97 protein-coding genes, 4 tRNA genes, 6 rRNA genes and 1 pseudogene (1 of these 108 only partly in view) are annotated in these 115343 nt (G+C 69.0%); 62 read left to right on the forward strand and 46 right to left on the reverse strand.

The window, feature by feature from the left end:
* Nucleotides 1-88: 88 nt before the first annotated feature.
* The 3 genes from AC0VYD_RS00250 to AC0VYD_RS00260 all read right to left on the reverse strand — a co-directional run bounded on the left by AC0VYD_RS00250 (nt 89) and on the right by AC0VYD_RS00260 (nt 2074).
* Entirely contained in the window at nt 89-760 is a 672-nt protein-coding gene (locus AC0VYD_RS00250; protein ID WP_475478023.1) for a hypothetical protein, read from the reverse strand.
* Nucleotides 761-947: 187 nt separating this feature from the next.
* Entirely contained in the window at nt 948-1433 is a 486-nt protein-coding gene (locus AC0VYD_RS00255; protein WP_475478024.1) for a DUF6114 domain-containing protein, read from the reverse strand.
* Complete coding sequence (locus tag AC0VYD_RS00260; RefSeq protein WP_475478025.1) at nt 1424-2074, reverse strand: DUF6230 family protein; 651 nt, start codon at nt 2072-2074, stop codon at nt 1424-1426. Before AC0VYD_RS00260 ends, AC0VYD_RS00255 begins: the two co-directional genes overlap by 10 nt.
* Nucleotides 2075-3201: 1127 nt before the next feature.
* On the opposite strand from AC0VYD_RS00260, the gene AC0VYD_RS00265 reads away from it, so the two are divergent.
* The 3 genes from AC0VYD_RS00265 to rrf (AC0VYD_RS00275) all read left to right on the forward strand — a co-directional run bounded on the left by AC0VYD_RS00265 (nt 3202) and on the right by rrf (AC0VYD_RS00275) (nt 8366).
* Nucleotides 3202-4734, forward strand: a 16S ribosomal RNA gene (locus AC0VYD_RS00265).
* A 327-nt stretch (nt 4735-5061) separates the two neighbouring features.
* Nucleotides 5062-8157, forward strand: a 23S ribosomal RNA gene (locus AC0VYD_RS00270).
* A 93-nt stretch (nt 8158-8250) separates the two neighbouring features.
* Nucleotides 8251-8366 (forward strand): 5S ribosomal RNA (rrf, locus tag AC0VYD_RS00275).
* Together the 16S, 23S and 5S rRNA genes form the textbook arrangement of a ribosomal RNA operon.
* A 1413-nt stretch (nt 8367-9779) precedes the next feature.
* Here rrf (AC0VYD_RS00275) and AC0VYD_RS00280 read toward each other — a convergent pair.
* A complete protein-coding gene (locus AC0VYD_RS00280) occupies nt 9780-10088 on the reverse strand; it encodes a hypothetical protein (protein ID WP_473037332.1) in 309 nt (102 codons plus the stop codon).
* 667 nt (nt 10089-10755) lie between these two features.
* Between AC0VYD_RS00280 and AC0VYD_RS00285 the strand changes: the two genes are divergently transcribed.
* The 5 genes from AC0VYD_RS00285 (at nt 10756) to AC0VYD_RS00305 (ending at nt 14671) form a co-directional block, all read left to right on the forward strand.
* Nucleotides 10756-11589, forward strand: coding sequence for a helix-turn-helix domain-containing protein (locus AC0VYD_RS00285; RefSeq protein WP_475478026.1), 834 nt, complete (start codon nt 10756-10758; stop codon nt 11587-11589).
* Nucleotides 11590-11779: 190 nt separating this feature from the next.
* Nucleotides 11780-11902 carry a DLW-39 family protein gene (locus tag AC0VYD_RS00290; RefSeq protein WP_014912962.1) on the forward strand — a complete coding sequence of 41 codons (123 nt, stop codon included), beginning with the start codon at nt 11780-11782 and terminating at the stop codon, nt 11900-11902.
* A 267-nt stretch (nt 11903-12169) separates the two neighbouring features.
* Nucleotides 12170-12242 (forward strand) — tRNA-Ala (locus tag AC0VYD_RS00295).
* Between the two features lie 1171 nt (nt 12243-13413).
* Nucleotides 13414-13743: a WhiB family transcriptional regulator gene (locus AC0VYD_RS00300; RefSeq protein ID WP_475478027.1), complete on the forward strand. Its 330-nt coding sequence runs from the start codon at nt 13414-13416 to the stop codon at nt 13741-13743.
* A 268-nt stretch (nt 13744-14011) separates the two neighbouring features.
* Nucleotides 14012-14671, forward strand: coding sequence for a DUF1707 domain-containing protein (locus AC0VYD_RS00305; protein ID WP_475478028.1), 660 nt, complete (start codon nt 14012-14014; stop codon nt 14669-14671).
* Between the two features lie 200 nt (nt 14672-14871).
* Here AC0VYD_RS00305 and AC0VYD_RS00310 read toward each other — a convergent pair whose 3' ends face one another.
* A complete protein-coding gene (locus AC0VYD_RS00310; RefSeq protein ID WP_475478029.1) occupies nt 14872-15462 on the reverse strand; it encodes a hypothetical protein in 591 nt (196 codons plus the stop codon).
* A 294-nt stretch (nt 15463-15756) separates the two neighbouring features.
* Here AC0VYD_RS00310 and AC0VYD_RS00315 point away from each other — a divergent pair, with 294 nt between their 5' ends.
* The gene (locus AC0VYD_RS00315) at nt 15757-16281 is read left to right on the forward strand and encodes a peptidylprolyl isomerase (protein ID WP_191276112.1); all 525 of its coding nucleotides are present in this window, start codon (nt 15757-15759) and stop codon (nt 16279-16281) included.
* A gap of 296 nt (nt 16282-16577) precedes the next feature.
* Nucleotides 16578-17240, forward strand: a complete 663-nt coding sequence (locus AC0VYD_RS00320) for a rhomboid family intramembrane serine protease (protein ID WP_475478030.1) — start codon at nt 16578-16580, stop codon at nt 17238-17240.
* A 272-nt stretch (nt 17241-17512) separates the two neighbouring features.
* Here AC0VYD_RS00320 and AC0VYD_RS00325 read toward each other — a convergent pair whose 3' ends face one another.
* From AC0VYD_RS00325 to AC0VYD_RS00360, 8 genes are all read right to left on the reverse strand, one after another.
* A complete protein-coding gene (locus tag AC0VYD_RS00325; RefSeq protein WP_452547900.1) occupies nt 17513-17767 on the reverse strand; it encodes a cell division protein CrgA in 255 nt (84 codons plus the stop codon).
* A gap of 187 nt (nt 17768-17954) precedes the next feature.
* Nucleotides 17955-19760 carry a Stk1 family PASTA domain-containing Ser/Thr kinase gene (gene pknB, locus AC0VYD_RS00330; RefSeq protein WP_475478031.1) on the reverse strand — a complete coding sequence of 602 codons (1806 nt, stop codon included), beginning with the start codon at nt 19758-19760 and terminating at the stop codon, nt 17955-17957.
* An 80-nt stretch (nt 19761-19840) separates the two neighbouring features.
* Nucleotides 19841-21337 carry a serine/threonine-protein kinase gene (locus AC0VYD_RS00335; protein ID WP_475478032.1) on the reverse strand — a complete coding sequence of 499 codons (1497 nt, stop codon included), beginning with the start codon at nt 21335-21337 and terminating at the stop codon, nt 19841-19843.
* Entirely contained in the window at nt 21337-22791 is a 1455-nt protein-coding gene (locus tag AC0VYD_RS00340) for a peptidoglycan D,D-transpeptidase FtsI family protein (protein WP_475478033.1), read from the reverse strand. Before AC0VYD_RS00340 ends, AC0VYD_RS00335 begins: the two co-directional genes overlap by 1 nt.
* A complete protein-coding gene (locus tag AC0VYD_RS00345; protein ID WP_475478034.1) occupies nt 22788-24194 on the reverse strand; it encodes an FtsW/RodA/SpoVE family cell cycle protein in 1407 nt (468 codons plus the stop codon). The genes AC0VYD_RS00340 and AC0VYD_RS00345 overlap by 4 nt, the downstream gene beginning before the upstream one ends.
* A 4-nt stretch (nt 24195-24198) precedes the next feature.
* Entirely contained in the window at nt 24199-25560 is a 1362-nt protein-coding gene (locus AC0VYD_RS00350; protein WP_475478035.1) for a Stp1/IreP family PP2C-type Ser/Thr phosphatase, read from the reverse strand.
* A complete protein-coding gene (locus tag AC0VYD_RS00355; RefSeq protein ID WP_191276095.1) occupies nt 25557-26057 on the reverse strand; it encodes an FHA domain-containing protein FhaB/FipA in 501 nt (166 codons plus the stop codon). Before AC0VYD_RS00355 ends, AC0VYD_RS00350 begins: the two co-directional genes overlap by 4 nt.
* A 295-nt stretch (nt 26058-26352) precedes the next feature.
* A complete protein-coding gene (locus tag AC0VYD_RS00360) occupies nt 26353-27117 on the reverse strand; it encodes an FhaA domain-containing protein (RefSeq protein WP_473037317.1) in 765 nt (254 codons plus the stop codon).
* Between the two features lie 229 nt (nt 27118-27346).
* Here AC0VYD_RS00360 and AC0VYD_RS00365 point away from each other — a divergent pair.
* Nucleotides 27347-27429, forward strand: a tRNA-Leu gene (locus tag AC0VYD_RS00365).
* A gap of 264 nt (nt 27430-27693) precedes the next feature.
* Nucleotides 27694-28305: a TenA family protein gene (locus AC0VYD_RS00370; RefSeq protein ID WP_475478036.1), complete on the forward strand. Its 612-nt coding sequence runs from the start codon at nt 27694-27696 to the stop codon at nt 28303-28305.
* Nucleotides 28306-28364: 59 nt separating this feature from the next.
* Here AC0VYD_RS00370 and AC0VYD_RS00375 read toward each other — a convergent pair whose 3' ends face one another.
* A complete protein-coding gene (locus AC0VYD_RS00375; RefSeq protein WP_475478037.1) occupies nt 28365-28886 on the reverse strand; it encodes an SSI family serine proteinase inhibitor in 522 nt (173 codons plus the stop codon).
* An 82-nt stretch (nt 28887-28968) separates the two neighbouring features.
* Here AC0VYD_RS00375 and AC0VYD_RS00380 point away from each other — a divergent pair, with 82 nt between their 5' ends.
* From AC0VYD_RS00380 to pheA, 7 genes are all read left to right on the forward strand, one after another.
* Nucleotides 28969-29301, forward strand: a complete 333-nt coding sequence (locus AC0VYD_RS00380; protein ID WP_475478038.1) for a rhodanese-like domain-containing protein — start codon at nt 28969-28971, stop codon at nt 29299-29301.
* Nucleotides 29302-29368: 67 nt separating this feature from the next.
* On the forward strand, nt 29369-31294 hold the full coding sequence (locus AC0VYD_RS00385; protein WP_475478039.1) for a sensor histidine kinase: 1926 nt from the start codon (nt 29369-29371) through the stop codon (nt 31292-31294).
* A 226-nt stretch (nt 31295-31520) separates the two neighbouring features.
* The gene (locus AC0VYD_RS00390; protein ID WP_475478040.1) at nt 31521-32126 is read left to right on the forward strand and encodes an ATP-binding protein; all 606 of its coding nucleotides are present in this window, start codon (nt 31521-31523) and stop codon (nt 32124-32126) included.
* A gap of 120 nt (nt 32127-32246) precedes the next feature.
* Complete coding sequence (locus tag AC0VYD_RS00395; protein WP_475478041.1) at nt 32247-32603, forward strand: STAS domain-containing protein; 357 nt, start codon at nt 32247-32249, stop codon at nt 32601-32603.
* A 55-nt stretch (nt 32604-32658) separates the two neighbouring features.
* Complete coding sequence (locus AC0VYD_RS00400) at nt 32659-33462, forward strand: glycosyltransferase family 2 protein (protein WP_475480139.1); 804 nt, start codon at nt 32659-32661, stop codon at nt 33460-33462.
* A 51-nt stretch (nt 33463-33513) separates the two neighbouring features.
* The gene (locus AC0VYD_RS00405; protein ID WP_475478042.1) at nt 33514-34155 is read left to right on the forward strand and encodes a DUF4446 family protein; all 642 of its coding nucleotides are present in this window, start codon (nt 33514-33516) and stop codon (nt 34153-34155) included.
* 10 nt (nt 34156-34165) lie between these two features.
* Nucleotides 34166-35113 carry a prephenate dehydratase gene (gene pheA / locus AC0VYD_RS00410; protein ID WP_475478043.1) on the forward strand — a complete coding sequence of 316 codons (948 nt, stop codon included), beginning with the start codon at nt 34166-34168 and terminating at the stop codon, nt 35111-35113.
* A gap of 11 nt (nt 35114-35124) precedes the next feature.
* Here the strand turns inward: pheA and AC0VYD_RS00415 are convergent, their stop codons facing one another.
* The gene (locus AC0VYD_RS00415) at nt 35125-35298 is read right to left on the reverse strand and encodes a hypothetical protein (protein ID WP_475478044.1); all 174 of its coding nucleotides are present in this window, start codon (nt 35296-35298) and stop codon (nt 35125-35127) included.
* A gap of 146 nt (nt 35299-35444) precedes the next feature.
* Between AC0VYD_RS00415 and serS the strand changes: the two genes are divergently transcribed.
* Nucleotides 35445-36737: a serine--tRNA ligase gene (gene serS, locus AC0VYD_RS00420; protein WP_475478045.1), complete on the forward strand. Its 1293-nt coding sequence runs from the start codon at nt 35445-35447 to the stop codon at nt 36735-36737.
* 142 nt (nt 36738-36879) lie between these two features.
* On the opposite strand, the gene AC0VYD_RS00425 is transcribed toward serS, so the two are convergent.
* Together AC0VYD_RS00425 and AC0VYD_RS00430 are read right to left on the reverse strand one after the other, a co-directional pair.
* On the reverse strand, nt 36880-37428 hold the full coding sequence (locus AC0VYD_RS00425; RefSeq protein WP_475478046.1) for a bacterial proteasome activator family protein: 549 nt from the start codon (nt 37426-37428) through the stop codon (nt 36880-36882).
* 33 nt (nt 37429-37461) lie between these two features.
* Nucleotides 37462-38436, reverse strand: a complete 975-nt coding sequence (locus AC0VYD_RS00430) for an NAD(P)H-quinone oxidoreductase (RefSeq protein WP_475478047.1) — start codon at nt 38434-38436, stop codon at nt 37462-37464.
* Between the two features lie 197 nt (nt 38437-38633).
* On the opposite strand from AC0VYD_RS00430, the gene AC0VYD_RS00435 reads away from it, so the two are divergent.
* From AC0VYD_RS00435 to AC0VYD_RS00445, 3 genes are all read left to right on the forward strand, one after another.
* Nucleotides 38634-40481 carry a MinD/ParA family ATP-binding protein gene (locus tag AC0VYD_RS00435; protein WP_475478048.1) on the forward strand — a complete coding sequence of 616 codons (1848 nt, stop codon included), beginning with the start codon at nt 38634-38636 and terminating at the stop codon, nt 40479-40481.
* An 88-nt stretch (nt 40482-40569) separates the two neighbouring features.
* Nucleotides 40570-41496, forward strand: a complete 927-nt coding sequence (locus AC0VYD_RS00440; RefSeq protein WP_475478049.1) for a universal stress protein — start codon at nt 40570-40572, stop codon at nt 41494-41496.
* Nucleotides 41497-41594: 98 nt separating this feature from the next.
* Nucleotides 41595-42512 (forward strand): universal stress protein, encoded by a 918-nt coding sequence (locus tag AC0VYD_RS00445; protein WP_475478050.1) that lies wholly within the window; start codon nt 41595-41597, stop codon nt 42510-42512.
* Here the strand turns inward: AC0VYD_RS00445 and AC0VYD_RS00450 are convergent.
* Together AC0VYD_RS00450 and AC0VYD_RS00455 are read right to left on the reverse strand one after the other, a co-directional pair.
* A complete protein-coding gene (locus tag AC0VYD_RS00450) occupies nt 42509-42799 on the reverse strand; it encodes a hypothetical protein (protein WP_475478051.1) in 291 nt (96 codons plus the stop codon). The genes AC0VYD_RS00445 and AC0VYD_RS00450 overlap by 4 nt on opposite strands.
* Before the next feature lie 120 nt (nt 42800-42919).
* Nucleotides 42920-43008 (reverse strand) — tRNA-Ser (locus tag AC0VYD_RS00455).
* Between the two features lie 138 nt (nt 43009-43146).
* On the opposite strand from AC0VYD_RS00455, the gene AC0VYD_RS00460 reads away from it, so the two are divergent.
* Both AC0VYD_RS00460 and dnaN read left to right on the forward strand, forming a co-directional pair.
* Nucleotides 43147-43605 (forward strand): DUF4442 domain-containing protein, encoded by a 459-nt coding sequence (locus tag AC0VYD_RS00460; RefSeq protein ID WP_475480140.1) that lies wholly within the window; start codon nt 43147-43149, stop codon nt 43603-43605.
* A 168-nt stretch (nt 43606-43773) separates the two neighbouring features.
* Entirely contained in the window at nt 43774-44916 is a 1143-nt protein-coding gene (gene dnaN, locus AC0VYD_RS00465; RefSeq protein WP_475478052.1) for a DNA polymerase III subunit beta, read from the forward strand.
* A gap of 212 nt (nt 44917-45128) precedes the next feature.
* Here the strand turns inward: dnaN and AC0VYD_RS00470 are convergent, their stop codons facing one another.
* The 3 genes from AC0VYD_RS00470 to AC0VYD_RS00480 all read right to left on the reverse strand — a co-directional run bounded on the left by AC0VYD_RS00470 (nt 45129) and on the right by AC0VYD_RS00480 (nt 47254).
* Entirely contained in the window at nt 45129-45941 is an 813-nt protein-coding gene (locus tag AC0VYD_RS00470; RefSeq protein WP_475480141.1) for a DUF2786 domain-containing protein, read from the reverse strand.
* A gap of 147 nt (nt 45942-46088) precedes the next feature.
* Nucleotides 46089-46526 carry a hypothetical protein gene (locus tag AC0VYD_RS00475; RefSeq protein ID WP_191276127.1) on the reverse strand — a complete coding sequence of 146 codons (438 nt, stop codon included), beginning with the start codon at nt 46524-46526 and terminating at the stop codon, nt 46089-46091.
* 200 nt (nt 46527-46726) lie between these two features.
* Nucleotides 46727-47254 (reverse strand): NUDIX hydrolase, encoded by a 528-nt coding sequence (locus AC0VYD_RS00480; RefSeq protein WP_475478053.1) that lies wholly within the window; start codon nt 47252-47254, stop codon nt 46727-46729.
* Between the two features lie 855 nt (nt 47255-48109).
* On the opposite strand from AC0VYD_RS00480, the gene AC0VYD_RS00485 reads away from it, so the two are divergent.
* Complete coding sequence (locus tag AC0VYD_RS00485) at nt 48110-48262, forward strand: hypothetical protein (protein WP_475480387.1); 153 nt, start codon at nt 48110-48112, stop codon at nt 48260-48262.
* A 248-nt stretch (nt 48263-48510) separates the two neighbouring features.
* The gene (locus AC0VYD_RS00490; RefSeq protein ID WP_475478054.1) at nt 48511-51369 is read left to right on the forward strand and encodes an AfsR/SARP family transcriptional regulator; all 2859 of its coding nucleotides are present in this window, start codon (nt 48511-48513) and stop codon (nt 51367-51369) included.
* Between the two features lie 61 nt (nt 51370-51430).
* On the opposite strand, the gene AC0VYD_RS00495 is transcribed toward AC0VYD_RS00490, so the two are convergent.
* Entirely contained in the window at nt 51431-52288 is an 858-nt protein-coding gene (locus tag AC0VYD_RS00495; RefSeq protein WP_475478055.1) for an oxygenase MpaB family protein, read from the reverse strand.
* Nucleotides 52289-52870: 582 nt separating this feature from the next.
* On the opposite strand from AC0VYD_RS00495, the gene AC0VYD_RS00500 reads away from it, so the two are divergent.
* The 3 genes from AC0VYD_RS00500 to AC0VYD_RS00510 all read left to right on the forward strand — a co-directional run bounded on the left by AC0VYD_RS00500 (nt 52871) and on the right by AC0VYD_RS00510 (nt 55230).
* Nucleotides 52871-53395: a lytic polysaccharide monooxygenase auxiliary activity family 9 protein gene (locus AC0VYD_RS00500; RefSeq protein ID WP_475478056.1), complete on the forward strand. Its 525-nt coding sequence runs from the start codon at nt 52871-52873 to the stop codon at nt 53393-53395.
* A gap of 464 nt (nt 53396-53859) precedes the next feature.
* The gene (locus tag AC0VYD_RS00505; protein WP_475478057.1) at nt 53860-54471 is read left to right on the forward strand and encodes a hypothetical protein; all 612 of its coding nucleotides are present in this window, start codon (nt 53860-53862) and stop codon (nt 54469-54471) included.
* 48 nt (nt 54472-54519) lie between these two features.
* The gene (locus AC0VYD_RS00510) at nt 54520-55230 is read left to right on the forward strand and encodes a hypothetical protein (RefSeq protein WP_475478058.1); all 711 of its coding nucleotides are present in this window, start codon (nt 54520-54522) and stop codon (nt 55228-55230) included.
* A 44-nt stretch (nt 55231-55274) separates the two neighbouring features.
* Here the strand turns inward: AC0VYD_RS00510 and AC0VYD_RS00515 are convergent, their stop codons facing one another.
* On the reverse strand, nt 55275-55988 hold the full coding sequence (locus AC0VYD_RS00515; RefSeq protein WP_475478059.1) for a CPBP family glutamic-type intramembrane protease: 714 nt from the start codon (nt 55986-55988) through the stop codon (nt 55275-55277).
* A 111-nt stretch (nt 55989-56099) separates the two neighbouring features.
* Here AC0VYD_RS00515 and AC0VYD_RS00520 point away from each other — a divergent pair, with 111 nt between their 5' ends.
* Nucleotides 56100-56687, forward strand: coding sequence for a hypothetical protein (locus AC0VYD_RS00520; RefSeq protein WP_475478060.1), 588 nt, complete (start codon nt 56100-56102; stop codon nt 56685-56687).
* A gap of 111 nt (nt 56688-56798) precedes the next feature.
* Nucleotides 56799-58157 (forward strand): IS4 family transposase, encoded by a 1359-nt coding sequence (locus tag AC0VYD_RS00525; RefSeq protein WP_475478061.1) that lies wholly within the window; start codon nt 56799-56801, stop codon nt 58155-58157.
* Between the two features lie 258 nt (nt 58158-58415).
* Here the strand turns inward: AC0VYD_RS00525 and AC0VYD_RS00530 are convergent.
* Together AC0VYD_RS00530 and AC0VYD_RS00535 are read right to left on the reverse strand one after the other, a co-directional pair.
* A tRNA-Pro gene (locus AC0VYD_RS00530) sits at nt 58416-58492 on the reverse strand.
* Nucleotides 58493-58567: 75 nt separating this feature from the next.
* Complete coding sequence (locus AC0VYD_RS00535) at nt 58568-59488, reverse strand: metallophosphoesterase (protein WP_475478062.1); 921 nt, start codon at nt 59486-59488, stop codon at nt 58568-58570.
* Between the two features lie 98 nt (nt 59489-59586).
* Here AC0VYD_RS00535 and AC0VYD_RS00540 point away from each other — a divergent pair, with 98 nt between their 5' ends.
* Nucleotides 59587-60039, forward strand: a complete 453-nt coding sequence (locus tag AC0VYD_RS00540; protein ID WP_473037251.1) for a GatB/YqeY domain-containing protein — start codon at nt 59587-59589, stop codon at nt 60037-60039.
* A 171-nt stretch (nt 60040-60210) separates the two neighbouring features.
* Here AC0VYD_RS00540 and AC0VYD_RS00545 read toward each other — a convergent pair whose 3' ends face one another.
* From AC0VYD_RS00545 to bagA, 3 genes are all read right to left on the reverse strand, one after another.
* On the reverse strand, nt 60211-62604 hold the full coding sequence (locus AC0VYD_RS00545) for a penicillin-binding protein (protein WP_475478063.1): 2394 nt from the start codon (nt 62602-62604) through the stop codon (nt 60211-60213).
* Nucleotides 62605-63214: 610 nt separating this feature from the next.
* The gene (gene bagB / locus AC0VYD_RS00550) at nt 63215-64426 is read right to left on the reverse strand and encodes an ATPase BagB (RefSeq protein ID WP_475478064.1); all 1212 of its coding nucleotides are present in this window, start codon (nt 64424-64426) and stop codon (nt 63215-63217) included.
* Nucleotides 64423-65490: an ATPase BagA gene (gene bagA, locus AC0VYD_RS00555; protein WP_475478065.1), complete on the reverse strand. Its 1068-nt coding sequence runs from the start codon at nt 65488-65490 to the stop codon at nt 64423-64425. The genes bagB and bagA overlap by 4 nt, the downstream gene beginning before the upstream one ends.
* Before the next feature lie 149 nt (nt 65491-65639).
* Here bagA and AC0VYD_RS00560 point away from each other — a divergent pair, with 149 nt between their 5' ends.
* The 4 genes from AC0VYD_RS00560 (at nt 65640) to AC0VYD_RS00575 (ending at nt 68087) form a co-directional block, all read left to right on the forward strand.
* Nucleotides 65640-65813: a DUF4177 domain-containing protein gene (locus AC0VYD_RS00560; RefSeq protein WP_017590156.1), complete on the forward strand. Its 174-nt coding sequence runs from the start codon at nt 65640-65642 to the stop codon at nt 65811-65813.
* Nucleotides 65814-66275: a RidA family protein gene (locus AC0VYD_RS00565; RefSeq protein WP_475478066.1), complete on the forward strand. Its 462-nt coding sequence runs from the start codon at nt 65814-65816 to the stop codon at nt 66273-66275. It begins immediately after the preceding gene.
* A 57-nt stretch (nt 66276-66332) separates the two neighbouring features.
* Nucleotides 66333-67172: an NUDIX hydrolase gene (locus tag AC0VYD_RS00570; RefSeq protein WP_475478067.1), complete on the forward strand. Its 840-nt coding sequence runs from the start codon at nt 66333-66335 to the stop codon at nt 67170-67172.
* 108 nt (nt 67173-67280) lie between these two features.
* A complete protein-coding gene (locus AC0VYD_RS00575) occupies nt 67281-68087 on the forward strand; it encodes an MBL fold metallo-hydrolase (RefSeq protein ID WP_475478068.1) in 807 nt (268 codons plus the stop codon).
* A gap of 130 nt (nt 68088-68217) precedes the next feature.
* Here AC0VYD_RS00575 and AC0VYD_RS00580 read toward each other — a convergent pair whose 3' ends face one another.
* Nucleotides 68218-68901, reverse strand: a complete 684-nt coding sequence (locus AC0VYD_RS00580) for a Crp/Fnr family transcriptional regulator (RefSeq protein ID WP_014908639.1) — start codon at nt 68899-68901, stop codon at nt 68218-68220.
* 278 nt (nt 68902-69179) lie between these two features.
* Here AC0VYD_RS00580 and nth point away from each other — a divergent pair, with 278 nt between their 5' ends.
* The 3 genes from nth to AC0VYD_RS00595 all read left to right on the forward strand — a co-directional run bounded on the left by nth (nt 69180) and on the right by AC0VYD_RS00595 (nt 72028).
* Entirely contained in the window at nt 69180-69923 is a 744-nt protein-coding gene (gene nth, locus AC0VYD_RS00585) for an endonuclease III (RefSeq protein WP_475480142.1), read from the forward strand.
* 249 nt (nt 69924-70172) lie between these two features.
* Nucleotides 70173-70826 (forward strand): NUDIX hydrolase, encoded by a 654-nt coding sequence (locus tag AC0VYD_RS00590; protein WP_475478069.1) that lies wholly within the window; start codon nt 70173-70175, stop codon nt 70824-70826.
* 23 nt (nt 70827-70849) lie between these two features.
* Nucleotides 70850-72028 carry a MarP family serine protease gene (locus AC0VYD_RS00595; RefSeq protein ID WP_475478070.1) on the forward strand — a complete coding sequence of 393 codons (1179 nt, stop codon included), beginning with the start codon at nt 70850-70852 and terminating at the stop codon, nt 72026-72028.
* Between the two features lie 111 nt (nt 72029-72139).
* On the opposite strand, the gene AC0VYD_RS00600 is transcribed toward AC0VYD_RS00595, so the two are convergent.
* Together AC0VYD_RS00600 and AC0VYD_RS00605 are read right to left on the reverse strand one after the other, a co-directional pair.
* Nucleotides 72140-72694 carry an ATP-binding protein gene (locus AC0VYD_RS00600; RefSeq protein WP_452547794.1) on the reverse strand — a complete coding sequence of 185 codons (555 nt, stop codon included), beginning with the start codon at nt 72692-72694 and terminating at the stop codon, nt 72140-72142.
* Nucleotides 72695-72707: 13 nt separating this feature from the next.
* Entirely contained in the window at nt 72708-73055 is a 348-nt protein-coding gene (locus AC0VYD_RS00605) for an STAS domain-containing protein (protein ID WP_026119772.1), read from the reverse strand.
* Nucleotides 73056-73287: 232 nt separating this feature from the next.
* Between AC0VYD_RS00605 and AC0VYD_RS00610 the strand changes: the two genes are divergently transcribed.
* From AC0VYD_RS00610 to AC0VYD_RS00625, 4 genes are all read left to right on the forward strand, one after another.
* Complete coding sequence (locus AC0VYD_RS00610) at nt 73288-75639, forward strand: DEAD/DEAH box helicase (protein WP_475478071.1); 2352 nt, start codon at nt 73288-73290, stop codon at nt 75637-75639.
* Nucleotides 75640-75810: 171 nt separating this feature from the next.
* Nucleotides 75811-75999: a DUF4244 domain-containing protein gene (locus AC0VYD_RS00615; protein ID WP_475478072.1), complete on the forward strand. Its 189-nt coding sequence runs from the start codon at nt 75811-75813 to the stop codon at nt 75997-75999.
* Complete coding sequence (locus AC0VYD_RS00620) at nt 75977-76333, forward strand: TadE family type IV pilus minor pilin (protein WP_475478073.1); 357 nt, start codon at nt 75977-75979, stop codon at nt 76331-76333. Before AC0VYD_RS00615 ends, AC0VYD_RS00620 begins: the two co-directional genes overlap by 23 nt.
* Nucleotides 76330-76701, forward strand: a complete 372-nt coding sequence (locus tag AC0VYD_RS00625) for an Rv3654c family TadE-like protein (RefSeq protein ID WP_475478074.1) — start codon at nt 76330-76332, stop codon at nt 76699-76701. Before AC0VYD_RS00620 ends, AC0VYD_RS00625 begins: the two co-directional genes overlap by 4 nt.
* Before the next feature lie 496 nt (nt 76702-77197).
* Here the strand turns inward: AC0VYD_RS00625 and AC0VYD_RS00630 are convergent, their stop codons facing one another.
* The 5 genes from AC0VYD_RS00630 to AC0VYD_RS00650 form a co-directional block, all read right to left on the reverse strand.
* On the reverse strand, nt 77198-77929 hold the full coding sequence (locus AC0VYD_RS00630; protein WP_475478075.1) for a type II secretion system F family protein: 732 nt from the start codon (nt 77927-77929) through the stop codon (nt 77198-77200).
* A 14-nt stretch (nt 77930-77943) separates the two neighbouring features.
* A complete protein-coding gene (locus tag AC0VYD_RS00635) occupies nt 77944-78615 on the reverse strand; it encodes a type II secretion system F family protein (protein WP_475478076.1) in 672 nt (223 codons plus the stop codon).
* Nucleotides 78603-79745, reverse strand: coding sequence for a TadA family conjugal transfer-associated ATPase (locus AC0VYD_RS00640; RefSeq protein ID WP_475478077.1), 1143 nt, complete (start codon nt 79743-79745; stop codon nt 78603-78605). Before AC0VYD_RS00640 ends, AC0VYD_RS00635 begins: the two co-directional genes overlap by 13 nt.
* Before the next feature lie 206 nt (nt 79746-79951).
* Complete coding sequence (gene ssd, locus AC0VYD_RS00645) at nt 79952-81040, reverse strand: septum site-determining protein Ssd (RefSeq protein WP_475478078.1); 1089 nt, start codon at nt 81038-81040, stop codon at nt 79952-79954.
* A 903-nt stretch (nt 81041-81943) separates the two neighbouring features.
* Nucleotides 81944-82756 (reverse strand): Fic family protein, encoded by an 813-nt coding sequence (locus tag AC0VYD_RS00650; protein WP_475478079.1) that lies wholly within the window; start codon nt 82754-82756, stop codon nt 81944-81946.
* 205 nt (nt 82757-82961) lie between these two features.
* On the opposite strand from AC0VYD_RS00650, the gene acs reads away from it, so the two are divergent.
* The 9 genes and pseudogenes from acs to rrf (AC0VYD_RS00695) all read left to right on the forward strand — a co-directional run bounded on the left by acs (nt 82962) and on the right by rrf (AC0VYD_RS00695) (nt 96840).
* Nucleotides 82962-84932: an acetate--CoA ligase gene (gene acs / locus AC0VYD_RS00655; RefSeq protein WP_475478080.1), complete on the forward strand. Its 1971-nt coding sequence runs from the start codon at nt 82962-82964 to the stop codon at nt 84930-84932.
* Between the two features lie 197 nt (nt 84933-85129).
* Nucleotides 85130-85612 carry a phage holin family protein gene (locus tag AC0VYD_RS00660; protein WP_475478081.1) on the forward strand — a complete coding sequence of 161 codons (483 nt, stop codon included), beginning with the start codon at nt 85130-85132 and terminating at the stop codon, nt 85610-85612.
* A 6-nt stretch (nt 85613-85618) separates the two neighbouring features.
* Nucleotides 85619-86516: pseudogene (locus AC0VYD_RS00665) on the forward strand (alpha/beta fold hydrolase); the annotation flags it as partial.
* Between the two features lie 21 nt (nt 86517-86537).
* The gene (locus tag AC0VYD_RS00670) at nt 86538-87050 is read left to right on the forward strand and encodes a DUF309 domain-containing protein (protein ID WP_475480143.1); all 513 of its coding nucleotides are present in this window, start codon (nt 86538-86540) and stop codon (nt 87048-87050) included.
* A 561-nt stretch (nt 87051-87611) separates the two neighbouring features.
* Nucleotides 87612-90074, forward strand: coding sequence for a sodium-translocating pyrophosphatase (locus tag AC0VYD_RS00675; protein ID WP_475478082.1), 2463 nt, complete (start codon nt 87612-87614; stop codon nt 90072-90074).
* Between the two features lie 392 nt (nt 90075-90466).
* A complete protein-coding gene (locus AC0VYD_RS00680; protein WP_475478083.1) occupies nt 90467-90940 on the forward strand; it encodes a SixA phosphatase family protein in 474 nt (157 codons plus the stop codon).
* 735 nt (nt 90941-91675) lie between these two features.
* Nucleotides 91676-93208 (forward strand): 16S ribosomal RNA (locus AC0VYD_RS00685).
* 328 nt (nt 93209-93536) lie between these two features.
* Nucleotides 93537-96632 (forward strand): 23S ribosomal RNA (locus AC0VYD_RS00690).
* A gap of 92 nt (nt 96633-96724) precedes the next feature.
* Nucleotides 96725-96840: ribosomal RNA gene (rrf, locus tag AC0VYD_RS00695) — 5S ribosomal RNA — on the forward strand.
* 511 nt (nt 96841-97351) lie between these two features.
* Here the strand turns inward: rrf (AC0VYD_RS00695) and serB are convergent.
* The 3 genes from serB to AC0VYD_RS00710 all read right to left on the reverse strand — a co-directional run bounded on the left by serB (nt 97352) and on the right by AC0VYD_RS00710 (nt 100170).
* Nucleotides 97352-98563 carry a phosphoserine phosphatase SerB gene (gene serB / locus AC0VYD_RS00700; RefSeq protein WP_475478084.1) on the reverse strand — a complete coding sequence of 404 codons (1212 nt, stop codon included), beginning with the start codon at nt 98561-98563 and terminating at the stop codon, nt 97352-97354.
* A 91-nt stretch (nt 98564-98654) separates the two neighbouring features.
* Nucleotides 98655-99275: a DUF1707 SHOCT-like domain-containing protein gene (locus AC0VYD_RS00705; protein ID WP_452540189.1), complete on the reverse strand. Its 621-nt coding sequence runs from the start codon at nt 99273-99275 to the stop codon at nt 98655-98657.
* A 139-nt stretch (nt 99276-99414) separates the two neighbouring features.
* A complete protein-coding gene (locus tag AC0VYD_RS00710; RefSeq protein WP_475478085.1) occupies nt 99415-100170 on the reverse strand; it encodes a hypothetical protein in 756 nt (251 codons plus the stop codon).
* Nucleotides 100171-100226: 56 nt separating this feature from the next.
* Here AC0VYD_RS00710 and AC0VYD_RS00715 point away from each other — a divergent pair, with 56 nt between their 5' ends.
* The 3 genes from AC0VYD_RS00715 (at nt 100227) to AC0VYD_RS00725 (ending at nt 103111) form a co-directional block, all read left to right on the forward strand.
* Complete coding sequence (locus tag AC0VYD_RS00715; protein ID WP_473037222.1) at nt 100227-101012, forward strand: ATP-binding cassette domain-containing protein; 786 nt, start codon at nt 100227-100229, stop codon at nt 101010-101012.
* Between the two features lie 267 nt (nt 101013-101279).
* Complete coding sequence (locus AC0VYD_RS00720) at nt 101280-102206, forward strand: SPFH domain-containing protein (protein ID WP_191273813.1); 927 nt, start codon at nt 101280-101282, stop codon at nt 102204-102206.
* A gap of 146 nt (nt 102207-102352) precedes the next feature.
* On the forward strand, nt 102353-103111 hold the full coding sequence (locus AC0VYD_RS00725) for a sulfite exporter TauE/SafE family protein (RefSeq protein WP_475478086.1): 759 nt from the start codon (nt 102353-102355) through the stop codon (nt 103109-103111).
* Between the two features lie 12 nt (nt 103112-103123).
* Here the strand turns inward: AC0VYD_RS00725 and AC0VYD_RS00730 are convergent, their stop codons facing one another.
* The 3 genes from AC0VYD_RS00730 to AC0VYD_RS00740 all read right to left on the reverse strand — a co-directional run bounded on the left by AC0VYD_RS00730 (nt 103124) and on the right by AC0VYD_RS00740 (nt 105417).
* Nucleotides 103124-103750, reverse strand: coding sequence for an HD domain-containing protein (locus tag AC0VYD_RS00730; RefSeq protein ID WP_473037220.1), 627 nt, complete (start codon nt 103748-103750; stop codon nt 103124-103126).
* A gap of 204 nt (nt 103751-103954) precedes the next feature.
* A complete protein-coding gene (locus AC0VYD_RS00735) occupies nt 103955-104833 on the reverse strand; it encodes an alpha/beta hydrolase family protein (protein ID WP_475478087.1) in 879 nt (292 codons plus the stop codon).
* A complete protein-coding gene (locus tag AC0VYD_RS00740; protein ID WP_475478088.1) occupies nt 104827-105417 on the reverse strand; it encodes a TetR/AcrR family transcriptional regulator in 591 nt (196 codons plus the stop codon). Before AC0VYD_RS00740 ends, AC0VYD_RS00735 begins: the two co-directional genes overlap by 7 nt.
* A gap of 450 nt (nt 105418-105867) precedes the next feature.
* On the opposite strand from AC0VYD_RS00740, the gene AC0VYD_RS00745 reads away from it, so the two are divergent.
* Entirely contained in the window at nt 105868-107331 is a 1464-nt protein-coding gene (locus AC0VYD_RS00745) for an aldehyde dehydrogenase (NADP(+)) (RefSeq protein WP_475478089.1), read from the forward strand.
* 45 nt (nt 107332-107376) lie between these two features.
* Here the strand turns inward: AC0VYD_RS00745 and AC0VYD_RS00750 are convergent, their stop codons facing one another.
* A complete protein-coding gene (locus AC0VYD_RS00750; RefSeq protein ID WP_475478090.1) occupies nt 107377-108027 on the reverse strand; it encodes a hypothetical protein in 651 nt (216 codons plus the stop codon).
* A 55-nt stretch (nt 108028-108082) separates the two neighbouring features.
* On the opposite strand from AC0VYD_RS00750, the gene add reads away from it, so the two are divergent.
* Nucleotides 108083-109117 carry an adenosine deaminase gene (add, locus tag AC0VYD_RS00755; protein WP_475478091.1) on the forward strand — a complete coding sequence of 345 codons (1035 nt, stop codon included), beginning with the start codon at nt 108083-108085 and terminating at the stop codon, nt 109115-109117.
* Nucleotides 109118-109220: 103 nt separating this feature from the next.
* On the opposite strand, the gene AC0VYD_RS00760 is transcribed toward add, so the two are convergent.
* Entirely contained in the window at nt 109221-110342 is a 1122-nt protein-coding gene (locus AC0VYD_RS00760) for a CapA family protein (protein ID WP_475478092.1), read from the reverse strand.
* Between the two features lie 888 nt (nt 110343-111230).
* On the opposite strand from AC0VYD_RS00760, the gene AC0VYD_RS00765 reads away from it, so the two are divergent.
* From AC0VYD_RS00765 to AC0VYD_RS00775, 3 genes are all read left to right on the forward strand, one after another.
* Nucleotides 111231-112274, forward strand: a complete 1044-nt coding sequence (locus AC0VYD_RS00765; RefSeq protein ID WP_475478093.1) for a chaplin family protein — start codon at nt 111231-111233, stop codon at nt 112272-112274.
* A 175-nt stretch (nt 112275-112449) separates the two neighbouring features.
* The gene (locus AC0VYD_RS00770) at nt 112450-113295 is read left to right on the forward strand and encodes an SURF1 family cytochrome oxidase biogenesis protein (protein ID WP_475478094.1); all 846 of its coding nucleotides are present in this window, start codon (nt 112450-112452) and stop codon (nt 113293-113295) included.
* Between the two features lie 24 nt (nt 113296-113319).
* On the forward strand, nt 113320-114144 hold the full coding sequence (locus AC0VYD_RS00775) for a class I SAM-dependent methyltransferase (protein ID WP_475478095.1): 825 nt from the start codon (nt 113320-113322) through the stop codon (nt 114142-114144).
* A gap of 10 nt (nt 114145-114154) precedes the next feature.
* Here AC0VYD_RS00775 and AC0VYD_RS00780 read toward each other — a convergent pair whose 3' ends face one another.
* The gene (locus AC0VYD_RS00780; RefSeq protein WP_475480144.1) at nt 114155-114697 is read right to left on the reverse strand and encodes an RNA 2'-phosphotransferase; all 543 of its coding nucleotides are present in this window, start codon (nt 114695-114697) and stop codon (nt 114155-114157) included.
* A 213-nt stretch (nt 114698-114910) separates the two neighbouring features.
* On the opposite strand from AC0VYD_RS00780, the gene AC0VYD_RS00785 reads away from it, so the two are divergent.
* Nucleotides 114911-115343, forward strand: partial view of an N-acetyltransferase family protein gene (locus AC0VYD_RS00785; protein ID WP_475478096.1) — the 5' portion only. It continues 35 nt past the right edge of the window; only the first 433 of its 468 coding nucleotides appear in the window; it begins with the start codon at nt 114911-114913; its stop codon lies beyond the right edge, outside the window.

A 115343-nucleotide genomic window follows, 5' to 3' on the forward strand; every position in this document is an offset into this window, starting at 1 on the left:
TCCTCGGCGCGGGGCCGGGGAGCCGGGGGTCCGGGTGACCGGTTCCGGGGTCACGGACTCACGTCAGCGGCCCTCGGAACCCGGTTCCTCAGGAAACGGTGATCGGTGCGGACGGGTCGTCGGCGTTGGTCACCTCGTAGGTGGCGGTGAAGTCCGACTCCGTAGCGTTGGTCGGGCACCCGAAACCGCCCTCGACCACGACCGGGGCCGAGGTGTCGAAGGCCAGCGTGGAGGCCGGGTCGCCGTTGGTCCAGGTACCGCTGATGGCGGCTTCGGCCTCGGGGCTGACCGTGGCGGTGCACGAAGCCAGGCCGCTGGTGGTGACCACGATGCCTCCGGCCGGAACCAGCATCGTTCCGGTGGAGGGCGATCCGGCCTGCATCGACATCTCCCACACCGCGTCGTTCACGGTCACGTCCGCGCCCACGAAGGCCATGTTCGTGTCGCAGTCGTCGAAGTTCGGGGCCTGGATGGTCCCCGAGACCGGGCCGTCGGGGTTGTGGTTGTCCGGGGCGTCCGGGACGAGGTTGTGCCCGCCGCCGGGCTCGGTGGCGGAGACCTCGCAGGTGACGATGGTGGAACCGGCGGAGAAGGTCGCCGTTCCGGTCATGGACGCGGAGAAGGCGGCACCGGCGGGCTCGACGGTGGTCGGGTTCGCCTGGGCGGCGAGGGCGGGACCGCCCCAGGCCAGGACGAGCGCCCCGGCACCGGCGACGGCGAGGCAGGAGCGGTTGCGGGATCTCGGTTGCGGAACCGACATGAGTACTCCTTGTGTGTGACGGCCGGACGGCACACTGCGGGCGTCCGGCGGCAACTGGGGGTGTTGTTCGCGCCGACGTAGGTAGATGTCACTTGCCGGAGGACAACCGGAGACGCACGAGGCGGGGTACTGCCCCGCGCGCCTCCGGAGGATCAATAGCCCCGAAGCACCCGTAAACAGGGAGTGGTCAGTCTTCGGCCGCGGTGGAGGCCGGGAGGGGCGCCGTTTCGGCTGGGCCCTCCGACGGCGCTCCCCCGCGCCCCCTTCTCCGGGTTCCCTTCCGCCCGAACCGCCGTTTCCGGGGCGGGCGTGCGACGGGCCGCCAGGAAAAGGCCAGGCCGCCGCCGACCAACGCCAGGAGGGTGCCGATCACCAGGCCGCCGAGGTTGGACAGGATGAGCGCGCCCAATCCGAGGAATCCGGCCAGCGAACCGGTGATGACGTGCTGGTTCGGGGTGAACCAGGTGACCGATCCGAGGACGATCAGCATGCCGCTGAACACCAGGGAGGACACCCCGGCGACACCGGTGTGGATCATCAGTTCCACCGGCATCACCACGAGCGCGCCCATCTCGATCCCGGCGAGGATCATCAGGAGCCCTCCCGCGAAGGGTCGCCGCCTGGACCAGTTGCGCCAGGCGGTCCACAGGCTCCGGAAGGACCTCAGAAGCACTCGTTGCTCCCGCTGCTGATGCCCAGGCTCAGGTCGGCCAGCCGGAAGGTCCCGGCGGTGGCGGAGATGGCGGTCTGTTCGAGGTCCTCGACGTAGATCGTGTCGGACTGCATGCCGAAGAGGTCGTTGAAGCCCTTCGCGGCCTCCGGGCCCTTGTCCAGGGTGGAGGCGTCCCGGCCGATCTCCATGTTGGCGAACTCGGCGTTGCCGTCCATCTGCTCCATGTCGATGATCAGGTTGCTGGCCTCGACGGGGGTGTCCCCGGTTCCGGCGGTCAGCTGGAGCGAGACCTGCCCGATGATCGGCATCTCGGTGAGCACCGACTGGCACAGGTTGTTGAGCTCGGCCTCGCGGATACCGGCGACGGCGGTCGGTACGGCCTCGCCGCGGATGGTCTCGTTGACCCAGCCGTACTGCACGAACCCCTCACCCTGGAGCTCGTCGGCGGAGATCTTGAACTCCTGGCCGGAGACGGTGAAGGAGGCGGCGAGCGCTCCCGAGGCCATGGCGAACAGGATTCCGCCGACCGCTGCCGTCGCCGGGACGGAGAACAGGGCGAAGCGCTTCCAGCTGGTGTGGCTCTCGGGTGTCTCCGCGGCGTCGACGGAACCCTCGGCCGTGTCGGGGGATGTGGTGTCCATGCGAGTCCTTCCCTGGGTGCATGGCCGCGCTGCGCCCGCCGTCCCCCCGAACATCCGGCACGCGGCCTGGTCTGATTTCCCCGTGTAGCGGGGCGGCACCGGACCAGAATCGGTTCCAGTAACGCTGCACATCATGTATCGGAGCCAGTCGAATTTCAAGGGTGCCAAGGGAACTTTTGTGTCTTTCCCGTTCATTCCGAGAATGATCTTGCATGCGACTTGCAGGGCTCTGACGTGCGGTGATGCCAACAAGGTGGTGCAGTGCCAGCGGATACGAACCATTCGTTGACGACGATGCCGTTCCGGGTCGGTTGAGTATTGAGGAGAACGTGATCCCCGAAGGTGTTCTCCTTTGTCATCGGGGTGAGCGGTTTCCTTCCCCGAGTTCCTCATTCCGGTGAGTGGTCGTGACCGGTGGGACTCGGGGGCTCGGTTCGGGAGGAGGGGAACGCGCACGCGCGTGCGTGGAGGGCTGTGTCCTGACGGAGGCCGGCACACGGGTGCGGCCCGGCGCCCGGGTCCGGGGCCGCTGGTCCCGCGGTGACTGGGGACACAGGCGTTTCGGTTTGCTTGGAGTGGGAGCCACGGGTAATGTTCTCCAGGTCGCCGCGGGACGGCGGGCGGAGCCACTTCGGGGTTCCAGCCCGGAACCGGGCCGCGATCACAGACACCTCTTCCGAAACACGGTGGTTCGAGCGGTGCTCGGGGCATGTAAACTTCGGAGAGTCGCTTCAAAAGCCCGGCGGAAACGCAAAGGCAAACGGAGCACACGGGCTTTACCCCGATCAGGAATGACACAAACCGCCGATTTGGCGGGGCGCGGAACACCTGATAAAGTAAAGACACAACACAGCGAGAAAGCCGCAACAGCGGCCGGACCGCGACAAAGCCTTCCACGGAAGAGCAGCCGCAACGCAAGTTACGGCGCTTGTACGGGAAAAGCGATTGTTTCTTGAGAACTCAACAGCGCGTGTTTGATTTTCTTTAAGCCATGTTTGTTTTGGCCCCGACGCACCACGGTGCGTAGGGTTCCTTTGATTAACCAACGCGAGTTGGTTGGTCAGGATTTCTTCTAGGTTTACCCGTCCCAGGCAGACCCCCGGGTCGCCGGGTAGGGTTGTTTGACCTTTATGGAGAGTTTGATCCTGGCTCAGGACGAACGCTGGCGGCGTGCTTAACACATGCAAGTCGAGCGGTAAGGCCCTTCGGGGTACACGAGCGGCGAACGGGTGAGTAACACGTGAGCAACCTGCCCCTGACTCCGGGATAAGCGGTGGAAACGCCGTCTAATACCGGATATGACACACCATCTCCTGGTGGTGTGTGGAAAGTTTTGTCGGTCAGGGATGGGCTCGCGGCCTATCAGCTAGTTGGTGGGGTAAAGGCCTACCAAGGCGATTACGGGTAGCCGGCCTGAGAGGGCGACCGGCCACACTGGGACTGAGACACGGCCCAGACTCCTGCGGGAGGCAGCAGTGGGGAATATTGCACAATGGGCGAAAGCCTGATGCAGCGACGCCGCGTGGGGGATGACGGCCTTCGGGTTGTAAACCTCTTTTACCACCAACGCAGGCCCCGGGTTCTCTCGGGGTTGACGGTAGGTGGGGAATAAGGACCGGCTAACTACGTGCCAGCAGCCGCGGTAATACGTAGGGTCCGAGCGTTGTCCGGAATTATTGGGCGTAAAGAGCTCGTAGGCGGCGTGTCGCGTCTGCTGTGAAAGACCGGGGCTTAACCCCGGTTCTGCAGTGGATACGGGCATGCTAGAGGTAGGTAGGGGAGACTGGAATTCCTGGTGTAGCGGTGAAATGCGCAGATATCAGGAGGAACACCGGTGGCGAAGGCGGGTCTCTGGGCCTTACCTGACGCTGAGGAGCGAAAGCATGGGGAGCGAACAGGATTAGATACCCTGGTAGTCCATGCCGTAAACGTTGGGCGCTAGGTGTGGGGACTTTCCACGGTTTCCGCGCCGTAGCTAACGCATTAAGCGCCCCGCCTGGGGAGTACGGCCGCAAGGCTAAAACTCAAAGGAATTGACGGGGGCCCGCACAAGCGGCGGAGCATGTTGCTTAATTCGACGCAACGCGAAGAACCTTACCAAGGTTTGACATCACCCGTGGACCTGTAGAGATACAGGGTCATTTAGTTGGTGGGTGACAGGTGGTGCATGGCTGTCGTCAGCTCGTGTCGTGAGATGTTGGGTTAAGTCCCGCAACGAGCGCAACCCTTGTTCCATGTTGCCAGCACGTAATGGTGGGGACTCATGGGAGACTGCCGGGGTCAACTCGGAGGAAGGTGGGGACGACGTCAAGTCATCATGCCCCTTATGTCTTGGGCTGCAAACATGCTACAATGGCCGGTACAATGGGCGTGCGATACCGTAAGGTGGAGCGAATCCCTTAAAGCCGGTCTCAGTTCGGATTGGGGTCTGCAACTCGACCCCATGAAGGTGGAGTCGCTAGTAATCGCGGATCAGCAACGCCGCGGTGAATACGTTCCCGGGCCTTGTACACACCGCCCGTCACGTCATGAAAGTCGGCAACACCCGAAACTTGTGGCCTAACCCTTCGGGGAGGGAATGAGTGAAGGTGGGGCTGGCGATTGGGACGAAGTCGTAACAAGGTAGCCGTACCGGAAGGTGCGGCTGGATCACCTCCTTTCTAAGGAGTCTTTTGAAGGCCAACTTTTTCCTATCGTTGGTCGGACTCGAAAGTGGACCCGAGCGTGCTGGTCTTGATGGCTGGCAGGTGTTCGGGAGTGGCTGAAGGAAATGAAACTTAACCCCTGGTGACTAGAAGCATCGGGGGGCGCGCTGTTGGGTATCTGAGGAAGCAATCCCTTGTGGGTTGGTTTCCCAGTGCCACCTCCAGTAACTCCCACGCCACGGGCCCGTTGTTTCGGGTTGGTGGTTGTGGTGTGAGGTAGGGGAGTTTGTGGTGGGTGTTTTGACTTGTGAATAGTGTGCGCGAGCATCTTATTATCTGTAGTGGCCAAGTGATAGTGGCACACGGTGGATGCCTTGGCATCAGGCGCCGATGAAGGACGTGGGAGGCCACGATAGGCCGCGGGGAGCTGTCAACCGAGCTTTGATCCGCGGGTGTCCGAATGGGGAAACCTAGCCCGAGTTGTGTCGGGTTGCCGCTACCTGAATGTATAGGGTAGTTGGTGGTGACGCGGGGAAGTGAAACATCTCAGTACCCGTAGGAAGAGTAAACAACAGTGATTCTCCTAGTAGTGGTGAGCGAACGGGGAAGAGGCTAAACCGTATGCGTGTGATAGACGGCAGTCGTTGCGTGTGCGGGGTTGTGGGGTGCATCTTTCCAGGTCTGTCGGCCTGGAGCGCTGATGGTTCTTCTAGCTGAATCCGTTGGGAAGCGGTACCGGAGTGGGTGAGAGTCCCGTAGGTGAAGGAAGAGTCTAGGTGTTGGTGTGTTCCCGAGTAGCGCGGAGCCCGAGAAATTCCGTGTGAATCTGGCAGGACCACCTGCTAAGCCAAAATACGTCCTGATGACCGATAGTGCACTAGTACCGTGAGGGAAAGGTGAAAAGTGCCCCGGTGAGGGGTCGTGAAATAGTACCTGAAACCGTGTGCTGTCAAGCCGTCAGAGCTGGGACTTGTTCCTGGTGATGGCGTGCCTTTTGAAGAATGAGCCTGCGAGTCATGGTGTGTGGCAAGGTTAACCCGGGTGGGGTAGCCGTAGGGAAACCGAGTCTGAATAGGGCGGTTGAGTCGCATGCTGTGGACCCGAAGCGGAGTGATCTACCCATGTCCAGGGTGAAGCGGGGGTAAGACCTCGTGGAGGCCCGAACCCACCAGAGTTGAAAATCTGGGGGATGAGGTGTGGGTAGGGGTGAAAGGCCAATCAAACTCCGTGATAGCTGGTTCTCCCCGAAATGCATTTAGGTGCAGCGTCACGTGTTTCTTGCTGGAGGTAGAGCTACTGTTTGGCTGATGGGCCCGACAAGGTTACTGACGTCAGACAAACTCCGAATGCCGGTGAAGTGAAGCGTGGCAGTGAGACTGCGGGGGATAAGCTTCGTAGTCGAGAGGGAAACAGCCCAGATCATCAGCTAAGGCCCCTAAGCGTGTGCTAAGTGGGAAAGGTTGTGGAGTTGCCCAGACAACCAGGAGGTTGGCTTAGAAGCAGCCATCCTTTAAAGAGTGCGTAATAGCTCACTGGTCAAGTGGTTCTGCGCCGATAATGTAGCGGGGCTTAAGTACACCGCCGAAGCTGTGAAGTTCAGCCCCTTGAGGGCTGGGTTGGTAGGGGAGCGTCGTGCATCCAGTGAAGCTGCCGAGTGATCGTGTGGTGGAGGGTGTGCGAGTGAGAATGCAGGCATGAGTAGCGAAAGCAACGTGAGAAACGTTGCCGCCGATTGACTAAGGGTTCCTGGGGCAGGTTAATCCGCCCAGGGTGAGTCTGGACCTAAGGCGAGGCCGACAGGCGTAGTCGATGGATAACGGGTTGATATTCCCGTACCCGTGCACGAGCGTCCAATACTGAATCAGGTGATGCTAACCACGCTGGATCTTGCAAAATCCTTCGGGAGATTGTTTGTATCTGGTCTGGGACCCGAGCTTGTAGTAGGTAAGTGATGGGGTGACGCAGGAGGGTAGCTCTACCCGGCGGTGGTTGTCCGGGGGTAAGCGTGTAGGCCGGGGGGTAGGTAAATCCGCCTCTCATCAGGGCTGAGACGTGATGCCGAGCCGTTTTTGGTGAAGTGAGTGATCCCATGCTGTCGAGAAAAGCCTCTAGCGAGTTCGTGTGTGGCCAGTACCCTAAACCGACGCAGGTGGTCAGGTAGAGAATACCGAGGCGTTCGGGTGAACCATGGTTAAGGAACTCGGCAAATTGTCCCCGTAACTTTGGGAGAAGGGGAGCCCTGTCTGGTGACGGTCTTTACGGCCTGAGCTGGGTGGGGTCGCAGATAGCGGGGGGAAGCGACTGTTTATTAAAAACACAGGTCCGTGCGAAGTCGTAAGACGCTGTATACGGACTGACGCCTGCCCGGTGCTGGAACGTTAAGAGGACTGGTTAGTTGGGGTTCGCCCCGGCGAAGCTAGGAATCTAAGCGCCAGTAAACGGCGGTGGTAACTATAACCATCCTAAGGTAGCGAAATTCCTTGTCGGGTAAGTTCCGACCTGCACGAATGGCGTAACGACTTCCCCACTGTCTCAACCATGGGCCCGGTGAAATTGCACTACGAGTAAAGATGCTCGTTTCGCGCAGCAGGACGGAAAGACCCCGGGACCTTCACTATAGCTTGACATTGGTGTTTGGGATGGTTTGTGTAGGATAGGTGGGAGCCGGTGAAGTCGTCACGCTAGTGGCGGTGGAGGCGTTGGTGAAATACCACTCTGACTGTTTCGGGCATCTAACTTTGGACCGTGATCCGGTTCGGGGACAGTGTCTGGTGGGTAGTTTAACTGGGGCGGTTGCCTCCCAAAGAGTAACGGAGGCGCCCAAAGGTTCCCTCAGCCTGGTTGGTAATCAGGTGTTGAGTGTAAGTGCACAAGGGAGCTTGACTGTGAGACGGACGTGTCGAGCAGGAGCGAAAGCTGGGACTAGTGATCCGGCACCGGCGTGTGGAAGCGGTGTCGCTCAACGGCTAAAAGGTACCCCGGGGATAACAGGCTGATCTTCCCCAAGAGTCCATATCGACGGGATGGTTTGGCACCTCGATGTCGGCTCGTCGCATCCTGGGGCTGGAGTTGGTCCCAAGGGTTGGGCTGTTCGCCCATTAAAGCGGCACGCGAGCTGGGTTTAGAACGTCGTGAGACAGTTCGGTCCCTATCCGCTGTGCGCGTTGGAGACTTGAGAAGGGCTGTCCCTAGTACGAGAGGACCGGGACGGACGAACCTCTGGTGTGCCAGTTGTCCTGCCAAGGGCATGGCTGGTTGGCTACGTTCGGGAGAGATAACCGCTGAAAGCATCTAAGCGGGAAGCTTGCTTCGAGATGAGGTCTCCTGCCTCCTTGAGAGGGTAAGGCTCCCTGTAGACGACAGGGTTGATAGGCCGGGTGTGGAAGCCTTGTGAGGGGTGGAGCTGACCGGTACTAATAGGCCGAGGGCTTGTCCGCTGCAGATAATTGGATGTTCGCGCACACTGTATTCACACGAAGCTTGGCTGTCGTGACTCCCCTTTGGGGTTGAGTTGTGGTGGTTGTTGGTTTCCGTGGTGGTTGTAGCAGGAGGGTCACACTCGGTCTCATTCCGAACCCGGTCGTTAAGTCTCCTTGCGCTGATGGTACTGCCCTGTGGTGGGGTGGGAGAGTAGGTCGCTGCCACGGTTTTTCTTGAAGAAGGGGGAGGGGTTCGCTGGTGCGGGCTCCTCTCTCTTCTTGTTTTTTGTGGTGGTTTGTGAACATGTGAAAAGCGGGGGTGGGGGAGGCCTGTTGTGGTGCGGGGCGGGTTCGGCCCTCTGGGTTTCGGTGATGTAGCAAGCGGTAGAACACAGACCCCCCTCACCCCCAGGGGGTCACAGAACGTGCGCCTTGTGTGTCCTCCCCTGGTGGTGGGGGTTGGCCGAAGAGCGGTGGGCGGCGCCCGGGCACAGGGGGTTTTCTCCAGTGGTGGGGACACGTGTCTCCAGAACACGTCAGTAGTCCAGGGGGTTGGCGAGCTACGGGCCTCGCCCTTTTCCAGATCCAGTCGTAGAGCGAGACCACACGTCCCGCGAGGTGCGTAGCGGCCTCCGAGTACGCCGACATCAGCCCCCGCAGGGCTCAGCCGGACGAACACCGGGCTCAGACCACCCCAGGGGGGTGTCCTGAACCCCAATCACAGACGCTTGAAGGCACCACCTGGGCAGAACCCTCCACCACAGGGGGTTTCCCGCGTCCTCTGTCGAACAGTTCCCCAGGAGAGCGTCCCGAGCCTCGACCACAGAAGGTCTGAAGGAGCACCCGAGCATTTCCCCGCCTGCTCACGCTGGGGCGGCAGAGCGTGCAGCGCACGCCGGGTCGTCCGCCAGGAGCAGCTCGACCCACCACCACAGCAGAGCCCACAAGCCCCTCACAGGCTGGCGGGCGTTCGCCGACCACGGCAGCGTGGCGCACACCTGGTGATGTGAGCACACCTGGCGGAGGCCGAGCGCCGGCCACCGATGGTGTACCTCCAGCACTCCCTCATGCGGCCTTGGAACGGCGCCCTAAAGTGGTGCTGGTGCTGTTAGTGCCCCCGGAACAGCCCCTCGGGGCTATCCTCCCTCATGCCTGTCCCCTGGGTCTCGCCTCCCTGCAGTCCCCAAGCTCATTCGCCAGGATCGTCTCCAGGTCCAGGAGCAGGGGCAAAGACAGCGGGGGTAGAGGGATCGGGGCATTTCCGTAGTGCGGTTCCGCTCCGGAGGGCGGAAGCCGCCGGAGCGGGTTCTCGCTAGTCCTCGTCAGCTTCCGGGATTTCGATGAGCTGCCTCAACAGCGCAACGAAGTCGTCCTCGCTCATCGCCGACCAGTCCACGTGCTCGTTCATGTTCAGCGGTTTCCCCAAACTCCCGGCCCGATAAGCCTCCGAGGGCCTTATTCATTCGAGAAGTCTGGGTTAACAGCGTGTAGACGCAGGTGGAGAGGGTGGCCGGAACAGGGCAGGGGTCAGAACAGAGGTCAGAACAAGGGACTCAGAACACCAGCACCGGGAGGTCCGGCCAGGGGTGCTCTGGGGCTCCCCTGGGGCGATTCGGGCTCCCCAGGGGTGTCCTGGACTCCTCAGACGCGCTGTTGGAGGGCACTCCTGCACTCCGGGCACCGGCAGCGCTTGTTGTACCCGGTGACGCTGCCGTGGGGCAGGGACGGGTCTCGCTGCTCGGTGAGGGTCGCGTCGAGCTGCTCACCGAAGGGCTTGAGGACGCGTGCGGTCGAGAAGACCTGCTTGGGGCTGATGTCCAGCTCTCCCGCTGCGTCGTCGATGTGCTTACCCATACGGAGTTTCGCGATGAGGCGTGACCGGGTGCTCGGGGGCATCTGGGCCTCCGCGTTCGCGATCAGCTGCTCGGCGTCGTCAAGCGGGTAGCTCATGGAGTTCCTCTATGTGTGCGGGCACGCCCGCCGGAACGGGCACCTCAAGCATCGTACGCGCTTTCTCCCCCCGGACACCGGGCTGAGACATAGGCGACACGGAGTACCGGAATCCCGAAGCCCCGAAGTCCTCGGGGCGATGTCGGCGGGCGACCCGCCAGCCAGCCATTCCGGCGACCCACCAGTGCGTCAGTCCGCAGTCCGGCGCCCCATCAGCCCGGCGACTCACGAGACCACTCGTCCATGAGTCCGCCCCTCCACGAATCCCCCTCCACTCCCCTTCCACGAATCCGCTCCTCCATCAATCCGCTCCTCCACGAATCCAGCAAGGCCCGACATGACATGAGGAGCCTCCAGAGCCCTCAGCCCCCAGCCCTGAACCCTCACCCGAGGAGCGCCCAGTTCTGATGTGACCGGTGGGGCCCGAGAGAAAGGTGTCGCCCTCTCCCTTTTCTGGGGCTTTCCTGATGCCCAACTCCTGTCCTGGCACGCAACTTCAGTTACCTAACGTAACAAAAGTGATGTTTTCACTGCGGGGGGTGTGCCTGCGGTCCGGTCTCTAATGCATCGAAACGGCCGCTCTTTTCTAGAAACTCATTGCTAGATGCTAGATGTCGTGTTTCGCTGGTGGCACACCCTCGACACTCTGCGTCATTGGATCAGTGTTATGACCAGCCCCACGGTCCGTCGGCGGCGACTGTCCGCCGAACTCCGCCGCCGCCGTGTGCAGGCGGGTATGACCCTCAACGACGTGGCGGAGGAACTGGAGTGGTCTCCGGCCAAACTCGGCCACATCGAGACCGGTATCCGCAAGTGGCCCTCGGTGATGGAGATCTCCGCACTGCTGCGGCTGTACGGGGTCACGGGAGGACAGCGCGAGGCCATTCTGACGCTTGTCCGCGAATCAAGGCTGAGGCCCTGGTGGACCGAGTACGAGGACGTCCTCTCCTCCGCCTACGTGGGAAACGAGGCCGGAGCGGTGTCCCTGCGGACCTACGCGGGCATTCTCGTGCCCGACCTCCTCCAGACACCCGACTACACCGCAACCCTGGCGCGTTCTCTCGGCCACGGGGAGGACGCCGTCGAGCGTATGGTCGCCGCCTACCTGAAACGCCAGGAGCTCCTCGATCCCGGCTCCTCGGTCCGCTACCACGCCGTCGTGGAGGAGGACGCCCTCCAACGCGTCTCAGCCGATCTGGGGCTGCTGCGCGGGCAGGCCACCAGGCTCGTGGAGCTGGCCACCGGCACCGAGCGTGTGACGGTCCAGCTTCTGCCGACCTCCGCCGGTCCGCACGCGGGCCTGGCGGGCCCCTTCTCGATCCTGGAGTTCGAGGAGGACGAGGCCGACCTCGCCTACGTCGAGGCTACTTCCGGGGGCAGAATCGCCGAGGCCGAGGAATCCGTCCGCTCCTGTCGCCGGGTGTGGGAGAACCTCACCCGGATCGCAGCGTCTGAGCAGGCCACAGTGGGGATCCTGCGCCGGATGGCGCTGTTGACCTGACCGTGTGGGGCCGTCTCAGGGCGGAACGGAGGAAGAAGCCGGTGCGAATCGGTCCTCTGTGGCAGGGACCGCCCGCAGTGGCTTGCTAGTCTGCTAGGTGACAACCTCATAAAGTTGCCCGCGGAGCCCTCGCCCCAGGGCGGGTGCCCGTGTGTACGACCGGTTTTCCAACAGAGAAAGGGTCCGGACAGTGAAGAAGATCATCGTTCTGGCGCTGGTGGCCCTCGGGGCTTTCGCCGTCTACCGCAAGATCCAGGCGGACCGTGCCGAGCTCGACCTGTGGACGGAAGCCACCGCGGCCAGCGAGAGCTGATCAGCGGGTCCATTCGGCCGCCGTCAGGGGGCCGGGAGGTTTCCATGAACGGGTGGGCGGTGTACACCTGCGTGTGTCACCGAGTGTCCGTTTCAGAGTGACACGAAGACGTGGGTGGGCCGACAATCCCGTGGTGCGACCCACGGCTTTGTGCTGTGTCCGGTCCCTGGTCAACCCCCGGACCCCGGGTTCTTCTGGCTCCGTGACCGGGACCGCTTCCGATGCGGGTATGCTCTGCAAGTGAACCGGGCTCAGACCCGGGTTCGCGGGGCCATAGCTCAGCTGGCAGAGCGCCGGTTTTGCATACCGGAGGTCAGGGGTTCGACTCCCCTTGGCTCCACACAGGAAAACAGCAGATCAGACGTAGCGTGCGGGGACTCCTTCGGGGGTCCCCGTTCCGCGTCTCCAGCTTCCGGTACGCATTCGGGGCGCTCGGTCCTGGGCCACCTCCCCCCGTACCCCCCGTACCCCCGTCTCCCAAGCCTCTACCGCCTCCCCAACCCTCCCCCAACCTCCACGACCTTTCAGCAGAGCGGCGGAGCAGCGTCCGGGCCTCTGCCCGGCCGTGAGGTGCCCGGACGGCGCCAGCGAACCGCGCGAAGGGCATGCAGGGCAGCCCGGTCCCGACGGGGGCGCCACCGGCCTTCCTGGTGCGACCAGCCCTCTGTGTGGTTGGCCCTCACGGCGTCGCCGGACCTCCTGGTGCGGTCCGTGCTCCGGCGGAGGCGCCACCCTTCGTCCGGGCCCCTCGCGGCGCGGCCCACCCCCCGCGCCCTGCCCCAGCCCGAGCAGCCCCGGGCCACCCCAGCGTCTCCCCGCCCACCCCGGTGGGCTCATCGGGGCACGTTCGTCTGGAATCACGACCTGTGAAGTATTCGTGCGGAAATCCATAAGTTGGGCTATTTGACCAGGTTGATAAGGATCATCCTGGTCGAATCAGGAAAATTTTCTTGGGTTACTAAACGGTAGTTCTGTTCCTGGCCGTGTTGGTGGGAAATGGGCGATCTGTGGTGTTGCCCAGTGTGTCCGTCCGGGGGGTCCGCATAGCCCGATCGGGTGGGTTCGGTCGCAGGGACCCCAGTCCGATCGAGCCTGTCGCCGTGGGGTCAGTCGCTCATGGGATGACGTGAAGTCGCAGGTCATCACGGTTTCCAGGGAATGGTCTGAGACCGACCTTTCATTGTGATTGCCAGAGGGCGCCTGTATCACATGCGGTGACTCTCCGTGTGTGTATGATGACACTTCCCCAGGAAGCAATGGTCCTACTGGGCCATATGAGAAATAGGCCTCTTGGGGCCTGTTGGTGAACTCGGACGATCCGTAGTTTCGACACCAACGACAACGAGGAACACAGCGCGCCGAAACGATCGACCCCCGAAGGCGAGCCGCGCGGCCCCCCGCCCGGCTTCGTGCATCGTCCTCGCATCGGCCAGCTGTCCCTCGTCCACCGACGGCCGCGCCGACCGGTGGGTTCCGATCACCACACATGCTGATCTTGGGAGTGGGGCAACATGTGGAACGAGAAGATGGCGGCTCGTGCCAAGTGCCGCGAAATCGACCCCGACGCCCTGTTCGTACAGGGCGCCGCGCAGAACCGGGCCAAGCTGATCTGCAGGGGCTGCCCGGTCCGTACCCAGTGCCTCGCGGAGGCGCTGGACAGCCGGATCGAGTTCGGTGTCTGGGGAGGCATGACCGAACGGGAGCGCCGCGCCCTGCTGCGCCGGCGCAAGGACGTCACCAGCTGGTACGAACTGCTCACCAGCGCCGAACGACACTATGAGGAGGAACACGCCCAGGAGGAGTCGGCACGGCCCGGGGTGCCCGTCGTCGCCCGTCAGTGACGGGGCGGCCGCCAGGGAGGGGAGCCCGGGCGGCTGGGGGGCCGGATACGAGGATGTTCACGTCAGGCCGTTGAGGCCGTGACGGCGCGGGGGTGCACAGCGCGTCCCGACCAAAGTCGATGCCGCCCTCCTCCTTCGGGAGGAGGGCCGGATCAGGGGAGGATCAGGGACGCCCCCCATATCCGCACACGCCGTTGTGCCTCATCATGGGAGGAGGGCGTGGTCATCCTCGTACGGCCGCGTCCGGCAAAGCGCGTTGGGAGTGGGGATGGCCGTGCAGAACCCTCAGAATCCGCAGAAGCGGTACCCGTGGGATCAGAGCCCCGTCCCCCGAACACAGCTCCGGCTCACCCACGCGGACAGGGACGCGGTGGCCGACGTGCTCCGTGAGGCCTACTCGCAGGGGCAGTTGGACGAGGACGAGTTCGAGGAACGGCTCGACCAGGCCATGAGGGCCAAGGTCAGTTCCGAGCTCGTCCCCCTCACCGAGGACCTCGGGGTCCAGGTCTCCCCCGGGGGGACCGGGCACACCCCGAGCGTGTCCCACCAGAACGGGGGCCGGACCAGGGGTGACGGAAAGGGCTCCTCGGGGCCGACCACGGACAACCCCGTGGAGAAGGTGGCGGCCGCGGCGGGGCATCTCTCCGTGTACTACATGCCCTTCCTCACCCCGCTGCTCCTACTGATCGTCAGCGGGGAACTGTCGCCCTACCTGCGGCGGCAGGCCATGGAGGCGCTCAACTTCCAGCTCTTCTGCTTCGTCGGCGCGGTCGTGAGCGGTCTGCTCTTCTGGTTGCTCGTTCCGATCCTCGCCCTGCTCGGCATCGCCGTCGGATGGTTCGTCATGCCGATCATCGCGACCGTCGCCAGCATGATGGGCCGGAGCTGGAAGTACCCGCTGGTCTACCGCATCATCAAGGACAACTAGCCGGGCCGACCAGCAGGAACGATCAGCCGGGCCGACCAGCGGATGCGGTCGGCCGGGGCGGTCGGCAGGGACAGCTGCCAGCTGGTCAGGACAGCCGGTCAAGATGGCCGGGCCAGGACGGGTGGCGGGGCCGGGCGGCCGTCCCACCCGGCCCGGCGGGGCCCTCCCGGAGAGGGTGTGCCCGCACCGGGAGGGTGACCTCAGCGTCCGGAGCGCCCGTCTTCCTGCGCGCTGCCCTTACCCGTGGCGGCACGCGCCGTCTCCTTCGCCTTGGACTTGGTGGCCTTGGCGGTCTCGGCCGCGCTGTCAGCGACGTCCGAGGCCTTCTCCTCCAGGTTCTCGCGGGTCTCGCGAACCTGCTCGCGGGCCTGGTCCAGGTGTTCCTGCCACTCGGCGTCCTGGGAGGCCTGGCGCATGCGGATGAGTGAGTACACGACCACACCGCCGATCACGGCGGCGCCGCCGATCAGGGCCCCACGGGGGATGCGGCGGTTCCCGCCGCGGAACAGGCGCAGGCCCCGGCGGCCCGGGCTCGGGTCGATCCTCTGCGCGGCGGTGGTCAGCATCTCCGCCACCCGGGGCGCCACGGTGTCCTCGACCCGCAGTGCCGCGGTCTCCAGACGGGGGGCGGTCCAACCACGAGCCTGGAGGAGCTTGATGGCTGCCTGGTCCCGTGCCTGGTCGGCGTAGGGGCCGATCCGGTCGGCCTGTTCCTTGGCAAGGTCCTGCAGGCGGGCGAGGGTCGCCTCCGCCTCCTTCTGTGCCTTGCGACGCTTGGCAGTGATAGGCACGTCGTCAGCTCCTTCGATCGTTCACCGGTTCGTACGGTCCCACCACCCGGTGGCCAGGACGTAACGGCCACGATGGGCGGCTTCTCGTCGTCCTTCCCCGTGATCCGGGTGTTATCTCAACTTACGTCCTCTGCGTCTGTGATCTACGTTTCGACACCGGCAGTCCTCGGATGACTTCGGCCCCCGGAGCAGACCCGGCGGCGATACCCTCCGCCGGAGGTCGGGTTCAGGCGAAACGCGGTGGACGGAAGGGTAACGTGAGCACGTAATCTCACTCGACCGAAAGGCACTGAGGTGTCGGACTCCAAGGGGCAGCCCACCGCGCGGCTGAACACCTCCAAGGGAACCATCGTTGTCAAGCTCTTCGAGGAGCAGGCGCCCGAGACGGTCGCCAACTTCATCGGGCTGGCCGACGGCTCCAAGCAGTGGATGGACCCCACCACGGGCAAGCCTTCCAACAGCAGTCTTTACGAGGGCACGATCTTCCACCGTGTCATCGACGGCTTCATGGTCCAGGGCGGGGACCCGCTGGGCACCGGTCGCGGCGGCCCCGGCTACACCTTCGACGACGAGATCCACCCGAGCCTGCGCTTCGACCGCCCGTTCCTGCTGGCCATGGCGAACGCCGGTCCGGGCACGAACGGCTCGCAGTTCTTCATCACCGTCGGTGAGCCGTACTGGCTCGACGGCCGCCACACCATCTTCGGTGAGGTCGTCGAGGGCAGTGACGTCGTCACCGCGATCACCAAGGTCGCGACCGACGCACAGGACCGTCCCCGCGAGGACGTGGTGATCAACAGCATCGAGATCGACCGCTAGGGCGGACGTGCCAGCGGTGAGACCCAAGGAGTGACGACCCGCCGATGACCGCATCTCCCCCTCCGCCCGGATCACCGTCCGGCCCCGGATCCGGGTCGGGAGCGCCGCGTACCTGTTACCGGCACACCGGACGCGAGACCGGGGTCAGCTGCACCCGGTGCTCACGCCCGATCTGCCCCGACTGCATGGTCGAGGCGTCGGTCGGGTTCCAGTGTCCCGAGTGCGTGGCGGAGGGGAACCGCAAGGTGCGGTCCGCACGGACCACCTTCGGGGGCAGGGTCGTCCGGAAGCCGTACGTGACCTGGACCATCCTGGGCATGATGGCGGTGGGTTTCCTACTCCAACTGGGCACATCGGACCCCGTCGGCCAGGCTGGCCGCTCGTCCCTGGTGGCCGTGTTCGGCATGCACGGGTTCGCCGCACTCGTGCAGAACGAGTGGTACCGGCTGATCACCGCGGCCTTCCTGCACGGCGGGGTCCTCCACCTGCTGTTCAACGGGTACGCGATGTACCTCCTGGGGCAGCAGTTGGAACGCTGGCTCGGACACGGCCGTTTCCTGGCCCTGTGGGTCGTGGGGGCCCTGTCCGGCTCGGTCATGAGCCTGCTCTTCGCCCCGGCCCAGCTCTCGGTGGGGGCCTCCGGTGCGATCTTCGCCCTCTTCGGGGCGGTGTTCGTGATCGGTCAGCGCCTCCGGCTGGACATGCGGATGATCCTGGTCCTGTTGGCGCTCAACCTGGGCATCACCTTCCTGGTCCCCGGGATCTCCTGGACCGCCCACATCGGCGGTCTGGTCGCGGGGCTGGCCGTCGGCGCGGTGTTCGCCTACCTGCCGACCGGCTCGGAGCCGGCGGCCAGGCGCACCCTCGTGCACACGCTCATGGTGGCCCTGTTCGTCGGACTGCTGGTGGGCCTGGTGTTCCTGGCTCCGACGCTGTGGTCCCTGGCCGCGCCCGCCTGAGGGAGCCGACCCGCCGACCCGCCGGCCCTCGGCCCCGAACGGCTCGCAGAAGCATGCGGAAGTCCCCCGGAGGTCTCCGGGGGACTTTCCCGTGTTCGGACCGCAGACCCGGAAACCGTGTCCGGGTACGCGAACAGAGCTACCCACAGCCTGTGGATAACTCTGTGGAAAACCTGATCAAGGCTGGTCGAACGCCCATGCGGGGACGTTGACGCCGTTGTCGGACCCCGCGTGCGACAGGGGATGTCGCGCCCGGGGGCGGGATGAACCGGTCAGTGCCAGCGCGTGGACAGGACGACGGCCACGATGATCCCACTGAAGCCGATCAGCAGGTTCCAGTTCTGCCAGTCCTGCATGTAGGGCACGTAGGAACCCGCGATGTAGTAGACCGCGATCCAGAGAATGCCCACGATGAAGAAGCCCAGCATCGTCGGCACCAGCCAACGCGGACTGACCTTCGGCTTCTCTTTGGAAGGAGGCGGAGTGTAAACAGCCTTCTTCTTGCGATCGCTGCGGGACTTGGGCACGGTCGCTGCTCCATGAGGTGGGGCGGTTCGGAATGAAACCACAGTCTACGCCCAGGGTGGGGTCTTCGTCACCGGAGGGAGGTTCCAAAAGCCCAACGGCTTCGGGGACGCCCGCCCTCCACCGGAAAGCCCGGAGGCGGGGGTGCTCCGTCGAGCACCCCCGCCTCCGGGCTTTCCGCTGGTCGGATCAGGGCCTGGAGAAGATGAAGTCGTCGCCCCCCGGCGGCAGCGGGATCTCCGGCTGCTCCGGGTCGGTCGGCTCCTCCGGGCCGGTCGGCTCCTCCGGCTCCTCGGGCTCCTCGGGCTCCTCGACCGGGGCCACCGCGATCGTCACGGTCACCGTGGTGTCGGGGTTGACGTTCTGCCCGGCGGCCGGGGACTGGCCGATCACGGTGTCCTCGGGCGCGTCAGCGGTCTCCTGCTCCTGGAACTGGGCGGTCAGCCCCGCCTGGTCCAGCGCGGACTGGGCCTGTTCACGCGTCATCCCCTGCAGGTCCGGGACCCCCACCTGGTCGGGGCCGGAGGAGATTATCAGCGTGATCTCCTCGGAGGGGTCGACCTCGTTGCCCGCTGAGGGGTCCGTGCCGACGGCGCTGTTCTCCGCGATGCTGTCGTTCGCCCTGCGTTCGGTGGTGACGTTCTCGAACCCGGCGTCGGTCAGCGTGGACATCGCCTCGGACTCGTTCTGCCCCTCCACCGTGGGGATCTCCACCGCCCCGGGGCCGGAGGAGACGTAGATGACGATCGCGTCGGTGGCCTCGACCTCGGCGCCGGCCCCGGGGTCGGTCTCGATGACCGTCCCCTCCTCCACGTCCTCGCTGGCCCGTTCCTCGTCGCGGTAGTTCTCGAAGCCGTCCTCGATGAGCACGGCCTCCGCCTCCGCGAGCGAACTGCCCGCGAGGTCGGGGATCGCCATCGTCTCCGGTTCGCTCTCGCCGAACCCGCCGTTGATGAGGAAGAAGACCAGGGCGATGGAGCCGATCACGCCGAGCGCCAGGAGCACCCACAGTGCGGTCTTGCCCCCGCCGCCCCTGCGGTCGTCCCGGTAGTCGTCGTCGTAGTCGTCGTAGTCCTCGTACCGGCCCTCGTTCGCGGGCGGCAGCGCGGTGGTCGCGCCCGCCGCGGCCATCGCCATGGTGCCCGCCTGGGTGGGCATCCCCGCCAGGCCGCGCTGGATGTCGGCGCGCATCTCCGCGGCGTTCTGGTACCGCTCCTCCCGGTCCTTGGTCATCGCCCGGAGGGTGACGTCCTCCAGCCAGTCCGGGACCTGCGGGTCCACCTCGGACGGCGGGACCGGGTCCTCCCGGACGTGCTGGTAGGCGATCGAAACAGGGGAGTCGCCGGTGAACGGCGGGCGCCCGGTGAGCAGCTCGTAGAGCACACAGCCGGTGGAGTAGATGTCGCTGCGCGGATCCACGCGCTCACCGCGCGCCTGTTCCGGGGAGAGGTACTGCGCGGTACCGATGACCTGGGAGGTCTGGGTCATCGTCGCCTGGTTGTCGTCCATCGACCGGGCGATGCCGAAGTCCATCACCTTGACGTCGGCGCTCCGGGTCAGCATGACGTTCGCGGGCTTGATGTCCCGGTGCACGATCCCGTTGTCATGGCTGTACTCGAGAGCCTTCAGGATGCCGTCCACCAGCTCCGCCGAACGCTCCGGCAGCAGCTTGCGGTCGTCGTCGAGGAGCTCCTTGAGCGTGCGGCCGTCCACGTACTCCATGACGATGTACGGCAGGGACACCCCGTCGACCATGTCCTCGCCGGTGTCGTAGACCGCGATGATCGCCGGGTGGTTGAGGGAGGCCGCCGACTGCGCCTCCCGGCGGAAGCGCGCCTGGAAGATATGGTCGCGTGCCAGGTCGTGTCGGAGCGTCTTGATCGCGACGAGGCGGTCGAGCCGCAGGTCGCGTGCGCGGTGTACCTCGGCCATGCCGCCGCGCCCGACCACTGTGTCGAGTTCGTAGCGTCCGCCGAGGAGCCGGGGCTGGGACATGTCGTGCACTAATCCTCGTGTCTTCCGGAAGCCGCCCTCGGGCCGCTGCCTACCCTGATCGTCTCTCGCTCATTGCCTGTTCAGGAGCCGCCCTGCTGAGAGCCGTCCCCTGTGCCTTCGTCTCCGCCCCCGTCGTCGCCGTCTCCGCCTTCATCCCCCGGAGGTACGTCGGTGCCGGGGTCCTCCGTGCCGGAGTCACCGTCATCGGGGACCTCGGTGCCCTCGTCCTCCGGGGAGGCGGGTTCCTCCTCCTCGCCCTCGCTGGGTGCGGGGCTCTCGGTCTCCTCCCACTCCTCGGGCTGGGGGACCCACTCGGGGGTCTCCTCGACCTGAACCGGAGCTTCGGGAGCCTCTTCCTCCTCCGGTTCCGCACTGGGTGTGGGGGGGGAGGTGAGGTCCGAGGCCGGGGGCTTGGTGGAGTTGTTGACGTTCTCGGCGCCGTTGTCACCGCCGGAGAGGAAACCGGCCACGGCCGCGGCCGCGATCAGGGCGGTCGCCGCCAAGGCCACCAGCACCATGGGCATCCGCGACCGGCGACCGGACCCCGGGTCCTCAGCCAGCGTAGCCGAGTCCCCCTCCTGGGCCGGAGGGACGGGGTTCTGGCCGGAGGTACGCCGGAACGCCCCGGACGGCCCGCTCCGCGGACCGTCGTCCGGGACGGCGCCGACCACCATCGTCTGAGCCATGCCGTTGAACCCGGTGGACGGGGTCGGCGGCCCGGTGCCCGCGTTGGAGCGGATGACCGCCGCCAGGTGGGCCACCTCGCCCGCCGAGGACGGGCGGTCCCCCGGGTTCTTCTGCAGCAGGGAGAAGACCAGGTTGTCGATCTCCGCGGGGACGTGCGGGGGGAGCTCCGGCGGGTCGTCGCGGGTGTGCGCCAGGGCCAGGGCCACGGGGCTGTCCCCGGTGAAGGGGGGCCGTCCCGACAGGCACTCGTAGGCCACCACACCGAGCGCGTACAGGTCGGAGGCCGCGCTCGCGGGCCGCCCCGACGCCTGCTCCGGCGAGATGTACTGGGCGGTTCCCATGACCATGCCAGTCTGCGTGAGGGTCACCGAGGTGTCCCCGCGCGCGATACCGAAGTCGGTCAGTTTGAGCTGGCCGTCCTCCGCCACCAGCAGGTTGCCGGGCTTGATGTCGCGGTGGACCACACCGCGGGCGTGCGCCGCGGCGAGGGCCTTGGCGGCCTGGCACACGAAGTCGAGGGTCTGGTCGGCGCTGAGGCGGCCCTGCTCGCGCAACACCTGGGAGAGGGGTTCACTGACCACCAGTTCCATGATCAGGAACGCGCGGCCCTCCTCCTCCCCGTAGTCGTAGACCTGGGCGATACCGGGGTGGGACAGCCCCGCGGTGATCCTGCCCTCCGTCCGGAAGCGCTCGCGGGCCGTCGGTTCGGCCATCTGGGCCGGGTGGAGCAGCTTCACGGCCACGGATCTGTTGAGCAGTGTGTCGGTCGCCCGCCACACGGTGCCCATCCCTCCGGAGCCGATCTGCTCCTCCAAGCGGTAACGGTCACTCAGAACGGCCCCGGCCAGTTCACCGGGGCCGTTCCGTGAAGACGGCTCGTAGGCGCTCACTACAGAACCACTGCCTCCATCATCTGGCGAGCGATCGGTGCGGCCAGCGAACCTCCGCTGCCGCCACCGTGCTCGATGACCACCGCGACCGCGATCTGCGGGTTGTCGGCGGGTGCGAAACCGATGAACCAGTTGTGGGTTCCGAGGTCGTTGCCGGTCTCGGCGGTACCCGTCTTGCCCGCCACGTCCATGCCAGGGATGGCGGCGTTGGGGCCGGACCCGTCCGGGCCCGTCACCCGGACCATCATGTCCTTGAGCGTGGACGCGGTGCTGGGGCTCACAGCCTGGCTGTACACGTCGGGGGTGGTCTGGGTGACGACGGAGCGGTCGGCGTCGCGGACCGAGTCGACCAGGTACGGGTGCATGACGTCGCCGGAGTTGGCGACACCGGCGGCGACCATGGCCATCTGCAGCGGTGTGGCCTCCACGTTGGACTGGCCGATGCCCGCACGGCCCAGGATGTTGCGGTCCTCCTCGGCCGGGGCCCGACTCGGGATCACGTTCATCGGGACGTTGAGTTCGTCCTCATCCCGGTTGAACCCGAAGGCCGTGGCCTGCTCGGACAGGTTCTCGCCGCCCACCTCGATCGCCCAGTTGGCGAAGGAGGTGTTGCAGGAGATCTGGATCGAGTGGGCCAGGGTGTCCGGCTGCCCGTTGTTGCAGGTGCCGCCCGGGGTGGCGTTGGGCAGGGTGCGGCCCAGCTCCAGCACGTCCGGGGCCTCCATCGTGCTGTCCGGACCCGCGTCCAGGTACTCGATGGCGGCGGCCGCGGTCACGACCTTGAACGTCGAACCCGGGGGGTAGCGCTCTCGGAGGGCCCGGTTGAGCAGGGGCTGGTCCTCGTCGTTCTCCAGGGCCACGTAGTTCTCGGTGGCCTCGGTGGTGTCGGTGACACTCGAGACCTCGTTGGCGTCGTAGGAGGGGTAGGAGACCGAACCGAGGATGGCCCCGGTGTCGGGCTCGATGGCGACGGCGGCGCCGTTCATGCCCAGCTCCCGGAAGCCGTTGAACCCGGCCTCCTGCACCGCGGGGTCGATGGTCAGCTCGACCCGCGCCCCCTCGGGCTCCCGGCCGGTGATGATGTCGCGGAAGTTGCGCACCGCGAGCCGGTCGTCGCTGCCGTCCAACAGGGCGTTCTCGGTCGACTCGATGCCCGAGGCGCCGAACTGGCGGAAGGAGCCCACCACCGGGGTGTACAGGGCCCCTCCGGTGTACTCCCGCTGGTAGCGCGCCGGGTCGTCCTCCTCGGAGATGTCCGTGGAGAAGGCGACGTTCTCGTCGCCGACGACGATCGGGCCGCGCTGCTCGGTGAGCCGCTCGGTGTACTGGCGACCGTTCAGCGGGTCCTCGCGGATCGCCTCCGCCTGGAAGCCCTGGATCCAGGTGAGCTGGAGCATCAGGGCGCCGAACAGGATCATGGCGAAGACGCTGAGGCGTCGGATGGGTGTGTTCATCGTCGGATCACCTGGGTGGCCCCCTCGTCCTGGATCGCCTGCGGGGCCGGACGCCGCGCGTTGTCGCTCATCCGGAGGAGCAGGCCGATCATGAGCCAGCTGGCCATCAGGGCCGATCCGCCCGCGGCCAGGAAGGGTGTGGTCATACCGGTCAGCGGGATGGTCCGGGTCAGTCCGCCGAGCACCACGAACACCTGGAAGCACATGACGAAGGCCAGCCCGCTCGCCAGCATCTTGACGAACAGTTCACGGGAGGCCAGCGCGATACGCATGCCCCGCTCCACCAGGAGGAAGATGACGACCAGGATGGCCATGAGACCGGTCAGGCCCAGGTCCTCACCCAGCGAGGCGAGGATGAAGTCGCTGTCCGCGGCGAAGATGTGGTGCGCCTGGCCGCCGCCCATCCCGGTGCCGGTGGTGCCGCCGTAGGCCATCCCGATCTGGCCCTTGACCAGCTGTTCGCTGCCGCCCAGCCGGTAGTAGACCTCCTGGTCGTAGGCGTTGAACCAGATGTCGACGCGCTGACGGAAGTGCCAGAAGAGCCGGAAGGCGAGTGTCGCCGCCGCCAGGAACAGGGTCACCCCGATGATCACCCAGGAGGAGCGCTGCGTGGCGACGTACAGCATCGCGAGGAAGGTGCCGAAGAGCAGCAGCGAGGTCCCGAGGTCCTTGGTGATGACCAGCAGGCCGATCGCGGCGACCCAGCCCACGACCATCGGCATGAAGTCGCGGGCGCGCGGCAGGTCCATGATCTTGAACCGGCCGATCTTCACCTGCTTGGCCGCCAGTGACAGCACCTGCCGCTTGGTGACCAGGTACGAGGAGAGGAAGACCACCAGGGCGATCTTCGCGAACTCCGAGGGCTGCACCGTGAAGCCGCCGACCCCGATCCACCGCCGGGCGCCGAATTCGGAGATGCCCAGGCCCGGGATCATCGGAGACGCGATGAGGAGCAGCGCCACCAGGGCGCTGACGTAGGTGTAGCGCTGCAGGACCCGCGGTTCCTTGAGGAAGAACAGCAGGGCGATGCACAGGACCATGCCGACCGCGGTCCAGATCAGCTGCATGCCGACACCGGCGTGCTCGATGTCGCCGGAGTCGGCGGCGTCCAGGCGCCAGATCATCGCGACGCCGATGCCGTTCAGGAACAGCGCGCAGGGCAGGATCAGGGGGTCGGCGTAGGGGGCGATGAAGCGCAGCGCGATGTGCGTGGCGAGCGCCATCGCACCGAAGATCAGGCCGTACCCCCACATGGCGCCGGGGACGGCACCGTTGAGGTTGAGCCCGGAGACCGCCATCGCGCCCATGGTGATGACGATGGTGAGCCCGATCAGGACGAGCTCGGCGTTGCGGCGTTGGACCGGGGGCAGCGCCGTGGGCGCCTCGGGGGTTGCGGTGCTCACGGGGTCACCCCGATTCCTCGGTCTCGGTCCCGTTGTCGGCGCTCTCGTCCGCGCTGGTACCGCTCGCGGCTTCCTCGAGGTCGTCGACGACCCCGACCGCGCCCTCCCGGTCGTCCGCCGTGATGGTGTTCGCGACCAGTTCCTGGTCGGCCTGCGGGAGGGACTCGATCCTCAGGTCGGTGCTCTCGATCTCCTCGGAGAGGCTGAAGCCCGCGATGTCGGTGTCGATGCCCTGGTAGACGCTGACCGTCTCGCCGTCCGGGGAGGCGCCCACGTAGTACTGGCTCTCGATGTACTGGCGGCCGAAGTAGTAGCCGCCGCCCGCGACCAGGGCGACCACGACGAGGAAGACGAGGATGATCGGCCACCAGCTGCGCGTGCGGTACTCCGCCTCGGGTTCCCGGCCGCGCGGGGCCGGGGCGTCGTGGGTGTCGTACGGCTGCTCCTCGTAGGGGCTCTCGTCCGGTTCCCGGCCCGGAACGTCCGCCCGGACGGGGTCCATCTCGGCGGTGTCACCGCCGCCGCGCAGTTCCTGGGCCCGCCTGGCCGGGCTGGTCTCGTTGGGGCCGGTGGACTCGTCGCGCTGGTCCGCGGCGCCGACCGTCTGGGCGGCGAGCGTGGGGCCCTCGCGGTCGGTGTCCGTCTCGATGACGTCGGCGACGACCGCGGTGATGTTGTCCGGCCCGCCGCCGCGGATGGCCAGCTCGATCAGCTTCTTGGCGGCCGCGCGCGGGTCGTTCTGGGTGGCGAGCGTCTCGTGGATGGTCTTCTTGCTGACCACGCCGGACAGCCCGTCGGAGCAGAGCATGTAGCGGTCGCCCGGCTTCGCCCTGCTGATGGAGATGTCCGGGTCGACCGGGGTCTTGCCGTCCAGCGCACGCAGGATCAGGGACCGCTGCGGGTGGGTGGCGACCTCCTCCTCGGTGATCTTGCCCTCGTCGACGAGGGTCTGCACCAGGGTGTGGTCGTGGGTGATCTGCTCGAAACGCGGTCCGCGCAGCAGGTAGGCGCGTGAGTCGCCGATGTGGATCAGCGCGACCTGGGAACCCGACCACAGCATGGCGGTCAGGGTCGTGCCCATGTTCTCCAGCTGGGGTTCCTGCCGGATACGGATGGCAAGCGACTCGTTGGCCCGCTCGACGGCGCGCTGGAGGACCTCGGCCATCTCCTCGGCCCGGGGGTCGTCCGGGGTGTCGAGCTGGCGGAGGGATCCGATGGCGATGGAGCTGGCCACCTCACCGCCCGCGTAACCGCCCATGCCGTCGGCTACCGCGAGGAGGTGTTGGCCGGCGTAGCCGGAGTCTTCGTTGCCTTCGCGGAGGCATCCTACGTCGGAGTACGCCGCGTATCGGAGAGCGATTGTCATTTGCGCAGTTCCAGGACGGTTTTGCCGATACGGATGGGCTGACCCACCGTGATGGGCTGGGGGCGGTTCAGCTTCTGCTGGCCGAGGTAGGTGCCGTTCGTGGAGTTGAGGTCCTCGACGAACCAGCGGCCGTTTTCGGAGTAGACGCGGGCGTGGCGGCCCGACGCGTAGTCATCGGTGATGACCAGGGTCGAGTCGGGGGCGCGTCCGATGAGGACGGGCTGTGCGGTCAGGTTGACCGTGGTGCCCGAGAGGGGGCCCTGGGTGACGGCCAGGACCGTGGGCTCGTTGCGGCGCGGGCGCTGCGGCCGGGCCTGAGCCGACGACGGCGCGCGGCGCTGGGCCGGGCGGGCCGAGGAGGACCGGGGCTTCTTCTTGGCCTTCTTCTTCGACTGTCCGAAGAGGTCCGTGCGGATGACGCCGACCGCCATGAGGACGAACAGCCAAAGCACCGCGAGGTACGCGATCTTGATCAATATGAGGGTCAAGTTGGACATCGAACTGCTCTTCAGCCCCTGTCGTGCTTCGGCCGGGGTGGCGGTCATCGGCGCCGCCACCGTGTCTGCCCCACCTTCGGGTCGGTGAGTCTGGGTCGCTGGTCCTCGGCCCGTCCGGCCGCGGACATTCTGCCCGATCGGTCAGGTCTTCGCGGAGACTACCCTCCCGGCCGGATATCCGACAGCAGGTCCGTATCCGGCCTGACCCGGACTTCCACCTTTCAGACGCCGCCCCGGGGCGGTTGGTTGCGGTCCGGCCCGGCCGGATCCTCCGGCTGCGCGGGGTGTGGGCCGGTCAGTCCCTGCGGAAGGTCATGGTGGTGCGGCCCAGGCTGACCCTGGTCCCGTCCACCAGCCGTGCCTGCCTGACCTGTTGTCCGTTGACGAAGGTCCCGTTCGTGGACCCCTTGTCCTCCAGGATGACCTCGTCGCCGTCGACCCGGATCTCGACGTGGTGCCGCGAGACCCCGTTGTCGACCAGACGCAGGTCGCAGTCGGTGCCGCGGCCCAACAGGGTGACCGGGGTGGTCAGCTCGAAGGACTGCTGCATGCCCTGGCTGGCGATGTTGCCCTCGGCGGTCGCGCCACCGGGCGAGATGAGCAGCCGGGGACGGCCGGACTGGCGCGGACCCGCGCCCTGGCCCGGGTCGCCGACCGGCTGGCGGACCTCGCCGTCCTTCACCATGGTTCCGCGGACGACACCGGAACGGATGCGGAAGCGACCGGTCTTGAGACCGTCGTCCGACCTGAACTGGACCCGCACCGGACCGACGAAGGAATAACCCTGTTCGGTCGCGTAGTCGCGAGCCAGCTTGGAGAGTTCCTGGCCGAGGCTGTCGGCGTAGACCTCCAGGCGCTCCTTGTCACTGGCCGAAAGCTCGACGATGAAGTCGTTCGGGACCAGTGTGCGTCCCTGGGCGACGATCGCTGCCCGCTCGTCCATTTCCCGCTGGACCGCGCTCGCGACCTCGACCGGCTGGAGCTCAGACTTGAAGGCCATCGCGAAGGTGCCTTCGATCATGCCCTCAAGCCTGCGCTCGAAGCGTTGGAGCACTCCCACGAGGTACCTCCCTTTGTACTCCACTCCGTATGTGTAGACGATCGTAACCGGGCCGGGGTGCCCCTGCTTTCAGGCGCACCCCCGGGAAGCCCCTCCCAGCGGCCGGATCCGGGCCCTCCGTAAACGGTGTGCAACCCACCTCCAGGCCGTGCTAGCCTTATTCATGTCGCCAGGGGGAACGGGCAGAAAGCCCGGAACACCTGGCAACACAACTTAATGCATGTCACTCGGGCGGGTGGCGGAACGGTAGACGCGCACGGTTCAGGTCCGTGTGTCCGAAAGGATGTGAGGGTTCAAATCCCTCCTCGCCCACTCGAATCTGGACGGCCCCGGAAGCAAGCGAGACTTGCGACCGGGGCCGTCTTCGTCGTGTCCCCGGGACCCTCGGACCGAGAGGCTTTCGGGTACCTTCCGCATGGTGTTCCGGCCCTCCGCAACGGCTTTCGGCCGTCGGCAACGATCTTCGATCGTTAGACGGGGCGGGGGTGTCCCCGCCCCTCCGGGGCCGGAAACGGTCACCGGCGGGACGGTACTCCCGGTCTGGGGCCGACAACGTCCGGATGGGACACTCCGGGCGTGGGAATCACCGAACACCTTCACCAGCTCGGGCGGCCACTGGTCGCCGAACAACTCGCACACCCGACCGTCGCCGGGATCGCCAGGGGCGACCTCGACGAACGCGCCTTCCGCTACTGGCTGGAACAGGACCACCTCTACCTGCTCGACTACGCCCGGGCCTTCTCCCGGCTGGCCTGGCAGGCACCGGACGGGCACCTGGCGGACCTGGTCGGGATCGCGCACAGCACCCTCAACGAGGAACTGGAACTGCACCGCTCCCTGTCCGGGGAGTTCGGCGCCGACCTGACCACCAGGGACAAGGGGCCCGCCTGCGCGGCCTACACGTCCTGGATCCTGGACGCGGCGGCCGACTACCGGGACGGGCTCGCCGCGGTCTACCCCTGCATGTGGGGCTACAACACCCTGGGCCTCGAACTGGCCGGGGCCCGCCCCGACGACCCCCGCTACCAGCGGTGGATCGACACCTACGCCGACCCGGGCTTCACCGAACTGACGGAGCGGTACGGCCGCATGCTCCAGGAGGCCGAGCCCGACCCGGAGCGGGCGGAGCGCTTCTTCCTGGAGGGGATGCGCCACGAGGTCGCCTTCTGGGACACCCCCTACACGTAGGGGCGCCGCGCACGACGGGGAGGGGCGGACCGGGCGGTCCGCCCCCACGGGTGTCGGGATCAGGGATTGATCACCGAGCCGACCTGGTCGAAGCGCTCGATCTCACATCCGTTGCGCTTGTTGAACTCGGTGTCGACCTCGGTACCGTTCACCTGGCCGGTGACGTGGACGACCTCGGGGCCGCCGATCTGCATCGTGCACATCATGTCGGAGGTGTCCATGGTGAACGGCTCGGTCCCGACCTCCTCGATCTCGGCGCAGGCCGTTTCGGGGTCGGGGTGGCTACCGCCGGCGGGGGAGCAGGTGAGGGTCCACTCGCCCTCCTCGAAGCCCTCCTCGGCGGGCAGGCCGTCCTCATCGGACAGGGAGCGTTCGATCACGAGTTCCACCTCGGCGGACTCGTTCTCCTCGGAGGCGTCGGTTTCGGTGGCGTCGGTCTGGGGGGTCTCGGTGGCGTCGGCCTCGGGTGCCGGTGCGTTCACCTCGACGGGCTCGTTGCCGCAGGCCGTGATAAGCAGGCCAAGAGCTGCGAGTGCGGCGAGGCGGGTCGGCAGGGCCGTGGCGAAGGTGTGCTCACGCATACCCCTTGGACGCGGGTCCCGAGCACGCCGTTCCGCCGGTTCCTGATTTTCTGGCACACACCTGACACAGGGGGTCACCATCATGTTCGGTGGACAGGTCGCTGAGGTCCTCGTGAACGAGGTTCCCGAGGACGTATACCTGCTCGACGTCCGGGAGGACGACGAGTGGAGGGCCGGCCACGCGCCCGGCGCCGTGCACATCCCGCTGGGGAAGCTCGGCGAACGCGCCGAGGAGGTCCCCAGGGACCGGAGGGTCTACGTCATCTGCCGTTCGGGCGGCCGCTCCGGGCAGGCCACCATGGCGCTCAACCAGGCCGGCTGGGACGCCGTGAACGTCGCGGGCGGCATGCAGGCATGGGAGCACGCGGCGCGCGACATGACGGCGGACGGCGAGGGGGAGCCCCGGGTCCTGTGACCGTCGAATTTGGTCGGATTGCGCGAAGCTCTGCCATCGGGGGGCTTCCAGGTGGCACTATGACGACGTGAGTTCCGAGCGCGCGCCCCTCAGCGCCGAAGCCGTGCTGGCCTCTTCAGCGGACGCGGTGATCGGTATCGACGGCGAGCTCCGAGTCACCGTGTGGAACCCCGCGGCCGAACGGATGTTCGGCTGGGGTGCGGACGAGGTGCTCGGCGGCGAGCTGCCGATCATCCCCCAGGAACTGAGGCCCGAGTACGGTGCGGTGCTCGAACAGGTGCGCGCCGGAACCCCGTTGACGATCTTCACCCGGCGCCTGCGCAAGGACGGGACCGCCGTCGACGTCCGGGTCAGTACCGGTTGCGTGCACGACGACCAGGGGCGGCACGCCGGGTGGGTGCTCGTGCTCTACCCGAGTGAGAAGGAGGTCCAGGCCCAGACCTCCGCGATGGAGCGTGCCCGCCTGGTCCGCCGGCTCACCGACGTGGTTGCCGACATCAACGCCGACCTCAGCCTGAAGTCGGTCCTGGACCGCATCATCAGCAGTCTGACCGAGCTCACCGGCGCCGACGCGGGCGGCTTCGTCCTGCTCGACGAGAACCGTGTGGAGCTCGTCAGCCTCACCCACCTGTCCGAGGAGCTGTACGGGGTCAGCGCTCCCCTGGAGTCGAGCCTGTTCGGTGAACTCCTGCGCAGCGGGAAGTCCGTGCTGTTGGCCAACAGCGCCACCCGCAGCCTGGAGGACCTGGTCTGGGCCGACCTGCCCGGCCTGCACACCATCGCCCTGTGCGTGTCCAACGTGCAGGGCCGCCCCTACGGTGCCCTGTACGCGCTGTACAGCCAGCGCAAGGTCGGCCACGTGGAGCTGGAGCTCCTGGAGCTGCTCGCCGAGCACGCCGGGGTGGCGATCGGCAACGCCATGGCCTACGAGGAGCTCAAGCTCCAGCGCGCCAGGGAACAGGCGGTCTCCGACTCCAGCGCGGACGGGATCGCGGTACTCGACTACGACGGCAGGGTCCGCAAGTGGAACCGCTCCGCCGCGGAGCTGACCGGCTACACCTCCGAGCAGATGGTGGGACAGCCGCCGCCCTTCCCGATCCCCACCGCGCACGGCGAACCGGTCAAGCACAAGAACGAGGGCGGGCGCTGGCTGGAGATCCTCATGGCGCGGATACCGAACACCGACGAGTGGGTGGTGGACTTCCGGGACATCACCGCGCAGAAGGCGCTGGAGGAGGAGCGGGAGTTCTTCCTGGCCAGCACCGGGCACGAGCTGCGGACCCCGGTCACGGTGATCCAGGGGTACGCCGCCCTGCTGTCCCGCAAGGGCGAGCGCCTGGGGCCGGAGGGCCGCCAGGAGGCGAGCGAGATCATCCTGGACCGCGCGCGTTCGCTCGCGAAACTGGTGGAACGGCTCCGGCTCGGGTCGGATGTGGCGAGCGGCGAGATGACCGTCGACAAGGTGCCCTTCGACCTGGTGGAGCTGCTCGGCCAGGCGGTCGCGGCCTTCCGGCCGCTGGCCGAGCGGCAGGAGCTGACGCTGGACTCCGGCGGGACGCTCTGGACCGTCGGGGACCCCCTGGTCACCGGCATGGTCATCGACCAGTTACTGGAGAACGCCCTGAAGTTCTCCCCGAGCGGCGGGGCGGTGCGGGTCGGGGCGCGGAAGGGCGAGGACACCGTCACCATCCACGTCGACGACGAGGGCGTCGGTATCGACCCCGGTGACGAGGAACGGATCTTCGAGCGGTTCTTCCAGAGCGGTGAACGGGGCGACCGGAGGGGCTACAGCGGGCTCGGGATCGGCCTCTACATCGTCCGCCAACTGGTGCGGGAACAGGGCGGTGAGGTGACCGCCCACCGGCTGGCGAACGGCACCCGGATGCGGGTGACCCTGCCCCGGCACCGGGGCGAGGACGCCGAACTCGGCTCGGTCGTGTCCGAAACGCCGAAGAGCCGGGGCGGAACGGGGATTCCTTCGGCAAAGGCGTAGGCAGGGCACCGTCTCCCGCAGGAAAAGGCAAAAACCTCAGGAGCCCCGAAGCCTTGGGGCGTAGGCGATGTGCGCGTGTGCGACCGGTGCCGCCGCCGGGGATCCGCCCCCGATCGGGTTTCCCCCGCGCGGGATCGGGGCATTTCCACCCCTGGTGGAATTCGCTGGCACACTTCGGGCGGGTTCCGGGCTGGCCGAGAAACACGAACTCGCAGGGACGAAAGCCGTGTCAGGAGACAACACCGCGTACGACGACGGGGAACCCCAAGGCCCTCGGAAGATCGAGCGGAGCGTCGTCCTCCCCTACGTACCCGAGAGCGTCACCAGGGCCCGGCAGGGGATGTGCGCGGATCTGCGCGCCATGGCGGTCTGCGCCGACCGGATCGACGACGCCGCCCTCATCCTCAGCGAACTGGTCAGCAACGCCCTCAGGCACGCGAGCCCACTCCCCGAAGACACCGTGGGCGTGTCCTGGCGGGGCGAGGTGGATCCGGGCGATCCGACCGGGGGCTGGTTGGAGGTCTCGGTGCGCGACGGCGGGTCCACCAGCATGCCGCGGGTGGCGCGGCCCTCCGTGTCCGGTCTGGGCGGCCGGGGCCTGGGCATCGTGCAGACCCTGGCGGGCCGCTGGGGGACCGAGATGGACGCGACCACCACCACGGTGTGGGCGGTGCTGGAGATCTTTGCGCAGGACCCGGCCGACCGCCGGTACGGCACCGTCACCGCGTTGCCCGTCGCCGGCCGCGACCGCGCGGACCGGGACTCCACCGACGTGTTCGATCTCGACCTGCGGGTCCAGACGCACGAACCTGCCTGGGGCGCCCTTCTCTGAGGCCGGCCGACCCTCTCCCGAGGGGCAGGTCCGGGGTCCGGGCCGGAGGAACGCGACCGATACAGCGAAACACCGCCAACGAGGTGGCCCGCCCCTGTCCTGAACGCTACAGTCACGACTGTGGAGTTGAAGATATCAAGCCGATCTCAGGACGACGTCGCAGTGGTAACCGTTGGTGGTGAGATCGATCTGTACACGGCACCCCAGTTGCGCACCGAGCTCATCGAGGCACTGGGGGCGGGAACGCGACGTCTGGTCGTCGACATGTCGCGGGCGGAGTTCTGCGACTCGACCGGGATCAGCGTCCTGCTCTCCGCGATGAAGCGGTCCCGTGGCGCCGGGGGCGACCTGGAGCTCGTCGCGCCCACACCGGCGGTCATGAAGGTCCTGCAGGTCACCGGCCTGGACGAGGTCTTCCTCATCCACTCCGACCTCGACGCGTTGCCGGTGGCCGCGGGGACCGGCAACGCCCGTTAACCGGGTACCGGTGGCGCGCACAGGCCCCGCGGGGCCCACCGGCGCGGGGGTCGCCGTGGTGATCGCCGCCAAGAACGAGGCCGAACGCATCGGCACCACCGTCACCGCGGCGCGCACGCTCCCCGGTGTCGACCTGATCGTGGTGGTCGACGACGGTTCCACCGACCGCACCGCCGAGTTGGCGCTGGAGGCCGGGGCCAGGGTGCTCAGGCACAGCCGCAACCGGGGCAAGGGCGCGGCCATGGAGTCGGGCGCCGAGGGGGTCCGGGCCCTGGAGGAGGACGAGGGGGCCGAGGGTGCCGTACGGGCCCCGCGCCACCTGCTCTTCCTCGACGCCGACCTCGGCGCGACCGCCAAGGGGGCGGCGGCACTGGTGGAGCCGGTCCTCGATGGTGCGGCGGACATGACCATCGCCCTGTTCCCCGCGACCCGGATGCGCCTGGGCGGCCACGGTTTCGTGGTCCGCCTGGCCAGGGACGGTGTGCGCCGGGTGACCGGCTGGGAACCCGAGCAGCCGTTGAACGGACAGCGCTGCCTGACCCGTGAGGCCTTCGCCGCGGCCCGCCCGCTCGCCCCCGGTTTCGGCGTGGAGACGGGGCTGACCATCGACGTCCTGCGCGGCGGGTTCCGGGTGGTGGAGGTCGAGGTCCCCCTGGAGCACCGGGCGACCGGCGCGGACCTGCGGGCCCAGCTGCACCGGGCGCGTCAGTTCGCTGACGTGGCGCGGGCCCTGGCCGCGCGGGAGCTGCGACCGGCGCTGCGCCGGACATGGCAGGGCGTGTTCGGGCGCCCCCGAAGCACTGTTCGCGGGCGCTCCCGGGGAACAGGGCGGATTGCTCGCAAAAATCGCCAAGAGTGACCCCATGGGCGCGATGGGTAGCGTTACGCTCGCGCTGTGCTCACTATGCTCATGGCTTCCATCGCTCTGTTCGCCGGGTCGGGCGGGCTCGCCCTCGGCGTGTACGCGCTGTCCAGGACCCGCGAGATCCGGACCGAGTACCGCGCACTGGCCCAGCGCGCCCTGGCCGTCAACAGCTCGGGGGCCGACCCCCGCGCCGTCCGCGACGTCGCCGTGCTGCACTACGACGCCCTGGAGGAGATGTCGGGCGCCCGGTCCTTCTCCCTGGCCATGCTCAACAGCCACGGTGACGGGGTGGTCGTCACCTCCATCAACGGGCGCACGGAAACACGCACCTACGCCAAGGCCGTCACCCGGGGCGAGGCCGACCACCTGCTCAGCCCCGAGGAGTACCGGGTGATCCGCTCAGCGCGCCTGGGCAACGGGATCGGCTCCCCGGTCACCGAACCCGCCGCCCCCGGACCGGGCCGGGCCCACGCGGACCGTCCGGCCCACGAGGTGCCGGACGCGATGGTCACGGTGGTCCGGGGAGCCGGGAGCTCCGAACCGGGCGGGCCGGACACCGGATCCGCCGAGGGGACCGCCACCGCCGCAGGGGACCCCGGGCCCGCTGGCCCCGGGGGGAGCGACGGCCCGCGGGCGGCCGGGCCCCGGACCGGGAAGCGGCCCTCCCCGGGCACCGGGGCCGTATAGCCTGAACAGCATGCCCAACCGTTACGCCTACCTCGGCCCCGAGGGCACCTTCACCGAAGCCGCCCTGCGCGATCTGCGCCCCGACGCCGACGACGAGTCCCGCGTCCCGTGTGACGGGGTGGCGGCGGTCTTCGACGCGGTCCGCTCCGGAACCGCGGACGGCGGGGTCGTTCCACTGGAGAACTCGGTGGAGGGCGGGGTCACCACCACGATCGCCGAACTGATCAAGGGCGAACCCCTGCTCGTCACCGGGGAGACCGCGGTCCCGGTCGAGTTCGCCCTGTTCGCCCGCCCCGGAACCGTGCTGGAGGACGTCAAACGGGTGGCCACCCACCCCCACGCCCTCGCCCAGTGCCGCGGCTGGCTCTCCCGCCACATCCCGGACGCCGACACCCACACCGTCTCCTCCACGGCCGCCGCGGCGCGCGCCGTGTCCGAGCCCGGCGCGCCCTACGACGCCGCGATCTGCGCCGTCATCGCGGGCGAGCGCTACGGGCTGCACGCCCTCGCCACCGGGGTGGGCGACCGCTCCGACGCGGCCACCCGCTTCATCTACCTGTCCAGGTCCGGGGCGCTCCCCGAACCCACCGGCGCCGACCGGACCTCCCTGGTCGCCTTCATCGCCGACGACCACCCCGGTGCGCTCATCGAGGTGCTCAACCAGTTCGCGGTTCGCGGGGTCAACCTCACCCGCCTGGAGTCGCGCCCCACCGGCGACGGCCTGGGCAGCTACTGCTTCTGCATCGACGCCGAAGGACACGTGGCCGAGGCCCGCGTGGGGGAGGCCCTCATGGGCATCCGCCGCGTCTGCCGGGACGTGCGCTTCCTGGGCAGCTACCCGCGCGGCGGCCGCGACACCGGGACCGCCCCCGCGATGCGTCCGCGCTCCGCCACCGACGCGGACTTCGCCGAGGCCGAGCTCTGGCTCGCCCGCATCCGCGCCGGCGACACCGACTGAGGGCGCGCGCCTCAGACCTGCACGGGCATCGGCGGCCCGTCCTCGAACAACCACTCCTCCGCGGCCGCGCGGCGCAGCTCCAGGTACAGCGCCAGCCGCAGCGCCGTGTCCTCCGGACGCGCGTCGTCGAGCGCCTCCAGGGCTCCGGCGAGTTCCTCGGTGGTCATCTCACCCAGCGGTTTCACGACTACTCCCCACGATCCTTGTGCCGCCGGGGACCCTCGCTCCCGGCTGACCCTGTCGATGGGGATACGGGGACGGTGGGTTTCCATGACGTGACTGTCGGCAAAAGATGTGGGCCGGGGTTGGGGCGGGCGGTAACCTGCAAGACGTGATCGACCTTCGCGCTCTTCGAGAAGACCCCGAACGACTCCGTGCATCGCAGCGGGCCCGCGGCGAGGACCCCTCCGTCGCCGACCGGCTGCTCGAACTGGACTCCGACCGGCGTGCCGCGCTGGGCCGGTTCGAGACTCTGCGCGCCGAGCAGAAGAGCGTGGGCAAATCCGTCTCCAAGGCCTCGCCGGAGGAACGGGAGGAGCTCCTCACCCGGGCCAAGGCGCTCTCCGCCGAGGTCAAGGAGGCCGAGGCCGAGGCCGGCCGTCTCGGTGACGAGCTCGACGCCGTCCTGGTGCGCGTGCCCAACCTCGTCGAGGAGGGGGCGCCCGAGGGCGGTGTGGACGACTTCGTGGTCCTGGAGACCGTCGGCGAGCCCCGCGAGTTCGACTTCACCCCGCGCGACCACCTGGAACTGGGCGAGATGCTCGGCGCCATCGACATGGAGCGCGGCGCCAAGGTCTCCGGTGCCCGGTTCTACTTCCTCACCGGAGTGGGCGCCCAGCTGGAGCTGGCCCTGCTCAACATGGCGATGAACCAGGCGGTCGAGGCCGGTTTCACCCCGATGATCCCGCCGGTCCTGGTCAAGCCCGAGACCATGGAGGGCACCGGTTTCCTCGGCGAGCACTCCGACGAGGTCTACCGCCTGCCCGACGACGACCTCTACCTCGTGGGCACCTCCGAGGTGGCTCTGGCCGGGTACCACGGCGGCGAGATCCTGCCCGCCGACGCGCTGCCCAACCGCTACATCGGCTGGTCGTCCTGCTTCCGCCGCGAGGCCGGTTCCTACGGCAAGGACACCCGGGGCATCATCCGGGTCCACCAGTTCAACAAGGTGGAGATGTTCGTCTACACCCACCCCGACCAGGCGCACGAGGAGCACAAGCGGCTCCTGGCCTGGGAGCGGCAGATGCTCGACAAGCTCGGCCTGCCCTACCGCGTGGTGGACATCGCCGGCGGGGACCTCGGCACCAGCGCGGCCCGCAAGTACGACTGCGAGGCGTGGGTCCCCACCCAGGAGACCTACCGCGAGCTCACCTCCACCTCGAACTGCACCGAGTTCCAGGCCCGGCGGCTCAACGTGCGCTACCGGGACTCCGACGGCAAGCCCCGCTTCGCCGCCACCCTCAACGGCACGCTCGCCACCACCCGGTGGATCGTCGCGATCCTGGAGAACCACCAGCGCGAGGACGGTTCCGTGGTCGTCCCCGAAGCCCTGCGCCCCTACCTGGGCAGGGACGTCATCGAACCGGTCCAGGCGCCCAAGGGCGGCACGGCCAGGAAGAAGTAGCCCCCGGCGGCCCGCGACGGGCCGACCGGCGGCACGACGGAGCCCGCCCCGCACCGGGGACGGGCTCCGTTCACGTACGCGGTGTTCTCGTGTACGCGGCGGCCGCCGCACGGTGTCCGTGCTGGCGGCGCCCCGGCCTCCGTTACAGGTAGGGGCCCGACCCCGTGTGCGGCTGCTCGCCCTGGCCCTCGGCGCCCGGCCCCTGGGCCTGGAGCCCGGAGAGCCCCGGGGGGAGTGCCTTGCGCATGTTCTCCAACTGGGCGCGGGCCGCCATCTGCTGGGCGAACAGAGTGGTCTGGATGCCGTGGAAGAGCCCCTCCAACCAGCCCACCAACTGGGCCTGGGCGATCCGCAGCTCGGCGTCGCTGGGTGCCGAACCGTCGGCGAAGGGCAGGGTCAGCCGGTTCAGCTCCTCGATGAGCTCGGGCGCGAGGCCGTCCTCGAGCTCCTTGATCGAGGAGGTGTGGATCTCCTTCAGTCGGGCGCGGCTGGCCTCGTCCAGCGGGGCCGCCTTCACCTCGTCCAGCAGTTGGCGGATCATGCTGCCGATCCGCATCACCTTGGCGGGCTGTTCCACCATGTCGGTGAGCGAGCGCGGTTCCCCCGAACCGTCCTCGCTCCCGGATCCGTGGTCCTCGTCGGTTCCGACGACCAGGACCTCCGGGTCCTTCTGGTTGTCTGCGTTGCTCATCGATTCCCTAGCTCGGCTCTGTTCGGCACGCTGTCAACGGGTGAGAAGGATCTTGCCGGTGTGCGCGCTCGACTCCATGACACGATGCGCCTCCGCCGCGTCTGTCAGGGGCAGGGTGCGGTCCACGACGGGACGGATGGCTCCTTCTTCTACCAACGGCCAGACCTCCTCCAGTACTCCCGAGACGATGGCCGCCTTCTCCGCGGCCGGACGGGAACGCAGCGTGGTCGCCTGGACGGAGAGCCGTTTGGCCAGCATGCGGCCCAGGTCGATCTCCGTCCTGCGCCCGCCCATCAGGCCGATGATCACCAGGCGCCCGTTCGCGGTCAGCGAACGCAGGTTCGCGTCCAGGTAGGAGCCGCCCATGATGTCGAGGATCAGGTCGGCGCCGCCCTCGGCCCGCAGGCGTTCGGTGAAGTCCTCGGTCCGGTAGTTCACGGTGATCTCGGCGCCCAGCTCACGGCAGCGTTCCAGCTTCTCCGCGCTGCCCGCGGTGACGGCCACCCGGGCTCCCAGGGCCCGGGCGAACTGGACGGCGAACGTGCCGATGCCGCTGCCGCCGCCGTGGACCAGGACGGTCTGCCCGGAGCGCAGGCCGCCGACCATCACCAGGTTGGACCACACGGTGCAGGCCACCTCGGGCAGGGCCGCCGCCTCCGCCAGGCCGACCCCGCGCGGGACCGGCAGGAGCTGGCCGACCGGCACGGCCACCCGCTCCGCGTAACCGCCCCCGGTCAGCAGGGCGCAGACCTCGTCCCCCACGGACCATCCGGAATCCTGCGTTCCCGGTCCCAGTTCCAGGACGGTGCCCGAGCACTCCAGACCCGGGTACTCGGAGGCGCCGGGCGGAGGGGGGTAGTTGCCCTGCCGCTGGGCCACGTCGGCCCGGTTGACGGCGGTGGCTGCCACCTCCACCAGGACCTCGCCCTGCTGCAGGGCCGGTTCGGGGACCTCGGACCAGGACAGGACCTCGGGTCCGCCCGGTTCGGTGATTCGGATCGCGTGCATGTGGCCGACAGTACCCAGCCGCGCGGCCGGGCGGCACCCGACCTGGGGGCGGGGCGCCGGATCTCTGGTCGGCGGGCCCGGAAGGATGCTTTGCTGTGTCTGCGCGGGTAAGAGAACACCCGAGGGCCGTTACCCGACACTCCCCTACGGGAGGGCCCTTCCTCCACAGCAGACCCCCTTGACGCAGGAGAGCCCCGGTGGCACAGCACGAGCAGAACGGGTCAGGCGCCGAGCCGGAGCCGCACGAGCGCACGGAGCCGATCTGGCGGCGGACGGACGACGCGGACGCCCCGGAGGGGACCGGTGAGCCGTCGGCCGGGGCCGACCCGGACCCGGCCGTGTCCTCGCCCAGCCCCAGGGAACAGTGGTTCGGCGGGTTCGAGGGCGCGGCTCCGCCCCCGCCCCCCTACGCCCGGCTGCCGGAGGACGCCCCGCCCCCGTCGCCGGGGGCCGCCTACCCGGCGCCCGACCCCGAGGAGACCCCCGAAGCCCCCGAGGAGCCGGAGGAGCCCGAGGCCCCCGGAGCCGCGGAGGCCCCCGAGGGCGGTGCGGAGACCTCCGGGGGCGAGCAGGCCGATGAGGAGGTCCCGGACGACCCCGAGGAGACGCGGAGCAGCACGGTCCGGCTGGTGCCGGGCGTCCGGAGCCGTCCTAACCGGCCCGCCGTCCCGTGGCGGGACGGCAGGCCGCAACGGCCCGCCCGCCCCGGAGGAGCGGACCGCGGTGAACAGGATCCCCTGGGGCCCCGGAAGCTGCGCAGCGACCCGGACGTCCCCGAACCCGAACAACTGCCCCCGCTGGAGTCCGAACACCCGGGACCCGGGAGGCCGGCCCCCGCAGAACCGGGCCCCGAACGCCCGGGACCGGCGGCCGCCCCCTGGCGCGGGCCAGCTCCGGAGGGCACGGGCGCCGGGTTCCCCGACGTATCCGGCCTCCGGAACACCCCCGTGAACGCTCCGGCCCCGGAACCGGCCACGACCGAACGGACCGAACCGCCGTCATCCCGGCCGAGCCCGCCGCCGTCCCTGACCGGGCCGCGCGACCCCGGGCCGGACCCCGCACCGTGGGTCGGACCGGGGCAGGCCCCCGCCCGCCGCCAGGACCCGAACCACGGGGAGACCTCGGACTCGCTCAACGCCGCCACCCTGGTCCGCAACCGCCGCCAGGGCCCCGGCGGGGGGTGGCGCAGGGCCGTGCACACCGCCAGCCTCGGCCTGATCAACCCGGGCGAGTCGCCGCGGGTGCTGCGCCAGCGGGAGCTCGTCGCCCGGGCCTGCACCCCGGTCGCGACGGGGCACCACCGGGTGGCCGTGCTCAGCCTCAAGGGCGGGGTCGGCAAGACCACCACCACGGTCGCCCTCGGGTCCACCCTGGCCTCCCTGCGCGGTGACCGGGTCCTCGCGGTCGACGCCAACCCCGACCGGGGCACGCTCTCGGACAAGGTGCGCCTGGAGACCGCGGCCACCATTCGGGACCTGCTCAACGAACGCCACCTGGTCTCCCGCTACGCCGACATCCGCGGGTTCACCTCCCAGGCGCCCAGCCGCCTGGAGATCCTCGCCTCCGACCGCGACCCGGCGGTCTCGGAGGCCTTCAGCGACGCCGACTACCGCGAGGTGGCCCGGATCGTCGAGCACTTCTACTCCATCTGCATCACCGACTGCGGGACGGGACTCCTGCACGCGGCCATGCGCGGGGTGCTCGGCCTCGCCGACCAGGTGGTGCTGGTGAGCTCGGCCTCCGTGGACGGCGCCCGCAGCGCCAGCGCGACCCTCGACTGGCTGGAGGCCCACGGGCACGGGGGGCTGGTCCGGGGTGCGGCCGTGGTGCTGTCCATGGTGCGCTCCAACAGCAAGAGCAGCGTCGACCTGAACCGGCTCGAGGAGCACTTCGCCGGGCGGTGCCGGTCCGTGGTGCGGGTCCCCTGGGACGGGCACCTGGAGGAGGGGGCCGAGGTGGACCTGGAGCAGCTCGCCCCCGCCACCAGGGACGCCTACCTCCAGTTGGCCGCGAGCGTGGGGGAGGCCTTCGCCCGCCAGCCGTGACCGGTGGGGCCCCGACAACGCGCGGATCGCCCCTCGGTGGTTTCCCGCCGCGCGGTCCCGAGAATGGAGGGGAGTGGAAGAGGTGGACATGAACGCACAGGAACGCCCGCCAGCGGTCATCGTGGGGGTCGACGGCTCAGCCGCCGCCCGCGAGGCCCTGGCCTGGGCGGTGGAGGCCGCCGCCAGGCGCCGGGAACAGCTCAGGATCGTGCACGGTCTCCGCCCGCCGACGGCGGCGGGGACCCTGCCCGGCGCAGGCGTGGAGCGGCCCGGCGTCGTCGCGGCGGTCCACCGCGAGGCCGGGCAGGAGCTGCTCGCCGAGAGCGCCGAGTACGCCCGCGGCACCCGTCCGGACCTGGACGTGGCGACCGTGCTGGGATTGGAGGACGCACCGCAGGTCCTGCTCGACGAGGCCGGGCACGGTGACGTCATCGTCGTCGGCTCGCGCGGGCTGGGCGCGGTCCGGGCGATCGTGCTCGGCTCGGTGAGCGTACGGACCTCCGCACACGCGCCCTGCCCGGTGGTCGTGGTGCCCGAACCGGACGGACGGGACCGGCACCGGGGGAAGGTGGTCGTCGGTGTGGACGGCTCCGACTCCTCTCGGCGGGCCCTGCGCTTCGCCCTGGACCACGCACTGGTCACGGATTCCTCGGTGGTGGTGGTCAACAGCTGGGAGGTGCCGCTGCCGGAGGATTCGGCGTCGCTGGCCGCCGACGCCCAGTCACTGCACGAGGAGGTGTTCGACCGCCAGTCGGAGGAGATCGTCGCCGGGGTGCTGGCCGAGGTGGTCGACGACCGGACCGAGGCCCTGGACATCACCGCCGTCCGGATGCAGGCCGACCCTGCGCAGGCCCTGCTCAGGGCGGGCGAGGACGCCGACCTGATCGTGGTGGGCTCCCGGGGCCGCGGCGGCGTCCGGGGGCTGGTGCTGGGTTCGACCAGCCAGGGGGTGCTGCACGACGCACGGGGCCCGGTCGCGGTGCTGCCCCCGCACTCCGACGAGACGGACCGATGACCAAGGTCGCGCGTCCAAAGGGCCTTCTGTCCTGTGCCGGTCCCGCACGATCGTGCTGTACTCGGTGATGATGGTGGGCAGCGCCTAAAGGGGGAACCATGGCAAACAGCAAAGTAGTCGTCGGTGTGGACGGATCGGACCACTCCGGGGCCGCCCTGGAGTGGGCGGCGGCGGAGGCGGCGCGCCGCGGCGTTCCGCTGCACGTCGTGCACGCTCTGGGTATGCCGCTGATCGTGTCCGCCTACGGGGGACCGACCCGGTTCACACCGAGTGAGGAGATCTCTGGTCAGGCCACCAGCATCATCACCGATGCGGTGGAACACGTCCGCAAGGCACAGCCGGGTGTGGAGATCGAGTCGGTGACCGCGCTGGAGGAGGCGCCGCTGGCCCTGATCCGGCAGAGCCACCCCGGTGACCTGATCGTGCTGGGGACCCGGGGCATGGGCTCTGTCGCGTCGATGTTCGTGGGTTCCGTCAGTGTCCGGGTTTCCGCCCAGGCCCCGTGCCCGGTCGTGGTGGTCCCGTCCGACGACAGCGGCAAACCGGCCACCACCAAGCTGGACCGGATCATCGTCGGTGTGGACGCCTCCAAGAACTCCCGGCGCGCCCTGGGGCTGGCCGTGGGCATGGCCGCGGAGACCGGGGGCGAGGTCGTGGTGGTCAACAGCTGGGAGGTGCCCTACCCCTACGACCCGCTCGCGATGGCCGCCGCGGGTTACCAGCCGCAGGAGACCGTGTTCGAGAAGCAGTCCGAGGAGTTGGTGGCGGAGCTGCTGGCGGACGTCATGGACGACCAGCGGGAGGACACCGACGTCGAGGTCTCCATCGTGCGGAGCCGGTCCAACCCGGTGGACGCCCTCCTGGAGGCCTCGGCCGAGGCGGACGCCGTCGTCGTGGGATCCAGGGGCAGGGGCAGCGTGCGGGGTCTGCTGCTGGGTTCGGTGAGCCAGGGGGTGCTGCACCGGTCGAAGGTCCCGGTGGTGGTGCTCCCCAGGAACGCCGACGAGGACGGCTAGCGCGGATCAGGGGGCGGGCCCGGTGGCCCGTCCCCTGTGTCCTTTCGGTCCTGGAAGTACAGGACCCACCCCTGCACGCAGGTGTGGGAGGCCAGGAGCAGACAGAGCAGCCAGGTGCCGAACGCCCACCATCCGCTGAGGTTCCGTCCGTAGACGAGCCGGAGGGCGCCGAGCACGGTGACGGCGGCGCTGACGGTCAGGCACCAGGGGCGCGGGGCCTGGGGGAGGCCGGGACCATGCGGTGGGGGTGTCCGCTCTGTGTGGGGGTCCAGGGAGGTCCAGGCCAACCGGAGGAGCTTCCTGCCGCCGGTGCCCGTCCGGCCCCGCACGCGGGCGCGGGGCGGGCCCCTGGAGACACCGAAGGCCGCCCACCGTGTTGGTGGGCGGCCTTCGGTGTACCTCTACCGCGGAGGGTGTGGGATTTGAACCCACGAAGCCCCGTCAAGGACTTGGTGCTTTTCAAGAGCACTGCACTCGGCCGCTATGCGAACCCTCCTGGGGGAGACTGCCTCTCCGCCAGACATGGTAACCCACGGCGGGAACGGGTTCGCGGGGATGTTCCGGGTTCGCCCCCGAGGAGGGCCCGGGGTGGCGCCAGGTGGTTACTCGTGAGTAACCTGTGTGTATGGAGAAAATGGACGCCGAGACGGCGGAGATGGTCAAGTCCGGGTTCCTGGCCTCGGTTCCCTTCGCACGGACGCTGGGCGTGACCTTCAGCGACCTGGACCACGGGCGTGCCGTCATGCGGCTGCCCGACAACGCCGACCACCACAACCACGTGGGCGGCCCGCACGCGGGGGCCATGTTCACGCTCGCCGAGTCCGCCTCGGGCGCCATCGTGATCGGCACCTTCGGCGACCAGCTGGAGCGGGCCGTCCCGCTCGCGGTCAGCGCCGAGATCCGCTACCTCAAGCTCGCCATGGGCGACGTCACCGCCGAAGCCACCCTGGGCCGCACCCGGGACGAGGTCGTCGCCGAACTCGACGCGGGCAAGCGCCCCGAGTTCCCCGTCGACATCGAGCTGCGCACCGACGACGGAACGGTCACCGGCCGGATGACCGTCCTGTGGACGCTGCGCCCCAACCGGAAGTAACCCTCCCCCGGTTCCGGCCCCGGTCAGACACCTCTTCCGCCCCGTCTGACCGGGGCCTCGCGCGTCCTTGGCCGGGTCCGGCACGGGCCTGTCGAATGTCGTCGCCGCTGGGTACGTTGACCGGGACAGGCACGGGTCGACGCAGGAGGCAGCGCAGTGAGACTTCGAGTGGATCGCGACGCGTTCGCGGAGGCGGTCGCATGGACCGCTCGGGCCCTGCCCGCCAGGCACGCGGTACCCGTGCTCGCGGGGATGCGGATGGAGGTCTCCGCGGACGGAAGCGCACTGCACCTGTCCGGCTTCGACTACGAGGTCTCCACGCGCGCCTCCGTCGAGGTCCTCTCCGAGGAGCCCGGGGCCGCCCTGGTCCCCGGCCGACTGCTCGCCGAGATCGTGAACAACCTGCCCTCCGGTACGGTGCGCATCGAGACAGACGGGCCCAAGGTGCTGGTCAGCGGAGGCGCGGCCAGGTTCACGCTGATCACCATGCCGCTGGAGGACTACCCGAGCCTGCCCGGCATGCCCGGACGGATCGGCTCCGTTCCCGCGGACGCCCTCACCGCCGCCGTGCGCCAGGTGACCCCCGCGGCCAGCCGGGACGACACCCTGCCCATGCTCACCGGCGCCTACCTGGACTTCACCGGCGACACCCTGCGGGTGGTGGCCACCGACCGCTACCGCATCGCGGTACGCGAGCTGTGGTGGCGCCCCGAGGACCCCGGGATCGACGTGTCCGCGCTGGTGCCCGCCCGTACCCTGGCCAACACGGTCCGGGGCCTGATCAACCGGAGCAACGTGGACATCGCCCTGTCCACCGTCCAGGTAGGCCAGGGGGTCAGCCTCTCGCCGGGCGAGGGCATGATCGGTTTCGAGAACGGGGAACGCCGGACCACCACCCGGCTGATCGACAGCGACTTCGTCAAGTACGGCGCCTGGTTCCCCACGGAGTTCTCCGCCCGGGCCGAGGTCGGGGTCGCACCGCTGCTGGAGGCGGTCAAGCGGGTCGCTTTGGTGGCTGACCGGAACACGCCGCTACGGCTCGCCTTCACGGAGGGTGAGGTCGTGCTGGAGGCGGGTTCGGGGGACGACGCCCAGGCCGTGGAGGCCATCGGGGTCGGGTACGAGGGGGAGCCGATTCGCCTGGCCTTCCGGCCCGACTACCTGGTGGACGGGCTCAGCGGGGTGGAGACCGACACCGCCCGTCTGAACTTCACCGAACCGACCAAACCCGCCGTGTTCACCGACGTTCCGGCGAAGGAAGGCGAGGAGCCGTCCTTCCGCTACCTCGTCCAGCCCCTTCGTGTTACTTGACCAGCGGTTTTCCCGTTCTTGGGAAAGTTCTCCACAGGACTGCGCGCGGGTTATCCACAGGCCGCATCCTCAGCCTGTGGACAACCCGGGGTGATCGACCCCTTCGGAGGCCTGAACGGCCTCTCGAATCGGCTCGTATTTCCCCTTTGACAAGGGAAAACAGTGCCAGCGTGGAATCTGTGCACAGCCTGTGGACAACTCCGGGTGGCGGGCTATTCGCCCTCGGCCAAGGTGGACGCCCGCCCACTGGTCACCGGGGTGTCCAAACCCAGCTCAGCCTGGCGTCCGCGGCGGTACCCGGCCCGGTAGCCGGCGGCGCTGTGGGTGCGCTCGGGGCGGTGTTTGCGCAACTGTGGGAACTGCTTGTGGAACTCTTCGTTGACCCGGTTCAGATCGTCCCGGAGAACCAACTCCGCACCACGTGCCGAACCGTTCTCTCCGCTACCCTCAGTGACGCCTGAGTCGTCGTCGTTCGAGCCCATTTCCTGGAGTCGCGCCCGAAACTCACGAATGCGTTCGGCCACCGCCTGACCGTAGGCGCGCACGAAGGACCGGTAGTAGCGCTTGCGCTCGGTCTCCAGTTCGGAACGCGTGTAGTTGCGCAGTTCCCGGATATCGGTCACGTGCGCGGAACTCATGAACTTGGCCGAGGCCTCCATCTGCATGGAGATCGACGGCATCAGCATCCGCAGGGCGTCCAGGGCGCTGACCGTCCCCACCAGGATGATGGTCCGGTCGGTGTTCTCGGAGTTGTTCCCGCGCACCGCCGACTGGCACCCGTAGGCGGCGGCGATGTCGGCCAGGGCCCGGACCCGGGCCTTGCCGTGGCCGCCCACCCCCGGGACGGTGTAGTCCAGGCGGCTGATCGCGTCCGGTTCCTCGCCCCTCTCGGCGCGGGCCTCGGCCTCGGCGATCGCGTGGCGGGTCATCAGCTCGGCGGCCTTGGCGGTGAACGCCTGGCTTTCGGCATCAGTGACCGCGGGGTCCTCCGCCATGCGAAGGAGCCCGCGGACCCGCTCGACCATCTTCTGACGAGCAGCTTCAGTCATCGGCGCCGGTTGTCTCCCGTAGGTGAGGTGTGGTCCATCCGCTCCTTGGCGGAAAACATCGAGCCTAAGCCCTTCTGTTCCCCGCCACCATCACGGTGGCGCAGAACCACCCTCCGAAAGCGCCTACTTCTTGTCCCCGGCGACCATGGCCACGACACCGATGATGAGCCACAGGGCAAGGCCCACACCAAGACCCGTCCAGAGGCCGCCGAACAGCCCGCCGATGATCGCGAAGTCAGTGATCACGGACACGATGTAGCTCACCACGGCGGTGGCGCCGCCGCCGAGCAGGGCCGGGGCACTCGCGTAGCGGAACGGGTACGAGGCCGCCCAGCGGCGGCCGCGGCGGTCGCTCTTCTTGCTCAGCACGCCGCCGACCCCGCCGATCAGGGCGAAGAAGAAGATGCCGGTCGTCACCCCGGCGGGGATGCCCGCCAGGCCGAAGTTGGCCAGGAAGGACAGGGCACCGGCCACGGTGCCGCCGATCACGGACGCCCCCCACGGCCAGATCATCGCCGCCGAGGCGACGGGAGTGAATGCGTTACCGCGCTCCAGCGTCATGTTCACAGCTCCAGTCGAATCGCGTGGCACCCACTCGTCGCAGGGCCGTCCCGTCCAGCATGCCGGGCCGGGGCGACCAGCACATCAGGGCCTGTCCCTGACTTACCCCCGAGGCGGCGCCTCGGCACCTGCCCCGGTGGCGGAACCCGCCACGAGCCGTCCCGGAGGGACGCACGGGGTGCCTCTTCCGACAACAACGTTCATTCGGCCCCGGAAGTGCCCGCAGCGTCGGCGCTGTGGTGCCCCCCGGCCCCGACCGCCGCCGAGCGCAGACCGGCCCGCAGGTGCGGCCAGGCGGCACGGAAGGCGGGCAGCAGGGGCAGCCCCTCGGCCTCCTCGACCTGTACCCAGCGGATCTCGTTGCTCTCCGCGTTCCCGGGACGGAACGGGGTCAGGACCGGGATCCGCAGCAGGAACGTGTCGTAGCGCCACACGGTCAGGTCCTGTTCGTGGCTGCCCAGCACCGTGTAGTCCTCGAGGTCGCCCGCGACCTCCTCGCGGAACTCGCGCACGGCGGCCTCCAACGGGGTCTCGTCCCGGTTGCGGGCTCCGCCCGGGATCCCCCAGGTGTCGCCCATGTGGGTCCAGCCAGCGCGGTGCTGGAGAAGGACGTGACCGGAACCGGCCACGTCGGTGGCGTACAACAGCAGCCCGGCGGCACCGTACAGGCCCCACCTCCGGGACCCGTCGGCCAACTTCACCCAGCCGTTTCCGTCACCCTCCTGCATCAAGCCCTCCAACCAGAGCGGTCGCTCGTGTCCGACGATCGTGCTCCGCCGTCCACCGCCTGTGGACAACCGGAAACCGCGGGGATCATTCCCGTTCTTCCCTTGAACCTACGGCCCGCCCGACCTCTTCCGCAGCCTTTCTTCCCCCGTATCCACCGGCCTCATCCCACGGCGCGGGCCCGGCGGCACGGACCCCGCCGCCGCGCTCTCCCGCCGAGAGCCCGGGAACCTCCCGCCCAGGTGCGCGCCGCTGGTGCCGCAGGGCTCCCCGATCCCTGAGGACCCGAGGACCCGAGGACCCGAGGAAAGCCCACATTGGTTCCGGGAGGGACGCAGGTTTTCTTGCCCGGTGCCGGAAACCCAGGAGGCGGTGGGGTTCACCCCGGTGGCGGGGGGTAAGTGGAATAACCGTGCGATTGGTTTCACCGGTTCCGGGATCGGGGCCGCTTCTGACTCGCGTCCTTCCCAGGATTGCGGGAATGACGGAATCGTGTTCGCCCGGTTACCTGAAGTGCCCGGCGGGTTTTGGGAAAGCTCCCAGAGCGCAAGTCGCGGACAACGGGTAGCTGCCGTGTGACCTTGGGTTTTCCGCTCCCGTTGAAAGCCGGTTGAAAGCGGAACGCAAGAGGATCTCTCTAGTGTGAAGCACGTTCGTCGGACCGGAAGCCGCGTGAGGACGGCTCGCGGCTCCCAGAAGGCCCGGCGTCCGTCGGACACAGGCCATCCGTGGCGCAGCTGAGGCGGAAGCGCCACGGATGGCGGCTCCGCCGGAGGGCGGTGAGTCCCATGATGCTTCGTAGACGACGTAGGGCTACGTTGAGGCTCTACACGAGTGCTGTACGCAAAGGAGTTCGAGTGCCCGAGATGCTGACCGTGGACGAGCAGTTCGAGGCGATCGTCGCCGAGGTGGCGCCGGTGGCGAAGATGGAGCCCTTCGAGGAGCCCGCTCCGAAGGAGAGCGCCCCCGCCGAACAGGGCGACAAGCCCGAAGAGAAGGAAGAGAAGTAGAGCATTCTCTTCACGGGGTCGATGCTCCGAGTGCCGATATAGAGGGGGGCGCTCGGCGTGGTCGGCCCCTGAGGCATTCCCATTTCCAGGGGCGGGCCTTGCTAGGGTTGCTCCTTGTGGATTTCGGCGTGCTTGGACCCATCGCTGCGTGGTCCGAAGGAAGGCCCCTTCCGATCGGTGGACCACGCCAGCGTTGTGTTCTGGGTGCACTTCTGGTAAGAGCTGGCCGGGAGGTCACTTTCGACCAATTGATCAGCTACCTGTGGAGCGACGACCCGCCACGGACCGCGCGATCGGTCATCCAGGTGCAGATCTCCCATCTACGCCGGGCCTTCCCCGGAATGATCAGCACCACGTCCGGTGGGTACCTGGCCGAGGTCGCCCCCGATCGCGTCGACCTGCACCGTTTTCGCAGGTTGCGGGAAGAGGCCGACTCTGCTGAGCCCGAGGGCGCCCTGGCCAGGCTCTCCGAGGCTCTTGAGTACTGGCGCGGGGTCCCCTTCTCCGGAGTCGGTTCGGAGCACCTGTACTACTCGGTGGTGTCCCCCCTCCTTGAGGAGCGCTGGGCCGCTGTGGCTGAGTGGGCCTCCTGCGCCCTCTCGCTGGGTCGGGCAAGCGAGGTGGTTTCCCACCTCACGCCGATCGTTCGCGAGGAGCCGCTTCGGGAGCGCATACACCACCTGTTCATCACCGCGCTGTGGCACAGCGGTGAGCGGGCGGCTGCGCTCTCGGCCTATGAGGAGATCCGCACCCAACTGGCTGAGGAACTGGGGGTGGACCCTGACCGGGAGCTCACCGCACTGCACACCCAGATTCTCCGGGCGGACGCCCCGGATAAGACACAGACCAAGGACGAGGGTCTTCCGTTTCCCCGCAGGGAAGACCACTTCATAGTCCGCAACGACCTTCCCCGCGACATCCCGGACTTCGCCGGACGGAGGGAGAGCCTGGATCACCTGCTGGAAGTGGGCACGTCAGACGGCGCCCGGGCAAGGGTCTGTGTGATCTCCGGAAGCGGTGGTTCGGGGAAGACCACCCTGGCCGTTCGAGCAGGACACGAACTGGTTCCGCACTTCCCGGACGGTCAACTGTTCATCGACCTGTACGGGTATACGGCCGAGAAGAAACCGCTGGACGAAGGCGCGGCGCTGGGAGCCCTCCTTCGTGCTGTGGGTGTGCCTTCTGAGGGACTGCCCGACTCGGTGGACGAACGGTCCGCGCTCTGGCGGGCGACCCTGCGAGGCAAGCGTTTGCTCGTGATCCTGGACAACGCGGTCAGTTACGCACAGGTGAATCCGATCCTGCCTTCGGCAGAGGGCACACTCACCCTTATCACTACCCGAAACAACCTCGCAGGCCTCAGCGGTACCGACTACCTCTCCCTCAACATGCTCGGCGAGGAATCGGCGCTGGAGCTCCTGGCCAAGGTGTTGGGTGAGGAGAAGGTATTCCAGGAACGGGAGCAGGCCCTTCGGGTGGCCCGGATCTGCGGAGGGCTTCCGTTGGCGCTCCGAGTGGTGGCCGGAAGGATGCTCAGCCGCCCCAAGTGGTCGTTCGGCCACGTCGAGCGCCGATTGAGTGAGCAGAGCAGACGTTTTCGCGAACTGCAGATGGACGGGCAGAACGTCGAAGCTGCGATCGACCTCTCGTATCAGAGCCTCAACACGGAGCAGCGCCGCGCTTTCCTGCTGCTCGGAGCGCTGATCGGCACCACCGTGGATCTCCGTGGTGCGGCCGCCCTGCTGGATATGGAGCCTGAAGACGCGGATGACCTGCTCCAGGACCTCGTCGGGGTCTGCCTGCTGGAGGAACCGGACGGGGATGTCTACCGACTGCACGACCTGGTTGGGGATTTCTCGCGTTATCGGGGGCGGACCGAACTAGAGCCGGGCGAGGCGGACGAGGCCAGAGGAAGACAGGCCAACCAGTACATGGCTGTCGCCCAACAAGCGGCCGATCTCCTGGGGCCGCGCGGGCATGGAAACGCGGACAAGTCGACTGGGTCGCGTTATCGTACCGAACTGTTCGACAGGTCCGAGGCCGAAGCCTGGTTCGATCTGCACCAGGACAACATTGCCGACGTCATCGATTTCTTCAGCGCCAAAGAAGACGTGGAGGAAGCCTGGCGTATGGCCGATGCAGTGTGGCGATTCTACGCTCAACGAGGCAGGATGGGCCTCCTGCTCACTTCTCAGGAGAAGGCGCTAAGAGCCAGTGAGAAGCGAGGCAGCAAGCGGGGGAGAGCGGTCACGCTCATTGGCATGGGTATTGCTCAGTGCCTTACCGGTCGTTTCGACAGCGCGATCAGTCTGCTCACGGAGGCACGCGGTCTGCTGGGTGCGCTTGATGACGAACGCGGGATGATCCGGGCCCTGGCCAACCTCGGAATGGTTTATGAGCGGGTTGGAAGATTTCGGGACTGCGCAGAGTGCATCGAGGGTGTTCTCAGTTACGCGGTAGCTCGGGGAGACAAACAGCTGGAGGCGATGCAGCGGGGCAATCTCGCGATGCTGTATCTGACCCTCGGAGCCCACCGGGATGCTCTGTCCATGAGCGAACAGGTCATGGCGATGGGGCCGGATGAGCAGCTGGAGAACATCCAGACCCAGGCGGTTCGGGTGATCGGTGAGGCGAAGACGGCACTGGGGGACTTGGAGGGCGCCTATGCGGCGCTGCATCGTGCGGTGGAGATGGCCCAGGGGAAGAGTTTGAAGGAGATCTACGCCTATAACGCCCTCGGTTCTGCTTACCGAACGGGGGGAAGGTTCGCTGAGGCGATTTCGGAGCACCGGACCGCTCTGGAGCTGGCGGACAAGAGCGGTAACCGCAGTGGGGACTCCGAGATCCTCACGGACCTGGGGACGACCTACGCTGCGGCCTCCCGGTACGAGGAGGCAGCCGAAACCCTGGAGAGGGCACGCGCCACCGCGACCGAGCGCGACGAGCGCTACATCGCCGCGCGGGCCTCGCTCGCCCTCGGAGGCCTGCCCGCCTCCGTTACGGACCCCAAACGGGCGCGCGGGCTCCTGGAGGAGGCGCTGGGGACCTTTGAGGAACTGGGTCTGCCCGAGGCGGACCGGGCCCGTGAGGCGCTGAAGAACCTCTGAACCGGCTCCCGGTCCCTTCCCGGCGGCTTCCCACCGGGCCCCTGCCGGACCCCGCGGGTACTCAGGCCGCCCGGTTGCCCCTGCTGCCCCTACCCGGCACCCGGGGACGGCCGCCCGCCCCGGTCGGCCTCGTCGGCTTCGGCGTCTTCCACCCCTTGTTCCGCCGCAGCGAACGCATGTAGAGCGCGGCGGGCAGGGTGCGCACGGCTCTGGGCAGACGCGGGTACACGGCCCGGACGAACCCCATCAGGCGGTCGAACCCGCGCTGGTGCGCCTGGGACCACGGGATTCCGAACTCACTCCGCAGTTTCGGATCCAGCAGACCCCCGGTGAGGAACCGCTGGGTCAGGGTGAGCGGCCACAGCAGCCTGTTGTTCGGCCAGAAGAGTTCTTCGGCCAGTTCCCGGGCCTGGGGGCCGACCTCCAGGCGGGCGCAGGCGCGTTCCCAGTAGGCGTCGAACTCCGCGGGGCTGCGCGGCCACTCCCGCTCGGGCAGACCGAGGGCGGTGCCGTACACCGCGGAGTCGCGCAGGAACTCGGCGCGCTCCTCCTCGGACAGCGCGCCGACGGTCAACTCGTGGACGTGCAACGCGGACCGGTGGAGCGTCGCGGCGACCCACAGCAGCAGTTCGGGGTCGAGGGCGTTGTAGCCGGGTCCCCGGACCCTGCGGTGGATGGCGCGCACGATGGCGTACACGCGCTCACGCTCCTCGGGGGTGCCGTGGGCGGACCCGTAGACGTAGTACAGGGTGCCGCGCAGCCGGTCGAGGGGGCGGGAGGCGAAATCGCTGTGCTCGGCGACGCCCCGGGCGACGCTGGGGTGGGCGATCTGGAGCAGGACCGCGTAACCGGCGCCGGCGAGCAGGACGCCCTCGGCGTTGATCCGCTTGAACGTTGATTCGTCGGACGATCGGCCCATGTCTGGATCGTATGGCAATACCCCTTCCCATCACAGGTGGCACGCCCGGCCCGGTTCGCGGTGCCCGGCCCTCCCCGGGCTGTCGCGCTCCAGGGCCGGCCCGGCGCGTCCCCCACCGGTCGGGATCCTGCCCCCACCGGTGGGAAGGGAAGGTAATTGTCACCTTCAGGTGAGGTCTGGTCTGACCTGCCCGTGGTCGACCTATTGGTCCATTCCTGCCTCCGGCAGACCGGTTCCGCGCTGGAGAGGCCATCGGGCCAGTTCGGGGCCCCGAGGCCTGCGCCCGTTCGCCAGTACCAGCGCCGGAGGCCACCCCACTGGGCTCTCGACCTGGTACATACGTCACACCCGTCCCAGTGGTGACAGCGGTCTTGACCGGGAGTGACAACCTCCTTACGGTCTTCGACACCGGGTGGACGGAGGATCCCGGAACCCACGGGAGAGTTCCCAGGCACCCCTGACCTGGGACTCGCGGAAATAACCGGCCGCGAGCACGTCGTCCCACCCGCCCTGGGCCGTCAACGGCCCGGGTCACCCCGCTACGGCCTCCCGAGGCCGTGACCCAGGAGAAGGGCTCTCTTCATGACCACGAGCAGCAGGATCCGCTCCACCGCGGCCGTCGGCGCCGCGACGGCCCTGGCCTTCACGCTGATGCCCGCGGGCACCGCCAGCGCCCACGGCTACATCTCCAACCCGCCCAGCCGCCAGGCCCAGTGCGCCGCGGGCACCGTCTCCTGCGGCCCCATCCAGTGGGAGCCGCAGAGCGTCGAGGGCCCCAAGGGTCTGATGAGCTGCTCCGGCGGCAACCAGATCTTCTCCGAGCTGGACGACGACGACTACGGATGGGACGTCACCCCCGTCGGCACCACCGCCACCTTCGACTGGAATCTCACCGCCGCGCACGCGACCGCCGAGTGGGAGTACTTCATCGACGGCCAGCTCGTGGACAGCGTCGACGGGGGCGGTGTGCAGCCGCCGTTCAACTTCTCGCACGACGTCGACCTGTCCGGTTACAGCGGTGAGCAGACCATCCTGGCCCGCTGGAACGTCGCGGACACCCCGAACGCCTTCTACGTCTGCGTCGACGTGAACATCGGCGCCCTGTAACAGGAGTGGTCCCCGGACCGGCCCGCGAGCCGGTCCGGGCCGCACCTTCCCCGGGCACTCCGCAGCTGAGGCCGGTCCCGCAGTTACCCCGGCCCCCACCCGCACCGGTTGGCCGGAGTCGGCCGGATCGGTACCCCAACGGGGGTACGGACCGTTTTCGCCGGACAAGCCATGGGAACATGCGTTGAGTCAGGTTTCGACTATCCCCGGACGGACCTCTTCGCATGGGCCAGCCCTTCCCGCCTCCCCCTCCCGGACACCCCCGCTCCGGTCCACCGGGGCAACCCCCGCCCCCCGCGGGGCCTCCGGGGCACCCCGGGTTCCCCGGCCAGCCAGGTTTCCCCGGCCAACCGGGACAGCCCGGCCCGCCCCTGCCTCCCCCCGGACCTCCGGGGTTCCCGGGCCAGCCCCAGCCCTCCGCACGGGGTCCCCGGAAGGCCCTGACCGTCGCGGTCACCGCCGCCGTGACCCTGGCCGTCGCCGGCGTCCTCACCTGGACCGTCGTCTCCACCTACGGCTCCCCCTCCGGGCTGGGCTCCGCCCGGGGACTGCCGACCGACGACCCGTGCGCGGTCGTCGATGAGCAGGCCCTCAGCCGGATGGACGGCGAGGTCGGCTCCTGGTACACGACCGTCTACTCCAACGGGTGCAACTGGACGGTCACCCTCGCCGACGAGCCCGACGTCGACCTGTACTTCAGTCGTTCCGTGCCGATGTCGGAGAGCGACGCGCAGACGGCCGAGGGGCGCGGGAGCGAGGACGTCCCCCGGGACGCCGACGAGTTCTACGAGATGACCGTCGACGAGGCCGCCGAGCCCAGTTACCTCTCGGACGGGTCGAGCGTCCTCGACACGGAGGAGAGGGCACTCCGGTACGGGGACGAGAGCGTGCTCGTCCTGACCGAGGTCAGCTACGGGCTCTCCTCCGGGGCCGGCAACCAGCAGGTGACCCTCGTCGTACGCGAGGGGGACGTCGTGAGCCAGCTGTCCTTCACCCTGTACTCGGAAACCACCGTGGACGCGGACGAGGCGGAGGACCTGACCACCGGGATGGTCGCCGACTCCTTCTTCGAGTGACCCCGCCCCCGAGCAGTGCGTCGACGACGTCCAGAACAGGAGACCGCCGTGTACCACGGCCCAGCACAGCAGTTCCCCCAGCCCCCGGTCGCTCCTCCCGCGCCGCCCCCGCGCCGCGGTGGTACCGGGCGGACCGTCGCGATCACCGTGGCGGCCACGCTCGGGGTCTACACGGTGGTGGCCGGGGCCGTCGTGGCGGTGGTGGTCGCGACGGGGTCGGGGGCGGCCGCGCAGGGGCCGGAGTTCGAGGGTCTGCCCACCGACCCGTGCGGGGTCAGCGTCGGGTCCCAGCTCCGTGCCGTCTCCGCCTTCCTGCCGTCGGCGTCGTTCTCGGAGAGCGGGTCCTCCTGCTCGTGGAACGTGGAGTACTCGGACGGGACGCCCGGGAACCTCGCCCTCGGATACCGGCACCCCACGGACGAGGATGGTGAGATCCTCCGGGGCGAGTCGGAGGCCGAGGACTACTACGAGCAGCGTGCACGGGAACTGCTCGACGGTGACGGCGACGAGTACTGGTCCGTGGAGGTCCAGGAGGCGGGTGAGCTCGACCTCGGCGACGAGGCGGTGGTGTCGCACTACCGCCAGGGATCCGAGGACGACATGTACAGCAGGGCCGAGGTGCTGGTGCGGGTCGGGGACCTGCTGGTCGAGGTGTCGGCGGACGAGGACTGGGAGGACCGTTCCGGAAGGGCCGACTTCACCGGTGACGAGGAGGTCCTCGTCACCATCGCCGAACGCGCGGTGGCCGAACTGGAGTGACGTGCGGGGCGACCACCCGGGGGTGCTCGCCCCGGGGCGGACGCCTACCCGTAGACGGCCAGCACGGTGAACACGACCGACGCGTTCCACAGGGAGTGGGCGACCACGGTCGCCGTGAGACGGCGGGTCAGCAGGAAGAGGCCGGTGTAGACCACGCTGGCCAGGACGATGGCGGCGACGTCGGGGCCCGAGGTCGGCAGGTGCAGCACCGAGAAGAGCAGCACGGACACCGCCGCCGCCCCGTACAGGGCGGCCTTCTGGTGGACGAAGGCCGTGGGCAGCGCGCCCAGGAGGAAGCCTCGGAAGTAGAGCTCCTCGGCCAGCCCGCCGCCCACCACGCCGAGTACCAGTGTGGCGGCGAGGGCCGCCACACCGGCCGAGGCGTTGGAGAGGACCTCCTGGACCCCCGGGTTCTCGGCGCCCCCGGCCATCGGGATCAGCACACCGACCTCCAGCAACAGGCGCGGGGGCACGATCGCCGCTCCCAACAGTGCGTCCCGGACCCAGTGGCGCGAGGTCAGGCCGACGGCGGACGGTGACAGGGACCTCCGCCGCAGCCACCAGAACACGAGGACCACCGCCGAGACGAGTTCGGCGAGGGCCACCGCGACCAGGGCCAGGGGCGGAGGCGATTCCCGGACCAGTAGACCGAGGGCCAGCGGCGGGACGACGAAGCAGACGAAGGCTCCGGCGAGGAAGACCGCCGACGAGCGGACGGGGGCGGGGGCCGCAGTAGGGCCGGGGGCGGTTTCGGTCACAGCAGTCTCCGTAGCTCGCGTTCGGGGGGTGGCGCTCTTATCGATAATCGATACACTAGAGCGAAGCTTATCGATTGTCGATATGTTCCGAGTGTGAGCACGGGAGAAGATGTGAGCGTCATACGTCAACGCGCGTTCGAGTGGACGGCTCTCCTGGCGGTGGCGCTGGGGGTGTTCCTGGCCCTGTTCTCCGCTGTGGGAACACTGGTCGCGGACCACCTCGTCGTGCCCGTCGAGGTACCTGCCGCCGCGCTGTCCGTGTCCTCCGGGGAAGGGTTCGCGATCACCGGCACCGCCACGGCCGATCTGACGGTGGCCGACCCGACCACGGCCGAACGGGCGTGGACGATGGGTCCCTCGCTACTCGTGGCCGTGCTGATCGTGCTGGTGGGAACGCTGCTGCTGCGCGTCGTGCGCTCACTGCGCACGGGTGAGCCCTTCGCCGCCGTGAACGCGCGCAGGATCGGTGCGTGCGCCGCCGTCGTCCTGGTCGGCGGCGCGGTCGTGGGAGGACTGCGGATCGCTGGTATGCACGCGGTCGTGGGCGGGGCCGACCTGTCCGCCGTCGGGGGTGCTGCCGTGGAACCGTTGGTCGAGTGGCCGGTCGGCGCCATGCTCGTCGGTCTCGGGCTCGCCGCGGTGGCGGAGTTCCTTCGTCGCGGCGCGCTCCTGAACGAAGAGGTCGAGGGCCTGATCTAGCCACAATGCCGTGTAGTTAGGCGAAGCGCGGGTGTGTCAAACCACCCCAAACCAGGACGGAGCTCCTGCTAGAACCGTGTCAACCACGATCACCGTTCAGCAGGAGCTCCGTTGGACACCCAGTGTGCCATCTCCCAACCGATCACGGTCGCGTCCGGGGCCTTCGCCCCGGGCCACCTGGGCGAACTCACCCGCACCATCCCCTTCGAGATGGTCGACCACGCCCTGGCCCAGACCCGCACCACACAGAACCGCATCCGGAACCTGCCCTCCCGAGTGGTGGTCTACCTGTTGCTGGCCGGAGCCCTGTTCCCCGATATGGGCTGGTCACAGGTATGGCAACGCCTGACCACCGGACTTCACGGCCTGCCGGTAGCCACCCCCACCCCTGGCGCGCTGGCCAAAGCCCGCACCAGGGTGGGCCCAGCACCCCTGCGCTGGCTGTTCGACCTACTGCGCGGCCCAGCAGCCGGGATCAACACCCCCGGAGCACGCTGGCGCGACCTGTTGGTCTGCGCGATCGACGGCACCACGATGACGGTCCCCGACAGCCCAGCCAACCTGGCCCGCTACACCAAGCACCACTGCAACAACGGCGGTGCGGGATACCCCGCGCTGCGGCTGCTGGCCTTGGTCTCCTGCGGCACCCGCACCCTCATCGACACCTGTTTCGGGCCCACCACCCACGGCGAGACCACCTACGCCCCCCAACTGCTGCGCAGCCTGGGGCAGGGGATGATCGTGCTCTTGGACCGCAACTTCGCCGCCCAGGACCTACTCGTCAACATCGCGGCCACCGGCGCCCACCTCCTGGTCAGGGTGAAGGCGGGCCGTAAACTACCGGCCCTGACCCGCCTGGGTGAGGGTTCCTACCTCTCCCGGCTGGGCGCACTGCGGGTGCGCGTCATCGAATGCCAGATCACCGTCGCCACCACCCAGGGCCGGCGCACGGTCGATTACCGGCTCATCACCACCTTGACCGATCACCGCACCCATCCCGCCGCCGAGTTGGTGCGGCTCTACCACCAGCGTTGGGAGATCGAGACCGCCTACCTGGAACTCAAGTCCACCCTGCTGGGCGGGCGTGTGCTGCGCGCCCGCACCCCGGGCGGGATCGACCAGGAGGTCTACGCGCTGCTGGTCACCTATCAGGTTCTGCGTTTGGCGATGGCCGATGCCACTGCTGCCCGCAGCGGTGTCGATCCTTATCGGGCCAGTTTCACCATCGCGTTGAACACCGCCCGCGACCTGGTCATCCAGGCCGCGGGCGTGATCGCTGACGCTGTTATCGATCTGGTGGGCACCATCGGTGCTCGGGTGCTGTCCGATCTGTTGCCCGACCGGCGTATCCGGACCCGACCCCGCGTGGTCAAACGCGCGATCTCCAAGTACAACGCCAAGGGAGTAGTGGACCGGGCCAGTTACCAGGCCACCATCAGTATCGACATCCTGGCTGGTCCAGGCCCTTGACACAGCACCCAGAACCTTAACTACACGGCATTGGATCTAGCCAGAGGTTCGACCCGCTGTGCGCGTTCCCGGCACGGTTTGCGGGGTCCGTGGTTTCCCACCCTGCCCCGCCCCGCCCCGCCTCGGTGAGCGGAGCGCTGGTTCCCGCTGCACTCCGGGTTCCGGTCATGGTCCGGCGAGCGCGGAGATCCGGGCCCGGACCACCGCACCGGCCCCCAAACACGACGAAGGCCGGTCCCGTAGGACCGGCCTTCGTGCTGGTCGGGGTGGCGGGATTTGAACCCACGACCTCTTCGTCCCGAACGAAGCGCGCTGCCAAGCTGCGCTACACCCCGAAGCAACGTCCCCAAGTCTAGCGGACTCGGGGAGTGCTTGTGCACGTCAGTTCCACCCGAATCGAACCGGGCCGGTCAGGGACGGGCGACCAGGTCCAGGAGGGAGGCCTCGGGGCGGCAGCAGAACCGCACCGGGGCGTACGGGGACGTGCCCAGGCCGCCGGACACGTGCAGCCACGCGTCGCCGTACCCGTTGAGCCCCCAGGCCCGCCTGCGGTCGATCCCGCAGTTGGTGACCAGCGTCCCGTAGAACGGCAGGCACAGCTGGCCGCCGTGCGTGTGCCCGGCGAGCAGGAGCTGGTAGCCGTCGGCCTCGAAGCGGTCCAGGTTGGCGGGCTCCGGGGAGTGCAGCACACCCAGCCGGATGTCGGCCGCGGGATCGGCCGGGCCCGCCACGTCCTCGTAGCGGTCCAGCTTGATGTGTGAGTCGTGCACACCGGCCAGGGCCACGTCCAGGCCGTTGGCCTTCAGCGAACCCTTGTGGTTGTTCAGGTCCAGCCAGCCCGAGGCCGTCATGGCCGCGCCCAGCTCACGCCAGGGCAGGTCCGGTACCCGGCGCTTGTTGTAGTCGGTCTTGCTGGTCCGCCACAGGTAGCGCGCCGGGTTCTTCGGCTGCGGTGAGAACAGGTCGTTGGACCCGTACACGAAGGCGCCCGGGCGGTCCAGGAGCGGCCCCAGGGCGTCGATGAAGGGTCCGACCGCCTCCGGGTGGGCCAGCGAGTCGCCGGTGTTGACCACCAGGTCCGGCTCGTACGCCTCCAGGCCCCGGATCCAGTCGATGAGCATCTTCCGACCGGGCGTCAGGTGCGCGTCGGCCAGGTGCAGGACCCGCAGGCGCGGGCTGCCGGGAGGCAGCAGCGGGAGTTCGTACCGGCGCAGCCGGAACCAGTTGCGTTCGATCACCGAGGCGTACCCCAGTCCGGCCACACCGACCGCACCGGTGATCGCGGCGGCACGCCCGATCCGGCGCAGGAGCGGTCTGTTGTCGGCGCCCATCCGGCCCTCCTTCGTCGTCGACCGATCGTCTCAGATCCTCCGGCCTCCCGCGCGCAAACCGTTGGTGGGCTCGGCCGGGGCGGCCATAGGATCAGGCCATGTCCGAACTCAAAGACCGCCTCAAGTCCGACCTGACCACCGCCATGAAGGCGAAGGACAGGGTCCGCACCGCCACCCTGCGCATGGTGCTCACCACCATCGCCACCGAGGAGTCCGCGGGCTCCTCCCAGCGGTCCCTCGACGACGACGAGGTCACCAAGCTCCTGATCCGCGAGGCCAAGAAGCGCCGTGAGGCCGCGGAGGCCTTCGACAAGGGCGGTCGTCCCGAGGCCGCCGCCAACGAGCGGGCCGAGAGCGAGGTCCTTTCGGACTACCTGCCCAAGCCCCTCACCGACGAGGAGCTCTCCGAGCTGGTCGCCGCCGCGATCGCCGAGACCGGTGCCTCCGGGATGAAGGAGATGGGCAAGGTCATGAAGGTCGTCAACGCCCGGATCGCGGGCCGGGCCGACGGCGCCCGCGTGGCCGCCGAGGTCAAGGGCCAGCTGGCGTAACGATCCGGCCGGGCTCCACCCCGGTCGGTCCTGTCCGTGGTGCTGTCCCCGCACGCCCGGGACCGCCCGGGGGCGCCGATCGCGGCGGCAGGCGACGCGGAAGGGGGCGGCGGTGACCAGGTCACCACCGCCCCCTTCGCCTGCTCCGTCAGTTGCGGAACCCCGCGGGTGTCAGTCCCTGCCGTCGCGGCCGGGCGCTCCCGAGGCGGGCGTCACCGGGTACCAGCCCTCGTTGCCCGGAGCGTCCTCGGTGCTGGCCTGGCCGCCACCGCTGCTCAGGAACACGTTGACCGTGGCGCCCTCGGGGAGCCGGCTGCCCGGGTCGGGGTTGACCGCGGCCACCGAGCCCTCGGGTTCGGAGGACCGGACGGTCGTGCCCGAGACGTTCACCGAGTAACCGGCGTCCTCCAGGGCAGACACGGCGGCCGCCTCGGTCATCCCGACCACGTTCGGCACACCGCCGTCGTGGCTGGCCGGGCTGGCCTCCTCGTCCTCGTCGTCACCGCCCCGGGGGTCGGGCACGGAGGTGGAGCCGAACTTGCCGGGCGGGGACGCCAGCTGTTCGACCTCCAGGCCCTCGTGGGCGCCGCGCATGGTCTCCTGCCAGATCGGTCCCGGGATCGTCGCCCCGTACACGACCGAGTAGGGGCGGTCGCCGATGGTGACGTTGCGCAGCGGGTACTGCTGCGGGCCGCGCGGGTCGCCCACGAACACGCTGCTGGCCATCTGCGGGGTGAACCCGGCGAACCAGGCCGCCGCCGAACCGTCGGTGGTGCCGGTCTTGCCGGCCGCCGGGCGGCCGATGCCCAGGTTGGAGGCGGTACCGCCGTGGAAGGTCTGCGACAGCAGGTAGCTGGTGCCGTCGGCGACGTCCTCGTCGATCACGCGCTCGCACTGCGGTTCCAGCTCGATCGTGGTGTCCGCCTGGCGGTCCTCGATCCTGGTGATGGCCTGGGGCTCGCAGTACGTGCCGCCGGCGGAGAAGGTCGCGTAGGCGTTGGCCACCCGGATCGGGGAGACCTCCTCGCTGCCGAGGGTGAAGCTGCTGTTGGCGAGGGAGTTCGGGTTCTCCGTGAACAGGGTGCCGTCGGCCCGCTTCAGGCCGAGCTTCTCCGCCATCTCCATCGTGTTGCACAGTCCGGCGCGTGCCTGGAGCTGGGCGAAGTAGGTGTTGGAGGAGGCCTTGGTCCCGGACACCATGTTGAGGTTGCCCGCGTTGCTGTCACCGGCGTTGCTCGGCGACCAGGTCTGCAGCCGACCGCCGTTGCAGGACACCTGCCCGCTCACCGTGGTGGAGCTCGGTGAGTTGAACGAGGTGCTGAAGGGGAGCCCCTGCTCCAGCGCGGCGGCGAGGGTGAACGCCTTGAAGGTCGAACCGGCCTGGAAACCGGTGCTGCCGCCGCGGTCCGCGTCGGTGGTGAAGTTGATCGAGGTCTCGCCGAGCTTGCTCTCGTCGGGCCCGTAGTTGCGGCTCTGCATCATGCCGAGGATGTGGCCGGTGCCGGGCTCGATGACCACCTGCGCGGCGACCTTGCGCGACTCGTTCTTGCGGGGGACCCACTTGTCCACGGCGTCCTGCCCGGCGTCCTGCGTCTGCGGGTCCAGGGTGGTGTGGATCTCCAGGCCCGCGGTGCGCAGCCAGCGCGCCCGCTCGGTCTCGTTGGGGCCGAAGCGTTCGTCCTGCTCGATCTCCTGCACCACGTAGTCGCAGAAGAAGGGCTGGTCGCTGGGGACGCACCCGTTGGGCGGGGTGTCCAGGTCCAGGTCCATGTCCTCGGTCTTGGCCTCCTCGGCCTCCTCCTCGGTGATGGCGCCGGTGCTGACCATGCGGTCCAGGACGACGTTGCGCCGTTCGATGGTCTGCTCGGGGAAGAACCGGGGGTTGTACAGGTACGGGTAGCGCACGAGTCCGGCGATCGTCGCGGCCTGGTGCAGCTCCAGGTCGCTCGCGGGCACCTGGAAGAAGTGCTGCGCGGCGGACTCGACGCCGTAGGCGCCGTCACTGAAGTAGGCGATGTTGAGGTAGCCCTCGAGGATCTCGTCCTTGGTCATCCGCTGTTCCAGGGCGACCGCGTATCGCAGTTCCCGGATCTTGCGGGCGATCGTCTCCTCGCGGGCCTCTTCCAGTTCCTCCTGGGAGGTGGCGGCCTCGATCTGCACGTTCTTGACGTACTGCTGGGTGATCGAGGAGGCGCCCTCGGTGTTGCCGCCCAGGGTCCGGAGGGCGGCGCGCAGCGTGCCGGACACGTCCAGGCCGCCGTGCTCGTAGAAGCTGGCGTCCTCGATCGCCATGATCGCGTCGAGCATCACCGGGGAGACGTCTTCGATGTCGACGAGCTCACGGTTCTGGTCGAAGATCTCGGCGATCACGCCGCCTTCGCTGTCGTAGATGGTGGACCGCTGCGGGGGCGGCGGTGTCTCGAGTTGGCTGGGCATGTCCAGGAAGCCGCTGGCGACGTTGCGCGCTGTGATCCCCATGCCGCCCACGGCCGGGAGGGCCAGCGCGGCGACGAGGAGGCCGGCGACCACGCCGACGACCACCAGTTGGCTGATTCTTTGAAGCAATGTCCCCTGACCCACCCCATCAGACTAAGTGACCACGAACGCTCATAAGCGGTGCGATCGGTAACAGACGGTGCGTATTCACGCCGAATCGCCCATGGCGACGCACGGGCCGTGCCCCCGGACCATCTTTTCACGGTTATCGCAGACCGGCCCCGGTGCGGTTCGGCCGACCTGTACCCCCGCCCCGGTCGGGGCGGGGAGCGGTCGGTCACGCGGCAGCCCTTCCGGGCCGTGTCCGATGAGACGGAGAACAGGCCCGTCGGGTTCTGTCGGTGCGGTGATCCGAACCGTATTCTCGAGACGAGGGGAGTGCCGTGACGCCACGTGTGCGTCGCACCCCGCGCGGTAGCGGGGGCCACCGTTTCCACCTCCACTCAACCAGAGCGGGACAACCACCTGGAACCGTGGGAGCGAGCACACGAGGGGAGCGCGGCCGCACACGGAGCGGATGACGGGCACCGGAGGCGCTGTTCCGCCGGATCGGCCCCGCTGTCCGGTTCGTCCGAATCCACGGTTTCCGATCGCGGATTCCCGAGACCGGTGCTCTGCCCCCGTCTCCTGGATTCCCGGTACCGGTGCCCCTCAGTCCTCCGCGCCGGCCCTGCGCACCTCAGGAACCCCCGGGTGCGTCCTCCCCGGCGAGGGCGGAACCGATCCCGCGCAGTCCCGCCAGGTCGTGCACGTCCTCCGGGCGGGCCGCGACCTCGACGACGCGCAGGCTCCGATGCGCGGACAGCAACCGGGCCCGCAGCCCGGCCTCGCGTTCGCGGGCGCGGACCCGCTCCGCGTGCAACCGCAGCGCCGCCCCCGCCAACGGGTGCTCGCCCGCTGCCAGGGAGTCCGCGGCGGCCAGCGCCTCCGCGGCGCCCAGATGCGCCCCCGGCCCGGTCGGCAGGGGATGGGTCCGGTTGATCACCAGCCCGGCCAGCGGCATTGAGTCCCTCGCGAGCCGGTCCGCGAAGTAGGAGGCCTCGCGCATCGAGTCCGTGTCCGGGACCGCCACCACCACGAACGCCGTCCCCGGGGCCTGGAGCAGCCGGTACGTGCGTTCCGCGCGCTCCTGGAACCCGCCGAACACCGTGTCGAAGGCGGAGACGAAGGCACGCAGGTCGTTCAGGAACTGGGCGCCGACGATCTTGCCCACCACCGAGCCCACCACGTTGAAACCCGCCCCCAGCAGCCGGAAGGCCCCGGTGCCCGCGGGTGCGCTCAGGAATCGGATGAGCTTGCCGTCCAGGAAGCGGCCGAGCCGTTTGGGCGCGTCGAGGAAGTCCAACGCGGACCGGCTGGGCGGGGTGTCCACCACGATCAGGTCCCACTCGCCGGACTGGCGCAGCTGCCCCAGCCTCTCCATCGCCATGTACTCCTGTGTGCCGGAGAAGCTCGTGGAGAGGGTCTGGTAGAAGGGGTTGGCCAGGATCTGGCTGGCCCGCTCGGGGTCGGCGTGTTCCCTGACGACCTCGTCGAAGGTCCGCTTCATGTCGAGCATCATGGCGTGCAGGCTGCCTCCGGCCCCACCGGATCCTCCCGCCCCTCCGCTCGCCTCGGAGAGCGGTACCGGGCGCGGGGTGTTGTCCAGCTCCTCCAGCCCCATCGACTGGGCCAGCCGCCGGGCCGGGTCCACGGTGATCACGACGGCCCGCCGTCCGCGTTCGGCCGCGCGCACGCCCAGCGCCGCGGCGGTGGTGGTCTTGCCGACCCCGCCGGCGCCGCAGCAGACGATGATCCGTGTCCCGGGGTCGTCGACGAGGGCGTCCGCGTCCAACCGGCCCGTCTCGGACACGACGGATCGGGGGACCGCCCCCGGACCGGTGCCGGTCACCGTCCCACCCCCTGTTCGCTCAGCCGCCGGGCCAGGCCCGCCAGCGCGGCACGGTCCGCCCCGCCCTCCAGCAGGGGCAGTTCCAGGAGAGGGGGCCCCAGCTCCTTGAGCTCACCGCGGACCCTCTCCTGGAGCAGGTGGCGCAGCGCGTGCGCGCGCACCTGACCCGCGAGGTCCGCGGCCAGCGCCTCGGGTGCCTCCGCCGACTCTGTCTCCAGCCGGGCGGCCTTCAGCCCGCGGACGAGTTCGGCGGTGTCCAGCTCTCCGGCCGCGGCGGCGGCCAGGTCCGTGCCGTCGAGGAGGGGCGGGGCGACCATGTTCACCAGGATCGCGCCCAGGTTGAGGCCCAGACCGCTGATCTCGTCGATCCCGTCCCGGGTCTCCTGCGCGGGCATCTCCTCCAGCAGCGTCACGAAGTGCACCCGGGTCCGCTCGGAGCGGATGACCTCCATCACGCGGTCCGCGTGTTTGCGTACCGGTCCCACCCGGGCCAGACCGGCCACCTCGGAGTTGACGTTCAGGAACCGTCCGATCCGACCGGTGGGCGGGGCGTCCATGACCACGCTGTCGTAGTGGAAGGAGGTGCCCCCGGAACCGTCCGGGGAGTGCCGCCGACCGCTCGCGCGCCGCCGGACCGCCTCGGTGGCCTTACCGGTCAGCAGTACGTCCCGGAGCCCGGGCGCGACGCTGGTGGCGAAGTCCACGGCTCCCAGCCTGGTCAGCGCCTGTCCGGCCCGCCGTATCCCGTAGAACATCTCCAGGTACTCCAGCAGGGCCGACTCCGCGTCCGCCGCCAGCACGTGGACGGAGCCGCCGTTCGCGGCGCGGAGCATCTCGCGCTCCTCGTAGGGCAGTGCGGCGCTCCCGAGCAGGGAGGCCACCCCCTGACGGCCCTCCACCTCGACCAGGAGCACGCGCCCGCCCCGGGAGGCCAGGGAGAGTGCCAGGGCCGCGGCCGCAGTGGTCTTCCCCGTACCGCCCTTGCCCGTCACGATGTGCAGTCGGGCACCGGCGAACGCCGCCTCCGGGCCGCTGCCGCGCGGCCCCCGTTCAGGATCGCTCACCCCACGGAGTCTATGCGCGCGCCCTGCGGGGAGCGCGGGCGAGGACCCCGCCGGCTCGCGTTGACCGGCAGGGTGGGTGCGGGTGAGTAAGGTGAGCGGCGTTGAGGTGCGGTCCCCCCGGGACCGCCGGTGACTGAGAGGGGTGGACGATGTCCAAATGGGAGTACCAGAGCGTTGCTCTGCTGTCGCACGCGACCAAGCAGATCCTGGACAACTGGGGTGAGGACGGCTGGGAGCTGGTGTCCGTCGTGCCGGCGCCGCTGCCCGAGGGCACCGACCCGCGCAACCAGCAGTACGTCGCCTACATGAAGCGGGCCAAGTAGATGCCGACCCCCGAGGAGCGGATCGCGGAGCTGGGTCTGACCCTGCCCGAGGTGGTTCCGCCGGTCGCGGTGTACCAGCCCGCTGTTCGCAGCGGTGACCACGTGTACGTCTCCGGGCAGCTCCCGTTCGTCGAGGGCAGTCTCCCGGCGACCGGCAAGGTCGGTGCCGAGGTCGACGCCGAAACCGCGAAGGAGCTGGCTGCCGTGTGCGCGCTGAACGCCGTCGCGGCGGTGCGTGCCGAGATCGGTGAGCTGTCGGACGTGGTGCGGATCGTCAAGGTCGGCGGTTTCGTCGCCAGCACCCCCGACTTCACCGGGCACCCCGGCGTGGTCAACGGGGCCAGTGAGCTGCTCGGCCAGGTCTTCGGCGAGGCCGGGGTGCACGCCCGTGCCGCCGTCGGCGTCGCGGCCCTGCCGTTGGACGCTCCGGTCGAGGTTGACATGATCGTCGAGGTCCGCTGACCGGGCCCGGGGAACCCGGGCCACAGCGCGGCTTTCGCGAACGACAGGAGTATGTCGATGACCGAGAACGACGATGTGGCCCGGCCCCGTCCCGCCGCCACCGTGATGCTGCTGCGTCCGGCGCCGGGAGCGGAGGGCGCCCGTGCGGAGTGCGCCATGGAGGTCCTGCTGATGCGCAGGGTCGCCTCCATGGGCTTCGCCCCGGGCGCCTATGTCTTTCCCGGCGGCGGGGTGGACCGGCGCGACGCCGACGGCGACCTCCCGTGGACCGGTCCGGGACCGCGGGAGTGGGCCGCGACCCTGGGTACCGACGTGCCGATGGCCCGGGCCCTGGTGTGCGCCGCCGTACGGGAGACCTTCGAGGAGACCGGTGTCCTGCTGGCCAGCGAACCGGAGCGGGCGGGTGAGGAGGCCATCACCCTGGACACCGCCACGGACGACTGGGAGCGGGACCGCCTCGGCCTCATCGACCGCTCCCGTTCCTTCACCGAGGTGCTGTCCCGGCGCGGCCTCGTGTTGCGCTCGGAGTGGCTGCGCGCGTGGTCGAGATGGATCACCCCGAGGAACCAGCCGCGCCGCTTCGACACCTGGTTCTTCACCGCCGAGCTTCCCCCGGGCCAGCAGGCGCGCGACGTCGGCGGGGAGTCGGACCACACCCGGTGGACGGACCCGTCGGCGGTCGCCTCCGAATGGGAGGCGGGTCGGATGCCGATGCTGCCGCCGACCGTGATCGCCTGTGCCGAGCTGGCGGACCGGCGGACCCTCGCGGGTGTGCGGGAGGCCCGGCGGGATATCGTTCCCATCGAACCGGACGTTCGGGAAATCGACGGCCAGATCCGTGTCGTTGCCCCGGACGGGGACGAATTCCCCCTACCCGGGCCCGACTCGACTCCGTGAGCGACCGCTCCCGGCGGTGTGGAGCGCTCTGTCGCGGATAGGTTTCCCTGCATGTCCTCCTGGCCGTCCTCCAGACCAGTCCGGTTCCGGCGAGCGAAGCGAGGTGCGATGAGGATCGACGGTTCCGGGACACTGCGCGCCAGCTGCGTACTGTGCCCCAACCCAGGCCCGATGACGTTGGAGGGAACCAACACCTGGATCCTGCGGGAACCGGGTGCGCGCGGGGTCGTGGTGGTCGACCCCGGGCCGCACGACGAGCGGCACCTGGAACGGGTGGCGCGGACCGTGCAGGAGCAGGGCGCCCAGGTCCTGATGACGGTGGTGACGCACCGGCACTTCGACCACACCGAGGGTTCGCGGTACTTCGCCGAGCTGACCGGGGCGCCCGTGCACGCGGTCGACCCGGGGATGCGGGTGGGCGGCTCCGGCCTGTCGGACGGCCAGCTGCTCACCGCGGACGGGTTGGAGTTGCGGGTCGTCGCGACCCCCGGGCACACGGACGACTCCGTCTGCCTGTTCGCGGAGTCCGACAGCGCGATCCTGACCGGTGACACCGTTCTCGGCCACGGGACCCCGGTGATCGACGGGGACGACGGGCTCGCCCCCTACATGGACTCGCTGTACCGGCTCCGGGACCTGGTCGTGGAGCACCGGGTGCGCACCCTGCTGCCCGGGCACGGCCCGGTCCTGACCTCGCCGCTGGCGACGCTGAACTCCTACATCGACCACCGCGAGGCGCGCCTGGCACAGGTGCGCGAGGCGGTGCGGGCCGGTGCGACCAGGGTCGAGGAGGTCGTCGACCGGGTCTACCCGGACGTGGTGGAGAGCATCCGCCCCGCGGCGGCCTCCTCGGTCCGGGCGCAGCTGCGTTACCTGGCGGTCAAGGAGGAGCTCCCCGAGGGGGTCGAGAGCTGACCCCGGGGCGCCGTGGCCGCGGGGCGTGCCCCCTTTGGGGTACCGGGGGTCCTGCGGGCCCTGAGAGGGCACTGGAAGCGCTGCGGCCGTCACCCCGGAGGGTGACGGCCGCACAGCGTCCGGAACGGCCCTAGCGGGCGCGGCGGCGCATGCGCTCGACGTCCAGCAGCACCACGGCCTTGGCCTCGATCCGCAGCCAGCCGCGCAGGGCGAACTCGGCGAGGGCCTTGTTGACCGTCTCCCGGGACGCGCCCACCAGCTGGGCGAGCTCCTCCTGGGTGAGGTCGTGGTGGACGTGCAGGCCGTCGTCGCCCTCCTTGCCGAACTTGTCGGCGAGTTCGAGCAGGGCCTTGGCCACGCGGCCGGGCACGTCGGTGAAGACCAGGTCGGCCATCACGTCGTTGGTCCGGCGCAGGCGGGCGGCCAGCGACTTCAGCAGCTGCAGACCCACCTGCGGGCGGCTGGACAGGAACGGCCGAAGGTCGTCGTGGCCCAGCCCGGCGAGAACGGAGTCGGTGACGGCCACGGCGCTCGCGGTGCGCGGGCGCGGGTCGAACAGCGACAGTTCACCGAACATCTCGCTGGGGCCGAGTACCCCCAGCAGGTTCTCCCGCCCGTCGACGGCCGTGCGGGTCAGCTTCACCTTCCCGCTGAGGATGACGTACAGGCGGTCGCCCTCGTCGCCCTCGTTGAACAGGGTCTGGCCGCGGCCGAGACGCACCTCGTTCACCGAGGAGCGGAGCGCGGCCGTGTCCTCCTCGTCCAGCGCCTCGAACAGAGGGGCCTTCCGGAGCACCTCGTTGATCTCGTCCACACGTCCTCCTAAAACCTGACCGTCAACAGTGTGACGTATATCGCAACCAAGTGTGAAACCAGGTCGTTACCTCGGCTTGTCCGCCGGGAGACAACGTGCCCACAACAGCCGACGTCAGCCCATGCGATCCTAGTCGTAATCGGCTTGTGTCAGGGCTTGTCCGCGCCGGGTGACCGGACATTGGTTACATAATCTCGGTCACCAGTCGAAACGTCGGTACGCCGCCGAATTCCGGCGACCCTGCCGTGCCCCCGCAACCGTGCGCCTACCCTGTGACGATGCCTCGCGACACCCCAGACGTGCCCACGGAGTACACCACGCCCACCGGTGAGAGCCGGCTCGCGCTGGTCCGCCGCGCCCGGAAGATGTACCGGGAGCTCTCCGAGCTGTACCCGGACGCCCACGCCGAACTGAACTTCACCACCCCGCTGGAGCTCCTGGTCGCGACGATCCTGTCCGCGCAGTGCACGGACAAGCGGGTCAACCAGGTCACCCCGGCGCTCTTCGCGCGCTACCCCGACGCCGAGGCCTACGCCTCGGCCGGGCGTGAGGAACTGGAGGAGATGATTCGTTCGACGGGGTTCTTCCGAGCCAAGGCCAACAGCCTGATCGGTCTTGGTCAGGCCCTGTGCGAACGGCACGGCGGCGAGGTCCCCGGGAACCTCAACGACCTGGTCAAACTACCCGGTGTGGGGCGAAAAACCGCAAACGTACTGCTCGGTAACGCCTTCGATGTGCCGGGGATCACGGTCGACACCCACTTCGGGCGGCTCGTCCGGCGGTTCGGCTGGACCGACGAACAGGACCCGGTCAAGGTCGAACACGCGGTCGGCGAACTCTTCCCGCGCAAGGACTGGACGATGCTCTCCCACCGCGTGGTGTGGCACGGGCGCCGCGTGTGCCACGCCCGCAGGCCCGCCTGCGGGGCCTGCGTGCTGGCCCGCTGGTGCCCGTCCTTCGGAGAGGGCCCGACGGAGCCCCGGGCCGCGGAGAAGCTGCTGCGCATGCGCTCGTTCGCGTGACCCCGGGGCCGGCGGCGGTTTGTACCCTGAATCACGTGAGAGCGCACACGTCGGCCCCGCAACGGGCCACCGGAGCAGCCCGGTTCGGTGCCCCGGTCCTCCCGGACCCCGCGGACCCGCGGGGCGCGAGGTCCGACCATCAGACGACCCCTCGGGGAAGTGGCAGGTGACCGAACCCCCGTCCCAGGCGCCCGCACCCCCGCACATGTCCACACGTCGGCGCGACAACCCCCGGAACAGGTTCCGCGTATGAACTCGACCCCGCTCTGGCTGTCCGCGCTCGCGGACGACGCCCAGGCGATGCCGGTGCCCGAACCCATGCGTCCGCCCGAACGGGGCGGGCGCGAGTCGGCCGTCCTCATCCTCTTCGGCGAGACGGACCGGGGCCCCGACCTGCTGCTCATCCAACGCAACGCCGGTCTGCGCCGGCACGCCGGACAGCCCGCCTTCCCGGGCGGCCGGATCGAGCCCACCGACCCCTCGCCCGAGGCCGCCGCGCTGCGCGAGGCGGAGGAGGAGACCGGGGTCGTGCCCGCGGGGGTCGACGTGGTCCGTCGGCTGCCCGAGCTCTACCTGAGCTTCAGCGACTTCCGGGTCGTCCCCGTCCTCGGCTGGTGGCGCGAGCCCTCCGAGGTCCGCGCCGCCGACATCGGCGAGGTCGCCGCCGTCGCCAGGGTGACCGTCGCCGACCTCGCCGAGCCCGCCAACCGGGTCAAGGTGCGCTACGGGGCGGGGCCGGTGTGGGGCCCGGGCTTCAGGGTGGAGAACATGCTGGTGTGGGGCTTCACGGGTGCGATCATCGACAGCCTGCTCACCCTCGGCGGGTGGGAACTCCCGTGGCATGACAGCAGTCTCACTGACGTGTTCGAAGCCACCCCGCAGGGCCTCCGGCCGGTCGGGTAACGCTCACTTCTTGGAGGGCATCCGTGCTCGACGCGGTTCTGGTCGTCCTGTTGCTGCTGTTCGCGGTGACCGGTTACCGGCAGGGTTTCATCGTCGGAGTGTTCAGCTTCGCCGGGTTCATCGGAGGAGGGGTCCTCGCGGCGCTCACCGCGCCGGACCTGATCCAGGACTGGGTGGAGGACCCCGGGCGGCAGGCGCTGCTGGCCATCGCCGTGGTGTTCCTCTCCGCCGCCCTGTGCCAGTTCATCGCCTCCTACCTGGGCACCCTGGTGCGCAACAAGGTCACCTGGGACTCGGCCCGGGTCCTGGACGCCCTGGGCGGGGCCGTGGTCAGCGGGCTCTCGGTGCTCCTGGTCGCCTGGTTCATCGGTAGCACGGTCGCCAACTCGGCCCTGCCGTACGTGTCCGAGCAGGTCAAGGGGTCGCGCATCCTCCACTCGGTGGACGCGCTGATGCCGGGCGCCGCCCACCAGGGGTTCTCGACCTTCCGCCAGATCGTGGACCAGAGCGCGTTCCCGCAGGTGTTCAGCGGCCTGGGCACCGGGGAGCTCGCAGAGGTCGAACCGCCGGACCCGGACGTCCTCACCACGCCGGAGCTCATCGACTCCAGCCGCAGCGTGGTCAAGGTGCTGGGCACCGCGCCCTCCTGCCAGCGGCGGGTGGAGGGAACCGGTTTCGCGTACGGGGACGAGCGCATCATGACCAACGCGCACGTGGTCGCCGGGGTCACCGAGGACCTTCGCGTGGTCACCCGGGACGGGCACCAGCGGGAGGCCGTCCTGGTGCTGTTCGACGCCCAACAGGACCTGGCCGTGCTGCACGTGCCGGGGCTGGAACTGGACCCGCTGGAGTTCAACGGCGAGGCCGCGCAGGGCGACGACGCCGTCGTGGCGGGGTTCCCGCGCAACAGCGGTTTCACGGCAGTCCCCGCCCGGGTCCGGGCCAGGCAGACCGCCCAGGGGTCGGACTTCTACCACTCACAGCAGGTGAGCCGGGAGATCTACCAGGTCCGCGCCGTGGTGCGCCCCGGCAACTCCGGCGGTCCGCTGCTCGCCCCCGACGGCACCGTGTACGGCGTCGTGTTCGCGGCGGCCACCAACGAGGAGGAGACCGGTTACGTGCTCACCGCGGACGAGATCTCCGAGAACGCGGAGGCGGGAATGACGGCCACCGGCGAGGTCTCCTCCCAGACCTGCGACTGAGCCTCCGGTCCGAGGGAGGCACCTCCCGCGGACCGGAGGACCCGGGGCTCACGACCACGAGGGGCGCCCCCTACTTGGAGGCGCCCCTCGTGGCGTGCTGTCCGGTCCGAACTAGTTCGAGCTCGGGTTCTGGGTCTGGTCCGCCTGAAGCGGCCAGCTCATCCTGACGACCGTGCCCGTGTCGTTGGGCTCGATACTCACCTCGTCCGCGAGGCCGGTGATCACCGCCAGGCCGAGGCCGGGGGAGAACCCGGAGATGCCGCCGGGAGGAGTGTCCTCACCGTCCAGGAAGAGGCCGTCGAGCAGTGGCTCCACGGGGTTGGCCGTCTCCTCGGCGTCCTTGGCCGGGGCGCGGTCGGAGACGACGACCTCGAAACGTCGTGTGGCGCTCCCGTTGGCGCTCAGCGTTCGGCTCGTGGTGTCGGTGCGGGGGTCCGACACCGGATCAGGTCCGCTGCCGTCGATCAGCTGGAGCAGGATCGGCTGTGTGGGGCAGTGCAGCTTGTGTGCCGCCACCGCCCGGGAACAGGCCTCTCCGACCGCCAGCCTGATCTCGTCGATCGCGGAGGCGGCGATGCCCGCCCGACGTGCGACGGTCGCGGCCATGAGCCGGGCCGTGCGCACGTGGGCGGGGAGCGCGCTGATCGTGAGCGTGATGGTTGCCATCGCTCGCTCTGGGTTACTTCGAGGAACGCTTGTCGATGGCTTCCTGCACCGAGCTGTGGATACCGAACACCTTGGTCAGCCCGGTGATCCGGAAGATCTTCAGAATCCGCTCCTGGGTGCAGACCAGGTCCAGGGTCCCGTCGTGAGCACGGACCCGCTTCAACCCGCCCACAAGCACACCGAGGCCCGTCGAGTCCAGGAACTCCACCTTCTCCATGTTGACCACGAGGTGGAAGTTGCCCTTGTTGACCAGGTCGATCAGCAGCTCGCGGAGCCGGGGCGCGGTATAGACATCGATCTCACCCTCAACGACGACGATCTCGGTGTCGCCCTCGGTGTAATGATCAAGCTTCAAATCCACTAGTCCTCCAGCGCCGAACCGCGAAAAATCGCGAAGTATCTCTGCCGGGCGTTACCCCACCAGCACGCATTCAACCACGGGTGGCGTGGGTGTCTTCCCGCCGTTCACGGGAAAACGGGGGCCCCGCGCCACTCTTCCCCCGGATGTCAGACTGAAACCGATGTCCACCGGCGCCCCGACCTCGGACGGAGGGCCAGCGGCTCGTGAACGTTTCCAGTGAGGAGGGGTCTCGATGAGGCGGTCGGAGCCCGCGCTCCCCGGTGTGTGGCGTGACGACACCCGGTACCCGCAGGTCACCCATATCGAGCATGTGGCCCGGAACGCGGGAGTGAGTGGGGACTGGCCGGGGTGGACAGCCCCCCATCTGGTCGAACGACTGGCCGAACGGGGGATCACGGGTCCGTGGTCCCACCAGGCAGCCGCCGCCGACCTCGCACGCTCGGGCCGTGATGTGATCATAGCCACGGGCACCGCCTCGGGGAAGTCGCTTGCCTTCCTTATGCCCGCGGTGGACGCGGTTGACTCCGGCGGAACGGTGCTCTACCTCTCACCGACCAAGGCGCTTGCCCAGGACCAGCTCCGGTGGATTACGGACCTGGGACTTTCGGGCATGCGAGCGGCTGTCTACGACGGCGACACCTCCCCGGAGGAGCGTTCCTGGGTGCGCGGACACGGGAACTACGTCCTGACCAACCCGGACATGCTGCACCACGGGATCCTCCCCGGGCACGCGGGCTGGTCGGGGTTCCTGCGCCGGCTCCGCTACGTGGTGATCGACGAGTCGCACCGGTACCGGGGGGTCTTCGGTTCGCACGTGGCCCAGATCCTGCGGCGTCTGCGCAGGGTGTGCGCCCGCTACCGGTCGGAGCCGGTGTTCGTGCTGGCCTCGGCGACCTCCGGGTCCCCCGAGCGGAGCGCCACCCGGCTGACCGGGGTCCCGGTCACCGCCGTGAGCGAGGACGGCTCGCCCCGGCCGGGGATGTCCGTCGCCCTGGTCGAGCCGGAGCTGACCGAGATGACCGGCGAACACGGCGCCCCGGTGCGCAGGACCGCGCCCTCACAGGCCGCCGAGATGCTGGCCGACCTGGTCCGGGACGGGGTGCGCACCCTGGTGTTCGTGCGCTCCAGGCAGGGCGCCGAGGTGGTCGCGATGAACGCCCGGCGGATGCTGGAGGAGAGCGGGGAGCACGATCTGGCCGGGCGGGTGGCCGCCTACCGGGGCGGGTACCTGGCGGCCGAGCGCCGGGAGCTGGAGGAGGCGCTCCGCTCGGGTGAACTCCTGGGCCTGGCCAGCACCAACGCCCTGGAGCTCGGGGTGGACATCAGCGGTCTGGACGCCGTGCTCATCGCGGGATGGCCGGGAACGCTGGCGTCCCTGTGGCAGCAGGCGGGCCGGGCGGGGCGGCGGGGCGAGGACGCCCTGGCGGTGTTCATCGCCCGGGACGACCCCCTCAACACCTACCTGGCCCACCACCCGGAGGCTATTTTCGGACGTTCGGTGGAGGCCACCGTCCTTGACCCGGAAAACCCGCATATCCTCGGCCCGCACCTGTGTGCGGCCGCCCAGGAGCTACCGATCACGCGTGCGGACTTCGCTCTCTTCGGTGAGACGACCGAGGAGCAGCTCACCGGACTCGTCGCTCGGGGACTGCTCCGGAAGCGCCCGAGGGGCTGGTTCTGGACGAGCAATGAAAGGGCAAGCGACCTGGCCGATATTCGGGGAGCGGGTGGTCCGCCGGTCCAGATCGTGGATGTCGCCAGCGGCCAGCTCCTCGGCGAGATCGACGAGGCGGCGGCGCACGGCACCGTCCACACGGGTGCGGTCTACCTCCATCGGGGAGCGACCTATCTGGTCGAAGGACTGGACCTGGAGGAGGGGGTGGCCCTGGTGCGCGCGGCCGAACCGCCCTACAGCACCTGGGCCAGGGACACCACGGACATCTCCGTCCGGTCGGTACTGCGGGAGGAGACCTGGCCGAGCGGGGCCGCCGTCTGCTTCGGCGAGGTCGAGGTGGCCCGACAGGTGGTGGGGTTCCTCAGACGGGACGTGCGCACCGGCTCCGTCCTGGGGGAACAGCCCCTGGAGATGCCTGAGCGCACCCTCCGGACCCGGGCGGTCTGGTGGACCCTGCCGCAGGAGGGCGAGGACCGGCTGCGCAAGGAGGACGTGGCGCTGCTCGGTGCGGCCCACGCCGCCGAGCACGCGGCGATCGGCCTGCTCCCGCTGCTGGCCACCTGTGACCGCTGGGACATCGGAGGGGTCTCCACCGCCGTGCACGGGGACACCGGGAAGCTGACGGTGTTCGTCTACGACGGCTACGAGGGGGGCGCAGGCTTCGCCGAGCGCGGCTACACGGCCGCCCGTGAGTGGCTCGCCGCGACCCGGGCCGCGATCGCCGACTGCGAGTGCGAGCAGGGATGCCCCTCCTGTATCCAGTCACCCAAGTGCGGAACCGGAAACGAACCGCTGAGCAAGTCCGGCGCCCTGCGCCTGCTCGACGAGGTGCTGGGCGGCAGCGGTGACGGGGGCGCCGTCGGTCAGTTCCCCTCGGGGATGGGGGACGCGGGGGAGGCCGGAGCGTAGGGACGCAGGGGAGTGCCGGGACGTCGGGCGGGACCCGGTGCCCGCCGGGCGCGGCGCCTCGGCGCCGAGTTGTCCACAGGTTGGGGACGGCCACTTCCCTCCCGGCCGGTGACGGCCCAACCTGGAGGGACCGGGGCGGAACCACCTCCGCCCGGACGTCCGGGAGGTCCCATGTTCTCTTTCCCGTGCCCGAACCCACCCGCCCACGCCGACGACCGCGGCATGAGTACCGCCGAGTACGCCGTGGGCACCGTCGCCGCGGTCGCCCTCGCGGGGGTCCTCTACCTCGTCGTCACGGGGGACACCGTCACCGACGCCCTCACCTCGATCATCGTCGATGCGCTCCGCTCCGGCAGCTGACCGCGGCTCGGTGACGATGGAGGCCGCGATGGTACTCCCCTCGCTGCTGCTCGTGCTGGCCGTCGCCCTCGGCGCGGTGGGCGCGGCGGCAGCACAGCTCTCCTGCGCCGACGCCGCACGGGTCGGGGCCCGAGCCCTGGCCCGGGGGGAACCGCCCGAGCACGTCCGTTCCCTCGCCCTGGCCGCCGCGCCGGGCGGCGCCCGGGTCCGGCTGTCCGAGTCCGACGGCATGGCGCGGGTCACCGTCCGGGTCGAACTGCGGATCGGCCCGCTCCGCGCCCCGCCGCTGACCGCTGACGGCAGCGCGGCGGTCCCACTGGAACCGGGGCGGTGAGGCGTGGGGACACGGGGTCGGCCACCGTCTGGTGGGTCTCCCTGTGCCTGCTCCTGTGGTTCGTCACCTACGCGGTGCTCCTCACGTCCGCGGCCCGCCTCGAGCGGGACCGGGCGGGGACCGCCGCCGACCTCGCCGCCCTCGCGGCCGCGGCCCGGGCCCACCAGGGGGCCCGGGCCGCCTGCGCGGTGGCCCGCAGTACCGCCGAAGCCAACGGGGCCGCGCTGGGAAGCTGCGGCCTGAGCGGCCACACCGTCTCGGTGACGGTCTCGCTCCCCTCGGGGGTGCTGCCGAGTACCGTCCGGGCCCGCTCCCGGGCCGGACCCGCCCACGGCATCCCCGGGGACATCACCGGGCAGGGGCCGTGAACCGTTCCCCAAAACTGAGCATGAGTCGCCCATACCCGGTCGCGCGCCCCGAACGGTCTTGGGCGCACCGGCCCCCGGCGTACTCAGCCCCGGGGCGGTCATGCGCATCCTGTGCGCGGTCCGGTTCCGGGAGGCCGGTTCCCTCACGGTCCGGTCCTGGGGGTGTGGTCAAGGGGTGTGCGGGAGGCCCCGGGCCATCGCACTGGTGGCAAGGGGGCCCGAACACCGAAACCACACTTAGTGTCCCGTATTGCACACCCATAGTAATCGCATCGGTGTGACGACAGCACAATCACCATCACGACAGAACCCACTCACGCACACTCAATCAAGAACAGAGCGCAGTCCCCGCCCGGTGAGTGCCCGGCCGTGTTCTCGGGTCCTGGTGGCCGGGGTCCCGCGGGTGGGCGGAAGGCGGCGTCCACCGGTCGTGTCCGTGAGGCAGGCCGATGGCAGAGCGCAGGGAGCGCCAGGACCCTCGGACTCAGAACAAGCCCTAACGGCCCAGCGCCGAGGTGAGGAGTTCGGCGGCCATCGGCACCACCCCGATCAGGACGAAGGCGGGCAGGAAGCACAGGCCCAGGGGTGCGACGACCAGCACCCCCAGGCGCTCGATCCGCGCGGTTGCCCTCGCGCGGAGCCGCCGCCGCAGGTCGGCCGCGTGCCGGTCGAGCAGGTCCGCCACCGGCGCTCCGGTGTCGGCGGCACGGGCCAGGTCACGGCCGACCGCCACCAGGGGTTCGGGCAGGGCCGACCGCTCCCAGGACGGGAGCGGATCGGCGCCCAGCCGCAACCGTTCGGAGACCGCGGCCAGTTCGGCCCCCAGCCCGCCGCGCGCGGCCCCGGAGACCGCGGACAGGCAGGCCGGTACGGTCGCCCCGGCCCGGATGCCCGAGGCGATCAGCCCGATGAGCACCGGAAGGTCGTCGGTGATCGGCAGCCGTCCGGTCCTCCGGCGGGCACGGCGGGACCGCCACCACAGGAGGGCGCCGCCGCCGAGCACGACGCACCCGATCGCAGGCCCGAACAGGGCCACCGCCAGGACCGTGGCAACGACCCCGGCCAGGACCCGGAGCCCGGGCGCTGTCGGCCGCCGCCGGGACGCTGGCTCCCCGGTGGGGGACCGTCCCGCCACGGACCGGGGCGGAACGGGCCGTCCCGGCCTCCGGGCCGACCCGATCCACACGGCGGCCACCGCACACAGCACCGCCATCAACTCGAAGAACATCCCCAACCCCCTCCTCAGGCCACCGCGCCCCGGACCATACGCAGGGTCCACCAGGCGCCCACCAGATCAAGCAGCACACCGAGTCCCAGGCACAGCAGCCCCAGCGGAGTGGTGAACAGGAAGGCCAGCGGTGCCCCGCCCAGCCCCGCCGACATCGCCGTCCCGAGCACGGGGAGCCCGACCAGCACCAGCGCGGTGGTCCTCGGTCCCGTGGCCCTGGCGGACGCCTCGGCCCGCTGTTCCTCCCGCTCGGTCAGGCCGACCGCCAACGCGTCCACCACCCCGGCCATCCCCGCACCGGTCTCCGCCGCCACCTCCCAGCACACCGCCAGACAGGACAGGGACCACAGGTCCTCGTCCCGGTCGGCCTCCCTGCGCAGTGACCCCGCGTCCGACACCTCACCGACCAGGGGTCCGGCCTCCAGGGCCGCGACCCGCAGAGCCAGTTCGGGAGGCTGCCCGGACCGGAGCTCGGCCGCCATGACCCGGCACAGCACGATCACGGCCCGCCGCCGCTCAGCCCCCTCGTTCCTACGCGCGAGCAGGGCAGCGAGCGAGGGCCGGGGGTTCGGGCGGCGCGGTTCGCGGGGGAGGACCGCGGACAGCCGACGGCGGCCACTGCGGGGAACCGACCAGAGCAGGGCCGCGGCCACCGCGAGCACCGCGAGGAGTATCACCGGAGCCACCCCCGGCCCAGGCGGGCGGCCACCTCCTCCGCCCCCGGGTACTCGTGCCGGCGGCCGTCCGGGGCGAAGGCCACCGCCGGTACCGCCCGCACCAACCCGGAGGGCTCCCGGTGCAGGACCCGGACCTCGGACAGGCGGCGCCCCTGTCCGTCCCGGACCAGGTGCACCACCAGGACCCGGGTGGCCGCGAGCTGGCTGTGCACCGCGCCCCGGGTGAGTCCGGCGGCGCAGCCCATCGCCTCCACCCGGGCGGGCACGTCCTCCGCCCCGTTGGCGTGCAGGGTTCCCGCGCCGCCCTCGTGGCCCGTGTTGAGAGCCGCCAGCAACGACACGATCTCCGGTCCCCGCGCCTCGCCGACCACCAGCCGGTCCGGACGCATCCGCAGTCCCTGGCGGACCAGCGTCTCCAGCGTGACCTCCCCGCTGCCCTCGACGTTGGCCGCGCGGGTCTGGAGCCGCACCACGTGCGGGTGCTCGGGGCGCAGCTCGGGCGAGTCCTCCGCGAGCACGATCCGCTCCCGCGGGTGCACCAGCGACAGCAGCGAGGAGAGCAGGGTGGTCTTCCCGGTCCCGGTTCCGCCGCTGACCAGGAACGGCACCCGGTGGGCGACCAGGGAGCGCAACAGGTCGGCCCCGGAACGGGTCAGGGTCCCGCAGGCGGTCAGCCGGTCCAGCCCGAACACCCTCCTCGGCGGCATCCGCAGCGAGAGGCAGGCGCCCTCGGGAGCGATCGGCGGCAGCACGGCGTGCAACCGGGCCCCGTTCGGCAGTCGCGCGTCCACGTACGGCGCGGCCGCGTCCAGGCGGCGCCCCGCCTGGAAGGCCAGGCGCTGGGCCAGCCGCCTTACCTCCTCGGACGAGCCGAAGCGCACGTCCCGGACCCGGTGCAGCCCCTCCCCGGAGTCCACCCAGACCTGGTCCGGGCCGTTGACCAGGACGTCGGTGACATCCGCGGTCAGCAGTTCCTCCAGCGGCCCGGCGCCGGACAGGTCGGCGGCCAGTCTGCGGGTCATGGCGAGCAGTTCACTGTCTCCCAGGGCACCGCCCTCGGAGCGGATCGCCGTCGCGACGTTGGCCGGGGTCACCCGGGTGCCGGTGGCCACGAACCGGTCGCGGACCCTTTCCAGCACGGCGTTCTCCCCACGGCGGGCGACCGGAGCGGCGGCCCGCGCAGCACCCGCTCCGGGGAGGCGGACGGGGGAGTCCGTCCCCGTCCCCCGGAGGCCCCCGTCCCGGTTGGAGGCCCGGCCGTGGTCCGGCCCGCCCGGGGGCTCCCCCGGACCCTTCGGGCGGGTCCGGTCGGCCAGGCGGTTCCAGAACGGCACGCCCGCCCCGCTCACCGGGTCCCCCGCACGCCGACGAGGGCTCCCACGACACGGTCGGCGTACCGGGCCAGCGGGGTCCGGGGGTTCCGGGCCGGGACGCCGCCGGCCCCCAGCACTCGGGACAGGCCCGGTTCCGCGGGCAGGTCGGCGCCGAGTTCCAGCCCCAGGCTCTTCGCGACGACCTCGGCGGACAGGCCGCCCCGGGCTCCGCGCACCACGACGCGTACCCGGTCGGCCTCCTGTCCGAGCCGAGGGGTCATGCGTGCGGCGGACACCACGGAGTACACGTCCGCGGGGACCACCACGAGCACGAGGTCGGAGTGGTTGAGCAGGGCCGTGGTGGCGGGGTCGAAGGATCTGGGGAGGTCGGCCACCACCAGATCGGCGCCCCGGCGGGCGGAGGCGAGGACGGAGCGGACCGCGCCGACGGGGAGCGGTCGGCCCTGGCCGGCTCCGTCTCCCCGGGCCCAGGTCAGCACGTCCACCCCGCCGACCCTGGGCAGCCCCTCGCGCAGGGTCCGCCAGGGCATCCGGCCTCGCTGACGGAGCAGGTCGTCCCAGCCCGTCCTGGGGTCCGCCGCTGTGTGGTCGCAGCCCAGGTAGATGTCGGGCCCGCACCCCAGGGGGTCGGCGTCGAGCAGGGCGGTGGCCCTTCCGGCCCGGTCGCCGGCGAGGGAGAGGGCGACGGCGAGGAGGCTGGCTCCGGCCCCGCCCCGGCCTCCGACGACGGACACGAACGGCGCGGGCGGGTGCTCGGAGAGGGAGGCGAACAGGTCGACGAGGGCGGCCTCGTCCCGGGGGAGCAGGTAGGCGGAGGCGGTCTCGTTCCGCTCCGGGAGGGTCCCGTCGGCCCGGGGCGGGGGCGTCCCCGGCCGGGCGACGACGGCCACGCGGGGGTGCGGCGGGGGGTTCGCGGAGCGGAGGGCGCGCTCCAGGTCGCGGCCGACCACGACGAGCGGGGCGCGGCCCCAGGCACGCAGGGCCTGTTCCGGGTCGGAGGCGATCGTGACCTCGGTGGCGGCCGCCGCGGCGAGCCGGACGAGGTCGTCGAGGAGGGCGGGGTCGGCGGTGGCGATCAGGGGGTGCTGCGGGACGTCCATCGGGCCTCCGGGGAGGGCGGGAACCTGCCCTTTCGACCTTCGCCGAACCGGGGCCGGGGCGGAAGCCCCAGTCCTGACCTGTGGATAACTCCGTGCCCGTGCACGGATCCGTCGCCGGGAGGCGGACACCGCGAGGGGGACGAGGGGGCGTCCGCACCCGGCGGGCGGGACACACGTACGGGGGCTGTCGTGTGTCCCGGCCCGTCAGGCGGGGCGGAGCGGATGACCTCGGACGGGCCCCGCAGGGGGAACTGGGGGCCGTCCGGTACCGGCCTCGGGGGGACAGGCCGGATCCGCTCTCCTGGGAGGGACCTTCGGGAGCGATCGTCCGAACCTGCGCGCTCTCCTGCGGGGGCGCAGGGTTCGTACTTCCCGCGAAGTGACGACGGCAGTTCCGTCCTTCGGGCGCAATGTCCGCATCCGCCTGCAAAGGTGGAACCCGGTGCTGTCGGCCCCTCGCTCGACTCCTGGCCAGACGTTACCACGCAACACCGTGTATGGGTTCGGGAATCCAACAGAAAAACTTCGGCCAACCACCTTTTCGCAGAAGGGTCGTCAGCGTAGAAAGAAAGCAACAGGTGGCTGAGACCCACCCCGGCACGGAGGACGGGAACCCACGCTCCACCGGCCCCGTAGGGCCTGTCCAGGTTTGGTGAAACAGGCTTTCACCAGGCCGGACTAGAGATAGTGGCGCTTGCTAACCCGCTCCTGCGGGCCGGAAACGGCGCCCCGGACCAGGGTTCGGGGCGCCGTTCGCCATGCGCGTGCATCTGCACGGAGCAATCGGGAAACATTCGGCACGGACAAGCGTGATCGAACTGATATGCATTCGAGTTACTACTCGTCAGTAAATGAACTACTTTCGCGAACTCGGGGGGCTTTACCCCGACCGCCACGCCTCGGTCAGCCGCGTTTGAGCGCCTCGCAGGTGGCCAGTGAGTCCTGGGCGCCCGCCCGCACCGCGCGGCAGCAGTACACGACCCACTCGGCGACGCCCTCGGGGGTACCGCCCATGTATCCGCGCAGCGCCGGACCGTACTCCTCCCGCAGGGTCTGGTGGCCGAGCTCGGAGGTGACCAGGGACTTGGGGTCCAGCCCGCGCTCGACCAGGGTCAGCCGCTCGGCGGCACGGGCCACCAGCCCGTCCCCCCAGCCGAACGGCCGGATCGCCATCAGCTCACCGTGCACCAGCGCGGAGGTCACCAGGGCCGGGACCTTCGTGCGGGAGCCCAACAGGGCGTACAGGCCCTCAAGGCGGGCGTTGGCCGCGGCGGCGCCCGGCGCGGGGCCCAGGTCCAGGGGGTCCTCGACCCGCTCGCCCTCCAGGCGGGGCCGGCCCAACGCGTCCTCGGACACGGCGTCGGCCGCGGCCAGGGTGTGCAGTCGTGCCAGCGCCTGCCGGGGGGCCTGGGGCCACGTGTCCACCAGAGAGCCCAGCTCACCGCCGATGCGCAGGGCGCCCTTGATCCTGGTGTCGTACACGTGCCCGTCACGGATCTCGTCCATCGAGACCTCGGCGCCCTCCAGCGCCGCGGAGGCGCACGCGCCGCGCAGCGAGGACTCCATGGACACGTCACTGCTGCGACGGCGCAGGATGCGGTGCCCCAGCAGCCGGTCGACCAGGGTCCGAGTCTCGGCGACCGCGTCGCTCACCCCCGGCAGCTCGGCGATCCGGGACAGTGGGTCGGACTTGGAGGCAGAAGTCGATTCGCTCACGGAAAACAACACTACGCGGCGGTAACCCCGTGCGCTCACACCACCCGGACCGGGCACGGGGGGACCGTTCGTCGCGGACCGGCGACCGCTCACCGGCCGTTCGCCGCGTGCCCGGCCCCCACCGCCGCTGGACGCCGCCCCGGATGTTCACGCGGTCTGGACCACATGATTAATTGGACCCACAGCCAACGTAAGGAGAATCACAGTGGCCGACAGCACTCCCCCGAGCCAGGAGACACTGTCCAACCTTCTCCACGAGACCCGGAGCTTCCCGCCGCCCGCGGACCTCGCCGAGAACGCCAACGTCAGGGCGGACGCCTATGACGCCGCGGCGCAGGACCGACTCGGCTTCTGGGAGGAGCAGGCCCGCAGGCTCCAGTGGGAGCAGCCCTGGGACACCGTCCTGGACTGGGATCCGCCCTACGCCAAGTGGTTCGTCGGCGGCAGGCTGAACGCCTCCGTCAACTGCGTGGACCGCCACGTCGACGCGGGTCTGGGCGACCGCGCCGCCATCCAGTGGGAGGGGGAGCCCGGCGACAGCCGCACCATCACCTACTCCGACCTCAAGGACCAGGTCTGCCAGGCCGCCAACGCCCTCACCTCCCTGGGCGTGGGCAAGGGCGACCGCGTCGCCATCTACATGCCGATGATCCCCGAGACCGTCGTGGCCATGCTCGCCTGCGCCCGGATCGGCGCGGTGCACATGGTCGTCTTCGGCGGCTTCTCGGTGGACGCCCTCGGCCAGCGCCTGGACGACAGCCAGGCCAAGCTCGTCATCACCGCGGACGGCGGCTACCGGCGCGGTAAGCCCAGTGCGCTCAAGCCCGCCGTCGACGGCGCCGTCGCCGACCGGCCCGCGGTCGAGAACGTCCTCGTCGTCCGCCGCACCGGCCAGGAAGTCGAGTGGAACGAGCGCGACGTGTGGTGGCACGACGCCGTCGGCTCCGCCAGCGCCGAGCACACCCCCGAGGCCCACGACGCCGAGGACCCGCTGTACATCATGTACACGAGCGGAACCACGGCCAAGCCCAAGGGCATCCTGCACACCACAGGCGGCTACCTCACGCAGGCCTCCTACACCCACTGGGCGGTCTTCGACCTCAAGCCGGAGACCGACGTCTACTGGTGCGCCGCCGACATCGGCTGGGTGACCGGCCACTCCTACATCGTCTACGGACCGCTCTCCAACGCGGCGACCGTCGTCATGTACGAGGGCACCCCGGACACCCCGCACAAGGGCCGTTTCTGGGAGATCATCGAGAAGTACAAGGTCACCATCGCCTACATGGCGCCCACGGCGATCCGCACCTTCATGAAGTGGGGCGACGAGATCCCCGCGAAGTACGACCTGTCGAGCCTGCGGGTCATCGGCTCGGTCGGCGAGCCGATCAACCCCGAGGCCTACATGTGGTACCGGGAGAAGATCGGCGGCGGGAGGGCCCCGGTCGTCGACACCTGGTGGCAGACCGAGACCGGCGCGATCATGGTCAGCCCGCTGCCCGGCGTCACCTCGGGCAAGCCGGGCGCGGCGATGCGCGCCCTCCCGGGCATCGTCGCCGACGTGGTGGACGAGACGGGCGAGTCCGTCCCCGACGGCGAGGGCGGTTTCATCGTGATCCGTGAGCCGTGGCCGGCCATGCTCCGCGGTATCTGGGGCGACGACCAGCGCTACCGGGACACCTACTGGTCGCGTTTCGAGGGCCTCTACTTCCCGGGTGACGGTGCCAAGAAGGACGAGGACGGGGACCTGTGGCTGCTCGGCCGCGTGGACGACGTCATGCTCGTCTCCGGCCACAACCTCTCCACCACCGAGGTGGAGTCCGCCCTGGTCTCCCACCCGAAGGTGGCCGAGGCCGCCGTCGTCGGCGCCACCGACAAGGTGACCGGGCAGGCCATCGTCGGTTTCGTCATCCTGCGCGGGGGCGCCGATTCGGTGCCGGAGGACCTGGTCCGGGAGCTGCGCGACCACGTCGGGGCCTCGCTCGGTCCCATCGCCAAGCCCGCCCGGCTCCTCGCCGTACCCGAGCTGCCCAAGACCCGTTCCGGCAAGATCATGCGCCGCCTGCTGCGCGACATCGCGGAGGGCCGGGCCGTCGGTGACACCTCCACCCTCACCGACTCCTCGATCATGGATGTGATCGCCAAGCAGCTTCCGTCCGCCGAGAAGGGCGACTGACCCCTTCGGCTCACCGCCCGGTGCGAACACCACGGCGCCCCGCCCCTTCCACGGGGGCGGGGCGCCGTTCCCGCTCACCCCTGTGAGGAAACCGAACACCGCTGTTTTGCGTGCCGTGAGAGACATCAGTGGTAAGGCATGTGCGAGGATGCGGAGGATCATCCGCGTGTACGGACCGAGAGAAGGGAATCCCCACGATGGTGGACAAGCCGGGTGCCGGCCAACCTGGCGCTGCCAGCGACACCGACCGTTCCATCGGTGCGCTGGTCTCCGACGCCACCGACAACCTCTCCCGCATCGTGCGGCTCGAGATCAAGCTCGCCAAGCTTGAGGCCAAGGCGGACGCGACCAGGATCGGCAAGAGCGTCGGGGAGTTCGGGGCCGCCGGTGTGCTGCTCCACCTCGTCGCGATCCTGTTCTCGATCACCGTGGGCCTCTTCCTCGCCGAAGTGGTCGGGTGGGCCTTCTGGCTCTCCTTCCTGGCCGTCACCGGCTTCTACCTGCTGATCGCCGCGCTCTTCGTCCTGTTCGCCGTGATCAACCTGCGCCGCCGTCAGGGCCTGGCCCGCACCTCGGTCACCACCTCCCGTCTCATGGGGATTCTGCGCGGCGAGATCCGCCCTCCCCAGGGCCAGGAGGTCGCCCGGGACAACGGGGCCACCGCATCCACCAACCGTTAGCCCCGGGTGTTGGACGATTCGGCGGCCTATCTCGACGGCCCCTGGACCCACCGGACGGTCAGCGCCGCCGGTGCCCGGTTCCACGTGGCCGAACTCGGTGACGGCCCCCTCGTCCTCCTCCTGCACGGCTTCCCCCAGTTCTGGTGGGCCTGGCGGGCACAGCTGACCGGGCTGGCCGAGGCCGGGTACCGGGCCGTCGCGGTCGACCTGCGCGGCTACGGGGCCAGTGACAAGACGCCGCGCGGCTACGACCTGGTCGGCCTCTCCCAGGACATGGCGAGCCTGGTCCGCGCGCTCGGCGCCGCGGACGCCGTCGTGGTCGGACACGGTGTCGGCGGGCTCGTCGGATGGACCATGACCGCCTACCACCCGGACGAGGTTCGCGCCCTGGCCGCGGTGTCCGCGCCCCACCCCCGGCGCGCGGCGAGACTCCTCCTCCGGCCGGGGCCGGGGGTGCGGCACATGCTCCGGGCCCAGGTGCCCGTCCTTCCCGAGCACCGGCTCCTCGCGGACGGCTGCGTCCGGGTGGGAGAGCTCCTGGACGCATGGTCCGGGCCGGGGTGGCCCGACCGGGAAGCCGAGGAACGCTACCGGCGCGCGTTCGCGATCCCGAAGGTCTCGCACTGCTCGCTGGAGTACCACCGCTGGATCTTCCGGTCGCGGTGGCGTACGGACGGGCTCAGGTACGGCACACGGATGCGGACACCGGTCGGGGTGCCCGTCCTCCAACTGCACGGTGACCTGGACCCGGTGTGTCCGCCCGGGACAGCCGGGCTCCTCCCGGCGGCTGGTCTCCGGACCGTACCGGTGGACGCTGGTGGCGGGTGCCGGGCACTTCCCCCACGAGGAGCGCCCGCGCGAGGTGGAGAGGGCCCTCGTAGGGTGGTTGCGGGAGATCGACGGCGCGAACGGCGGTGGAGCACTGATGGAGACACGCACGGGCGGGGCGGATGGTGCCCGCGACCGCAACGAGACCGGGCAGGCACAGAACCAGCGGCCGAGGGACCGCTACGGCCGTCCGATGCCGCACGGCAGCGTCGGTGAGGTCGAACGTGTGCCCGACGACGCCGAGTTCACCCCGCAGGAGGGGATCGAGCGTGCCCAGAGTCTGCTCGACGAGGGTTTCGCCTTCACCGCCCACGAGGTACTCGAAGCCGTCTGGAAGTCCGCTCCGGAGCCGGAACGGGAGCTGTGGCGGGGGCTGGCGCAGACCGCTGTCGGTGTCACGCACGCCCAGCGGGGCAACCGGGTCGGTGCGGCCCGCCTGCTGAGGCGCGGAGCGGACCGGGTGGAGGTCTTCGGTCCGCACGCTCCGCACGGTGTGGACACGGCCGGTGTGGCGGCGTTCGCCCGGGCTCTGGCCGAGGACCTGGACGCCGGACGCGCGACCTCCGGGGACGGGATCGACACCTCGGGGATGCGGTTGCGCGGAGCGTAGTTCTGTTCGGACCGTAACGCTCCTTCCGGGGGAGGTTCCGGTGCGGCCCCGGGGTGGGCCCCGCGCAGGTTCGGACGGGTTCCCGCGCAGCCCTGGTTCTTCAGTGACTGCTGGGGTCCGTGTGCACGTTGGGGCCCAAGAGTCAGTTTTCCCTTTTATAGCTGCATGCGTGATTTAGCGTTAACATAGTGTTAATGCATTATGCGATATCATGTATGGCAATAAGGGCGAATAAAGACTTTTATCCGCTTCTTGAGATCACCATGCGGTCACATCTTTAATTCCTCCTGGGCAAATGCCGAACGGGCCCTGATGTTCAATCCCTCCCGTGCGTAGAATCCCCGGATCACCGTCCGCGCGTGAGCAACTGCGGGCGGCGTGCACCACACAGAAAGGTGGCACTGCTTCGACCCCGACAAGCGTGCCGTCGAGCCAGTTCAGGAGCCTTTCGGGCGGCGGTACGCCCACGGCGGTGCGCGGCGCCGGAGCCCACGAGGCAAACGTCCCGCACACCTTCGGCAACGGGGCCGAAAAGGACGTGCCCGTCTCAAGGAGGACGGATTGTCTGGGCTCAATCTCGCTACTGAAAGCGGCATCGCCCTGGCGTTGGAGGGCCGGGACCTCACCCTCGTCATCGTCGTCATGGTCGTCGCGCTACTCGCGCTCGCCGTCGCGGGGATGCTGGTCCGCGAGGTCCTCGCCGCCGGCCAGGGCACCGAACGCATGCGCAACATCGCGTTCGCGGTCCAGGAAGGCGCCGCGGCCTACCTGAAACGCCAGTTCCAAACCCTCGCGGTGTTCATCGTCGCCATTCCGCTGCTCCTGCTCCTGCTACCGGCGGACACCTGGGGCATCGCCATCGGCAGGTCGGTCTTCTTCGCCCTGGGCGCCCTGCTGTCCGCGGCCACCGGCTTCATCGGGATGTGGCTCGCGGTACGCGGCAACGTCCGGGTCGCCGCGGCCGCACGCGGCGGCGGCGAGAACGACAACCACAAGGCCATGCGGATCGCCTTCCGCACCGGTGGCGTCGCCGGCATGATCACCGTCGGCCTCGGACTGTTCGGCGCCGCACTCGTCGTCATCCTCTACCGGGGCGACGCCCCCATCGTCCTGGAGGGCTTCGGCTTCGGCGCCGCCCTCCTCGCGATGTTCATGCGTGTCGGCGGCGGCATCTTCACCAAGGCGGCCGACGTCGGCGCCGACCTCGTCGGCAAGGTCGAACAGGGCATCCCGGAGGACGACCCGCGCAACGCCGCCACCATCGCGGACAACGTCGGGGACAACGTCGGGGACTGCGCGGGTATGGCCGCCGACCTCTTCGAGTCCTACGCCGTGGTGCTCGTCGCCTCGCTCATCCTCGGCCGCGTCGCCTTCGGCACCGAAGGCCTGGTCTTCCCGCTGCTGGTCCCGATGATCGGTGTCATCACCGCCATCATCGGCATCTTCATCGTGGCGCCCAGGGCCAAGGACCGGACCGCGATGACCGCGATCAACCGGGGCTTCTTCATCTCCGCCGCGATCTCCGCGCTCCTGGTCACCGCGACCGCCTTCTGGTACCTGCCCGGCAGCTTCGAGGAGATGTCCGGAGTCAGCGACACCGTCATGGAGGAGATCAGCGCCGCGGGCACCGACCCCGACCCGAGGTTCATCGCGGTCGCGGCGGTCCTCATCGGCCTGGTGCTCGCAGCCGCCATCCAGCTGCTCACCGGCTACTTCACCGAAACCGACAAGCGCCCGGTCAAGGACATCGGCGAGAGCTCGAAGACCGGCGCCGCCACCGTCATCCTCTCCGGTATCTCGGTGGGGCTGGAGTCCGCGGTCTACTCGGCCCTGCTCATCGCGGGCGCCGTGTACGCCGCCTTCCTGCTCGGCGGCGGCTCCATCACCCTCAGCCTGTTCGCCGTGGCCCTCGCCGGAACCGGCCTCCTCACCACCGTCGGCATCATCGTGGCGATGGACACCTTCGGGCCGGTCTCCGACAACGCCCAGGGCATCGCGGAGATGTCCGGAGACGTCGAGGGCAAGGGAGCCGACATCCTCACCGGGCTCGACGCCGTCGGCAACACCACCAAGGCGATCACCAAGGGCATCGCGATCGCCACGGCGGTCCTGGCCGCCACCGCGCTCTTCGGGGCGTTCCGCACCTCCGTCCAGGAGCGCCTCGGTGACACGGAGGTCTTCTCCCTCTCCCTGGACCAGCCCGACGTACTCGTCGGCGTGATCATCGGCGCCAGCGTCGTGTTCTTCTTCTCCGGCCTGGCGATCATGGCGGTGGGCCGCGCCGCCCAGCGCGTGGTCCTGGAAGTGCGCAACCAGTTCCGCACCCGCCCGGGGATCATGGACGGCACGGAGAAGCCCGAGTACGCGCGCGTCGTCGACATCTGCACCAAGGACTCGCTGCGGGAACTGGTCACCCCCGGTCTCCTGGCGGTCCTCGCCCCGATCGCGGTCGGGTTCGCCTTCGGGTACGCACCGCTCGGCGCCTTCCTCGGCGGTGCCATCGCCGCCGGGGTGCTCATGGCGGTGTTCCTGTCCAACTCCGGCGGCGCCTGGGACAACGCGAAGAAGCTCGTGGAGGACGGCCACCACGGCGGCAAGGGTTCCGCCGCCCACGAGGCCACGGTCATCGGCGACACCGTCGGCGACCCCTTCAAGGACACCGCGGGCCCGGCCATCAACCCGCTGCTCAAGGTGATGAACCTCGTCGCCCTGATCGTCGCGCCCAGTGTGGTGATCTACGCGGACAACACCGCCCTGAGGGTCGGGGTGACCGTGGTCGCGGTCGGCGTGCTCGTCGGCGCCGTCCTCTGGTCGAAGAACCGGGGTTCCGGTACCGAGACCGACCTTGCGGAGATCGGTGGTGAGTCCGCGCCCAAGGACGCTCCCGAGTCGGGTGGCGGCGGCGCCGTCACCGGTGACGGGGAGGACCCCGCGGCTGCCGGGGACGGTACTGACACGGGCCCGGAGGGCCAGGAGGGGGACAGGAAGGAGGAGGCCCGGGCCGGGGACGCGGGCCAGGGCTGACAACCGCTCCTGTGCGGCGTCCTGGTCGCAGGTCCTCCCGGCCGCGGCCGAGGCGGCGTCTGCGCGGTCCCGCCGCTGTCCCTCCGTAGCTCCGACATCCACGCGCGGCCGTCCGGAATCCCGGGCGGCCGCGCCGCTTGCGGCCGGGGTGGCCGTGTCGGTCTGGGCCGGGCCGATCGGGATCGGTTCAGGGCGGGGCTGCCCGGGCCGGGGGCCCGGTTCCGGCATGGAAGGGCACACCTAACCTGGATGTACGGGACCGCACTGGAACGGTCCGGAACGGTCAAGAGGAGTGGTTCGACGGTGTCGGGAATGAAAGGGCTGTTGGTCGTCGTGGGGGTGATGGTGGGCTTCATCGGTCTGCTGTCAGTGGTCGCGACGGTGTTGGCATCATGACCCGGACCCTCCTGCTGATGCGTCACGCCAAGGCCGAAGACGGGTACGGCGTTATGGACCACGACCGAGAACTCACCGACAAGGGGCGTCGACAGGCCGAGCGGGTCGGACAGCTGCTCACCGAGCGCAGTTACGAACCGGACCACGTGATCTGCTCCGCGGCCAGGCGCACCCGCCAGACCCTGGACGGTGTGCTGGGAGCCATGGACCTTACGCCGGAGGTCGACTACACGGAGGCCGCCTACCTCGCGTCGGCGGACGAACTCCTGGAACTGGTCAGCTACGTGGACCCCGGGGTACGCACGGTCCTGCTGGTCGGCCACAACCCGGCAGTCGCCCAGGTGGCCGCCTCCTTCGTCGGGAGTGAGGCCCTCGTTGCCTACTCCCCGGCGACCGTCGCCGCGGTGGAGCTCGAAGTGGAGTGGCTCTACACCGCGCCGGGGACGGGCACCGGAAGCATCCTCAACTGAGCCGGAAGCATCCTCGACTGAGAGTGCCTGCGAGGGTGCCCGAAGGCGCCGAGGTGTGATGGGGGTGAGGTGTGGTGCGGATGTTGCGGGGACGCACCGGCGATGCGATGAGGTGTGACCCAGGTCACTGATTCCAGGGTTTGCATCGCCCCGGGCCGGGGGGTAATGTTCTCCGAGTCGCCTCCGACCGGCCCAAGGCCGCAAGGGGGCCACGATCTCTCGGTCGAAGCGAACGCGGGCTCTCTGCGGGCGTGATCGGATATTCGAGTCAGACATCTTCTCTTCCGAAACACGGTGGTTCGAGCGGTGCTCGGGGCATGTAAACTTCGGAGAGTCGCTTCAAAAGCCCGGCGGAAACGCAAAGGCAAACGGAGCACACGGGCTTTACCCCGATCAGGAATGACACAAACCGCCGATTTGGCGGGGCGCGGAACACCTGATAAAGTAAAGACACAACACAGCGAGAAAGCCGCAACAGCGGCCGGACCGCGACAAAGCCTTCCACGGAAGAGCAGCCGAAACGCAAGTTACGGCGCTTGTACGGGAAAAGCGATTGTTTCTTGAGAACTCAACAGCGCGTGTTTGATTTTCTTTAAGCCATGTTTGTTTTGGCCCCGACGCACCACGGTGCGTAGGGTTCCTTTGATTAACCAACGCGAGTTGGTTGGTCAGGATTTCTTCTAGGTTTACCCGTCCCAGGCAGACCCCCGGGTCGCCGGGTAGGGTTGTTTGACCTTTATGGAGAGTTTGATCCTGGCTCAGGACGAACGCTGGCGGCGTGCTTAACACATGCAAGTCGAGCGGTAAGGCCCTTCGGGGTACACGAGCGGCGAACGGGTGAGTAACACGTGAGCAACCTGCCCCTGACTCCGGGATAAGCGGTGGAAACGCCGTCTAATACCGGATATGACACACCATCTCCTGGTGGTGTGTGGAAAGTTTTGTCGGTCAGGGATGGGCTCGCGGCCTATCAGCTAGTTGGTGGGGTAAAGGCCTACCAAGGCGATTACGGGTAGCCGGCCTGAGAGGGCGACCGGCCACACTGGGACTGAGACACGGCCCAGACTCCTGCGGGAGGCAGCAGTGGGGAATATTGCACAATGGGCGAAAGCCTGATGCAGCGACGCCGCGTGGGGGATGACGGCCTTCGGGTTGTAAACCTCTTTTACCACCAACGCAGGCCCCGGGTTCTCTCGGGGTTGACGGTAGGTGGGGAATAAGGACCGGCTAACTACGTGCCAGCAGCCGCGGTAATACGTAGGGTCCGAGCGTTGTCCGGAATTATTGGGCGTAAAGAGCTCGTAGGCGGCGTGTCGCGTCTGCTGTGAAAGACCGGGGCTTAACCCCGGTTCTGCAGTGGATACGGGCATGCTAGAGGTAGGTAGGGGAGACTGGAATTCCTGGTGTAGCGGTGAAATGCGCAGATATCAGGAGGAACACCGGTGGCGAAGGCGGGTCTCTGGGCCTTACCTGACGCTGAGGAGCGAAAGCATGGGGAGCGAACAGGATTAGATACCCTGGTAGTCCATGCCGTAAACGTTGGGCGCTAGGTGTGGGGACTTTCCACGGTTTCCGCGCCGTAGCTAACGCATTAAGCGCCCCGCCTGGGGAGTACGGCCGCAAGGCTAAAACTCAAAGGAATTGACGGGGGCCCGCACAAGCGGCGGAGCATGTTGCTTAATTCGACGCAACGCGAAGAACCTTACCAAGGTTTGACATCACCCGTGGACCTGTAGAGATACAGGGTCATTTAGTTGGTGGGTGACAGGTGGTGCATGGCTGTCGTCAGCTCGTGTCGTGAGATGTTGGGTTAAGTCCCGCAACGAGCGCAACCCTTGTTCCATGTTGCCAGCACGTAATGGTGGGGACTCATGGGAGACTGCCGGGGTCAACTCGGAGGAAGGTGGGGACGACGTCAAGTCATCATGCCCCTTATGTCTTGGGCTGCAAACATGCTACAATGGCCGGTACAATGGGCGTGCGATACCGTAAGGTGGAGCGAATCCCTTAAAGCCGGTCTCAGTTCGGATTGGGGTCTGCAACTCGACCCCATGAAGGTGGAGTCGCTAGTAATCGCGGATCAGCAACGCCGCGGTGAATACGTTCCCGGGCCTTGTACACACCGCCCGTCACGTCATGAAAGTCGGCAACACCCGAAACTTGTGGCCTAACCCTTCGGGGAGGGAATGAGTGAAGGTGGGGCTGGCGATTGGGACGAAGTCGTAACAAGGTAGCCGTACCGGAAGGTGCGGCTGGATCACCTCCTTTCTAAGGAGTCTTTTGAAGGCCAACTTTTTCCTATCGTTGGTCGGACTCGAAAGTGGACCCGCCCAGCATGTGAACCCTCGGGTTCGGGCTGGTCGGGAGTGGCTGAAGGAAATGAAACTTAACCCCTGGTGACTAGAAGCGCCGGGGGGCGCGCTGTTGGGTATCTGAGGAAGCAATCCCTTGTGGGTTGGTTTCCCGATGCCACCTCCAGTAACTCCCACGCCACGGGCCCGTTGTTTCGGGTTGGTGGTTGTGGTGTGAGGTAGGGGAGTTTGTGGTGGGTGTTTTGACTTGTGAATAGTGTGCGCGAGCATCTTATTATCTGTAGTGGCCAAGTGATAGTGGCACACGGTGGATGCCTTGGCATCAGGCGCCGATGAAGGACGTGGGAGGCCACGATAGGCCGCGGGGAGCTGTCAACCGAGCTTTGATCCGCGGGTGTCCGAATGGGGAAACCTAGCCCGAGTTGTGTCGGGTTGCCGCTACCTGAATGTATAGGGTAGTTGGTGGTGACGCGGGGAAGTGAAACATCTCAGTACCCGTAGGAAGAGTAAACAACAGTGATTCTCCTAGTAGTGGTGAGCGAACGGGGAAGAGGCTAAACCGTATGCGTGTGATAGACGGCAGTCGTTGCGTGTGCGGGGTTGTGGGGTGCATCTTTCCAGGTCTGTCGGCCTGGAGCGCTGATGGTTCTTCTAGCTGAATCCGTTGGGAAGCGGTACCGGAGTGGGTGAGAGTCCCGTAGGTGAAGGAAGAGTCTAGGTGTTGGTGTGTTCCCGAGTAGCGCGGAGCCCGAGAAATTCCGTGTGAATCTGGCAGGACCACCTGCTAAGCCAAAATACGTCCTGATGACCGATAGTGCACTAGTACCGTGAGGGAAAGGTGAAAAGTGCCCCGGTGAGGGGTCGTGAAATAGTACCTGAAACCGTGTGCTGTCAAGCCGTCAGAGCTGGGACTTGTTCCTGGTGATGGCGTGCCTTTTGAAGAATGAGCCTGCGAGTCATGGTGTGTGGCAAGGTTAACCCGGGTGGGGTAGCCGTAGGGAAACCGAGTCTGAATAGGGCGGTTGAGTCGCATGCTGTGGACCCGAAGCGGAGTGATCTACCCATGTCCAGGGTGAAGCGGGGGTAAGACCTCGTGGAGGCCCGAACCCACCAGAGTTGAAAATCTGGGGGATGAGGTGTGGGTAGGGGTGAAAGGCCAATCAAACTCCGTGATAGCTGGTTCTCCCCGAAATGCATTTAGGTGCAGCGTCACGTGTTTCTTGCTGGAGGTAGAGCTACTGTTTGGCTGATGGGCCCGACAAGGTTACTGACGTCAGACAAACTCCGAATGCCGGTGAAGTGAAGCGTGGCAGTGAGACTGCGGGGGATAAGCTTCGTAGTCGAGAGGGAAACAGCCCAGATCATCAGCTAAGGCCCCTAAGCGTGTGCTAAGTGGGAAAGGTTGTGGAGTTGCCCAGACAACCAGGAGGTTGGCTTAGAAGCAGCCATCCTTTAAAGAGTGCGTAATAGCTCACTGGTCAAGTGGTTCTGCGCCGATAATGTAGCGGGGCTTAAGTACACCGCCGAAGCTGTGAAGTTCAGCCCCTTGAGGGCTGGGTTGGTAGGGGAGCGTCGTGCATCCAGTGAAGCTGCCGAGTGATCGTGTGGTGGAGGGTGTGCGAGTGAGAATGCAGGCATGAGTAGCGAAAGCAACGTGAGAAACGTTGCCGCCGATTGACTAAGGGTTCCTGGGGCAGGTTAATCCGCCCAGGGTGAGTCTGGACCTAAGGCGAGGCCGACAGGCGTAGTCGATGGATAACGGGTTGATATTCCCGTACCCGTGCACGAGCGTCCAATACTGAATCAGGTGATGCTAACCACGCTGGATCTTGCAAAATCCTTCGGGAGATTGTTTGTATCTGGTCTGGGACCCGAGCTTGTAGTAGGTAAGTGATGGGGTGACGCAGGAGGGTAGCTCTACCCGGCGGTGGTTGTCCGGGGGTAAGCGTGTAGGCCGGGGGGTAGGTAAATCCGCCTCTCATCAGGGCTGAGACGTGATGCCGAGCCGTTTTTGGTGAAGTGAGTGATCCCATGCTGTCGAGAAAAGCCTCTAGCGAGTTCGTGTGTGGCCAGTACCCTAAACCGACGCAGGTGGTCAGGTAGAGAATACCGAGGCGTTCGGGTGAACCATGGTTAAGGAACTCGGCAAATTGTCCCCGTAACTTTGGGAGAAGGGGAGCCCTGTCTGGTGACGGTCTTTACGGCCTGAGCTGGGTGGGGTCGCAGATAGCGGGGGGAAGCGACTGTTTATTAAAAACACAGGTCCGTGCGAAGTCGTAAGACGCTGTATACGGACTGACGCCTGCCCGGTGCTGGAACGTTAAGAGGACTGGTTAGTTGGGGTTCGCCCCGGCGAAGCTAGGAATCTAAGCGCCAGTAAACGGCGGTGGTAACTATAACCATCCTAAGGTAGCGAAATTCCTTGTCGGGTAAGTTCCGACCTGCACGAATGGCGTAACGACTTCCCCACTGTCTCAACCATGGGCCCGGTGAAATTGCACTACGAGTAAAGATGCTCGTTTCGCGCAGCAGGACGGAAAGACCCCGGGACCTTCACTATAGCTTGACATTGGTGTTTGGGATGGTTTGTGTAGGATAGGTGGGAGCCGGTGAAGTCGTCACGCTAGTGGCGGTGGAGGCGTTGGTGAAATACCACTCTGACTGTTTCGGGCATCTAACTTTGGACCGTGATCCGGTTCGGGGACAGTGTCTGGTGGGTAGTTTAACTGGGGCGGTTGCCTCCCAAAGAGTAACGGAGGCGCCCAAAGGTTCCCTCAGCCTGGTTGGTAATCAGGTGTTGAGTGTAAGTGCACAAGGGAGCTTGACTGTGAGACGGACGTGTCGAGCAGGAGCGAAAGCTGGGACTAGTGATCCGGCACCGGCGTGTGGAAGCGGTGTCGCTCAACGGCTAAAAGGTACCCCGGGGATAACAGGCTGATCTTCCCCAAGAGTCCATATCGACGGGATGGTTTGGCACCTCGATGTCGGCTCGTCGCATCCTGGGGCTGGAGTTGGTCCCAAGGGTTGGGCTGTTCGCCCATTAAAGCGGCACGCGAGCTGGGTTTAGAACGTCGTGAGACAGTTCGGTCCCTATCCGCTGTGCGCGTTGGAGACTTGAGAAGGGCTGTCCCTAGTACGAGAGGACCGGGACGGACGAACCTCTGGTGTGCCAGTTGTCCTGCCAAGGGCATGGCTGGTTGGCTACGTTCGGGAGAGATAACCGCTGAAAGCATCTAAGCGGGAAGCTTGCTTCGAGATGAGGTCTCCTGCCTCCTTGAGAGGGTAAGGCTCCCTGTAGACGACAGGGTTGATAGGCCGGGTGTGGAAGCCTTGTGAGGGGTGGAGCTGACCGGTACTAATAGGCCGAGGGCTTGTCCGCTGCAGATAATTGGATGTTCGCGCACACTTGTTCACACGAAGCTTGGCTGTCGTGACTCCCCTTTGGGGTTGAGTTGTGGTGGTTGTTGGTTTCCGTGGTGGTTGTAGCAGGAGGGTCACACTCGGTCTCATTCCGAACCCGGTCGTTAAGTCTCCTTGCGCTGATGGTACTGCCCTGTGGTGGGGTGGGAGAGTAGGTCGCTGCCACGGTTTTTCTTGAAGAAGGGGGAGGGGTTCGCTGGTGCGGGCTCCTCTCTCTTCTTGTTTTTTGTGGTGGTTTGTGAACATGTGAAAAGCGGGGGTGGGGAGGCCTGTTGTGGTGCGGGGCGGGTTCCCCGCCTGGCTGTGGTGGAGGGTTCTGTCCGGGTGGTGCCTTCAAACGGTTGGTGGTGGGGGTTCGGGACACCCCCCTGGGGTGGTCTGGGCCCGGTGTTCGTCCGGCTGGGCCCTGTGGGGGCTGGTGTGGGGCGTACTCGGAGGCCGCTACGCACCTCGCGGGACGTGTTTGATCTTGCTACGTCTGGTTCTGGAAAAGGGCGAGGCCCGTAGCTCGCCAACCCCCCTGGACTACTGACGTGTTCTAGAGACACGTGTCCCCACGACTGGCGAAAACCCCCTGTGGCCGGGCGCCGCCCACCGTCCTACGGCCAACCCCCACCACCAGAGGAGGGCGCACAAGGCGCACGTTCTGTGACCCCCTGGGGTGCAGGGGGTTCGGGGGTCAGGCGTGGAGGTCGGCGGCTTCGATTTCCTCGCGGGTGATGCCGAGGATGAAGGCGATCGTGTCCAGGTACGGCACGTTGACCGAGGTGTCGGCCTGCTGGCGGACCACGGGTTTGGCGTTGAAGGCCACGCCCAGGCCGGCGGTCTGGAGCATGTCGAGGTCGTTGGCGCCGTCGCCGATGGCGACGGTCTGTGCCAGGGGGACGCCGGCCTCCTCCGCGAAGCGCTGGAGGGTGGTGGCTTTGCCCTTGCGGTCGATGATGGGGCCCACCAGTTCGCCGGTGAGTTCGCCGTCGATGATTTCGAGGGTGTTGGCCGCCGAGTAGTCCAGGTCCAGGCGCTCCACGAGGACGTCGGTGATCTGGGTGAAGCCGCCGCTGACGATTCCGCACTCGTAGCCCAGGCGCTTCAGGGTGCGGACCAGCGTGCGGGCGCCCGGGGTCAGCTCGATCTCGTCCCGGACCAGGTCGATGGCGGACGCGTCCAGGCCCTTGAGGAGGGAGACGCGGCGGCGGAGCGACTCCTCGAAGTCCAGCTCGCCCCGCATGGCCTCCTCGGTGACCTTGGCGACCTCCTGCTCGCAGCCCGCGTGTGCGGCGAGGAGCTCGATGACCTCGCCCTGGATCAGGGTCGAGTCGACGTCCATGACGATGAGGTGCTTGCCGCGGCGGTGCAGGCCGCTGGACTGGACGGCCACGTCCACGCCCTGGGTGGCGGACTCCATGGCCAGTTCGGCACGGAGCTGGTCCGGGTTGCCGCCGGAGATCTCCATCTCGACGGACGTCACCGGGTAACCGGAAAGCCGTTCGATCCGGTCGATGTTGGCACCCGAGCGGGCCACACAGGAGGTGATGGCGCCCAGGGCGCCGGGGCGGAGCGGGGCGGCCAGGACGGTCACGTGGAGCCTCTCCGCGGAGGTCTCGTTGACCCGTCCGTTGCCGGCGCCGTACTCGACCTCCATGTCGAGGTCGATCGCGGTCTTGTCCAGGGCGGCGCGGACCTCCTCGAAGACCCGCTGGCGACTCACCCCCGGGGCGACCCGCTCGTCGACCTCCAGGACCGAACCCAGGACCAGCCGCCCGCCCAACACGACCTGCTCCAGGTCGACGATGGTGACGGGAAAGACGGAGAGGGTGCTCAGAAGGCGTGCGCTGATGCCCGGACGGTCGCGCCCGGTCACCGTTACCAACAACGTGGATTCATCACTCATGGCGTTGTCCACGGTACTCGGCCATGGGACGGGAGTGACTGGCAGGGGCGGAGGTTTTCGCAGCTAGTTCACTATGTGGACAGAAAGACGTTCACTTCTTGCGCTTCTTCTTCGCCTTTTTGGCCTTCACGTCCACACCGCCCAGCATGCACGTCCCGGTCAGATGCACGACGGGGGCGTTCGGGTCTGTGACCTGGTCCGTTCCGTGCAGGTCGGCACCACCGAGAATCGCCGACGTGTTGTTGATCACCCGCACCCCGTGGGGCACCGTGATCTCCACCCCGCCCAGGATCACGGCGAGCTGGATGGTCACCTCGTGCTGGCTCAGCACCGCCTCGCGCAGGTCCAGCTCGACCCCTCCGCACAGGACCGACACGTTGGTGCGGGGTTCGACCAGCCATCGGCCGCGGCGTTCACATCCGCCGAAGACCGCCACGAGGTTCTCCGAACCCTTGCTCTGGCCGGCCAGGTCGCGGGCCTCGCTGCCGAGGACCTCCATGCCGTTGTCGGATCCGCCGCGGTGCGGAGCGGCGTTTCCGGGCAGATCGGAGATGATCGGGCCGAGCTCACCGATGGTCTTGGCCCTGTACAGGGTGTCCAGCCGCTCCTCGTGCTCGACCGGGCTGAGGCGGCCCTCCGCCAGGGCGTCGCGGAGCCGTTCGGCAACCTGGTCCCGGTCCGCGTCCGAAGCTCGGATGTGCTCGGGTTGCATGATGACGGCTCTCCTCCTCTGTGGGTCGGCCACGAACGGCCTCTCACCCAAGTATCGGTGCGACCGGTGCTGTCGCGGATCAGGTGAATCCCCTGGCTTCACCCCGAGAATTCCCGGCACCACTACCAGGGTCCCACTTTCAGCGGGGAAGCTCTATGGCCGCGTGCGCGGCCACCCGGGCCCTGCGCACGGCCGCGTCCAGCGTGCGCAGGGCCTCCTGCCGCAGCCGTGCCTGGTGGGCGGTGAGTCCCCGGCCGGACCCGGGCTCGGCGAGCTCCACCATCCTCGCCAGCCTCTCGGCCTGTGCCGCCACCCTGTGGGCGCGCGGGGGGTAGCCGTGGGCCAGGGCCGGGACCCCCGGGTCGCCGAGGGCCCTGTGCACGGTCGGGGCGAACCCGGCCACGTCGTTCACGCCCTGGAGCTGTTCGGCGACCTCGACCAGGGTGAGCTTCAGCCGCCGTTCCGCCTCGGCGAGGTCGGGGATCTGGGGGACGGTGTCGTTCGCCGGATACGGGGCCCACGAAACGCCCACGTAGGATGAACCACGCCGGTCGGCGGAGGGCACCAGGCCCACCTGCCGTTCGGCGAGCTGCACCAGCACCCCCTCCTGAGCCTCGATGGCGGCCTGGTTGAGTTCGGCCGGGCCCACCAGCCCGAACGGGTCCCCCCAGGCGGGCAGCGCCAACCGGAACACGGACAACCCCAGGCCGCGAAGGTGTACCAACGCGGTGCGCAGCGGTACGCCGCCGTCGAACGGCAGGTCTCCTGGCGGTACTGTCCCGATCAGGTTGGGGCCGCTCCGGCGTTCGACGGCGTCGACGGCGTCGTCCAACCCGACGTGGCCGGACAGCCAGGCGTTGCCCCAGGCGACGAGCGGTGCGGACGTCAAATGCATTACTTCAGGGTAGGGCGGCCCGTGCACCGGCGTGGGACGTGACGAGAAGGAGGATGATGGACGGGCGTGTTCTGGGCCTGAACGGGGTCACGGTACGACGCGGCGGGGAGAACCTGCTCGACGGAGTGGACTGGTCCGTGCTGGAGGGCGAGCGCTGGGTCATCCTCGGCCCCAACGGCGCGGGCAAGACGACCCTGCTGAACGTGGCCTCCAGCCAGCTCCACCCCACCGCGGGCAGGGTGGAGATCCTGGGGGAGTACCTCGGTGGCGTGGACGTGTTCGAGCTGCGGCCGCTGATCGGCTACGCGGGGGCCTCCGTGTCCGGCCGGATCGAGGAGGACACCCCGGTCCTGGATCTGGTCATCAGCGCCGCCTACGGCTACCTGGGGCGTTTCCGGGAGGAGTACGGGGTCCCCGACTACGGGCGGGGCAGGGCGCTGCTGGGGCACTGGGGCGTCGGCGACCTCGCCGAACGGTACTTCCACACCCTCTCCGAGGGAGAGCGCAAGAGGGTGCTGATCGCCCGTGCGCTGATGTCCGACCCGGAACTGCTGCTCCTGGACGAGCCCGCGGCCGGGCTCGACCTGGGCGGCCGGGAGGACCTGCTGCGCCGGCTGGGCAAACTGGCGGGCAGCGAGTCCGCGCCCGCGCTGGTCGTGGTCTCCCACCACGTGGAGGAGATCCCGCCCGGCTTCACGCACGGCCTGCTGGTGCGGGACGGCGGGATCGTGCAGGCCGGCCCGCTGGACGAGGTGATGACCGCCGAGCACCTCAGTGAGACCTTCGGACTGCCGTTGAAGGTGGAGCGTGACGGGGAGCGGTGGACCGCCAGGGCCGTATAGGGATTGTTTTTATAGCGGCAATATATTGTCCGTTAATCCTATTTCCGTCCGGATGTGGTCGACCCGGATAGGTATGGGGTAGCGTCAACGTTCAGTGAGCGGATCGCTCTGTTTCGGCGCGCTTTGTGATCATCGCCTGGAGCGAGGCCGTGGGGGCGCGGTCCGCCCCCACGCTGCCTGTCACCCCCGTCAGGAGATCCGGAGCCGCCTCAGATGCCGCCGCTGAACACCGTTACCCGGTCCGATACCGGGGGGGTCCGGTAACCCATGGCCCCGATCATCATCGTCGTACTGTTCGTCGCCGTCCTGTTGATCATCTTCTGGCGCAGTGTGCGTATCGTGCCGCACTCGATGGAGGACGTGGTCGAGCGCTTCGGTAAGTTCCACCGGACGCTCAGCTCCGGTTTCAACATCGTGGTCCCCGGTGTCGACCAGGTCCGGGAACGGATCGACCGCCGCGTCCAGGTGGTCAGCTTCCCGCCCCAGTCGGCCATCACGGAGGACAACCTGGCGGTCGAGGTCGACTCGGCGGTGTACATCCGTGTGGTCGACGCCTACCGGGCCACCTACGAGGTCGCCAACTTCATCCAGGCGGTCGAGCAGCTCACCCTCGCCACCCTGCGCAACGTCATCGGTGGCATGAACCTGGAGGGGACGCTCACCTCCCGCGACCAGATCAACCGCGAGCTCAAGTCCGTCCTGGACGAGGCCACGCGCGACTGGGGCATCGAGATCAGCCGGATCGAGCTCAAGGGCATCGAGCCGCCGTCCTCCGTGCAGGAGGCGATGGAGATGCAGATGCGGGCGGACCGGGAGAAGCGCGCCCAGCTGCTCAGCGCCGAGGGTGAGAAGCAGGCCGCCGTCCTGCGGGCCGAGGGTGAGCGCTCCTCGTCCGTGCTGAGGGCGAAGGGTAGCGCCGAGGCGCAGATGCTCACCGCCAAGGCCGACGCGGACGCGCAGACCCTGCGGGCCCGGGGCGAGGCCGACGCCATCCACATGGTGTTCAAGGCCCTGCACACGAGCCGGGTCGACCCGGACGTGCTGGCCTACCAGTACCTGCAGAAGCTGCCCGAGATCGCCAAGGGCGACGCCAACAAGGTGTGGATCGTGCCCGCCGAGATGGGGCAGGCGCTCCAGGGCGTCAGCAGCGCCTTCGAACGCATCCAGAACGAGGTCGTGAAGATCCCGACCTGACCGGAGGACCACCGTCGGGCCCCGGGCGTTCGTCGCCCGGGGCCCGTGTCGGTACGAGCCCCCGGCCTGATGATCCGATGACCCGGTCTCGTAGGCTGTGCTGGCCCTCGAGGGTCGGGGAGCGACGGATATCGGGAAGCGGCGCGATGGAACTCTGGGAGGCTCTGGTCATTCTGCTCGCCGGTGTGGCCGCTGGCGGGATCAACGCCATCGCCGGGTCCGGGACGCTCTTCACCTTCCCGGTGCTGCTCGCGCTCGGCTATCCGCCGATCACCGCGACGGTCTCCAACACCATCGGCCTGGCCCCCGGTACGCTCAGCGGCACCATCGCCTACCGGCGTGAGCTGGCCGGGCAGAAGTCCCGGGTCCTCCGGCTCGGCTCGATGTCCTTCCTCGGAGCGGTGACCGGAGCGCTGCTGCTGGTCCACCTGCCCTCCGGCGTGTTCGAGGCCGTGGTCCCGTTCATGATCGGCGCCGCCTGCGTGCTGATCATCCTCCAGCCCCGCATCACCACGTGGGTCCGCTCCCGCAAGCCCGCCCGCCCCGACGGCGGCCCCTGGCTGCCGGTGGGCGCCTACGCGACCGGTACCTACGGCGGCTACTTCGCTGCCGCGCAGGGCATCATCCTGCTGAGTTTCCTGGGTACCGCGCTGGACGACGACCTCCAGCGGATCAACGCGCTGAAGAACGTGATGACCACCATCGCCAACACCACGGCGGCGGCCTTCTACATCGCGCTCGCCGCGCCCGCCTGGCCCGTGGTGGGCCTGATCGCGGTCGGCACCGTCATCGGCGGTTACCTGGGCGCCCGGTTCGGCCGTAAGCTCAGCCCGGCCGCGCTGCGGGTGTGCGTGGTGCTCGTGGGGCTGTCCGCCGCCGTCCAGCTGGTCGCGGGCCGGATCTGACCCGGGGCCCGCTCAGGCGCCGCGGAAGTAGCCGCGCCGGTCGGCGTCGTCGATCAGGGCGCCGGCGTAGGCCCCCAGGGCCTCGGAGCCCTCGGCGATCAGCTTCACCTTCTCGGTGACCTGGGCCCGGGTCACCCCGAAACGTACCCAGGCGCCGCCCTCGTTGTGCCAGTTGGCGAGGATCGGGGCCAGCCGGTCGACGGCGCGGGCGAACCGGGCCTCCGGGGTGCGGCGGGCCTCGAACTCGTCCCACAGCTCGCGGGCGTGCGCTGCCTGGTCCTCGGGGAGCAGGGGGAAGAGGCGGTCGGCGGCGGCGCGTTCGCGCTCGTCCTGCGTCTCGGCGTCCACCTGGTCGAAGAGGAAGGTGTCGCCCGCGTCGATCTCCACGATGTCGTGGATCACCAGCATCTCGGTGACGCGGTCGATGTCGGTGCCCTCGGGTGCGTACTCGGCGAAGGTGCGGGCGGACAGGGCCAGGTGCCAGGAGTGCTCCGCGGAGTTCTCCCGCCGGGAGCCGTCCACCAGCAGGTTCTGCCGCAGGACGCGCTTGAGTTTGTCCGCTTCGAGGAGGAAGCGCAGTTGCGCGTTCAACCGCTCGTTGTCGACCCCGCTGGCAAGGACCGGTGCCGGTTCCGTCACGTGGTTCGCCCTCCTGGTGGATGAGTCGAAACGGGTCAGATGGGACCGCGGCGCGGTCGCCCCTGGATGATCCCATGGAACGTGTACCGGCTGTCGCGGCGGAGTCCGGGAAGCGGCCGCGGGGGAAGCCCGAGGGGTGGACCGGGTGAACCCCGGTTTTCTGCGCGCCCCATCCGGTCCCACCGGGCCGGGGCACGGGCCCGGCTAGCTGCCGGTGACCGCTCGTACCTGCGCGGAAGGGGCCAGGTGCTGGTGGAACCACTCGGTCAGGGCCCGGTCGGTGAGGACCCCGGCCGGGGTGAGCGGACCCGGTTCGAGGCCGGGTTCGGGGCCGATCGCGTGCGCCAGGTCGGGGACCACGATGTGACGGAGCGCATTCCCCGAGCCCTGTGCGGCCAGGGTGTCGTGGAAGGCCGAGCCGTGTGCGGGCGGGACCACCTCGTCCCGGCCGCCGTTGACGACGAGCAGCGGGGTCGCGTTGCGGGAGATCTCGGCGGCCCTCCCGGAGAGGTCCAGCCAGCCCCGGGTCTGCTGGGCCTGGGCGCTCCAGCGGTACGGGGCGCCGGTGCGGCGTTCGCGTGCGGCCACCAGCAGTGCGGGGTCGACGATGGGGTTGATGGCCGCGGCGGCGCCCACGGGGATCCGGTCCTCGGCCAGGGCCAGCAGTGCGGCGGTGGCCCCTGCTCCCACCCCGACCAGACCGACCGGGGCGTCGGAGACGGGGAAGGCCGAACGCAGCTCCTCGGTGACCCGGCGCAGCTCGGCCGCGGCCTCCTCCACCACGGGTCCGAAGAGTTCGACGAGGTAGTCGCGGGCCCCGCGCTGGTTGATCTCGGCGACGCCGCCCTCGGGTAGGCGCGCTCCGAACAGGGGGAGGCCGAGGTAGACCCGCCATGCCGGGAGGGAGGCCATGGGTACGGCTCCGGCCAGGGCCGACTCGCTGCGCGGCGGCTCGAAGGCGTGCAGGCCCACGACGAGCGGTGCCGGGGACCCGGTGGGCACCGCCGGGGGCAGGGCGAGGAAGGGCACTCCTGCGGCGGTCCCGGTGACGGGACCGGACAGGGGCGGGGCGTCGGCTACCACGGGAGGTCACCTCCAGTGCGTTCGGAGAAGTGGGACAGGTAGCTGCTGACGAGGCGCTTGGCCTCGTACACCAGGGCGGGGTCGCCGTCGGGGCTGTCGCGGAACGCGAGCTTGAGCACGGCGTCCGCCGCCTCGACGGCCACGTGGATGGCGCGGTCGAGTTCGTCGTCGTCGGTGATGCCGGTGACGGAGACGATGATCCTGCGCAACCGTACGGATATGACCCGGTTGTTGTCACTGCCGCCGCTGAGCAGCCGGGGGTCGACTATGTCACCGAAGTGCAGGCTGCGAAAACCCGGCACGTTGCGGTGCATGTCGATGTACTCGTCGATGACGGTGTCGACGGCGACGGTCCAGTGGGTGAAGGAGGTCTCGGCCAGGCGGTCGGTGACGCGGGCGCTGAACTGGTCCAGGAAACGCAGCCCCAGGGCCTGGGTGATCGCCTTCTTGTCCGGGAAGAACTGGTAGACGGAGCCGATGGCCACCCCGGCGCGTTCGGCGATCCGGGTGGTGGAGAGGTTGTCGTAGCCGACCTCGTCGAGCAGGTCGGCGCAGCAGTCGAGCATGCGCTGGACCCGGACCATGCTGCGTTGCTGGGCCGGGAGCCTGCGCAGAGGAGCCTGCGCGAAGGCGAGTTCGTCGTTGGCGACGCTTGCGGGTCCACGGTTCTCACGCGACGCGGTGGTCCCGTTGGCCGCACCGGGGGATCGCCGTGCGCGCGGGGGCGTTGAGCTTCGGGAATTAGTCGTCACACAACCTATGATGCCTTTCCGGAATCACCTGGTTCCGGGGAAATTCCAGTTTCGTGCCAAAGAACCCCGGGAGAGGTCGTCCTTGGCGGGACCGGCCGACGTTCTCCGAGGTGGAAGCAGGAGCGAAGGAAGTGGAACGGAGCAGCCCCTTTTGTCCTCCACGTCCTCTGTTGTCGCTGTCGGTAGTCGGAATGTCGCATTCCGGTCCGTGTTGTACGCGGGAGGGCGTGGCATTGTGGGGCCGTGCCCGACGCAGCGCACGTACCCCTCCAGGAGGTTGGCGTGAACACCGAAGCCCCCGAGACCACACCCGAAGAGCTCGACGCCGTACTGCGGCGCGCGGCCGAGGCGGCACCGCTCTACGCGGCACTGCCCGCCGCCGAACGCGCCCGCGTGCTGCGGGCCGTCGCCGACGCCCTGGACGGGGCGGCCGACGAACTCGTCCCCGTCGCCATGGCCGAGGCCCACTACCCGGAGGCACGCTGCCGGGGCGAGCTCGGCCGGACCACCTTCCAGCTCCGCCTGTTCGCGGACGTGCTGGAGGAGGGCGAGTACCTGGAGGCGATGATCGACCCGGCCGACCCGGACTGGGGCACCCCCCGGCCGGACGTGCGGCGCCTGCTCGTACCGCTCGGCCCGGTGGTGGTCTTCGGGGCCAGCAACTTCCCCTTCGCCTTCTCCACCGCCGGAGGCGACAGCGCCTCGGCCCTGGCCGCGGGCTGTCCCGTCGTGGTCAAGGCCCACCCGGGCCATCCCGAACTGGCCCGGCGCACCGCTGACCTGGTCATCGCGGCGCTGGCGGAGTCGGAGGCGCCCGAGGGGGTGTTCGCTCTGGTCAGCGGGTTCGAGGCGGGGCGGCGCGCGGTGACGCACCCGCTCACGCGTGCGGTCGGCTTCACCGGTTCCATCCCCGGCGGACGGGCCCTGTACGACCTCGCCGTCTCGCGCCCGGAGCCCATTCCGTTCTACGGAGAGCTCGGCAGCGTCAACCCGGTCTTCGTGACCCGGGCGGCGATGGCGGCCCGGGGCGAGGGGATCCTCGAGGGGTACGCGGGTTCGGCCACGATGGGGTCGGGCCAGTTCTGCACCAAGCCCGGGGTGGTGTTCGTCCCCGAGGGCGCCAAGCTGGACGCACTGGTCGACGACCTGGCGGACCGGGCCGCCGCTCCGCTGCTCAACGACCGGGTGGCCGAGGGGTTCGCACGCGGTCTGGACGCGCTGGCCGCCCATCCCGCCACGGAGGTGCTGGTCAGCGGGGAGGAGACCGGGCAGGGCCGGTCGCCGAGCCTGCTCCGTACCGACCTGGACTCCCTGCTGGAACACTCCGAGGACCTGCTCGCGGAGTGCTTCGGACCCGCCACGCTCGTGGTGACCTACCCCGACGAACGGCGCCTGCTGGAGGTGGGCGGGGTTCTGCACGGTCAGCTCACCGTCACCGTGCACGGTGAGGAGGAGGACGACCCGATGGCCCCGGCGCTCCTGGCCCTGGGCGCCTCGGTGGCGGGGAGGGTGGTCTGGAACGGTTGGCCGACCGGTGTGGCGGTCACCCACGCGATGACCCACGGCGGCCCCTACCCGGCGACGACCGCGCCTTCGCACACCTCGGTGGGCAGTACCGCGATCCGCCGCTTCCTGCGGCCGGTCACCTACCAGTCGGTGCCGCAGCCGCTGCTGCCGCCGGAACTGCGGGACGGCAACCCGCTCGCCGTGCCCCGCAGGGTCAACGGCGGGCTGCCGTCGGAGTGAGGTACCGGTCTCCGGGCGTTCGGAGGGGCGCTGCTCTGCGAACGCTCAGGAGGCGGAGGTGTCGTAGGCCTCGCGGAAGGCCTTGAAGCGTTCGTGCTGCCTCCTGGCGTAGGAGTAGACGAGGACGAAGCACGTGAGGAACACGGCGGCGGGCCCGAGCTGGAGCAGGTTCCGGGCATCGAACCCGGGGCCGATGACGTCGGCCAGGGGGAGCAGGGCGGCGAACACCAGGACGACGAACAGCCCGCCCATGTAGTAGTTGGGGTTGCTGTTGGACACGAGCCGGTCGGACAGCCGTCGGGCCAGGCGGTTGATGGCCGGGTCCGGCCCGAGCCGTCCGCTGGCCGCCTGGAGCCTGGCCGAGGCGTACCGGACGGGGTCGGACTCCTCCACCTCGGGCAGGTTCCTCCCGTGGAAGTACATGGGCAAGGCGACGAGGAGGGCGCCGGTGAACGCCGCGACGAGGACCCCGACCAGGGTCCAACCCGGAATGCTGGTCGGATCGGCCAGGGACGGGGCCGCGGCGACGATGGCGAGGAGGGTGGTGGCCGCCGCGGCCAGGGCGGCACCGCGGAGCGCGAAGCCCGCGGGATGGCTCTGGGCGTAGAGCTGGATCCGGGCCCCGGTGACCTGGGAGCCGCTGGGGCGGGGGGCGTGGGGGCCGGCGGGCTGCGGGTCGTTCCTCTCGAAGCTCATGTCCACGAAGGTACGGCGGTGGCCCCCGGCCCCACCACGCTCTTATGTTGGCTCTATGGATCAGATTTCCCCCACTTTCGTCAGGTCGCTCGTCCAGGACCTGCCCAAGGTGGAACTACATGTTCACCTCGAGGGCTCCATGCCGGCCGAGACCCTCTTCGAGCTGGCCGGACGGCATCGGGTGAAGGGCGTCCCCGACACCCTGGAGGAGCTCAGGGACTGGTACGCCTTCACCGACTTCCCGCACTTCGTGGAGGTCTACCTGGCGTCGGTGCACACTCTGCGGGAGGAGGCCGACTTCGCGCTGCTGACCTCGGTCGTCGCCGAGCGGTTGGCCGCGCAGAACGTGCGTTACGCGGAGGTCCACGTGAGCCTCTACGCCCACCTGATGCGCGGCGTACCGTCGAAAGTGGTGTTCGACGGGATCGAACGCGCCCGGTTGGACGCCGAGCGCGAGCACGGCATCCGGCTGAGGTGGATCCCCGACTTCCCCGCCGACTTCGGGGTGGAGGCGGCCGAGAGGACGGTCGAGGCCGTGCTCCGGGACGGCCCGCCGAGTGTGGTCGGGTTCGGGGTCGGCGGTGTGGAGACCCCGCTGGGCCAGTACGCCGACGTGTTCGGCCGGGCCCGGGCGGCCGGGCTGGCCAGCCTTCCGCACGCGGGTGAGCACGGCGGACCGGAGCGGATCCGTGAGGCCCTGGACCTGCTGGGGGCCGAGCGGATCGGGCACGGCATCGACGTGATGAAGGACCCTGAGCTGGTCGAACGGCTGGTGGCGGCACAGCTGCCGGTGGACGTCAGCCCCACCTCCAACATCTGCACGCGTGCGGTGCGGCGGATCGGGGAGCACCCGCTTCCCGCCATGCTCGACGCCGGCCTGCTGGTCACCCTCAACAGTGACGACCCCACCATGTTCGGCAGCGACCTGAGCGGTGAGTACGGGGTCGCCCACGGGTTGGTGGGGGCCGAGGGGCTGGTGCGGTTGGCCCGCAACGGGGTGCACGCCTCCTACCTCGGCGCGGCCCGGCGTCGGGAGCTGTTGGCGGAGATCGACGAGGCAGCCGCTCGGCACGGGGTGCCGACGCCCTGAGGTCCGGGGGGCTTCGGAGCCGGTACGGGTACCGGCTCCGAAGCCCCCCGGCGCACCGGTCCGCCAGGACGGCGGGGCCGCGGAGGGCGGCCCCGCCCGCGCTCTAGGCCGGGGAGTCGCTGAGCGGCAGCCCGCACTCCTGGCGCATGTCCACCCAGTTCTGCTGGGCCCGGTCGGCCGCGTCCCCCTCGTAGGGGATCGGGACGCCGCCCTGGATCTGGGCGGGGGCCCAGTCGGACTCCAGGACGTTCCCCTGGTCGAAGGTCAGGGTGAGGACACCGGTCTCCGCGGTCGGACCGCTGAAGTTGTAGAAGACGAAGTTGCTGAGCCCGTAGTGCACGTAGGCGTCACCCTGGAACCCTCCGGGGGAGAGCACGTGGGCGTGACCGCCGACCACGGCGCTGGCCCCCGCCTCGATGAGGTCGTCCGCCAGCTGGGGGGCGTGCGGGAGCGGGCAGTGCGCGCCCTCCAGCCCCCAGTGCAGGAAGACCACGACGTTGTCGTGCTCGGCCGCGGCCTCGGAGACCGCCTGGAGCATCCGGTCCTTGGACTCGGACTTGGTGGAGGCGAGCCCGGGCTTGCCCTCGCCGGCGGTCCAGGCGGAGATGAGGTGGTCGTCGAGCACGTCGGTGGCGCCGAACATGGCGATGCTCTGTCCGTTGACCTCGGCGACGTGCGGCGCGTAGGCCTCGTCCGCGTCCCGGCCCGCGCCCACGAGCGCGACGGGGGAGTCCTCGCCGTTGTCGAGGGTGTCGATCAGCCCTGATTCGCCGTAGTCCATGCCGTGGTTGTTGGCGATGGTGGCCACGTCGACGCCCGCGGCGTCCAGGGCCTCCAGCGCACTGCCGGGTGCGCGGAAGACGAAGTCCTTGCCGGGGATGGGCGTGCCGCCCTCGGTGACCGCGGTCTCCAGGTTGACCATGGCGAGGTCGGCTGCGGAGAGCTGCTCGGAGACGGGGCCGAGCGCGGTACCCGGGTCGTTCAGGCGGGACCGGAGCAGCCCCTCGAACATCACGTCCCCGCCGAAGGCGACGCTGAAGGGTTCGGAAGCGGGCTCGGAGGAGGCCTGGGGCTCGGCGGTTTCCTCCTCCGGTGTTACGGCCCCCTCGTCCAGCTGTTCCTGGTCGTCCGTCGAGGAGCAGGCGGCAACGAGCGCCAGTGCGAGGGTCGCGGCGCCGGCCGCGAGGATCCTGTGGGTACGCGGGCGTGGGTCTTCCGGGTTCATACACGCTCCATTGAGGGGGAATCAGGGGCCTGTCCGTCCGATAGGACGCGCCCCCGCTGATCCCGGTTGGCCGTCGTGATCGGACGGAGGCCTTCGGCAGGCTCGGCCGTCGTCGTTCTTTCGTCCTCCGTCGTGCGTGGTCCACGGAGGGTGTCTGTGGGTCACTTGTCCGGTGTTGGTGGGCCCTTGGTCGGGAGATGGCCCGCCGGAGCCAGGGTAAACGGTTTTGACCAGCTGTTTTGTTCTTCCTCCTGATTTCGGCGCGTCGTTCCCGGCCGGTTGCTGGGGGTCGCGGGTGGCGGGCTGTGCGCGGGAGCGGTGGTGCTCCCCGCCCGGCGGGCAGGGAGCGCGTCCTCAGGTGGGCAGACAACTTTTTTCCCGTCAAAAGGGGTGTTCGTGGCATTCGTTGCATAAGGTATTAGGCGCTCTGAGGGGGTAGGAAAACGAATCTACGAAGTCTTTTAGTTTCCTTCCGTGGGCTCCGGAGGGGATTTTTTTCGACCCCTGTTGTTACTTTGTGTTGTCAGTTGAATGCTTAAAGTTGTCAAGCAAAACTCTTTGATCAGGAGTCATGTCTCTGTGTAATTATGTAAAAGCATAGAGTATCCAAGGCTTGGGGAAACATTTCCAGAAAAGGCCTGCGCGACCTACATGGCTGCTAGCGTTTCGGTCTGTTGGCAGTTCCAGTCGGAAAGAACTCCGAAAGAACAGAGCCGCCATCTCTGCCTGTGCACGCGGGCCATACCGCCGTCCCGACGACTTCGAGGACGGGCCCGCCCCTCGTGCGACCCGGGTCGCCGCATCCGCGGCGCCGGGCTCGGGCACACGGCAGGCGCGCCCCGCTCAGCGCATCCCCTGGCAGTCTTCGTGAAAGGTCCAAGCCGCACCATGCGAAACACGTTCCGTTACTCCTTCGCCACCGCACTGACCGCGGGGCTGGTGCTCGCGCCGTTCAGCGCCGCGTTCGCCGACGCCGAGACCGACGGCTCCGGCGGTGTGGCCAGCGGCAACCAGCTCCTCGTCCCCGTTGACATCGAAGCCGACCTGTGCGGTAACTCACTGGCCGTCCTCGGGATCTCCCAGGCCGAGTGCACCCAGGTGTCCGAGGTCCTCTACGAGAGCAGCGGCCAGGGCGCCTCCACCGACGGCTCCGGCGGTGTGGCCAGCGGCAACCAGATCGTCGTCCCGGTCGACGCCGCCATCGACATCTGCGGCAACTCCGTGGCCGTGGCCGGAATCTCCAAGGCCGACTGCGTCGAGGTCGTCGAGGACCTGGAGGAGGGGGCCGACGACGCCCCCAGCACCTACACCGACGGTTCGGGCGGTGTGGCCAGCGGCAACCAGATCGTCCTTCCGGTCGACGCCGCCATCGACATCTGCGGCAACTCCGTGGCCGTCCTGGGCGCTTCCAGCGCTCAGTGCAACACGATCATCAACATCATCCACGCCTCCCCGGACAACGAGGCCGCCCCCGCCACCGACGGTTCGGGCGGTGTGGCCAGCGGCAACCAGGTCGTGGTCCCGGTCGACGCGGCTGTCGAGATCTGCGGCAACGCCGTGGCGGTGCTCGGTATCGCCGAGGCCGCCTGCGTCGAGCAGATCTCCGACGAGGAGGAGCCCGAGGAGCCGGGCGAGACCGAGGAGCCGAAGGACCCCGAGGAGCCCGGTGAGACCGAGGAGCCGAAGGACCCCGAGGAGCCCGGTGAGACCGAGGAGCCGAAGGACCCCGGTAACGAGAAGGACGAGGACGGCTCCGACAAGGGCGACGAGAAGCCCGCACCCGAGGAGCAGGCCGGCGAGGAGCTCGCCGTGACCGGTGGCGCGCTGAGCGGCCTGGTCGCCGCGGCCGTGGCCGCGGTGGGTGCCGGCGGTGCCGGTCTGTACTTCGCCCGTAAGCGCAAGGCCGCCGCGGCCGTCGCTGACGAGGAGTAGACCCGCAGAGCAGGACGTATGCCACACGGGGCCGCCGGCAGGACCGGCGGCCCCGCCCGTGTGCCCGGGAGGGGCCGCCGGCCGGGCGGGGGAGGGCCGCTGGCGGGAGCGGCGGCGGGGACCCGGAGGCGGGGGCGGTGCGGGCGGGCCGTGAGCGTCTCATAACCTCGAAGACGTGCTCAAAGTCCTGTTCTCCTCACGCATGACGGCCTTCCACGCGATGGTCGTGGTTCTCGTGCCGGCCTTCGTCTGGCTGGGGTTCTGGCAGCTGGACCGGGCCGAGATGCGCAGCGCGGCGGTCGACCTCCAGCGGGAGAACGTCGCGGCCGACCCCGTCCCCGTCGGCGAACTCGCCTCCGTGGGCGGCGACGTCGCCCCGGCCGACCGCTGGCGCACGGTCGAGGCCACCGGAACCTGGGACCCCGAGCACGAGGTGCTGCTGCGCAACCGGGACGGCTCCCGGGGTGTGGGCTTCCACGTCCTGACCCCGCTGGTCACCGAGGACGGTACCGGTCTGCTGGTCAACCGGGGGTGGATCGAGCGCGGGGAGAACGCGAAGGACACCCCGGACGCCCCGCCGCTGCCCGAGGGCACCGTCGAGGTGACCGGGCGCCTCCAGTTCGGCGAGACCGAGGAGAACACCGGGCTGCACAACCGCGAGGGCATGCCCGAGGGCCAGATCATGTTCGTCGACGTGGACATGCTGGCGGAGGAGCTGCCCTACCCGATCTACGGCGGCTACGTGGAGCTCACCGGGCAGGACCCCGTGCCCGACCCGGCGCCGGAGCGAGTCGCCCTCCAGGAGGAGGACACCGGCATGAGCGCCTCCTACGCCGTGCAGTGGTGGGTGTTCGCCGTCGTCGCCGTCGTGGGATGGGTCGTCCTCATCCGCCGTGAACTGCGCGACGCGCGCGGCGGCGAGCCCGGGGCCGGGGCGGCCCACGGGAACGGGGACACTGGGGAGGGGCCCGCGGAGGGCCCCGCACCGGCGGAGGAGGGGTCCGGGCGGACCCGGGCCTGAACCCGCCCCGGACCTAGGAGCATCGTGTACGACGAGGTGGACTACCCGGCGCCCGGACAGGTGGAACGGCGCGCGGTGGGGGGCGCGGAGAGCGCCCGGGCCGGGCGGCTCTGGTGGGACGGTGCCGCCGACGCCTACCAGGCCGAACACGGGGACTTCCTCCGCGACGCGGGTTTCGTCTGGTCCCCCGAGGGGGTGGACGAGGCCGAGGCGGGGCTGCTCGGCGACGTGAGCGGGAAGAGGGTCCTGGAGGTGGGCTGCGGCGCGGGCCAGTGCGGCCGGTGGTTGCGCTCCCGGGGGGTGCGCGAGGTGGTCGGGTTCGACCTGGCCCGGCGGCAGCTCCAGCACTCCGGGCGGATCGACGAGCAGACCGGGTACCGGTTGCCCGTGGTCCAGGCCGACGCCCAGCGGATGCCGTTCGCCGACAACTCCTTCGACGTGGTCTTCTCCGCCTTCGGGGCGTTCCCGTTCGTGCCCGCGGCCGAGTCCGCCCTCGCCGAGGCGGGGCGCGTGCTCAGGCCCGGAGGGCGGTTCGTGTTCTCGGTGACCCACCCGATCCGGTGGTGCTTCCCGGACGACCCCACCGAGCAGGGGATGACGGTCGACCAGTCCTACTTCGACCGCCGGGCCTACGTGGAGGAGGACGACGCGGGCCGGGCGGTCTACGTCGAGCACCACCACACCGTGGGTGACTGGCTGCGCGGGATCGTCGCGGCCGGCCTGGTGCCGCAGGACATGGTCGAGCCGGAGTGGCCGCAGGACAACGACCAGGTGTGGGGCGGCTGGGGGCCGGTGCGCGGCCGGATGGTTCCCGGCACGGCCATCTTCCAGGCGGTCAAACCCGTCTGAGGTCGGGTGCTCAGCCGACCAGGTACTCGGGCGGGACGGCGTCGGCCAGCCAGACCCCGTTCCCGGTCAGGCGGAACTCGTGGCCCTCGGCGTGCATGCGAGCGGAGTCGACGGTGACCACGACCGGGGTGCCCCTGCGTGCGCCGACCCCGCGCGCGGTCTCCGGGTCCGGGGACAGGTGCACGTGGTGCCGGTTCATCGGGCGCAGTCCCTCACTGTGGATCGTGGGCAGGAAACGGCCCACGGTGCCGTGGAAGAGGCGGGCGGGCGGTGCTGTCGGCTCCAGTTGGAGATTGACGCGGACCGAGTGCCCCTGCTGGGCGCGGATCCGCAGGCCGTCCGGGCTGAGCGCGAAGCGTTTCTTGTCGTTGGTCTCCACGATCTCCCGCAGCCCTTCGGGGGTCAGGCGCAGGCCGGCGCGGCGGCATCCGGAGACGAGGGCGTCGGTCCCGGCCCAGCCCTGGGGGTCGAGTGTCAGCCCGGCCCGGGCGGGGTCGTGCCGCAGGACCAGGGAGAGGAATCTGGACGCGCGGTGGAGTTCCTTGTCGTTCATGGATTCCATGGTGCGGACCGGGCTCTGCCGGCGCCAGGGGTTTTCGGCCGCCCCGGAGGGGCCGAGGTGTTTGCCGGACACCTCCGGGGGGAGTTCGAGGGGGTGTTCGCCAGGGTCGTGTTCGCGGTGCTCGACCGCGACGGGGGGTACGGCGGCCCTTCGAGGAGCGCTTCGGGAGAACCCCCGGGGAGCGCGTGAGCTGAGGACGGCGTTATGGAGGGGAAACCGGACGCGGACGGCGTGCGGATCAGGGCGGCGGTGCCGGAGGACCACGGGCGGATCCTAGCGGTCTGTGACGACTGGTGGGGCAAACCGGTCGCGCACATCCTCCCGAGGCTGTTCCTCGACCACTTCCACACCACCAGCCTCACCGCGGAGGCCGAGGGCGCACTGGCCGGTTTCCTGGTGGGTTTCCCCTCACCCGCCCGGCCCGAGGAGGCCTACGTGCACTTCACCGCGGTGTCCCCGGACCACCGGGGTAGCGGGCTGGGCCGACGGATGTACCTGAGGTTCGCCGGGGCGGCCCGGGCGGAGGGCCGTTCGTTGGTGCGGGCGGTCACCGCGCCGACCAACGACCGCTCGATCGCCTTCCACCGGTCGCTCGGCTTCACCGTGACCGGGCCGCACACCGACCACGACGGCCCCG

The organism is Nocardiopsis sp. iso_40, from assembly GCF_056173285.1.

Excerpts from the sequence above, each read along its gene's own strand:
- AC0VYD_RS00250 (WP_475478023.1), bottom strand. The coding sequence starts at position 760 with ATGTCGGTTCCGCAACCGAGATCCCGCAACCGCTCCTGCCTCGCCGTC.
- AC0VYD_RS00260 (WP_475478025.1), bottom strand. The coding sequence starts at position 2,074 with ATGGACACCACATCCCCCGACACGGCCGAGGGTTCCGTCGACGCCGCG.
- AC0VYD_RS00280 (WP_473037332.1), bottom strand. The coding sequence starts at position 10,088 with ATGAGCTACCCGCTTGACGACGCCGAGCAGCTGATCGCGAACGCGGAG.
- AC0VYD_RS00285 (WP_475478026.1), top strand. The coding sequence starts at position 10,756 with ATGACCAGCCCCACGGTCCGTCGGCGGCGACTGTCCGCCGAACTCCGC.
- AC0VYD_RS00300 (WP_475478027.1), top strand. The coding sequence starts at position 13,414 with ATGTGGAACGAGAAGATGGCGGCTCGTGCCAAGTGCCGCGAAATCGAC.
- AC0VYD_RS00305 (WP_475478028.1), top strand. The coding sequence starts at position 14,012 with ATGGCCGTGCAGAACCCTCAGAATCCGCAGAAGCGGTACCCGTGGGAT.
- pknB (WP_475478031.1), bottom strand. The coding sequence starts at position 19,760 with ATGTCCCAGCCCCGGCTCCTCGGCGGACGCTACGAACTCGACACAGTG.
- AC0VYD_RS00340 (WP_475478033.1), bottom strand. The coding sequence starts at position 22,791 with ATGAACACACCCATCCGACGCCTCAGCGTCTTCGCCATGATCCTGTTC.
- AC0VYD_RS00350 (WP_475478035.1), bottom strand. The coding sequence starts at position 25,560 with ATGACAATCGCTCTCCGATACGCGGCGTACTCCGACGTAGGATGCCTC.
- AC0VYD_RS00355 (WP_191276095.1), bottom strand. The coding sequence starts at position 26,057 with ATGTCCAACTTGACCCTCATATTGATCAAGATCGCGTACCTCGCGGTG.
- AC0VYD_RS00375 (WP_475478037.1), bottom strand. The coding sequence starts at position 28,886 with ATGCGTGAGCACACCTTCGCCACGGCCCTGCCGACCCGCCTCGCCGCA.
- AC0VYD_RS00380 (WP_475478038.1), top strand. The coding sequence starts at position 28,969 with ATGTTCGGTGGACAGGTCGCTGAGGTCCTCGTGAACGAGGTTCCCGAG.
- AC0VYD_RS00405 (WP_475478042.1), top strand. The coding sequence starts at position 33,514 with ATGGCTTCCATCGCTCTGTTCGCCGGGTCGGGCGGGCTCGCCCTCGGC.
- pheA (WP_475478043.1), top strand. The coding sequence starts at position 34,166 with ATGCCCAACCGTTACGCCTACCTCGGCCCCGAGGGCACCTTCACCGAA.
- AC0VYD_RS00425 (WP_475478046.1), bottom strand. The coding sequence starts at position 37,428 with ATGAGCAACGCAGACAACCAGAAGGACCCGGAGGTCCTGGTCGTCGGA.
- AC0VYD_RS00430 (WP_475478047.1), bottom strand. The coding sequence starts at position 38,436 with ATGCACGCGATCCGAATCACCGAACCGGGCGGACCCGAGGTCCTGTCC.
- AC0VYD_RS00440 (WP_475478049.1), top strand. The coding sequence starts at position 40,570 with ATGAACGCACAGGAACGCCCGCCAGCGGTCATCGTGGGGGTCGACGGC.
- AC0VYD_RS00445 (WP_475478050.1), top strand. The coding sequence starts at position 41,595 with ATGGCAAACAGCAAAGTAGTCGTCGGTGTGGACGGATCGGACCACTCC.
- AC0VYD_RS00460 (WP_475480140.1), top strand. The coding sequence starts at position 43,147 with ATGGACGCCGAGACGGCGGAGATGGTCAAGTCCGGGTTCCTGGCCTCG.
- AC0VYD_RS00470 (WP_475480141.1), bottom strand. The coding sequence starts at position 45,941 with ATGGTCGAGCGGGTCCGCGGGCTCCTTCGCATGGCGGAGGACCCCGCG.
- AC0VYD_RS00475 (WP_191276127.1), bottom strand. The coding sequence starts at position 46,526 with ATGACGCTGGAGCGCGGTAACGCATTCACTCCCGTCGCCTCGGCGGCG.
- AC0VYD_RS00480 (WP_475478053.1), bottom strand. The coding sequence starts at position 47,254 with ATGCAGGAGGGTGACGGAAACGGCTGGGTGAAGTTGGCCGACGGGTCC.
- AC0VYD_RS00495 (WP_475478055.1), bottom strand. The coding sequence starts at position 52,288 with ATGGGCCGATCGTCCGACGAATCAACGTTCAAGCGGATCAACGCCGAG.
- AC0VYD_RS00500 (WP_475478056.1), top strand. The coding sequence starts at position 52,871 with ATGACCACGAGCAGCAGGATCCGCTCCACCGCGGCCGTCGGCGCCGCG.
- AC0VYD_RS00535 (WP_475478062.1), bottom strand. The coding sequence starts at position 59,488 with ATGGGCGCCGACAACAGACCGCTCCTGCGCCGGATCGGGCGTGCCGCC.
- AC0VYD_RS00540 (WP_473037251.1), top strand. The coding sequence starts at position 59,587 with ATGTCCGAACTCAAAGACCGCCTCAAGTCCGACCTGACCACCGCCATG.
- AC0VYD_RS00560 (WP_017590156.1), top strand. The coding sequence starts at position 65,640 with ATGTCCAAATGGGAGTACCAGAGCGTTGCTCTGCTGTCGCACGCGACC.
- AC0VYD_RS00565 (WP_475478066.1), top strand. The coding sequence starts at position 65,814 with ATGCCGACCCCCGAGGAGCGGATCGCGGAGCTGGGTCTGACCCTGCCC.
- AC0VYD_RS00570 (WP_475478067.1), top strand. The coding sequence starts at position 66,333 with ATGACCGAGAACGACGATGTGGCCCGGCCCCGTCCCGCCGCCACCGTG.
- AC0VYD_RS00575 (WP_475478068.1), top strand. The coding sequence starts at position 67,281 with ATGAGGATCGACGGTTCCGGGACACTGCGCGCCAGCTGCGTACTGTGC.
- nth (WP_475480142.1), top strand. The coding sequence starts at position 69,180 with ATGCCTCGCGACACCCCAGACGTGCCCACGGAGTACACCACGCCCACC.
- AC0VYD_RS00590 (WP_475478069.1), top strand. The coding sequence starts at position 70,173 with ATGAACTCGACCCCGCTCTGGCTGTCCGCGCTCGCGGACGACGCCCAG.
- AC0VYD_RS00600 (WP_452547794.1), bottom strand. The coding sequence starts at position 72,694 with ATGGCAACCATCACGCTCACGATCAGCGCGCTCCCCGCCCACGTGCGC.
- AC0VYD_RS00610 (WP_475478071.1), top strand. The coding sequence starts at position 73,288 with ATGAGGCGGTCGGAGCCCGCGCTCCCCGGTGTGTGGCGTGACGACACC.
- AC0VYD_RS00615 (WP_475478072.1), top strand. The coding sequence starts at position 75,811 with ATGTTCTCTTTCCCGTGCCCGAACCCACCCGCCCACGCCGACGACCGC.
- AC0VYD_RS00620 (WP_475478073.1), top strand. The coding sequence starts at position 75,977 with ATGCGCTCCGCTCCGGCAGCTGACCGCGGCTCGGTGACGATGGAGGCC.
- AC0VYD_RS00630 (WP_475478075.1), bottom strand. The coding sequence starts at position 77,929 with ATGTTCTTCGAGTTGATGGCGGTGCTGTGTGCGGTGGCCGCCGTGTGG.
- ssd (WP_475478078.1), bottom strand. The coding sequence starts at position 81,040 with ATGGACGTCCCGCAGCACCCCCTGATCGCCACCGCCGACCCCGCCCTC.
- AC0VYD_RS00660 (WP_475478081.1), top strand. The coding sequence starts at position 85,130 with ATGGTGGACAAGCCGGGTGCCGGCCAACCTGGCGCTGCCAGCGACACC.
- AC0VYD_RS00670 (WP_475480143.1), top strand. The coding sequence starts at position 86,538 with ATGGAGACACGCACGGGCGGGGCGGATGGTGCCCGCGACCGCAACGAG.
- AC0VYD_RS00680 (WP_475478083.1), top strand. The coding sequence starts at position 90,467 with ATGACCCGGACCCTCCTGCTGATGCGTCACGCCAAGGCCGAAGACGGG.
- serB (WP_475478084.1), bottom strand. The coding sequence starts at position 98,563 with ATGAGTGATGAATCCACGTTGTTGGTAACGGTGACCGGGCGCGACCGT.
- AC0VYD_RS00705 (WP_452540189.1), bottom strand. The coding sequence starts at position 99,275 with ATGCAACCCGAGCACATCCGAGCTTCGGACGCGGACCGGGACCAGGTT.
- AC0VYD_RS00710 (WP_475478085.1), bottom strand. The coding sequence starts at position 100,170 with ATGCATTTGACGTCCGCACCGCTCGTCGCCTGGGGCAACGCCTGGCTG.
- AC0VYD_RS00715 (WP_473037222.1), top strand. The coding sequence starts at position 100,227 with ATGGACGGGCGTGTTCTGGGCCTGAACGGGGTCACGGTACGACGCGGC.
- AC0VYD_RS00720 (WP_191273813.1), top strand. The coding sequence starts at position 101,280 with ATGGCCCCGATCATCATCGTCGTACTGTTCGTCGCCGTCCTGTTGATC.
- AC0VYD_RS00725 (WP_475478086.1), top strand. The coding sequence starts at position 102,353 with ATGGAACTCTGGGAGGCTCTGGTCATTCTGCTCGCCGGTGTGGCCGCT.
- AC0VYD_RS00740 (WP_475478088.1), bottom strand. The coding sequence starts at position 105,417 with ATGGTCCGGGTCCAGCGCATGCTCGACTGCTGCGCCGACCTGCTCGAC.
- AC0VYD_RS00750 (WP_475478090.1), bottom strand. The coding sequence starts at position 108,027 with ATGAGCTTCGAGAGGAACGACCCGCAGCCCGCCGGCCCCCACGCCCCC.
- add (WP_475478091.1), top strand. The coding sequence starts at position 108,083 with ATGGATCAGATTTCCCCCACTTTCGTCAGGTCGCTCGTCCAGGACCTG.
- AC0VYD_RS00760 (WP_475478092.1), bottom strand. The coding sequence starts at position 110,342 with ATGAACCCGGAAGACCCACGCCCGCGTACCCACAGGATCCTCGCGGCC.
- AC0VYD_RS00765 (WP_475478093.1), top strand. The coding sequence starts at position 111,231 with ATGCGAAACACGTTCCGTTACTCCTTCGCCACCGCACTGACCGCGGGG.
- AC0VYD_RS00780 (WP_475480144.1), bottom strand. The coding sequence starts at position 114,697 with ATGAACGACAAGGAACTCCACCGCGCGTCCAGATTCCTCTCCCTGGTC.